General features: G+C 50.6%; 93 protein-coding genes, 2 tRNA genes and 2 pseudogenes (2 of these 97 only partly in view). 37 read left to right on the plus strand and 60 right to left on the minus strand.

Annotated elements, in window-relative coordinates; translation table 11 throughout:
* The 7 genes from hisG to K3T83_RS08485 all read right to left on the minus strand — a co-directional run.
* Nucleotides 1-786, minus strand: the 5' portion of a protein-coding gene (gene hisG, locus K3T83_RS08455) for an ATP phosphoribosyltransferase (RefSeq protein ID WP_220202532.1). 117 nt of this gene lie to the left of the window's left edge; the window shows 786 of its 903 coding nt (coding positions 1-786); its start codon is at nt 784-786; its stop codon lies off the left edge, out of view.
* A 429-nt stretch (nt 787-1,215) separates the two neighbouring features.
* Complete coding sequence (locus tag K3T83_RS08460) at nt 1,216-1,689, minus strand: GatB/YqeY domain-containing protein (protein WP_220202533.1); 474 nt, start codon at nt 1,687-1,689, stop codon at nt 1,216-1,218.
* A 151-nt stretch (nt 1,690-1,840) separates the two neighbouring features.
* Complete coding sequence (locus tag K3T83_RS08465; protein WP_236064853.1) at nt 1,841-3,613, minus strand: S53 family peptidase; 1,773 nt, start codon at nt 3,611-3,613, stop codon at nt 1,841-1,843.
* A gap of 545 nt (nt 3,614-4,158) precedes the next feature.
* A complete protein-coding gene (locus tag K3T83_RS08470) occupies nt 4,159-4,446 on the minus strand; it encodes a hypothetical protein (protein ID WP_220202534.1) in 288 nt (95 codons plus the stop codon).
* A 25-nt stretch (nt 4,447-4,471) separates the two neighbouring features.
* Entirely contained in the window at nt 4,472-6,175 is a 1,704-nt protein-coding gene (locus tag K3T83_RS08475) for a sodium:solute symporter family protein (RefSeq protein WP_220202535.1), read from the minus strand.
* A complete protein-coding gene (locus K3T83_RS08480; protein WP_220202536.1) occupies nt 6,136-6,672 on the minus strand; it encodes a sodium:solute symporter family transporter in 537 nt (178 codons plus the stop codon). Before K3T83_RS08480 ends, K3T83_RS08475 begins: the two co-directional genes overlap by 40 nt.
* A gap of 303 nt (nt 6,673-6,975) precedes the next feature.
* The gene (locus K3T83_RS08485) at nt 6,976-8,358 is read right to left on the minus strand and encodes a sugar porter family MFS transporter (protein ID WP_220202537.1); all 1,383 of its coding nucleotides are present in this window, start codon (nt 8,356-8,358) and stop codon (nt 6,976-6,978) included.
* Nucleotides 8,359-8,528: 170 nt separating this feature from the next.
* On the opposite strand from K3T83_RS08485, the gene K3T83_RS08490 reads away from it, so the two are divergent.
* The 11 genes from K3T83_RS08490 to K3T83_RS08540 all read left to right on the plus strand — a co-directional run bounded on the left by K3T83_RS08490 (nt 8,529) and on the right by K3T83_RS08540 (nt 19,717).
* Nucleotides 8,529-9,083, plus strand: coding sequence for a GNAT family N-acetyltransferase (locus tag K3T83_RS08490; protein ID WP_220202538.1), 555 nt, complete (start codon nt 8,529-8,531; stop codon nt 9,081-9,083).
* 180 nt (nt 9,084-9,263) lie between these two features.
* Nucleotides 9,264-9,731 carry an NUDIX domain-containing protein gene (locus K3T83_RS08495; protein WP_220202539.1) on the plus strand — a complete coding sequence of 156 codons (468 nt, stop codon included), beginning with the start codon at nt 9,264-9,266 and terminating at the stop codon, nt 9,729-9,731.
* Between the two features lie 137 nt (nt 9,732-9,868).
* Nucleotides 9,869-11,446, plus strand: coding sequence for an L-glutamate gamma-semialdehyde dehydrogenase (gene pruA / locus K3T83_RS08500; protein WP_220202540.1), 1,578 nt, complete (start codon nt 9,869-9,871; stop codon nt 11,444-11,446).
* A 171-nt stretch (nt 11,447-11,617) separates the two neighbouring features.
* Nucleotides 11,618-12,547, plus strand: coding sequence for an MBL fold metallo-hydrolase (locus K3T83_RS08505; RefSeq protein ID WP_236065107.1), 930 nt, complete (start codon nt 11,618-11,620; stop codon nt 12,545-12,547).
* Between the two features lie 257 nt (nt 12,548-12,804).
* Nucleotides 12,805-14,112, plus strand: a complete 1,308-nt coding sequence (locus tag K3T83_RS08510; protein WP_220202542.1) for an extracellular solute-binding protein — start codon at nt 12,805-12,807, stop codon at nt 14,110-14,112.
* A gap of 93 nt (nt 14,113-14,205) precedes the next feature.
* On the plus strand, nt 14,206-15,147 hold the full coding sequence (locus tag K3T83_RS08515; protein WP_220202543.1) for a carbohydrate ABC transporter permease: 942 nt from the start codon (nt 14,206-14,208) through the stop codon (nt 15,145-15,147).
* A 1-nt stretch (nt 15,148) separates the two neighbouring features.
* Complete coding sequence (locus K3T83_RS08520) at nt 15,149-16,015, plus strand: carbohydrate ABC transporter permease (protein ID WP_220202544.1); 867 nt, start codon at nt 15,149-15,151, stop codon at nt 16,013-16,015.
* 3 nt (nt 16,016-16,018) lie between these two features.
* Entirely contained in the window at nt 16,019-17,251 is a 1,233-nt protein-coding gene (locus K3T83_RS08525) for an anhydro-N-acetylmuramic acid kinase (protein WP_220202545.1), read from the plus strand.
* A gap of 38 nt (nt 17,252-17,289) precedes the next feature.
* On the plus strand, nt 17,290-18,228 hold the full coding sequence (murQ, locus tag K3T83_RS08530) for an N-acetylmuramic acid 6-phosphate etherase (RefSeq protein WP_220202546.1): 939 nt from the start codon (nt 17,290-17,292) through the stop codon (nt 18,226-18,228).
* 14 nt (nt 18,229-18,242) lie between these two features.
* A complete protein-coding gene (locus tag K3T83_RS08535) occupies nt 18,243-19,208 on the plus strand; it encodes a GNAT family N-acetyltransferase (protein WP_220202547.1) in 966 nt (321 codons plus the stop codon).
* Nucleotides 19,209-19,438: 230 nt separating this feature from the next.
* Nucleotides 19,439-19,717, plus strand: a complete 279-nt coding sequence (locus tag K3T83_RS08540) for a hypothetical protein (protein WP_220202548.1) — start codon at nt 19,439-19,441, stop codon at nt 19,715-19,717.
* A 69-nt stretch (nt 19,718-19,786) separates the two neighbouring features.
* Here the strand turns inward: K3T83_RS08540 and K3T83_RS08545 are convergent, their stop codons facing one another.
* From K3T83_RS08545 to K3T83_RS08585, 9 genes are all read right to left on the minus strand, one after another.
* On the minus strand, nt 19,787-20,614 hold the full coding sequence (locus K3T83_RS08545) for a DUF4388 domain-containing protein (RefSeq protein WP_220202549.1): 828 nt from the start codon (nt 20,612-20,614) through the stop codon (nt 19,787-19,789).
* Between the two features lie 186 nt (nt 20,615-20,800).
* Entirely contained in the window at nt 20,801-21,601 is an 801-nt protein-coding gene (locus tag K3T83_RS08550) for a hypothetical protein (RefSeq protein ID WP_220202550.1), read from the minus strand.
* Nucleotides 21,602-21,743: 142 nt separating this feature from the next.
* Nucleotides 21,744-22,352: an acyltransferase gene (locus K3T83_RS57165; protein ID WP_220202551.1), complete on the minus strand. Its 609-nt coding sequence runs from the start codon at nt 22,350-22,352 to the stop codon at nt 21,744-21,746.
* A gap of 26 nt (nt 22,353-22,378) precedes the next feature.
* Entirely contained in the window at nt 22,379-23,443 is a 1,065-nt protein-coding gene (locus K3T83_RS08560) for a polysaccharide deacetylase family protein (protein ID WP_220202552.1), read from the minus strand.
* A gap of 23 nt (nt 23,444-23,466) precedes the next feature.
* A complete protein-coding gene (locus K3T83_RS08565; RefSeq protein ID WP_220202553.1) occupies nt 23,467-24,744 on the minus strand; it encodes a carboxylate--amine ligase in 1,278 nt (425 codons plus the stop codon).
* The gene (locus tag K3T83_RS08570) at nt 24,741-25,760 is read right to left on the minus strand and encodes a polysaccharide deacetylase family protein (protein ID WP_220202554.1); all 1,020 of its coding nucleotides are present in this window, start codon (nt 25,758-25,760) and stop codon (nt 24,741-24,743) included. Before K3T83_RS08570 ends, K3T83_RS08565 begins: the two co-directional genes overlap by 4 nt.
* Before the next feature lie 18 nt (nt 25,761-25,778).
* Nucleotides 25,779-26,996, minus strand: a complete 1,218-nt coding sequence (locus K3T83_RS08575; protein WP_220202555.1) for an NAD(P)-binding domain-containing protein — start codon at nt 26,994-26,996, stop codon at nt 25,779-25,781.
* Nucleotides 26,989-28,269: a carboxylate--amine ligase gene (locus K3T83_RS08580; protein WP_220202556.1), complete on the minus strand. Its 1,281-nt coding sequence runs from the start codon at nt 28,267-28,269 to the stop codon at nt 26,989-26,991. The genes K3T83_RS08575 and K3T83_RS08580 overlap by 8 nt, the downstream gene beginning before the upstream one ends.
* 30 nt (nt 28,270-28,299) lie before the next feature.
* A complete protein-coding gene (locus K3T83_RS08585) occupies nt 28,300-29,337 on the minus strand; it encodes a polysaccharide deacetylase family protein (protein ID WP_220202557.1) in 1,038 nt (345 codons plus the stop codon).
* A gap of 471 nt (nt 29,338-29,808) precedes the next feature.
* Here K3T83_RS08585 and K3T83_RS08590 point away from each other — a divergent pair, with 471 nt between their 5' ends.
* From K3T83_RS08590 to K3T83_RS08635, 10 genes are read left to right on the plus strand one after another with little or no spacing between them, the layout of a single operon-like run.
* Nucleotides 29,809-31,263 (plus strand): tyrosine-protein kinase domain-containing protein, encoded by a 1,455-nt coding sequence (locus K3T83_RS08590; RefSeq protein WP_220202558.1) that lies wholly within the window; start codon nt 29,809-29,811, stop codon nt 31,261-31,263.
* A gap of 40 nt (nt 31,264-31,303) precedes the next feature.
* A complete protein-coding gene (locus K3T83_RS08595) occupies nt 31,304-32,608 on the plus strand; it encodes a nucleotide sugar dehydrogenase (RefSeq protein WP_220202559.1) in 1,305 nt (434 codons plus the stop codon).
* A 20-nt stretch (nt 32,609-32,628) separates the two neighbouring features.
* Nucleotides 32,629-35,520, plus strand: coding sequence for a murein biosynthesis integral membrane protein MurJ (gene murJ / locus K3T83_RS08600; RefSeq protein ID WP_220202560.1), 2,892 nt, complete (start codon nt 32,629-32,631; stop codon nt 35,518-35,520).
* A 13-nt stretch (nt 35,521-35,533) separates the two neighbouring features.
* Nucleotides 35,534-36,874, plus strand: a complete 1,341-nt coding sequence (locus tag K3T83_RS08605) for a glycosyltransferase family 4 protein (RefSeq protein ID WP_220202561.1) — start codon at nt 35,534-35,536, stop codon at nt 36,872-36,874.
* 5 nt (nt 36,875-36,879) lie between these two features.
* A complete protein-coding gene (locus tag K3T83_RS08610) occupies nt 36,880-38,223 on the plus strand; it encodes a glycosyltransferase family 4 protein (protein WP_220202562.1) in 1,344 nt (447 codons plus the stop codon).
* Nucleotides 38,224-38,234: 11 nt separating this feature from the next.
* The gene (gene asnB, locus K3T83_RS08615; protein ID WP_220202563.1) at nt 38,235-40,142 is read left to right on the plus strand and encodes an asparagine synthase (glutamine-hydrolyzing); all 1,908 of its coding nucleotides are present in this window, start codon (nt 38,235-38,237) and stop codon (nt 40,140-40,142) included.
* A gap of 9 nt (nt 40,143-40,151) precedes the next feature.
* Nucleotides 40,152-42,101: an asparagine synthase (glutamine-hydrolyzing) gene (asnB, locus tag K3T83_RS08620; protein ID WP_220202564.1), complete on the plus strand. Its 1,950-nt coding sequence runs from the start codon at nt 40,152-40,154 to the stop codon at nt 42,099-42,101.
* 13 nt (nt 42,102-42,114) lie between these two features.
* On the plus strand, nt 42,115-43,188 hold the full coding sequence (locus K3T83_RS08625) for a glycosyltransferase family 4 protein (RefSeq protein ID WP_220202565.1): 1,074 nt from the start codon (nt 42,115-42,117) through the stop codon (nt 43,186-43,188).
* Nucleotides 43,188-44,444, plus strand: a complete 1,257-nt coding sequence (locus K3T83_RS08630) for a glycosyltransferase family 4 protein (protein ID WP_220202566.1) — start codon at nt 43,188-43,190, stop codon at nt 44,442-44,444. Before K3T83_RS08625 ends, K3T83_RS08630 begins: the two co-directional genes overlap by 1 nt.
* Nucleotides 44,445-44,492: 48 nt before the next feature.
* Nucleotides 44,493-45,449 (plus strand): SDR family oxidoreductase, encoded by a 957-nt coding sequence (locus tag K3T83_RS08635; protein ID WP_220202567.1) that lies wholly within the window; start codon nt 44,493-44,495, stop codon nt 45,447-45,449.
* An 84-nt stretch (nt 45,450-45,533) separates the two neighbouring features.
* Here K3T83_RS08635 and K3T83_RS08640 read toward each other — a convergent pair whose 3' ends face one another.
* Together K3T83_RS08640 and K3T83_RS08645 are read right to left on the minus strand one after the other, a co-directional pair.
* Nucleotides 45,534-46,544 (minus strand): Gfo/Idh/MocA family protein, encoded by a 1,011-nt coding sequence (locus tag K3T83_RS08640; protein WP_220202568.1) that lies wholly within the window; start codon nt 46,542-46,544, stop codon nt 45,534-45,536.
* 59 nt (nt 46,545-46,603) lie between these two features.
* Nucleotides 46,604-47,731: a DegT/DnrJ/EryC1/StrS family aminotransferase gene (locus K3T83_RS08645; RefSeq protein ID WP_220202569.1), complete on the minus strand. Its 1,128-nt coding sequence runs from the start codon at nt 47,729-47,731 to the stop codon at nt 46,604-46,606.
* A gap of 360 nt (nt 47,732-48,091) precedes the next feature.
* On the opposite strand from K3T83_RS08645, the gene K3T83_RS08650 reads away from it, so the two are divergent.
* A complete protein-coding gene (locus K3T83_RS08650; RefSeq protein WP_220202570.1) occupies nt 48,092-48,766 on the plus strand; it encodes a sugar transferase in 675 nt (224 codons plus the stop codon).
* Nucleotides 48,767-48,839: 73 nt separating this feature from the next.
* Here the strand turns inward: K3T83_RS08650 and K3T83_RS08655 are convergent, their stop codons facing one another.
* From K3T83_RS08655 to K3T83_RS08710, 12 genes are all read right to left on the minus strand, one after another.
* Complete coding sequence (locus K3T83_RS08655; protein ID WP_220202571.1) at nt 48,840-49,751, minus strand: LLM class F420-dependent oxidoreductase; 912 nt, start codon at nt 49,749-49,751, stop codon at nt 48,840-48,842.
* A 108-nt stretch (nt 49,752-49,859) separates the two neighbouring features.
* Nucleotides 49,860-50,240: a GspE/PulE/PilB domain-containing protein gene (locus K3T83_RS08660; protein ID WP_220202572.1), complete on the minus strand. Its 381-nt coding sequence runs from the start codon at nt 50,238-50,240 to the stop codon at nt 49,860-49,862.
* 201 nt (nt 50,241-50,441) lie between these two features.
* Nucleotides 50,442-51,179: a response regulator transcription factor gene (locus K3T83_RS08665; RefSeq protein ID WP_220202573.1), complete on the minus strand. Its 738-nt coding sequence runs from the start codon at nt 51,177-51,179 to the stop codon at nt 50,442-50,444.
* Between the two features lie 933 nt (nt 51,180-52,112).
* Complete coding sequence (locus K3T83_RS08670) at nt 52,113-52,562, minus strand: divergent PAP2 family protein (RefSeq protein WP_220202574.1); 450 nt, start codon at nt 52,560-52,562, stop codon at nt 52,113-52,115.
* Nucleotides 52,563-52,586: 24 nt separating this feature from the next.
* Nucleotides 52,587-52,808 (minus strand): exodeoxyribonuclease VII small subunit, encoded by a 222-nt coding sequence (xseB, locus tag K3T83_RS08675; RefSeq protein WP_220202575.1) that lies wholly within the window; start codon nt 52,806-52,808, stop codon nt 52,587-52,589.
* Nucleotides 52,809-52,822: 14 nt separating this feature from the next.
* Nucleotides 52,823-54,070 (minus strand): exodeoxyribonuclease VII large subunit, encoded by a 1,248-nt coding sequence (xseA, locus tag K3T83_RS08680; protein ID WP_220202576.1) that lies wholly within the window; start codon nt 54,068-54,070, stop codon nt 52,823-52,825.
* Between the two features lie 5 nt (nt 54,071-54,075).
* On the minus strand, nt 54,076-54,582 hold the full coding sequence (locus K3T83_RS08685; protein ID WP_220202577.1) for an acetyl-CoA carboxylase biotin carboxyl carrier protein: 507 nt from the start codon (nt 54,580-54,582) through the stop codon (nt 54,076-54,078).
* Between the two features lie 69 nt (nt 54,583-54,651).
* Nucleotides 54,652-55,209: an elongation factor P gene (gene efp / locus K3T83_RS08690; RefSeq protein WP_220202578.1), complete on the minus strand. Its 558-nt coding sequence runs from the start codon at nt 55,207-55,209 to the stop codon at nt 54,652-54,654.
* Nucleotides 55,210-55,221: 12 nt separating this feature from the next.
* Entirely contained in the window at nt 55,222-56,325 is a 1,104-nt protein-coding gene (locus K3T83_RS08695) for an aminopeptidase P family protein (RefSeq protein ID WP_220202579.1), read from the minus strand.
* A 29-nt stretch (nt 56,326-56,354) separates the two neighbouring features.
* Nucleotides 56,355-56,810 (minus strand): type II 3-dehydroquinate dehydratase, encoded by a 456-nt coding sequence (gene aroQ, locus K3T83_RS08700; RefSeq protein ID WP_220202580.1) that lies wholly within the window; start codon nt 56,808-56,810, stop codon nt 56,355-56,357.
* A 3-nt stretch (nt 56,811-56,813) separates the two neighbouring features.
* Entirely contained in the window at nt 56,814-57,947 is a 1,134-nt protein-coding gene (gene aroB / locus K3T83_RS08705) for a 3-dehydroquinate synthase (RefSeq protein ID WP_220202581.1), read from the minus strand.
* Between the two features lie 112 nt (nt 57,948-58,059).
* Nucleotides 58,060-60,114, minus strand: coding sequence for a CHAP domain-containing protein (locus K3T83_RS08710; RefSeq protein ID WP_220202582.1), 2,055 nt, complete (start codon nt 60,112-60,114; stop codon nt 58,060-58,062).
* 379 nt (nt 60,115-60,493) lie between these two features.
* Between K3T83_RS08710 and K3T83_RS08715 the strand changes: the two genes are divergently transcribed.
* Nucleotides 60,494-60,567 (plus strand) — tRNA-Val (locus K3T83_RS08715).
* 282 nt (nt 60,568-60,849) lie between these two features.
* On the plus strand, nt 60,850-62,016 hold the full coding sequence (locus tag K3T83_RS08720) for a toll/interleukin-1 receptor domain-containing protein (RefSeq protein WP_220202583.1): 1,167 nt from the start codon (nt 60,850-60,852) through the stop codon (nt 62,014-62,016).
* Nucleotides 62,017-62,157: 141 nt separating this feature from the next.
* On the opposite strand, the gene K3T83_RS08725 is transcribed toward K3T83_RS08720, so the two are convergent.
* Nucleotides 62,158-63,534 carry a S53 family peptidase gene (locus K3T83_RS08725; RefSeq protein ID WP_220202584.1) on the minus strand — a complete coding sequence of 459 codons (1,377 nt, stop codon included), beginning with the start codon at nt 63,532-63,534 and terminating at the stop codon, nt 62,158-62,160.
* A gap of 394 nt (nt 63,535-63,928) precedes the next feature.
* On the opposite strand from K3T83_RS08725, the pseudogene K3T83_RS57170 reads away from it, so the two are divergent.
* A pseudogene (locus K3T83_RS57170) lies at nt 63,929-64,114 on the plus strand (bifunctional 4-hydroxy-2-oxoglutarate aldolase/2-dehydro-3-deoxy-phosphogluconate aldolase); the annotation flags it as partial.
* Nucleotides 64,115-64,229: 115 nt separating this feature from the next.
* Here K3T83_RS57170 and K3T83_RS08735 read toward each other — a convergent pair.
* A complete protein-coding gene (locus tag K3T83_RS08735) occupies nt 64,230-65,207 on the minus strand; it encodes an aldo/keto reductase (RefSeq protein WP_220202585.1) in 978 nt (325 codons plus the stop codon).
* Nucleotides 65,208-65,241: 34 nt separating this feature from the next.
* Entirely contained in the window at nt 65,242-65,388 is a 147-nt protein-coding gene (locus tag K3T83_RS08740; protein WP_220202586.1) for a hypothetical protein, read from the minus strand.
* A gap of 386 nt (nt 65,389-65,774) precedes the next feature.
* Here K3T83_RS08740 and K3T83_RS08745 point away from each other — a divergent pair, with 386 nt between their 5' ends.
* On the plus strand, nt 65,775-66,149 hold the full coding sequence (locus K3T83_RS08745; protein ID WP_220202587.1) for a response regulator: 375 nt from the start codon (nt 65,775-65,777) through the stop codon (nt 66,147-66,149).
* A 114-nt stretch (nt 66,150-66,263) separates the two neighbouring features.
* On the opposite strand, the gene ispG is transcribed toward K3T83_RS08745, so the two are convergent.
* From ispG to rpsB, 9 genes are all read right to left on the minus strand, one after another.
* Complete coding sequence (gene ispG / locus K3T83_RS08750) at nt 66,264-67,502, minus strand: flavodoxin-dependent (E)-4-hydroxy-3-methylbut-2-enyl-diphosphate synthase (RefSeq protein ID WP_220202588.1); 1,239 nt, start codon at nt 67,500-67,502, stop codon at nt 66,264-66,266.
* Between the two features lie 19 nt (nt 67,503-67,521).
* Nucleotides 67,522-68,736, minus strand: coding sequence for a M50 family metallopeptidase (locus tag K3T83_RS08755; protein ID WP_220202589.1), 1,215 nt, complete (start codon nt 68,734-68,736; stop codon nt 67,522-67,524).
* A gap of 89 nt (nt 68,737-68,825) precedes the next feature.
* Nucleotides 68,826-70,001 (minus strand): 1-deoxy-D-xylulose-5-phosphate reductoisomerase, encoded by a 1,176-nt coding sequence (locus tag K3T83_RS08760; RefSeq protein WP_220202590.1) that lies wholly within the window; start codon nt 69,999-70,001, stop codon nt 68,826-68,828.
* A 234-nt stretch (nt 70,002-70,235) separates the two neighbouring features.
* A complete protein-coding gene (locus K3T83_RS08765; protein WP_220202591.1) occupies nt 70,236-71,156 on the minus strand; it encodes a phosphatidate cytidylyltransferase in 921 nt (306 codons plus the stop codon).
* A 91-nt stretch (nt 71,157-71,247) separates the two neighbouring features.
* Nucleotides 71,248-72,048, minus strand: coding sequence for a polyprenyl diphosphate synthase (uppS, locus tag K3T83_RS08770; protein ID WP_220202592.1), 801 nt, complete (start codon nt 72,046-72,048; stop codon nt 71,248-71,250).
* A gap of 421 nt (nt 72,049-72,469) precedes the next feature.
* Complete coding sequence (frr, locus tag K3T83_RS08775; protein WP_220202593.1) at nt 72,470-73,027, minus strand: ribosome recycling factor; 558 nt, start codon at nt 73,025-73,027, stop codon at nt 72,470-72,472.
* Between the two features lie 121 nt (nt 73,028-73,148).
* Nucleotides 73,149-73,883 (minus strand): UMP kinase, encoded by a 735-nt coding sequence (pyrH, locus tag K3T83_RS08780; protein ID WP_220202594.1) that lies wholly within the window; start codon nt 73,881-73,883, stop codon nt 73,149-73,151.
* Nucleotides 73,884-73,898: 15 nt separating this feature from the next.
* The gene (tsf, locus tag K3T83_RS08785; RefSeq protein WP_220202595.1) at nt 73,899-74,495 is read right to left on the minus strand and encodes a hypothetical protein; all 597 of its coding nucleotides are present in this window, start codon (nt 74,493-74,495) and stop codon (nt 73,899-73,901) included.
* 241 nt (nt 74,496-74,736) lie between these two features.
* On the minus strand, nt 74,737-75,579 hold the full coding sequence (rpsB, locus tag K3T83_RS08790; RefSeq protein ID WP_220208194.1) for a 30S ribosomal protein S2: 843 nt from the start codon (nt 75,577-75,579) through the stop codon (nt 74,737-74,739).
* 664 nt (nt 75,580-76,243) lie between these two features.
* Between rpsB and K3T83_RS08795 the strand changes: the two genes are divergently transcribed.
* Both K3T83_RS08795 and K3T83_RS08800 read left to right on the plus strand, forming a co-directional pair.
* Nucleotides 76,244-77,116 (plus strand): response regulator, encoded by an 873-nt coding sequence (locus K3T83_RS08795; RefSeq protein WP_220202596.1) that lies wholly within the window; start codon nt 76,244-76,246, stop codon nt 77,114-77,116.
* Between the two features lie 61 nt (nt 77,117-77,177).
* Nucleotides 77,178-77,903 carry a Crp/Fnr family transcriptional regulator gene (locus K3T83_RS08800; protein WP_220202597.1) on the plus strand — a complete coding sequence of 242 codons (726 nt, stop codon included), beginning with the start codon at nt 77,178-77,180 and terminating at the stop codon, nt 77,901-77,903.
* Here K3T83_RS08800 and K3T83_RS08805 read toward each other — a convergent pair.
* Together K3T83_RS08805 and dxs are read right to left on the minus strand one after the other, a co-directional pair.
* Nucleotides 77,863-78,147 carry a hypothetical protein gene (locus K3T83_RS08805; protein ID WP_220202598.1) on the minus strand — a complete coding sequence of 95 codons (285 nt, stop codon included), beginning with the start codon at nt 78,145-78,147 and terminating at the stop codon, nt 77,863-77,865. The two genes, K3T83_RS08800 and K3T83_RS08805, sit on opposite strands and share 41 nt — an antisense overlap.
* 142 nt (nt 78,148-78,289) lie before the next feature.
* Nucleotides 78,290-80,225, minus strand: a pseudogene (dxs, locus tag K3T83_RS57860) (1-deoxy-D-xylulose-5-phosphate synthase).
* A gap of 542 nt (nt 80,226-80,767) precedes the next feature.
* Between dxs and K3T83_RS08815 the strand changes: the two are divergent.
* Nucleotides 80,768-81,310, plus strand: a complete 543-nt coding sequence (locus tag K3T83_RS08815; protein ID WP_220202599.1) for a hypothetical protein — start codon at nt 80,768-80,770, stop codon at nt 81,308-81,310.
* An 88-nt stretch (nt 81,311-81,398) separates the two neighbouring features.
* Here the strand turns inward: K3T83_RS08815 and K3T83_RS08820 are convergent, their stop codons facing one another.
* Nucleotides 81,399-82,688 carry a Glu/Leu/Phe/Val family dehydrogenase gene (locus K3T83_RS08820; protein ID WP_220202600.1) on the minus strand — a complete coding sequence of 430 codons (1,290 nt, stop codon included), beginning with the start codon at nt 82,686-82,688 and terminating at the stop codon, nt 81,399-81,401.
* A gap of 239 nt (nt 82,689-82,927) precedes the next feature.
* Complete coding sequence (gene gatB / locus K3T83_RS08825) at nt 82,928-84,415, minus strand: Asp-tRNA(Asn)/Glu-tRNA(Gln) amidotransferase subunit GatB (protein WP_220202601.1); 1,488 nt, start codon at nt 84,413-84,415, stop codon at nt 82,928-82,930.
* An 821-nt stretch (nt 84,416-85,236) separates the two neighbouring features.
* Here gatB and K3T83_RS08830 point away from each other — a divergent pair.
* Nucleotides 85,237-85,821 carry a GTP-binding protein gene (locus K3T83_RS08830; protein ID WP_220202602.1) on the plus strand — a complete coding sequence of 195 codons (585 nt, stop codon included), beginning with the start codon at nt 85,237-85,239 and terminating at the stop codon, nt 85,819-85,821.
* Nucleotides 85,822-86,238: 417 nt separating this feature from the next.
* Complete coding sequence (locus tag K3T83_RS08835; RefSeq protein WP_220202603.1) at nt 86,239-86,934, plus strand: LuxR C-terminal-related transcriptional regulator; 696 nt, start codon at nt 86,239-86,241, stop codon at nt 86,932-86,934.
* Between the two features lie 103 nt (nt 86,935-87,037).
* On the opposite strand, the gene K3T83_RS08840 is transcribed toward K3T83_RS08835, so the two are convergent.
* Nucleotides 87,038-87,565, minus strand: a complete 528-nt coding sequence (locus tag K3T83_RS08840) for a hypothetical protein (RefSeq protein WP_220202604.1) — start codon at nt 87,563-87,565, stop codon at nt 87,038-87,040.
* 299 nt (nt 87,566-87,864) lie between these two features.
* On the opposite strand from K3T83_RS08840, the gene glgP reads away from it, so the two are divergent.
* Nucleotides 87,865-90,420, plus strand: a complete 2,556-nt coding sequence (gene glgP, locus K3T83_RS08845; protein ID WP_220202605.1) for an alpha-glucan family phosphorylase — start codon at nt 87,865-87,867, stop codon at nt 90,418-90,420.
* Between the two features lie 81 nt (nt 90,421-90,501).
* On the opposite strand, the gene K3T83_RS08850 is transcribed toward glgP, so the two are convergent.
* The 3 genes from K3T83_RS08850 to K3T83_RS08860 all read right to left on the minus strand — a co-directional run bounded on the left by K3T83_RS08850 (nt 90,502) and on the right by K3T83_RS08860 (nt 92,639).
* Nucleotides 90,502-91,080 (minus strand): GtrA family protein, encoded by a 579-nt coding sequence (locus tag K3T83_RS08850; RefSeq protein ID WP_220202606.1) that lies wholly within the window; start codon nt 91,078-91,080, stop codon nt 90,502-90,504.
* 184 nt (nt 91,081-91,264) lie between these two features.
* Nucleotides 91,265-92,056, minus strand: coding sequence for a helix-turn-helix domain-containing protein (locus tag K3T83_RS08855; RefSeq protein ID WP_220202607.1), 792 nt, complete (start codon nt 92,054-92,056; stop codon nt 91,265-91,267).
* 127 nt (nt 92,057-92,183) lie between these two features.
* Nucleotides 92,184-92,639: a VOC family protein gene (locus K3T83_RS08860; RefSeq protein ID WP_220202608.1), complete on the minus strand. Its 456-nt coding sequence runs from the start codon at nt 92,637-92,639 to the stop codon at nt 92,184-92,186.
* A gap of 285 nt (nt 92,640-92,924) precedes the next feature.
* Here K3T83_RS08860 and K3T83_RS08865 point away from each other — a divergent pair, with 285 nt between their 5' ends.
* The 4 genes from K3T83_RS08865 (at nt 92,925) to K3T83_RS08880 (ending at nt 97,946) form a co-directional block, all read left to right on the plus strand.
* Entirely contained in the window at nt 92,925-94,049 is a 1,125-nt protein-coding gene (locus K3T83_RS08865) for an aminotransferase-like domain-containing protein (protein WP_220202609.1), read from the plus strand.
* Between the two features lie 132 nt (nt 94,050-94,181).
* Nucleotides 94,182-94,727 (plus strand): RNA polymerase sigma factor, encoded by a 546-nt coding sequence (locus tag K3T83_RS08870; RefSeq protein WP_236064857.1) that lies wholly within the window; start codon nt 94,182-94,184, stop codon nt 94,725-94,727.
* On the plus strand, nt 94,724-96,376 hold the full coding sequence (locus tag K3T83_RS08875; RefSeq protein ID WP_220202610.1) for an outer membrane protein assembly factor BamB family protein: 1,653 nt from the start codon (nt 94,724-94,726) through the stop codon (nt 96,374-96,376). The genes K3T83_RS08870 and K3T83_RS08875 overlap by 4 nt, the downstream gene beginning before the upstream one ends.
* A gap of 499 nt (nt 96,377-96,875) precedes the next feature.
* Complete coding sequence (locus tag K3T83_RS08880) at nt 96,876-97,946, plus strand: phosphotransferase family protein (protein WP_220202611.1); 1,071 nt, start codon at nt 96,876-96,878, stop codon at nt 97,944-97,946.
* Between the two features lie 58 nt (nt 97,947-98,004).
* Here K3T83_RS08880 and K3T83_RS08885 read toward each other — a convergent pair whose 3' ends face one another.
* The 6 genes from K3T83_RS08885 to K3T83_RS08910 all read right to left on the minus strand — a co-directional run bounded on the left by K3T83_RS08885 (nt 98,005) and on the right by K3T83_RS08910 (nt 112,128).
* Nucleotides 98,005-98,772, minus strand: coding sequence for an MBL fold metallo-hydrolase (locus K3T83_RS08885; RefSeq protein WP_220202612.1), 768 nt, complete (start codon nt 98,770-98,772; stop codon nt 98,005-98,007).
* Between the two features lie 109 nt (nt 98,773-98,881).
* Entirely contained in the window at nt 98,882-101,314 is a 2,433-nt protein-coding gene (locus K3T83_RS08890; protein ID WP_220202613.1) for a flippase activity-associated protein Agl23, read from the minus strand.
* Nucleotides 101,315-101,367: 53 nt separating this feature from the next.
* On the minus strand, nt 101,368-103,770 hold the full coding sequence (locus K3T83_RS08895; RefSeq protein WP_220202614.1) for a DUF2298 domain-containing protein: 2,403 nt from the start codon (nt 103,768-103,770) through the stop codon (nt 101,368-101,370).
* A gap of 226 nt (nt 103,771-103,996) precedes the next feature.
* Complete coding sequence (locus tag K3T83_RS08900; RefSeq protein WP_220202615.1) at nt 103,997-108,304, minus strand: DUF2298 domain-containing protein; 4,308 nt, start codon at nt 108,302-108,304, stop codon at nt 103,997-103,999.
* 205 nt (nt 108,305-108,509) lie between these two features.
* On the minus strand, nt 108,510-109,493 hold the full coding sequence (locus K3T83_RS08905; RefSeq protein ID WP_220202616.1) for a helix-turn-helix domain-containing protein: 984 nt from the start codon (nt 109,491-109,493) through the stop codon (nt 108,510-108,512).
* A gap of 145 nt (nt 109,494-109,638) precedes the next feature.
* Nucleotides 109,639-112,128: an ATP-dependent Clp protease ATP-binding subunit gene (locus K3T83_RS08910; RefSeq protein WP_220202617.1), complete on the minus strand. Its 2,490-nt coding sequence runs from the start codon at nt 112,126-112,128 to the stop codon at nt 109,639-109,641.
* 231 nt (nt 112,129-112,359) lie between these two features.
* Between K3T83_RS08910 and K3T83_RS08915 the strand changes: the two genes are divergently transcribed.
* Nucleotides 112,360-113,073 (plus strand): Type 1 glutamine amidotransferase-like domain-containing protein, encoded by a 714-nt coding sequence (locus tag K3T83_RS08915; protein ID WP_220202618.1) that lies wholly within the window; start codon nt 112,360-112,362, stop codon nt 113,071-113,073.
* Nucleotides 113,074-113,106: 33 nt separating this feature from the next.
* On the opposite strand, the gene K3T83_RS08920 is transcribed toward K3T83_RS08915, so the two are convergent.
* The 4 genes from K3T83_RS08920 to aspS form a co-directional block, all read right to left on the minus strand.
* A complete protein-coding gene (locus tag K3T83_RS08920) occupies nt 113,107-113,454 on the minus strand; it encodes a response regulator (RefSeq protein ID WP_220202619.1) in 348 nt (115 codons plus the stop codon).
* 291 nt (nt 113,455-113,745) lie between these two features.
* Nucleotides 113,746-113,818 (minus strand) — tRNA-Arg (locus tag K3T83_RS08925).
* 232 nt (nt 113,819-114,050) lie between these two features.
* On the minus strand, nt 114,051-114,479 hold the full coding sequence (locus K3T83_RS08930; RefSeq protein WP_220202620.1) for an ArsR/SmtB family transcription factor: 429 nt from the start codon (nt 114,477-114,479) through the stop codon (nt 114,051-114,053).
* A 294-nt stretch (nt 114,480-114,773) separates the two neighbouring features.
* Nucleotides 114,774-115,343: the final stretch of an aspartate--tRNA ligase gene (gene aspS / locus K3T83_RS08935; protein WP_308441667.1), read on the minus strand. It continues 1,227 nt past the right edge of the window; 570 of the gene's 1,797 nt are visible here — the last part of the coding sequence; its start codon lies beyond the right edge, outside the window; its stop codon occupies nt 114,774-114,776.

Raw genomic sequence — 115,343 nt, forward strand, 5'->3', positions numbered from 1 at the left:
ATCAGGATCAGCTGTGGGCAGAACGGTTGGCGAATGCATACCAGCAGCAAGCTCGACGATTGAGGGTAACGCTTCTCGTGGCGCATTCATCATAATATATTTATAAGAGCGGGCGTTAATCACACCATTCAAGCGCATAAGCAGCCGGTTCAGAATTATAGATTTTATCGATTTTTGCTCATCTTTGAACGTTGTCGGATTGGCAATCAGGGCCGCCTGCGATTGGAGAACCGACTCTAAAGGCACCAGATCGTTGAGCTTGAGGCTGCTGCCGCTACTCACCAGATCAACAATCGCGGTAGAGACGCCAAGCGTGGGGGCCAGTTCGACGCTGCCACTGATCGTCGTGATATCCACATTGATGCCGCGCTCCTGGAAAAATTGGCGCGTGGTCACGGGATACGAGGTGGCAATTTTACAGCCTGCCAGTTGCTCAACAGCCTGAATGTGGCTCTCGCGCGGCACCGCTACCATCAGCGTACAATGCCCATAATTGAGCGGCAACAATTCTTCAACGGGCCGCTCGGCCTCCCGCACGAGATTCTGTCCCACAATACCCAGATCAGCGACACCATCGGCCACATACTCTGGAATGTCGTCATCCCTCACATAGAGAATAGCGAGGGGAAAATTGCGGCACACGCTAAATAAGCGCTGTTTGGCAGACTCAAACTGAAGTCCGGCAGTGCGGAGAAGCTGAAGAGTCGCCTCCGTCAAACGTCCATCCTTCTGAATGGCCAGTTTGATTTGCTCGCCATCAAGTTGCAATACATTTACAGGTGTCATTCAACATCACTCCCTTTTTTATAGACACAAAAAAACCTCCGCTCCTCGCATCGAGGAACGAAGGTGATCATTTCTTCGCGGTCCCATCCTCATTCCTGCTTATAACAAGCAGGCACTCAATCCGACACCCTCTGCACCTGGCGGTCAAAAGGGGATCGGCTGTTCCAACTGACGGGGGAACAGAACCGTCGTGCTTGTGCAAAATGCTTTCTCACACGCAGCTTTCACGGTGTGTTTGGCTGGCAGTCAATAACCGGCTTACACCTCGCCCGGCTCTCTGGATACTAACACATCCTGCCTACTCTTCCGTGATACGAACGCTTTTTGTTTGTCTATTCTTTTTGTTTACATTATAAGAGACGAGAGAAAATGCTGTCAAGGCATTCAACCAGATAGAGAAGGGTGAGAAGAATGATGATACGCAACGCCCTACTGGATCATCTCTCTCACAATACGCTGAACACGAGCGCCATCTGCACGCCCTTTGGTCTCTTTCGCCGCCTGCGGCATCACTTTGCGAAACTCTTTCCCGTTTTGCTCGATTAAGCGCGCAACGACAGCGCGTATCTCCTCGTCGCTGATCTGAGAGGATTGCAGGTAGCTCTGAAGAATGTCCAGTTCGCGCTGCTCTTTTTCGGCGAGATCGTTTCTGCCCCCCTGCTTATATAAAGGAATGGCCTGGTTGCGCTTTTTAGCTTCCTGTTCCAGCACACGCACCGTATCAGGCTCGGTCAACGGCTGACCATATTCCGGGTGCTTGCGATCAGTACGAGCGACCTCCAGATTGTGAATCGCGCCCAAGGCCATGCGCAGCGTGTCAAGGCGAACCTGATCGCGGGCTTTCTGCGCCTCTATAATATCCTTGCGCAATTGCTGCTCTAAAGGGAAATCCTGACGTGCCATAAGCTCCAAACTCCTCAATTGATGAATAATACCCAGCGTTCAGTATACTACGATGGGCAAGAAAAATCACCAGCGATACAAGCACAAATGCTGGATGAGTATCATCCCATCCAGCATTTGTGCTATAAGAGCGGAACCCTCAAAAGAGTTCTTATTTGCGCCCCTGAGTGTCTTTCCCTGAGCTTGCTATCAGATCGCGAGCAATATTCCAGGCATCGGGCGTTCCCATACCTGTAGCGAGATCATAGCCCGTTGTCGCCTCGTAATACAGGTTTTTGCCGGTGGTCACATCATGATATGGTGTATAGGTTTGTGTTGTATTATACAGATGATATAAAGCGGCATTGGCACTTCCCAGTGTCGGTCTATGGGCATTGGTCAGATACTGATTCATCAGAGCGGCAAGCGCTACCCATAAAGGCGTCGCAGCACTGGTGCCCCCAACCGTTACCCAGCCACTATCGGGGCAGCCCGCAGCCGCAACGGAACAGTAAACCGAATAGCCTGTTACAGGATCAGCATTGGCAGAGACATCTGGCACCATGCGATGAGCGTTGTTCAGGCCAGGACCGCTCTGGTAGGCAGGACGCGCAAAATAGCCGCTTACGCCACCACCACTACCGGCCCCCTGCTGACTCCGCTGAGTGCAGAATGCACACGACCAAGCCGTTTCGCTGAGGTAGTTGCCATCGTTGCCAATTTGAAGGGTTGTACCGCCGACTGCAACCACATTGGGATCATCGGCGGGAGAATCGACGGCAAGGGCCGGAGTACCACAATCATAAGCGCCTGAATCGCCCGAAGCAGCGAAGAAAGCCTGCCCCTGCGCCACGCCCTGCTTAAAAATGTTGTTCAGCGTTTGCAGCTCAGCATTTCCAATAGAGGCTTCGCACAATCCCCAACTGATGCTGACCAGCTTCGCACTATTATCGTTCACAATCTGATTGTATATATCATTTACATCGCTTATACGGTTCATGCCGATATACACTTTTTGTTGCGCGCCTGGCGCAATAGCTGCTATCTGCTCCATGTCCAATTCTACTTCAGCAGCAGAGGAACCGGGCGTATTCGTTGCCGCGCCAACCAGCACATCAGAATATTTAGGCGAGCCAAGGTGGTAATAATTGAAATATGTCTGAATGTCAGCAGGATTGTATCCATCCAGCTCAAAAAGCGCGATAGTCTGACCCGAACCGTTAACGCCAGAAGTTAGCAGTGGCTTGACATTATAAGCAGCGTGCATTGCATCGGGGGTGTACCCGCCTCCCGGCCCATGATACGGGTCTGCCTGTTTTTCTTTTTTCACAGCTAGCTTACCCAATCGGTGATAATGTGTGACGTTATCCAGACCAGAGATATTGAGAATCATGCCTGAGAGGGTCGCAGGAACCGATGGTGTTGTCGCTGGCGCGTAGACGGTCTGACCAGCAACAACATAGTCTGCCAGCGTCGTATTGAAAGCGTGCTCAACACTACTAATCGAGCCGGAGGCACGAATAAGCAATTTATTGGGTGAAACAGAACGCACATGGATATTCTGACTCCGCAAATAGGCGGCTACAACATCCACCATCGCCTGATCAGGAGCAAAGAGAGCAGTAAACTCCGATGGCGTAATATAGCGATGATAGAGCGACGAACGAGGATTATTTTGCGCGGCAATCAACGCATCTAATTCAGTGGGGTGACGCAATTTGAGCGCAATAGAAAGGTCAAGCTGCATATTCTGTTGCACCGCATGTGGTGTAGCATGCAACGGTATGCTATGTTTGAGCGCAGGAATCAGCAAGCCTGGTATGAGATAGCGAGACCCGGGTGTACCGGAGGCTTGCGCAGCAAGGCTGGGAGAAGCGCTACTGGCAACGAACACGGCCATAACCACAACAGCGACAATAAGTGTAGAGACCGACCTGGTTATCACAAGACGAGGTTCTTTCCGACAATCCATCCTTATCACCATTTCCTCTAGACAGCAATAGTCACGTCAGGCGCAAAAAGGCACCAGAACCCTTCACACCTGAAACTTTTTGGTTGCCCATGCAATGCAGGACAATATTTCTTTGCGGAGCAATTTATCAGCTTTACCGAACCATCAAACCATATATATTACAGTATACATATCACACTTTATATACCGATATATATAAATACATGTTTTTTTGAATCGAGAGAAGGTACAAAGCAGAGCAAGAGATAGGAGAAAAAACAGAGATGGTGCAATGCTCAATCAGGGAGAACATTGCACCATAGCGAACGGGATCGCCATATTGTAGGTCGGGCGTTCCTCAACGGGGGCTATCTCCACCTGGTTCTACCAGAGGCACCCCATGCGCTGCGTTGAGATTAGCGGCCACTCGCAGGTAAGCGGATTCCACTGGCGGTAGGGCCCAGCATAAGAGGCTGGCATCACCCACGATGCTCTCCCTCAAGTGCATTCGTGTCCTTGCCCGACCCGGTTTCAGCAGTCTATTGTGTGTTGGGTTCGACATCGTGTGCCGGTGGTACAGGGGGCCGCATCGGATTTAGTCGCCACCACAGCAGGAACAGTAGGCCGATAATCAGCATGCCGATCCCCATCCACAGGTTGATGTTGATACCAGATGCCTTCTGTATCTCTGCTGCACTGGCAAAGATCCCGGCAATAATCAGCACTACCCCGTAGAAAGTGAACAGGCCGCCAATCAGCACCCGCAGGTCGAACAACTTGGCCGCCGCTGACTGCGGCGTACTCGGCTGGGCCGTTTGCTGGCTCATAGTGTACTCCTTTCGTATGCGGTGGCTAAAGGAAGATCAGAGAGAGCAGGAGCGTAATGCCGAGCGCTCCCCACCCAAGCAGAGATGGCGACTCCCACCACGGCAGTTTGGGTGCCTTCGATGGGTCAGGTGCGTTGGGGTCCGGGACACCCCAGACCAGACCAGCTAGCTCAGACAGCGGCTTTGGCTTACCCAGGAAGGTTACAATTACGGTAACCACCAGATCGGCCACGAAAGCGGCGATGGCCCCGTAGAAGTTCTGCATCTGGGCGTTGATGGTGGCGTGCGCAAGATCGATGTGGCCGCCGGGATAGAAGTACGGCAGGTTGAACGCTACGTAGTGGAAGACTCCTGCGGCAATTGTACCCGCAGCCAGCCCGAAGATGCCCGCCATCGGCGAGACCCGCTTCCAGAACATTGCAAGGATGAACGTCGCAAACAGCGGGGCGTTGAAGAACGAGAACAACAACTGGATATAGTTCATAATGTTGCTGTAGCCCGCCGCAATGAAGGCGGTCAGGATTCCGACCAGCACCCCGGCGATGGTCACTATCTGGCCGACCCGTAGATAGTAGAGGTCGGAGCGCCCACGGCGGATGTAGGCCTGCCAGATGTCATAGGTGAATACAGTGTTGAATGCGGAGACGTTGGCCGCCATTCCAGCCATGAAAGCAGCTATCAGGCCGGCCATCGCCACGCCGAGTACTCCGTTGGGCAGGAACTGGTTCATCAGTAGCGGGATCGCGTCATTGTAGGGCAGACCCTCGGTGCCGCCCAGATTCGGCACCACGACCAGGGCGATCAGGCCGGGGATGATAGTCAGGAAGGGAATGAAAATCTTGGGGTAGGCACCAATGAGCGGGGTGCGCCGTCCGGCAGAGAGATCCTTTGCTGAGAGGGCACGCTGTACCTCGGCAAAGTTAGTCGTCCAGTAGCCAAACGAGAGCACGAAGCCAAGCCCAAAGACGATGCCGATCCAATCGCCCAGCGGGTTAGACCAGGGGATACCGGTACCCTTCCACGAGTGAAAGGCGTTCTGGCCCAGGGGCGTGTGGAGTACTGCGGCCTGTAAGCCTGCCCAGCCGCCAACGTGCGCCAGTCCGATGATCACAATAGGAATTAGCCCGGCCAGAATCACGAAGAACTGTAGAACCTCGTTGTAGATCGCGCCGGAGAGACCGCCGAGCGTGATGTAGGCCAGCACAAAACCGGCTGCGACGATGATGGAAACCCACAACGGCCAGCCTAGCAACGCCTCCAGGATAATCGCCAGGGCATAGAGGTTGACCCCAGCAATGAGTACAGTGGAGACGGCGAAGGTGAGCGCATTGAAGAGGTGGGTCGACGCATTGAAACGACGGCGCAGATACTCGGGTACGCTACGTACCCGAGAGCCGTAGTAGAAGGGCATCATCACCAGACCAAGGAAAACCATAGCTGGAACGGCACCGATCCAGTAGAAGTGGACGGTAGACCAGCCGTACTGGGCACCGTTGGCAGCCATGCCGAGGATCTCAATGGCACCGAGGTTGGCGGAGATGAAGGCGAGTCCGGTGATCCAGGCGGGTAAGGAGCGTCCGGCCAGCAGAAAGTCCTCACTGGTGGCGATGGCACGCCGGGCGAGGATACCGATGGCAATAACCAGGGCGAAGTAGACGATCAGGATTGCGAAGTCCAGGACATTGAGGTTCAACCGCAATGGGTTGGCTGCAAGCACTGCCAGAAGCATAACCTACTCCTCTCACTAATGGGCGACAGTTGGTGTACTCCGAAGGCTTGTCCAGGCATCGTGATTAAAACGGTGAGAACGCCAAAAGAGATGGCATTAAAGCTGCGTGTCGCCTCGTTATAGCGTAGTTTCAGGAAGCCGGGGCCGGAGTGCGTCTTACTGCCATAGTAGAACGGCATCATGAAGATAGCCACGAAAATCATAACTGGGATCGCACCAATCCAGCAGAAATGGGCCTGTAAGATACCATATTGAGCGGCATTGGCTCCAATTCTCAGAATTTCAAGTACCCCAAGATTGGCACCGACAAAGGCTAATCCAGTCACCCAACCTGAAAGTGAACGTCCCAAAAGAAAAAAATCTTCAGAGGAGCGCATACTGGTTCTTAGCGCAAAGCCAATCCCTAGCGTCACGGCAAAATAGATCGCAATAAAGAGGTAATCTACCCAGCCAACGTTAGCGGTTACAGGCGCTTGCATCGACGCAAGGGCAAACATAGTGATTCTCCTTAGAGGAAACCACTTTAGAGCTTTAGACATTATAGATGCTCAAACGCACAAAAAGAGACCCATCTCTACTGCCCCGAATCGAGATCTCTAGCCGGCTTAGGCGATCTGCTTAGGGGGAAGTTCTCCTATACATCGATCTTCCTCTAAGGACACGTTTAGCGATCAACGATGGTTTCATCTTGTCTGGCAGGCAATGGGCGATACTTTGCTCCGCGTTTGATCCAACGTTTTGCAATGGATTATTCCAGAAAAAAGGGAGAAACATCTCTGTTCCTCCCGCCAAGTAGCAGATCACGCCATTTTCTGTTTTTTATTCCAATACTGTTCAATCTGCTCCAGTGTTCTACCATTAGTCTCAGGAACGAACTTCCAGCAGAAGACAAGAGCCAGCAACCCCATAAACGCATAGAGACCAAAGGTAAACGATGAACCGAGCAGATGAATCAGCGAAAGAAAGGTCAGGCTCACCAGGAAGTTCGCCACCCAGTTGGAGAAGGAGCAGATGCTCGATCCAGCTGCACGCAAACGCGTGGGAAAGATTTCGGCGCTCATAAGCCAGAAGATCGGCCCCATACTAATAGCGAAGGCGAAGATGTAAACCATGAGCGTTATCAAGGTCAGCGTACTGGTCTGGTTTGAGCCGCTAGCAAAGACGATGCCGAGCGCCACCAGCGCCACGATTATGATACCTGTACCAGTGAGCAACAGCGTACGGCGGCCAAGCTTATCGAGCAGAAATGTCGCCACCACCGTTGAAAACACGTTCACGACGCCAACAACGCTGGTTGCCAGGATAGCATTATTGGCGCTGGCAAATCCGGCCTTTTGGAAAATGATCGGCGCATAATAGATGACGGTGTTGATGCCAACCAGTTGTTGAAAGATAGCCAGACCCACGCCGACCATCAAAGCGGTACGCAAGCCGGGCTGGAAAAGCTCGCGCATGCCTCCTCTCCTCTGCTCAAGCAAAAGCGAACTGCGAATATCGATAAGCTCATTCTCAGGATCTAAGCCCTTCATCTGCTCAAGCACCCGTTTCGCATCATTCCAGCGTCCTTTGCTCGCCAACCAGCGCGGAGTCTCAGGACTCGCCAGCATGCCCAGAAACAAAATGACACCGGGAATTGCTGCTGTTGCGAACATGGGAGGCCATCCCATTCCAGCATGAGCAAAGGCCAGATCAACCCAATAGGAGATCGCAATACCAACAGTAATCGCAAGCTGATTGAACGTGACCAGCGTTCCTCGCAGATGCGGAGGAGACATCTCCGAAATGTAGACGGGCACAACGCTAGCAGCGGCCCCAATTCCCACGCCAACCAGAATGCGACAAGCAGTAAAGAACAGCAGATTGGGAGCAACTGCTGTCAATATCGCGCCAATGGTGAAAATGACAGCCAGGAGGAGCAACGTGATTTTGCGGCCGAGTGCATCATTGACGCGACCTGCACCGAGCGCCCCGACGATAGCACCAGCCAGTACAACACTGACAGCAATCTCCTGCGTCGTATCGTTGAGCGCAAAACTCCCCTTGAGGAAGAGCAGCGCCCCAGATATCACCCCGGTATCATAGCCAAAGAGCAGTCCTCCAATTGCCGCCACAACCGCCACAAAGTAGACCGACATCTGGCGAGGCCGCACCACAGTTGTTGATCGTAGTTCTTTACTCGACATAATCGTACCTCCATTGGTAGATGCAAGTTTCGCGATCTTACATCTCCAATCGTCACAAAACCAGGAGGCCAATAGGATCGAGTATGAGGTATGATATAGCTGAGAATAAACACGAATATCATCCATAACTTGTTTATTACTCATTGAGAAGCATTTAAGGAGCAAGAGACATGAATATATTTCTTGACAGCGATAACATTTATCTACGAACACTAGAACGCGACGATTTGGATCTGTTCTGGCAATGGTTCGCGGATAGAGAAATCACAAGATATTCAATGGGTATGTTGATTTTTCCCTTTTCTAAAGCCGAAACTCAGGAATGGCTTGAACGAACGCTTCACGATAAACAGGTATTGTCGCTAGGTATCGTGGAAAAAACCAGTGACCAGCTTCTCGGCTATGCAGGCGTCACATCGATCAGCAATATCAATCGTTCTGGCGAATATTATATCTTTATCGGCAACAAAGGCAGTTGGGGCAAAGGATATGGGACAGAGGTAACAAGATTGATAGTTAATTACGGCTTTCGGAGCCTGAATCTCCATAGAATTATGCTCACTGTGTTTGCCGGCAATAGCGCTGCGATCAGGGTATATACAAAAGCGGGCTTCACAGAAGAGGGCGTTATGCGGCAGGCAAACTATCGAGAGGGAAGGTATCACGACGTTATTGTGATGTCGATCCTGCGGCCAGAGTGGGAACAAATGCAGGAAATAGTATGAGTTATACTCCCTGATATTTGGATGAATTAATATACTAAGTAATAGATGGGTGTTCCATCTAGTGTGCTTCTTAACAACAACAACCACAAGTACTACCTCCTGATGGAACACTTTTTCCCTTTCCCATCTGAACCCATGCGAATTGATTATAGATTGAATACTAAAAATGGAGCTATAAATATGGCAAAGATTCTCTATGGACAACGAATAGCGAAACGGGGGAAACTATCAATTGGCTGCTCTGCTATCATCTTCGACGACACACGACAGAAAATCTTGCTGACACGCAGGAGCGATAACGGACGCTGGTGCCTCCCTGGTGGACACATGGAAGCGGGAGAGAGCGCTGCCGAGGCATGTATACGCGAGGTCGAGGAAGAAACTGGCTTGCAAGTACGGATACGTCGGCTACTTGGCGTCTATTCCAGCCCGCATATGCTCCTCACCTATGCAGACGGCAATCAGTATCAGATAGTCGCCCTCAGCTTTGAAGCTGACATAGAGGATGGCACCCTGACACTGAGCGATGAAACAACAGATGTAGGATATTTTACTCCAGCTGAGATTGAAGAAATGGACGTGATGGAGCATCATCGCCAACGCATTGCTGATGCGCTATCGGGACAAAACGAGCCAATTGTATCATAGTGCAAGCTGCGATTACCCTCTATAAAAATGATACAATGAGGGCAGCATCAAGGAAAGAGCGCTGTCTTTGCCAGATGACAGCCTCTTGACTACACAACGACGTGTTTCTTCTCGTTCTTCATAAGGAGTATATCCTGATGACAACCATTTCTACCACCATTGCGGCACGAGCACAACAGCCGTTTACCAACGAACCGTTGACCGATTTCAGCAAAGAAGAACATAAACATGCGCAAATAGACGCCCTCGCGCAAGTGAAAAGCGAACTTGGGCAGACCTACCCCTTAATTATCGGCGGCAAGAAAATTACTAGCGCCGAGACGTTCGCCTCAGTAAACCCATCTCAACCAGATCAGGTGATCGGCTATTTTGCCAAAGCCACAACCGAACAGGTAGACGAGGCTATCAAGGCTGCAACGGAGGCGTTCGATAGTTGGAAGCGTGTACCGGCACAAGAGCGTGCGGCCTATCTTTTCGCCGCCGCCGACAGATTGCGCTGGTTTCGCTTTCAAATGAATGCCTGGATGATCTACGAAGTCGGGAAAAGCTGGGTGGAGGCCGATGCAGATACGGCTGAGGCTATCGACTTTCTGGAGTTCTATGCCCGTGAAACGCTCCGACTGGCCGAAGAGCAACCCATTACGCGTATCGAGGGAGAGAAAAATAAACTCGTCTATATTCCTCTAGGAGTAGGGGCAGTCATTCCGCCCTGGAACTTCCCTTGCGCCATTATGATCGGCATGACCAGCGCCTCCTTCGCCGCTGGTAATACTGTCATCCTCAAGCCTGCCAGCACAGCTCCGGCCATCGCCTATCAGTTCATCCGTATTCTGGAAGATATCGGGCTGCCAGCAGGCGTGGTGAACTTCCTGACTGGCTCCGGCTCCGTTATTGGAGACGCGCTGGTGGACCATCCTCAACTCCGCTTCATCGCCTTCACGGGTTCACGCGAGGTAGGTTTGCGCATCTATGAACGGGCCTCCAAACACCAGAAAGGGCAACGCTGGTTGAAGCGCTCGATTCTGGAGATGGGAGGCAAGGATGCGGTCGTGGTGGATGAAACGGCCGATCTGGATGCTGCTGCTAATGGCATTGTCTCTTCTGCGTTCGGTTTCCAGGGGCAGAAGTGTTCCGCAGGGTCGCGTGCCATCGTCGTTGAGCAGGTCTACGGTCAGGTGTTACAGAAGGTCATCGAGCAGACAAAACACCTGACAATGGGGGATGTGACGCAGCCCTCCACATATATGGGACCGGTAGTGGATGAGAACGCCATGAAGAAGATCCTTGATTACATCGAGGTTGGCAAGGGTGAGGGACGCCTGGTAGCTGGTGGCGGACATCAAGGGCCGGGCTACTTCATCGAACCAACCGTCTTTGCCGACGTTGATCCCCAGGCCCGAATTGCCCAGGAAGAAATCTTTGGACCTGTGCTGGCCTTCATTAAAGCCAGGGACTTCGACGACGCACTTCATATCGCCAACGATACCGAATACGGGCTGACCGGTGCCCTCTATTCGCAAGACCCGGAGCGCATCAAACGTGCGGAAGAAGAGTATCACGTGGGCAACCTGTACTTTAATCGTAAATGCACAGGAGCGCTGGTCGGTGTTCATCCCTTTGGCGGCTTCAATATGTCTGGAACCGACTCGAAGGCCGGAGGCCGAGACTACCTCCTGCTGTTCACGCAAGCAAAGGCCATCGCTGAGAAAAAATAATGCCGTGTAAGCAATAAGCTTTACCCACGAGAGCAGTACCTCATGCCAGAAACATGAGATACTGCTCGTTTGTTTTTCAAAAGATAGCCAGCACCCTCTCCGCTATAGTAGAATGGAAGAACATTATTGTTATCACGTCAACACGTAAGCAAAGGAGTAGTTTCCTTGACTGTGATTACACAACTTCGCCCTGGCACCTGGCAAATCTCGTTGCCATTCCAGGGCGAGTATGATATCGTCGGCTCCTACCTGCTGGTGGGAGAAAACGAGATTGCCATTATTGATCCCGGCCCAGGTAGCACAGCTGAAGCTTTATTGAGCGGCCTGCGTGAGGCGGGATACAATCCGCAAGATGTCACCCATCTGATCGCCACACATATCCATCTGGATCATGCAGGAGCAATGGGTTCATTGATACAACAGATGCCTCGCGCCAAAGTGCTTGTCCATAGCAACGGAGCGCCACATCTCATTGATCCCTCGAAAGTCGTTGCCAGCGCAACAAGAATCTATGGAGAGCGCATGCAAACGTTGTGGGGAGCGATAGAGCCGGTGCCACAGGAGCGCGTGCATGTCATAGAAGATGAAGACGTACTGCGGGTTGCCGGGCGCCGTCTGGAGGTCCATTATACTCCCGGCCATGCCATCCATCACGTGATTTTCTTCGACGTGCATTCGGGCGAATTATTCGCTGGCGATGTGGCGGGAGTGCGCTTGCAGGGGATTGATTATGTCCGTCCACCGACACCACCACCGGATCTCGATCTGGAAGCCTGGTCTAATAGCATCGATACCTTGAAACGTTTGCGGCCCGATGTCCTCTACCTGAGTCATTTTGGCCCGACCAGTAATCCAGCCATCCATCTGAGCCGCCTGCGAGAGCAGCTCTCCGCATGGGGGGATTTTGTGCTGGGAGCGATGCGTCAAGAGAAAAGCGAGTCGGAAATTATCGATTTGTTGGTCGCTCAGATGGACCCCCAATTGCAGCGAATAACAGCCGATCCTCGTTCGCTCCACCGCTACGAAATCGCCACAAACTACGCAATGACCGTTCAAGGTTACATGCGCTACTGGAAAAAGAAACATCCTGAGCGGCTGTAATTACTATTGCTTATATATTTCTCCTATAGTATACTTCTCTGTGTTGCTATCGATATTCTATCAGTTTCAGTAGCAACGCAGAGATAGTGCATTTTCTCCCCTCACTTCACAGTACCTCACGCGTTTTCGCTTCTTCACTTCTGACGGCTCCACTGCAAAGAAACGCCGTTTGCTTGACATATAAAGCAGGCATATGCCATAATTGGATCACTCATATTGGTCTATACAACATATCAACCATAGGAGTTATAGGAATCATGGATACCTCGATTACACGTCGCGTGCTTCTCCTTAATGGATGTAAAACCATAGCAGGCGCAAGTTTGCTCAGTAGCGTACTTGCGGCTTGTGGAGGCAGTTCGTCAGGAGAAGGATCTACAACACAGAAGTTGCAGTATTGGGCATTAAACTATCAGCCAAAGGGGGCGAACCAGACCGGGAAATTGACCGATGGAGCCGTCACTGCCTATCAGAAAGCGCATGCAGGCACGACCGTTGAGATTACCGGCTATACGGGTGACAGCGCAGGTTTTACAAAGGTGACACAGGCTGTGCGAGGAGGTAATTCAGTCGATCTCTTCCGTATTCCCTCCGATACGCTCCCTCTCCTCGTGAAGCAAGGGCTGGTCACACCTATCGATAGCTACCTCACAGCTGATGATAAGGCAGACATTTACCCCAATCTGCTAGAAGCGGTCACGTTTAACGGCAAAATGTACGCCTGGCCGCTCTGGGTGCCGCCCGTTGGCATGTATCTCAATCTGGATATTTTCAAAGAGCGAGGGGTTGAAGTTCCTAAAGATGACTGGACGTATGATCAGTTTGTCGAGATAGCAAAAAAACTGACCTTCACACGTTCAAACGGCACAAAAGTCTACGGCTACACAGGTGCGGTAGACCCGGACATCGTAAACACCTGGCCGTTCATCATGGGCGATGGTGGCGTGCCTTTGAGCACCGACCACAAGAAATACACCTTCAATTCTCCAGAGAGCATTAGTGGCCTGCAAAAGCTGGTCGATCTGGCATTGAAGTATAAAGTGACGCCGCCCGATTTTGGCACTCAGTCGCCGACCGACATCATGACAGGCTTTGGCGGGAAGAAAAACTACGCAATGTACAGCGAGCCAAGCGGTTCCTCTAGCAGTTACAAACAGATGGGTATGAACTTCACGGTCAAAGCGATGCCTATTGGGGGGCTTGGTAAGCCACTAACAACTGGTGGTATTGGCTTGATCGCGGTTGCCAAGCTTGACGATGAGGGGAAAGTGAAGGCTGCAATGGATCTGGCCCGCTATCTTACTGGCACACAGGTCGGGACTGATGTTCCGGGCTACTATCTGGCTCCAGGCGCGCGTAAATCCGTCAAGGTTGACGACCCAATCAGCCTATTTTCGCCTTTCGTCAGCTATACGCAACTGATGCCGATCATCCCTGAGTGGGAACAGATTCGCAAACTGCTCCATACACAGATACAAAATGCCATCTTTGGCAAGGCTTCGCCATCTCAGGCGCTCAACGCTCCCGCAAAGGAAATTGATTCGATTCTGGCAGGCGCAGACTGATTGCCGTAACCTTTATACTGAAGCAGGACAGGTAATGCTGCCGTCCTGCTTTGCTCTGATGAAAAAGATCTCATCATAGACAGGAGAACCGTTATGGCAGACATTCCATTATCGAGATCGGCGCAACATGCTGCCAGCGGCCCATTTGCGTCTGTCAAACGCTTCCTCAAAAATCATGGATGGAGCTATACCTTCATTCTTCCAGGCATGATTACATTTACCATCTTTATCCTTATCCCAGTCCTCTGGGCTCTGGTAATCTCCTTTCAGAACGACGACGTGACTTCGCCCCTGTTATGGGTGGGCTTTAGAAACTACGTCCTGGCCTTTACCACCGAAAACGGCGTCTTCTTGCGAGCCATCGGCAACACCCTCTACTATACGGTGCTGACGGTCACGGCCAACATCTTTATCGCGCTGATCCTGGCTGCCTTAATTCAGGGGCGCAACAAATACGCGAAAACCTTCTTTCTTGCAGCATTCTACCTACCTGCTGTCACCAGCGCCGTGATTATCGCTATGACCTGGAGATGGATCTATAATTCTGAATATGGCTTTCTCAATTACCTGCTCAGTGTTGTCCATATTGCCCCTGTGCGCTGGCTCTCTGATCCCAATCTGGTCTTCAACAGCATCACCCTGTCCACTATACTCACCGTTCCGGCAACTGGCGTGGTTCTCTTCAACGCGGCGATGGGCAGCATTCCACCGGAGTACTACGAAGCGGCCCGCATCGATGGAGCGAACGCTATTCACCGCTGGTGGCACATCACGCTCCCTCTCATCAAATCTACCACGCTCTATCTTGTGGTGCTCTATACTATTGCCAGCTTTGAAGTCTTTGAAAAGTTCTTCGTGATGGTGCCAAGCGGTGTGGGCGATAACACAGCCGTTATTGTCACGCAAATCTTTCAAAATGGCTTTCAACAGTTTCGCTATGGAGTCGCTTCAGCACAAGCGTTCGTCCTATTCCTGATGATTGCATCAGTATCCATCGTCCAGTTTCGATTTTTGAGAAGCGATGTGGAGTATTAATATGGCAATAAAAGTTGCAGCACAAAACATAGGTGTAAGGCAGGGGAGCATCAAGTGGAAAAGGCTGATTCCCTGGGCAGTTCTGGTGATTGCGGCTGTGATCTCGCTCTGGCCGATGTACTGGTTGTTTGTTACTTCGGTGACACCAACAACGTTTACGCTCAAAACGCCACCAGATCTCATTCCTTTCCACGCCAGCCTCTCAAACTTTCAGCGGCTCTTGACCCAGGCCAGCGACTACTGGAACTGGGCAACAAATAGCCTGACCGTTGCCATCGCCATCACCCTTTTCCACATCTTCTTTGATACGCTGGCTGGCTATGCGTTCGCCAAAAAGAAATTTCCTGGACGCGAAATCTTCTTCTGGATCATTATCAGCACCATGATGATCCCGGCCTACGTCACACTCATTCCAACCTACATCGTGACGCAAAAGTTGCATCTCCTTAATACTCTCTGGGCCGTTATTCTGCCAGGTTTCGCCAGCGTCTTCGGCATTTTTCTGATGCGCCAGTACATTCAAACGCTGCCATCAGAGCTTATGGAAGCGGCACGTATCGATGGCTGCGGCGAGTTGCGCGTCTTCTGGCACGTCATTCTCCCGCTCTCTAAGCCCGCGATTGGCGCTCTGGCAATCTTTACCTTTGTGCGCCATTGGAACGATTTTTTCTGGCCGTTGATTGCCTTACAATCCAGCAGTCAATATACGCTGCCGGTGGGGGTCGCCGGTTTACAGGGAGAGTTCACGACCGATTATGGCATTATCTTCGCCGGAGCCGCTCTCGCAGCGCTACCGATGATTCTCTTCTTCCTCTTTTTCCAGCGCTACTTCCTCAGCGGAGTGCGCATGGGTGCAATCAAGGGATAATATATGCGCATCATTGGAATGAACTCAGGCACGTCTGTCGATGGGATCGATATTACGCTATGCGAATTCACACCCGCAGATGAAGGAACACTGACGATGCGTTTGCTGGCCTATCAAGAACTGCCATACGATGAAGCTCTCCGCAAGCGTATCCTTGCCATCTGTCAGGAACAGGTATGCCACCTCGCAGAGCTAACGGAGATCAACTTCGCCATTGGTGCAGCCTTTGGCAAGGCGGCAACATCCTTTCTTGAGGCAGAGCACATCGATCCAACCAGCATCGATCTGATCGCCTCGCATGGCCAGACACTCTATCACCTTGTCGAACCAGGTCGTACACTCTCTACGCTGCAACTCGGTGAGCCGGCAGTGATTGCCAACCGAACTGGGATTACCGTTGCAGCCGATTTTCGTGTGGCTGACATGGCGGCGGGTGGTCAGGGAGCGCCTCTTGCCTCGTTTTTAGATGCATTGATGTTTAAAGATGCAGCAAAAACACGAGCACTTCAGAACATCGGGGGAATCGGCAACGTCACGTTCTTATCTGTCGGAGATGATCCGAAGAGCGCTTACGCCTTTGATACAGGGCCAGGCAACGTTTTGATCGACTATGCAGCCCGCCACTTTTCGCAGGGTGCAGCACGTTTCGATCGCGACGGCGCAATGGCCCGCAAAGGGCATATAGATACGGCATTGCTGGTCGAGGCGCTCTCTCACCCCTATTTTATGCGCCATCCTCCAAAAACGACCGGTCGCGAACTATTCGGGGATGCCTTTGCAAACATGCTCATTGTTGAAGGCACGAAGCGGGGATTGACGCCAGAAGACATCATAGCAACACTGACTGCTATCACGGTTGAAAGCATTGCCTCCGCCTATCGAGCCTTCGGGCCTGCCAGGGTCGACGAAGTACTCGTCAGCGGAGGTGGAAGCCATAATAGCTTTTTGATGGAGAGCTTACAAGCGGCCCTACCCGAAACGAACGTGATGCCAGTGGACATCTCAGGCTTGCCTTCTGAAGCCAAAGAAGCAGTAACGTTCGCCCTGCTAGGGCACGAAACGCTTCACGGTAGACCCGCTAATCTGCCCCGCTGTACAGGTGCAGTTCAAGCGGTCGTGTTAGGGAAAATCATTCCAGGTGCCAATTACCGACAGCTCTTTCAGCATCTATGTAACACTTTTTCAGGAGAGACGCGCAAAATTCAGAAACTCAAGTTTCTTCGTCAATCTGGATAATTCATCACGTTATGTAAATAGAAGGATAGAATGACAGAATGACAGATAAAGAGGCAACTCACGAATCGTCACTAAATACACTAACAACTGAGCAGGGGAACCCGGCCAGTGCAGAAATAGATCAGATGAGTCCATTAGAGATAGTGCGCCTCATGAACGAGGAGGATGCGAAGGTAGCTCGGGCCATCGAACTTGCGCTGCCCGATATTGCCAGCGCGATTGAACAGATCACAGAACGTATGCGCCAGGGTGGACGGCTTATCTATATTGGCGCTGGTACGTCTGGTCGGCTAGGTGTCCTCGACGCCTCAGAGTGTCCGCCCACGTTTGGAGTATCGCAAGATCTGGTCGTTGGCAGAATCGCAGGAGGTCTCTCAGCACTCACAACAGCCATTGAGGGCGCTGAAGACAGTCTGGAGGCGGGACAAAACGATATTATGGCTCTCGACGTTACGGCAAAAGATACAGTCGTCGGGATAGCTGCCAGCGGGCGCACACCATATGTGCTTGGTGCCATCGCATATGCAAAAAGTCAGCATATCCTCGCCATAGGCATTGCCTGCAACCCCGATACACCCCTTGAGCATGAGGTCGATATTATGATTGCGCCTGTTGTCGGACCTGAAATAATTTCAGGCTCCACGCGCCTCAAAGCAGGAACGGCCCAGAAAATGGTCCTGAACATGCTCAGTACTGGGGTGATGATCGGGTTGGGAAAAACGTATGGAAATTTGATGGTTGATGTGCAGGCAACAAACAACAAATTGCGTCAACGAGCGACAAAGATAGTGCAACAGCTGGCCGGGGTCCAGAAAGAGCAGGCCGTAGCGTTATTACAGCAGACAGGAGGAGAGACGAAAACCGCAATCATCATCGCTCAAACTCGGGTTACGCCAGAAGAGGCCCGCAGGCAACTGGCAAAACATAGAAATAGTTTGCGTGCCACATTAGCAGCGCTGAAACAGCAGAATTCATAGAAGAAGGGCATCCGATGTCAGAAAGAGCAATACTCGTTCAATCATATGACGAAAGCAGGGACATTACAGCAGCCTACGGCCTGTGGCAAACGACGCTGGCAGAAACGTGGCCGCTTGAATTCACACGTTTTCAGCAAGTGCTGAACGGCCCGGAGGCACAACATTTTATAGTGAGAGAGGAAAATCGGCTGATTGGTTTTGCGGCCACGCAAATGAGCTGGCGGGGAGCGAGCCGCGTCGGTCATCTGCTCGCGCTACTGGTTGCTCCCGATAAACAAAGGCAGGGCATAGGCTCCGCACTGCATGAAGCGGCTCTACACCACCTGCGCGGTTTGCAGGTGAGTTCTCTTCAGCTGGGCGGTATCATTCCTCGCTTCTGGTGTGGCCTACCTACCAATCTTTCAGCTGCCAGACCATTTTTTATGCAACGTGGCTGGGAATTTTCCAACAACGTCTTCGATCTGGTGCAAGATCTTAGCAACTACGAAACACCGCTCTACTTGCATGCACGCATGGAAAAGGAACAGATTCGTTTTGAGACGGCAACCAGTCAAAGTATTGACGAATTGCTGGCCTTTGAGGAGCGAGAATTCACTAACTGGAAGGCTCACTACGAACTCTGCGCCAACCTGAACGACTATCAGGATCTCCTCATTGCTCGCGATACTTCACAGAATATCGTTGGGGCGCTTCTCATGTATACGCCGACCTCGAATCCAAGCCGAACGGACCTGATCTGGCAACGCCTATTAGGACACGACGCGGGAGCAATGGGATCAGTTGGTGTTGCGGCATCTGAGCGCGGACGAGGGATTGGTCTGGGAATGGTCGCACGAGCTTCAGAGCTGCTCAAAGAGCAAGGTGTGCGCAATTGCTACATCGACTGGGTTGAATTGACAGATTTCTATGGCAAGGTCGGCTATATAAAGTGGCGCGAATATTCGCTCAGTTGGCGAGCAGCGGAAAATGCACAAATATAGGCGACGAACAACATGTATTACCACAAAAATTGAATTTATCAATTAACAGCAAAAACATAGTGATGGGGAATAATCTTAGCATTGAGATAGCGGTTATAACAATAAGTAGGTGATGTTTTATCTCAATTACGCTTATAAAATTGCGCTATAGACCAATAGAGGATTGATGTTTGTTCACACTATTCGTTATAATAGGAAATATGCCCAAACTATCATGAAGGATAAGAGATATGCATGATGTAACTATCGGGCCTTTCGCCATTACATTTACTCCTGACGGCGTAGAATTCAACACAGCACATCAGGATACCGCCACAAAGCTCTCCTATACCGAATGCTATGAATTGTTTCGAGCTTTATATATGCGCCGCGATACGATCTACAAATACACACACCGAGAGAACCTGACAGAACCACAGAAAGCTGACGGCCAAGCAACGTATACAGAAAATCAAGGATCATTTGCAGTCGCTTCCTGGGAAACAGAAACTGAACCCAATAAGGGGTAAGATGCATAACTGATTTACAACAGGCTATAAAGTGAGTCCCCGACTCTCCCTATAGTCCATTTACCTGTACTATTCTGACTCCTCGCCGCTTTCAGGCAACGACGAAAGTGATGTGGTCGGTAATGGTAGGGCTGTCATGTTTTGCGTTGTCTGCTCCACAATGGTTTCCGTTGATTGTTCTGGGAACACACATGGTGGTAGAGATTGTGGAGGTTGCTCTTTTGTGGGCGTCTCAGCACTGTTCCCTTCCGTACGCACAGCCGCATATCTGGCGGTATCATGCATAAACTCAACAGCCTGACGTGCCCTTTGATGCGTCACCTTCGCAGCCCGCCTTGTCAACTCTTGCGTCAAACGACTCACATAGAGGATCGCTTCGCCAACCTGCTGTATGGGAGAGGCGTGTTCCTCTGACCCCTGCGCCTCCTCACCCGACACTGATAGCTTTTCATGCGGCTCAACAGCTGGAGGTAAGGCAATCGGTTTTTGAGGAAGATACATCGCCAGATGTTGTGTCAGAATACACAGTTGGTTACGAGAGATACCATAAGCAAGACTGTGCATCTCCAGTAAAGTGACCCAACGCGTGAAAATCTCCGCCTGTTGCCAGGAAACATCCTCATAATCTACCGTTACCGCAGGATCAAAGCGCACTCTCCCTTTCGTCCACGTAAGCAGATCGTGAAGAACAGCCTCGGCATCACGCTTATAGCCAGCAACATGTACAAGACGCCTCTCTTTGAAATAAAGATGAACCAGGCCCACTCGTTCATTATTGCGAATAGAGAGGCGACCAGTATAGACACGCTCATGGATCTCTAGAAGAGCAAGAGTCACTGTAGAGAAATAATTCAGACGAGCAACACGTGGGAGAGACTTAGAAGAACCTAATTTCAATTTTCCACCCCTACCAACTACTACCAGCACCTATACCATCAAAGATTGTTTCGCTCACAACGACCTTATAATCATATACTCTATTTATGACATGAAGTCAATATATAATTTTCATATGTTACGATATTACGCCATATTTGAGAAGAAAGAGCCAACTGAAATGGTACTTCATATTATTAGATAGTACTATAGGTTGCCGCTGGAGAGAAGATAATTATTTACTTGAAACACACCGAGGTTAATCAACGCCGGGCCAACATCCCGTAGTGTGCGCATGATCAGCCGATGGGCCTCCCTCTCGCCAATAATGGGAGAACAGAAGTATTGACAGATAGTAATTAAAGCTGCGAAACCTTCCAGCAAATTTTCGCGCGAGAGACGATCAAGATGGGAGCGATCAACGACCTGAAGATAGCCAGCGGGATCAATTTTCAAGCTAGCAAAAGCAGGGAAAGCATCAGCACAATCATCGAGGATATCTTGCAACACATGCACAGCTTCTTCAGATCCAACGAGATGCGCAACAGCGAACGAGACGCGGCGCGTTGCCTCCACAAGAATCTGCCACTCCCAGGGAGTAATCAATTGTTGAGCGTCGCGTGCCTCCACCAGTTTACTATCGACCACGCGGGGTAGCTGCGGCACGGCAACCACCCCGCTCTGGCACATCTTCATCAGCGTCTCATCGAGGAGCTGCTCATGTTCATCATTTAGCGTCACATCATTGGTTGTGGCACCTCGTTCAAAGCGCAGCAACGCCCGCCTCCATCCTTCCAACTCCGCCAGAAATGTACGAATATCGCCCCGATTCACCACCATATGTACTAACTTGCCGGCGCGAAAGTACAAATGGGCAACACTACGCCGTTCCGTATTGCGCAAGGAAAGGCGACCAAACGCTCGCATGCGCTTGACCTGATAGACCATATTCGCCAGATCACGCAGCGATCCCTGCCAGGTAACGCCGCCCAGACTCGTCTCAGACACAACCCATTACCGCCTTTGAAGAAGAATGCTACAGCTATTCACTCAATCGCTTGCATTGACAAATGATACAGAGAAGCACAAGCATATGTCAAGCGATTGATACTTTATTCTATAGGAATTTCTCTTATGTAAATAGAGGTGCTTATGGCTTCACAGCAGGAGGAATATGACAAACCTGCTGGCAGAACTCACACCAGCCCTCCAATGCTCCCCCCTGGACCTCATGCACATTAGATAAACGGCGAGCGCAACGACAGACATAACCATGCGGATGCGCTGGATTGCCAAAAACAAGCGCATGAGGTGGCACATCACGCGTAACGACCGAACCGGCACCAATAAGGGCAAACTCGCCAACCGTCACCCCACAGACGATCACGGTATTTGCCCCAATAGACGCACCATAGCGAATATATGTTGGAGTGACGACCCAATCGTCGGCGCTCTTCAACTTCCCATCAGGCGTGATGGCGCGCGGAAATAGATCGTTGGTAAAGCAGACATGAGGACCAACGAAGACACCATCCTCGATTGTTACCCCCTCAAAAACGGAAACGTGATTCTGAATTTTGACGCGTGATCCAATTTGCACATGCGCATCAATATATACACCTTTGCCAATATTACACGACTCACCAACTGAAGCGTGCGCCCTCACCTGGGCCTGACGCCAGATACGCGTACCAGCGCCGATCTGCGCACCATCCTCTACCTCGGCTGTTGGATGAACATAAAACGAACGATCAAGCATATATATTCTCTTTCCCTGTCTATTTTTTATCGCACAGTGGAAGCTTGCTTCTTCCCTGCATTTGTCAGATATCGACGTACCGGAGGCAACCAGCGCACACGAGCGAACAAGCCCCACAGACCCGCCGCCTCCGCCGCTACAACCAGCCAGTGCTGACTCACATCAACCTCTATACGATGTAACAGGTGAGGGTGGCTACGGGGCGTATTGAAGCCATATCTGGTGGTTACAGCCCAACAATAACCCGTCCGTTTCACCGCTTCCATGGCCCCTTCTCCAATATGCTGCATCTGGCCTACAGGATAGGCAAAAGAGCGTACTGGATGCCCAAGATGACGTTCTACTACGCCCCGGCATGCCTCAACTTCCTGTTGCACTTCCTGCTCATCGGTGAGGTATGCCAGGATCGGATGATGCATCGTATGCGCTCCAAAGGAGACCCAGCCACTTTGCTCCATCTCCACGACCTGCTCCCAGGAGAGAGGGAGCGCCGCCTCCTCTTCCAGGCTCAAACCATCTGAAGAGACCGCCAGTTCCGTATAGATGGATGCGAGAAAGCGCTCTCGTTCCGCCACCGAACTGGCATAACGGACACGTGTATCGATGAAATCAGCCAGCGCAGCTCTCTCCCGCGCAACCGTAAGCTGATACGTGCGCCCCTCGATAACGGCGACCGGCACTCGCGCATGTTGCACCAGATGCTTGCCCTCCAACCACCAGAAATGCGCGCCGCTCTCTATATAGCCTGGCACCAGATAAACCACAATGGGTATCTGCCATTGACGCGCGAGAGCAAAGGCATGGGTATAATTGTCGCGATACCCGTCGTCAAAGGTCAACACCAGCGGCGTGCGCCGATCATGGCTGTATATCTCTGGTGCATACAATTCTTCGAGGGCTGCCTCTATATGCATTATACGATAATGTTGCCGCAGATAGAGCAAATGGCGACACAAATCCCCCCCTGTCGCCTGATGATAATTTAAAATCACCAGACGCCGCTCTCCCAAACGAGCCAGACAGCGGGCCACAGCAACAGCTCCACTATAATACAGGCAACCCGCAATAAAGATCAACAGGCGCTTACGCATAGACATATCCTTCTCATATGCGGCTATTGCTCATGAGAACGAAACGTACGATGATAATAGTCCAGAGCAGCCGTCCACAGAGGTTGCGGATCTTTCCAATCCACATAGTCATAACTGGCAGGAACACAAAAAGCGGCGGCAAATTCAGCAATGGCTTGTAACGGTGAGATTATACCTGGTCTGCCACGCTGTTTGATAGATTGTATCGTTGCCCTGAGATCGCCTTCCAGAAAGCGCATCCAGCGACCAGTACGATATCCCTCAACAGGCTGCAAACGCTCTCCACAAGCCCATTGATATAGGAGACAGGGGAAATCAACGCCAGCGCGAATAGCAATCTCAATTGAGGCAGAGAGGCGGGGGTTAATCTCCATGAGATACGGTTTGCCGTGAGCATCGCGCCGAAACTCCACCTCCGAATAGCCCTCCAACTCTATCTCGCGCACAAGACGCTCTGCCTGCTCCCCAATATCCTGAGGTAGCGCAATACTTTGTCGATATACCGACGTACCCCCTAGCGGCGGCTGGGTACGCTTCGCCCACTGAGCAAAACGCGCATACATCTCACCGTTAGCATAGAGGAAATTGACGGCTTCTCGTCTGCCAGACAAAAACTGTTGGAACAGCACCGAACCACTACAACGTGTCAATTCCTCCACCACCCGACGAGCCTCCTCTTGATTTGTCACCAGGTGGCAGATCAACCGCACGCCCTGTCCCAATTGCCACGATTCAACAGGCTTCACCACCGCTGGCAAGCCGATATCGCGAATGGCCTCGCCAACCTCATCTGCCGTAGAGAGCGTGACCCCGCGCGGCACCGCGATCCCCAAACGTTCCGCTATTGCCAGTGTTTGTTCTTTATCAACGGCAACGGCCAGAGCTTCCTCTTTCGCCAGAGCCACACGTGTACAGCGCTCAAGCTCTTCTCGATGCTGACGTAAAACTGCCAGCGTCCCGTCTGATGCTATCATAAGGACGCGGATATCTGTGGACAGAAGGAAGCGCTTGAGATGAGTAGAAAATTGGTCGGCATCCTGTTTGAACGCTGGCATGATATGAGCATGGTGACACCAGCGCGAAGAGAATGCAGGCACATAGGGACTCTCATCAAGCACGTTTGCGACCTCAGCGACCGCCACGCGCAATCCCTGACGCCCCAGTGAGCGCACCGTTGCTAGCGATTGACGCAGCGCTGCATCAAGCACCAGTGCATCATAAGTCTCAGTTTCACGAGCTGATTGTCTGACATCCAGGCGCGAAGATGCAATGCTATCTTTATTTATGGAATCAATGTTCATCGTTTCTTCCTGAGTCTAGAGACGACCCCTAGCAAACCAACAAGCTCCGAGGCCATGATTAACCAGTGCTGCTCGATATCGCCGGGCAGACGATTGAGCAGATAGGGATTGGTACGTGCAGTGTTGACATCTTCACAGGTTGTGACCGCCCAATCATAGCCAGCAGATTGCACGAGGCGCAGGCCTGCCTTCCCGATATGCTCGCTCTTACCAATTGGATATGCAAACAGGCGAACAGAGTGCCCTAACTGCTCTTCCAGCACGTGGCGTGATACCTCAATCTCACGCCGGATCTCTTCCGTGTCGGTCAGATAACCCAGCACAGGGTGATGCATGGTATGCGCGCCAAACGAGACCCAACCGCTCTCCTCCATCTTGCGGATTTCCGACCAGGTTAAGGGCAAAGCAGTATCCCTATCTCCATGAGTCGCACGACAGGGCAACGAGACCTCAAGCGCGCACTGCATATCCCCAAGAAAAGCTTCTCGCTCAGCCACCGATGGAGCATAACGCAGATGTATATCTATTGTTTTCACCAGATCATGCCGTTGCGTCGGATCAGCCAACTGATAAGTGTGGCCCCCAACTGTTACCTTGTCTACAGTGGTATGTTCCACCAGATAGGTTCCGGCCAGCCACCAGAAACAATTCCCACTTTCACTATATCCAGGGATGAGAAAAACAGTGAAAGGAATCTGCAACATTTGTGCCAGCCGCCACCCATAGGTATAATTGTCCAGGTAGCCATCATCAAACGTCAGCACCAGCGGGATACGGCGGTCAGGGATCGACGAAGATGTATAGAACTCTCTCAGCGCATCCTCCAGGTGCATCACGCGATAATGGCGACGCAGATAGAGCAGTTGAGGGAGCAGGTTCATACCGATAGCGCGATGATAGTTCAAAATGATTAGGCATCGACCGAAGCGCTGCTGCCACCAGAGAACCAGGTGTACCAGTCCGCAATAATAAAAACAAGCGGCTAGAAAGAGACGTATACGCTCACGCATCATCATGCCCCCTTGTGCCTGCGATTATTTACCGGCTCCCGTCTGACGCATAATGGCTCTGGTGACTCTCGGAGCTGCCGCCTTGCAGCCGACAACAAAACGATACAAAGGACCAAAGGCACGAAGCGCTGTAAAGCCCACAAAGTACAATCCTGGCACGCTGCTCTCAAACCAGGGACTCAATAGAGGACTTCCTTGATTGGTCTGAATTTGCCTTAGTAAAGATGGATGCAGCATAGGCAAGCGGCTGATATCGGCATGATACCCAGTCGCCAGCATGACATGATCGGCTGTTATCTTCGATCCATCAGAAAGCACAACCTGCGCCCTGCCACCAGCTTCATCCACCTTGCTAATAAGATGACTCTCATACAAATTGACTCTGCCAATAATACGTTCGCGTAACCAATCAGAAGCGGCAGGAACATAATGATTACGAATAAATTTATTTTTTGTATGTTGAGGGAAACGATAGAACAGGTAGGGCAGATATTCGAGCGCCCAGTTTTTCCAGCCTGGAGCGATACCGGCGTTAGGTGCTAGTATCTGCTCAAACAGGCTCCGTTCGCTACTACGATCAGGTGCCAGCCAGAAGATCGGATGACGCGCCACCACATGCACACTTGCTCCGGCCTCATGCAATAAGGCGGCATACTCAATAGCTCCCTGTCCTCCACCAACGACCACAACATGTTTCCCCTGAAAACGATGTAGATCGCCGTGATCGACCGAGTGTGAAAGCAGTTCTGGCGGGAGATGAGCATACTCAGCGGGGCGATGTGCATAATAAGAAAGGCCCGGGGCCATCACTATAGCTGAACTATACACGTGCCGCCCATCAACTAGCCTCACAACAAAGCGCTCGTCATGACGTTCAACTGTAGAGACGTAGGTTTCGTCCACATTGCTCACTGCCTGTTGTTGAAACCAGAGAGCATAATCTATGAACGTGTTTATTGGCACGGGATAACATGCCTGATGAGATGCTTCCTGGAAGAAACGCTCAAAGCTCCAGAGATTGTGAGGATCAGAAAGATGCGAGGCCCACCAGTGGGAGCGCAAAAACATGCCATCGGGCATATGATTTCGCCACAGTTCTAGCGTCTTGCCAAAAACCGCAATGTTCAAACCATATGCGAGCAAATGAGCTGCCACTGAGAGACCATACGGTCCTGCTCCCACGACAACCACATCATATTGTGCATCAATACTGTTCCGTTGGACGATTTTTTCCTTAGCCATTAAACTCATATTTCCTCCTGATACGCACAAATCTTTTTTGAATAGCCCCTCCAACCCAACGAGCAGTAAAGTCAGTAGTAGCGTGGAGAGCTGGCAGTGGATCATGCCAATCGACGTAATCGTAATCCATTGGCCGCATAAACGAAAGACAAAAATCCATTGCTGCGCGACCAGGGGATGAAACGCCGGGCCGACCGCGCTGCTGAAACGTTTCAAGAGTCGTCATCAGATCCCCCTTTAAGTAGCGCATCCAGTTGCCCACACGATAGCGCCTTATCTTCTGAATCGGTCCGCCGCCTGCCCATTGATAGAGCAATAAAGGAAAGTCCACGCCTGAACGAACAGCAATCTCGACGGAAGCAGAGAGCCGGGGATTAATCTCCATCAGGAAGGGCTGACCGGAGGAGTCGCGGCGAAACTCCACTTCAGAGTACCCATCCAATCCGATTGCACGAATCAAGCGCTCGGCCTGCTCGCCACTATCTGATGGGACAGCGATACTCTGGCGCAAGACCGACTGACCGCCCAGCGGAGGTTCAGTGCGCTTCGCCCATTGCGCAAAACGAGCATAGATTTCACCATCGGCACAGAGAAAGCTGATCGCCTCACGCCTGCCAGTGAGAAATTGTTGAAAAAGCACAGCACTGCCCGAACATGTCAATGCTTCTACGACGCGCTGCGCCTCGTCAAGCGAAACGACCAGTTGAGAAGCAACACGCTGCTGCTCACAACTCACCCACGACTCCACCGGCTTAACTACTGCTGGGAGACCAATCTCATGTACAGCCGAGTACACATCGCTCACTGACGAAACCGTCACTCCACGCGGGACATGCAACCCCAATTCTTGCGCCATTGCCAGCGTTCGCTCTTTATTCACCGCAATCGCGAGCGCACTATCTGTCGCCAGAGCAATGCGCGTGTGATGCTCAAGGGCAGCTCGATGTTGCTGCAACAAAGCAATGGTACCGTCAGAAGTCGGGATCAAAACGTGTGCCCCAATCTGTTGCAGCCAGTCCTTCAGGTAGGCCAGATACCCTGCCGTGCCTTCTCCTGCCGAACAAACATATCCCTGGCGACACCAGCGCGAAAAGAACGCTGGCACCCCGTCGCAGGTTTCCAGAGCCGCCACCGTCAGCCCTCGCTGACCAAGCGAGCGCAACGATACCAACGCCTGTCGCAACCGGGCATCAAGTATCAGGGCATCATAGACACCAGCATGTTGTTGCGAGTCGCGACTATTCGTCGCTTTGACTTTCGATGCACTACTCATTTCATACATGTCTTTCTCAAATCGGAACAACTATGCACTTTCTCCAACGCCAATTATGGCTTTCCAGATCGGGGCGAAAACGTGCCAGATGCCGGAGGTCTCGGCCGCCATTACCAGCCAGTGGCGGCTGACATCTCCCAGCACACGCCCAAGCTTGAGGGGATCAGATCCAGGAGTATTTACTCCGTGTTCAGTCGTAACCGCCCAGGTATAACCCGCCTCCTTCACCGCTTTGACTGCCTCAGCACCAATATGTTTCTGCCGCCCAACAGGATATGCGAACGTGTGCACCGAGTGCTTGAGATGAGCCTCCAACATGGAACGGCACTCCGACACTTCGTATTGCAGTTCAGCACGATTGAAAAGATAGGCTAAAATAGGATGATGAAGCGTATGCGCCCCAAATGAGACCCAGTTGCTTGCTTGCATTTCCCGCACTTCGTCCCAGGTTAATGGTCTCCGACATTGCTCTTCCGGCGTTACAGTCTCAGGAACAGCAAGCAGATTGCGAAACAGGGCAAGGCTTGCATCTCGCTCTGAAACTGAGGAGGCATAGCGCAGATAGAGATCAATAACCTGTGAAAGCTGAGCACGCTCCTCTGGCTCCTGTAAACGGTACTGGATGTCTCCGATCGTCACCGTACTTACCCCGGCACGACTCACCAGACGTTTTCCCTCTCCCCACCAGAAATAATCTCTACTCTCAATATAGCCAGGGATCAAAAAGATGGTGATAGGGATCTGGAGCTTACGCGCCAGCGCAAAAGCGTGAGTATAGTTATCGTGATAGCCATCATCGAAGGTCAATACCAGAGGAGTACGACGATCGGCGGAAGTTTTTTGTTCATCGGGCGGTGCATAGAGTTCATTTAGTGCATCCTCCAAATGAAGGAGGCGATAATGTCGCTTCAAATAGAGCATATGGCGTAATAAATCGCCACCGCTCGCCTGATGATAGTTCAGAATGATCAAGTGCCTTCCCGAAGATCGCATACACCAGCGCGCAAATTTTACCAGACCGGAATAATAGAGCAGTGCAGCAATGAGAACGCCCATCTGTTTACGCATCGGACACCTCCTCTCTCCTCACATGAAGCAGCTACAGTACATTGCACTTCTCAAAAGTGAATATCACCAACCCATCAGGATCACATATCATCAGAGAACATAGCATATATAGAGTGATCAAGTGATGCCCATACAGGTGTAAAATCAGTAGAACTCCTCTTATCCATGTAGAGATTTTCATTGCCAATCCACAAAATATTGATATAACACAATCTATTTCTTAAATAGAACAGCCTTATATCTGATAACTACAAGGTCATATATGTACACCATATCGAAGCCTTATTCACAACATCTCAACATATGTTAGCACCATATGCTTATGGTGAGGGTGTATACTTAGAAAGTATTATGCGATATTGACTCGATCATCATAGCAATTATTGCCACTTATAGAAGAGTTGACAGTAGCGTTTATTGTCAGCTTCCTCAAAGGCTTGAAACGATTGTATCTGATAAGGATGGGAATACATGCAAAATTCGCTCAGTCGTTATCTGCTTATTGGGAAACGTTGGTTATGGTTGCTCGTGCTTGGCATAGTGGTGTGTGGCAGCAGCACATATGTTGCGACCAAACTTATGCGCCCTACCTACCAGGCCGCAACCTACCTGATACTCACAGTTGGCACCTCGCAATCGGCCTACGACAATGCGACCGCCGCACTGGAACTGCAATCAACATACAGCCAGCTCATCACCAAACCAGAGGTGTTGGAGCCGGTTGCCAGCAAATATCACTTCACGCTTGAACAATTGACAGCAATGGTTGCGGTAAAACCGCAATCCAATTCGCAAATCATCGAAGTTAATGTGACCCATAGTGATCCACAACTGGCAATGCAGATTGCTAATGATATTGCGCAGAGCCTCACTCAATTCTCTATTACACGACTCAACGGCATTGTGCAGATCAACATCTTGCCAGCAATAGTACCAACCATCCCGATTCGACCAAAGCCGCTCATCGATTCTTTGCTTGGCGCACTGGTTGGTCTTGGCCTGACGCTGGCTCTCATTATTGTCTTTGAATGGCTAGATGATCGCATCAATACCCCGGAAGATGTGCAACGCTTGTTGGGAGTAGAGACGTTGGCGATTATTCCAGCGCTCTCGTCAGATCAGCAGACAAAAGACGTTGAAGAGACACCAGCTTTAGCAGAAGGATGTCGCATTCTCAGTGCAACAGTCAGCGCACAACACAGACAGCATCCTTGCAAACTGATTATGGTGACGAGCGCATTAGCAAAAGAGGGCAAAAGCACGATGGCCGCTAATCTGGCATCTTTCCTGGCACAATCCGGCAAACGTGTCTTATTGGTGGACGCAGATCTACGCCATCCAGCCCTGGATCGCCATTTTCAAGTAGATAATCGCAAGGGGTTTGCAAACATCTTTTTTGAAACATGGACGCAGGTCGAACTGGATGGTCAAGCAACCGAGATCGCTTCTTTGCGCGTCCTGCCAGCCGGTATGCTGCCAGCAAATCCAGCTGAATTATTGCAATCGCCGTTAGCTCAGAGACTTTTGCAACACTTCCGCGACATATCAGACTTCGACCATATCATTTTCGACACACCGCCTATTTTGCCAGTAGCTGACGCGCAAATTCTCGCTTCGTACATTGATGCCACCATACTCGTTGGCGATATCTCAAAAACGCCTCGCAAGCTGTTTGCACAGGCAATCCACATCTTGCGTAAGAGAGGCACCAACGTTGTGGGCATGGTCCTCAACAAAAGCCAGTGGTCGAACTATGGCGATATTCGTGACTACCTGAACAATCTCCAACAAGAACGTCCAAAGGCGCATCTTCCCATATTACCTGCCAATGAAGTCATCAGACCAGCCACAAACGGCAATGACAAGTCTCTCGACGTGAACACGCTTATTATGCCCATACCTCATCAACCACACGACGACAACTGAGGCGGCGAGAGCATCTTTTGTTTAGTGAGAGGACCATGCTATGACGAGGCAAATATTACAAGAAAAAATTTCCTCACGAACGTTACGAGCAGGTGTCATCGGGCTTGGCTATGTGGGGCTACCATTAGCAACTACCCTGGCTACCGCTGGCTTTCATGTCTCTGGCATCGATGTTGATGCCAGAAAAATTGATATGATCAAACGTGGGAAAAGCTATATTTCTGATATTTCCGACATTTTGCTCCAGGAACTGCAAGAAGATGGGCGGTTGCATGTTACCACTGATTGGGCAGAGTTGGCACAATGCGATGTCGTCAGCATTTGTGTGCCAACGCCTCTGCGCAAGACACGCGATCCCGACATCTCTTATATCATCTCAGCTACACAGCATATCTGTGAGTACCTACACATCGGACAGCTCATCATTTTAGAAAGCACGACTTATCCCGGCACAACTGATGAAGTGCTATTGCCAGAACTCGTGGCTACCGGCTTAGCAGTTGGAGAAGACTTTTTCCTGGCCTTTTCGCCCGAACGCATCAATCCGGGCGACCCGGACTACGACACACGCAATACGCCCAAAGTGGTTGGCGGCGTTACACCTGCCTGTACAGAACTGGCCCTGGCATTTTATGGAGCGGCCATACAGGATGTGCATGCAGTATCTTCAGCACGGGCGGCTGAAATGACGAAGTTATTAGAGAATACGTTCCGGGCCGTCAATATCGGGCTGGTGAACGAGATCGCTATTATGTGTGAAAAACTCAACATCAACGTGTGGGAGGTGATCGAGGCTGCTGCGACAAAACCCTTTGGCTTTATGCGTTTCATGCCCGGCCCCGGCCTGGGAGGACACTGCATCCCGGTCGACCCTCACTACCTCTCATGGAAGCTCAAGACGCTATCATATACCGCGCGCTTTATCGAGCTGGCGGCAGAGGTAAACAGCAGCATGCCGCGTTATGTGGTGGACAAAATCAGTGCCGCACTCAACGAACAACGGCGCTGCTTCCACCATGCAACGATCCTGGTGCTTGGCGTAGCTTACAAAGCAAACGTCGGCGATGTACGCGAGTCGCCAGCTCTGGATATCATGCAAGCGCTTTTAGAGCGCAAGGCGGTAGTTCTCTACAACGATGAATATGTGCCCACATTGACTTTACACAACCATACGTTGCATTCACAAACACTTAGCAGCGGCCTCCTGCAAGCAGCTGATTGCGTCGTCATTGTTACCGATCATCAATATTACGACATAGCCTGGATAATACACGAGGCTCGCTGCATTGTTGACACTCGCAATATGACACGAGGCTTCGACGATGAAAAGATATTCCGGCTCTGAGCGCTCATAGGATGGTGCATATGTCTCAACCAATAGACACCTGTAGCACACAGAGAACAACCAGCGCCGCGCTGATGGCGGTACGCGTCAAATCGGCCAACAAACACATCTTTCGCGCCCTGCTCAGTCTGGCATCGGCCACGCTACTCATTCGCGTTATCGGACTGGTACAACAGATCATCATCACGCGCCAGTTCGGGCAAACGGCAGATATGGACGCGTATTATGTCGCGGCCTCCATCCCTGTTTTGCTGGCACCAATGCTTTCAGGGGCCATCGAATCGGCTGTTATACCTGTCTATATGAAGATCAGAACGCAAGGAAGCGGTGAAGAGGTCTCACGGCTCTTTAGCACTCTCTTCAATATCCTGTTGCTGGGCATCACAGTTTTTACGCTCTTTATGCTGCTCTTACGACAGGAAATGATCGGCTGGCTGGCACCAGGCATCACGGATCTGACCACCCGCCATCTGACCCTTGATCTCACACCTTTCATCTTTCCAGTATTGCTCTTCATGGTCATAAACAGCTTTCTGGAATGCCTGTTGAATAGCGAGGGTCAGTTCGGCTGGCCTGCGTATGCTGGAATGATGGTGCCGCTGACTATAGCAGGGCTTGTACTGGTGGGCGGCAATTCATATGGAGTGCTGATGCTCTGTATCGGTTCGCTTGTCGGACAAATCATCCAGCTTGCCATTATCGTAGTACGCGCTCGTCGCGCTCACCTGACCTATCTCCTTGTGTTGGATCTTCATACTGAAGAGATGGCAGAGTTCTGGCGCTTGCTCTGGCCAGGCATCCTGGGGGCTCTGGTCAGCCAGGCATCGCCGCTCATCGATCAGATCTTCGCCTCCTACCTTTCCCCTGGCAGTATCGCTGTCATCAATAACGCCAACAAACTGCTGATGGTCCCGGTAGGAGTGATCTTCACCTCGCTTGGTCGAGCGGCGCTGCCCTATCTGTCCGCTCAAGCATTTGCAAACGATATGTCGGCTTTCAAAAGTACCTATCGCCTGTATCTGTGGATCATCAGCATCGGAACGCTGCTACTCATGGCTGCGATGATCCTGCTGGCTTATCCGGCCATTCGCCTGCTTTTCCAGCACGGCAAATTTACAGCGATAGACACACAACGTACTGCAACGACGCTGGTTGGTTTTTGCATCGGCCTGTTACCAATGGCACTGGGCTTCTTCACCTCCCGCGCCTTTACTGCCTTGAAAAAAGCTCGCACGCTGATGGGAATCAGCACATTCGCCGTTGTTGCCAATGCAATTTTTGACGCCATCTTTGGTCGCCTCTGGCAAAGCTTTGGCATTGCCCTGGCGACATCTGCGGTGTATCTCTGTAACCTGATCATTCTCTTCGTTCTCCTGCATCGCGAACTCGGTCCGTTACATTTGCTCACTCCGCCACCTGAACTGCTTGAGCTTTGTAAACAGGTGCAGCAGCACCCTGGCTATAGTAAACTGGCTGCCTGGAAGGAACGCTCTATGCATAGTTGGAAGATTTCCCACAAGATGATTCGCCATATCATACGTATAGCGATCATTGCAGGTACGTTCGGGGCTGGAATCGCTGGCACGCTCTACAACTCGCTACATGCCCTCCGCATCGCTATCGGCGCTATTCCTCTCCTGCTCCTTCTGCGCTATCGTTATGCGCTGTTGCTCGTCTGGATCGCGCTTGACGCCTTGATTGGAGGCAGCATCTCATTTTTCAATGGCAACAACTTCCTATCAGGTTTAACCATACCGACGCTTTTATTGCTGCTGGTTGTTCCTATCAAATCGGCCTTTCAGCGTATGCCAGTGCTCCCATTTCTGTTTGCCTATCTCTTATGGATCTTCCTGAGCATAAGTTTTTCCGCTATCGGTGTCGGCCAATTCCTGATCTACTGGACTGGCTATATCACCTGTATTGCTATTGCCGTGCTTATGATTCATCTGCTCACCACGCGCAAATTATTGATGGGAGTTATTGATGCTCTGCTGGCGCAAGGGTTGTTTCTAGCATTTTATGGAATTTATGGATATTTCACGCATCAAAACGGCTTTTACGACACCAATATTACTGGACTCTATAGAATTGGTTCGGTCTTTGCCGCACCACCCACACTGGCCTTTCTGCTCTCGTTGCTGATCCCGCTTGCACTGTATCGCACTTTGACGCTTAACGGTTGGCGTGTGTGCATTGGCCTGCTCTGCATGCTCATTCTACTGACCGCAATGGCGTTGACCTTTACGCGCGCTGCCGATTTGAGCGTCCCACTCAGCCTGATCGTGATGATCTGCTTTATCCCTTCGCGCAAGCTCAAAAGCTGGTTACTGGCTAGCACCGTAACATTGGGCAGTCTCAGTTTACTGCTCGCCAACTTGATCGATATCCCACTCCTCAGCCGCTTTTTGAACCCGGATGTCGAGACGCTCAACGGCCGTACCTTTCTCTGGGGCGCATTACTTGCTCATTTCGATCCCGCACATCTGGCAGGCTACGGTCTGAACGCCTCGGATATTCTACTGGAACAGCTCCAGGTCGGGAACGGACAGGGAGTCATCGGCACTGCGCCGCACAATATCTTGCTGCAAGCGCTCTACGATCATGGCATCATCGGTTTGTGCCTGCTGCTACTGCTCCTCATCATCTTGCCCTGCAGCCTCATCACAAAGATGCGCAAAACCACGCCGGAACATCGTATGATGCTGGGAATGGCTCTGGCAGTGTATATCAATGTCGTCGTACAATCGATGCTCGTCACAGTTCTCTGGAGCCAGGAAGCCAGCGTGTACGTCTGGATGATCCTCACGCTCCCATTTGTCCTATACTGGAAGCAACATGAGGAGAGTGCCACCAGCGCGCTGCACAACACAACACTTACTGTCGATCTAGAAGAGAGGCCATCTAACAGATAGGAGCAACTCAGCCATGTCTAAACCAGACAGACAACATCTACGCATCTGCGTCCTTGCTTTTATGTTCGCACCATTTGTAGGAGGTGCCGAGATTCAAGCGGAGAAGCACGCCCGGCAAATGCTGGCACTTGGACACGATGTAGTGCTCGTTACGCTGCGCCATTATCGGCACTGGAAGCACCTGGAGATGCATAATGGACTACCAGTAGTCAGAGTTGGTGGACTGTATCGCCGGAACGGGCGTCTCAACATTGGTCGATCAGGACGTTTGCTACTCGACCTGGCAGTGTTCTGGAAGCTCTGGCAGCTTCGGCAGCACTATGATGTCATCCATAGCATGCAATTATCCTCAATGGGTGCCATCGCAGCTCTCGTCGGCCAGATTACAGGAAAACCGGTCATCCTCAGCATCCAGAGCGCCGGCCCGGATCAACAGCAAGAGCATTTGCTGAATACAGAGGGAGCCATGCTGATGGCCGATACGCTGGTCGGTAGATTCGACGACCATTTTCTGAGGGTTGCAACCAGAGATTGGACGCCTGGTGATATAGAGCTGCTTGTGCAGAGCTTTCCCTTTATTGGCAAGTTGTGGTTGCAATTCTACAAGCAATCAAACGCTTTTTATCAAGTACTGAGCAATCGCTGTTATGGTTATCTCATTAATAATGGTTTCAAATCTGAGCAAATCGTGCGCATCCCCAATGGCGTAGACACAGAGCAGTTTCGACCAGCATCCAGGCTACTAGATCGGCCTGAACGCATCATTACCTGTGTCGCCCGTCTGGAATACCCGAAAGGCGTCGATGTGCTTCTTCATGCCTGGGGACGCATGATGCATGAGACACCAATCTGGCCTGAGCAGCTGCAACCGCGCTTGCGGATTGTGGGCGAGGGTATCTTCAGGCCGCATCTGGAGCGTATCATCGCGGAACTGCATATCCAGGAGAGCGTCGAGCTTCCAGGAAGGCGGCTCGATATCGTCGAGTTGCTACAACAATCGTGGGGCTTTGTGCTGCCGTCGCGCTGGGAAGGCATGCCCAATGCCCTGCTCGAAGCCATGGCCTGTGGCCTTCCCTGTGTCGCAACCCGCGTCAGTGGCAGCGAGGATATTATTCAGCACGAACTCAATGGTCTGCTGGTCGAACCCGAACAACCGGCAGAAATGGCTCACGCATTGCGTCGCATCCTCGAAGATCGTGCCCTTAGGCTCAGGTTGGGACAGGCAGCCAGACACACAATCGTCTCCGAATATCGCATCGAAGCGGTCGCAGAGCGCTGTCTACACCTGTATTATCACCTGCTTTCACAGCAGACACCTGTTGTACCATTGGCCTTACAAGAAACGAGGGAATAGAAAACATGCAACGTCGCCCACGTATCTACATCGTGATTGGCACCTTTCATCCATTGATCGGGGGTGCGGAATCGCAAGCGCATATCCAGGGCAAAAGCTTAAGAGAAAGGGGCTATGAGGCAACTATCGTCACGTTCCAACATCATAAGCGCTGGCCGAAGCGAGATCAGGTAGAAGGTGTACCGGTCGTACGTATTGCGGGTACGCTGCTCGATGGTCGCGACAGATACCCAAGAGTCATTCAACAAATCCTCTATCTCTTTGCTATGCTCGTTCTGATCTGGAGGCTCTGGTGCGACCGACACCGTTACGACATCCTCCACGTCTACCAGCTCAGTTCGCTTACGCTCCCCACAGCGCTGGCCTGCCGTCTCACAGGAAAACCAATGCTGGTCTCATTGCGCAGCACCGGCCTGGAAAAGCCGCGCTCTGGACGCAACGCCACTGCCTCTCTGCTCGCCGGGCCTCTAGACCCTGCAACGCCCTGGCTTCAGGTCAATGGCCTGACCTGGATAGATGGCGATATGGAAAGCCTTATCCGCCTGGGCAAACCTGCCGTATGGCTGACTCGTTCGCTGCTCAAAAATAGCAGCTCGCAGATCATTATTCTCAGTTCACGCATGAAACAGTACTTATCCAGTAAAAACTTTCTTTTCCCAAACATTCGTTTCATTCCAAATGGAGTGGATATGAAAATATATTATCCTCCCCAAGCTTATCAACCAGACAAGGCGCGTGAACACACTGTTATCTGCGTCTCACGCCTGCGCTATGAGAAGGGAATCGATGTACTGTTACAGGCATGGCGTCTGGTGCAGCAACAAGATCCTCTGGCTCGGCTGATTATCGTTGGCGGCGGACCGCTCGCGCAGCAGTTTCTCAGCATGACCGAGGCGCTGGATATCGGTGACAGCATTGAATTTGCCGGGGTACAGAACGATGTGGCGGGACAACTGCGGCGTGGCGGATTGGCCGTGCTGCCGTCACGTTGGGAGGGCATGCCCAATGCCCTGCTCGAAGCCATGGCCTGTGGCCTTCCCTGTGTCGCAACTCGCGTTAGTGGCAGCGAGGATATTATCGAACACGGCGTCAACGGCCTTCTGGTCGATGTTGAGGATTATCACGCACTGGCGGATGCGCTTCTCGCCCTACTCCATAATCCCGCATTAACCAGGCAGTATGGGCATGCCGCGCTCGCAACCATCGAGCAGCGCTATTCGCTCGATCATATTACCGATTTTTACCTCGACCTCTATCAGAGCATGGTCAAACAATGCCAACGACCTGAAAAGACACAGCTGGACTCTTCATTTTCTTCTCTCCATATGCTTGATACAAGCGAAAGCTGAAGGAATACATTATGTGTGGAATAGCTGGCTTTATCGATACAGAGTGTGCTTATGAGAACGCCGAAGAGCGTATACGTGTGATGTGCAATCTCATTCGCCATCGCGGTCCCGACGAGCAGGGAGTGTGGATAGGCAATGGAGTAGCGTTAGGCATGCGTCGCCTCTCTATTATTGATGTTGCAGGCGGTCATCAGCCCATTTTTAACGAAGATAAAAGCATTCTGGTGGTCTTCAATGGCGAAATTTATAATCATCAGAGCTTAAAGCAGACATTGCAGGAGCGCGGTCATTCCTTCCAGACGCAGAGCGATACAGAGGTCATCGTGCATGCCTACGAGGAATTTGGCGACGATTGCCCCAAACAGCTACGGGGCATGTTCGCCTTTGCGCTCTGGGATAAAAAGCGCCAGCGCCTGCTGATAGCGCGAGACCGCTTTGGTAAAAAGCCGCTCAATTACTATTGGGATGGTCAACGCCTGATCTTCGGCTCAGAGATCAAATCGCTGCTTGCCGCAGGTATACCACGTGCCATCAACCCTATCGCCCTCGACGAGTACCTGGTGTATGCCTACGTTCCGACGCCACATACGCTGTTTCGAGATGTGCAGAAGTTGCCGGCAGCTCATACTCTGATCTATGAGCATGGACAGATCAAACTGCAACGCTACTGGGATGTTTCCTTCGCCCCAACATGCACCGACGACGAGGCGACGGCTATCGAGCGCACTCGTAATCTTCTAGAAGATGCCGTCAGAGTACGTTTGATGAGCGAAGTGCCACTGGGGGCCTTCTTGAGCGGCGGCCTGGATTCGAGTGTAGTGGTTGGCTTGATGAGTCAGATGATGGAGCAGCCCGTAAAAACATTCTCCATTGGCTTTGATGAGGATGACTTTAGCGAACTGTCCTACGCGCGCAAAGTGGCACAACACTTTGGCACTGATCATCACGAGTTTTGTGTTCGCTCTGACCTTGTCTCAGTGTTGCCGCAACTTGTCTGGGCCTATGACGAACCCTTTGGCGACTCCTCCATGCTCCCGACCTATTACGTCTCGAAACTGGCCCGCGAACACGTCACGGTCGTTCTGACCGGTGATGGCGGGGACGAGATATTCGGCGGCTACGATCATTACGAACGCGAATATATCACTAGTCGCATTCCCCCTTCACTCCGCTCTCTGCTGGCCTACGCAAGCCTACTCATTCCCGATGGCATGCGCGGCAAAAAACGCTTGGGCACAATGCATCAAGATCTCGCGACTCGCTGCATCGAGATTCTGGCCCGTTTTCCACGTGGAACACGCCCTGCACTGTACACCCGGGACCACTTCGCCACAGTCCAGCAACACGATCCCTTTGAAGGCCAGAAGCGCCTCTATCGTCAGGTTTCCGATCTGGATATTCTGACCCGGATGCAATATGTGGATACTCACGCGTACCTTCCCGACGATATCCTGGTCAAAGTTGATAAGGCAACCATGCTCAATTCATTGGAGGCGCGCGCTCCACTGCTGGATCATCATCTGGTGGAATACATCGCTTCCCTGCAACCAGGATTGCGCATTCGCGACGGCAAATTGAAGTATCTCTTGAAGCAGGTGGCAAAAGACTTCCTGCCGCCGGAGATCCTCGCACGCCCCAAGCAGGGCTTTGCCGTCCCGATCAAGCACTGGTTCCGAGGAGATTTGACGGCCTATGCTCGTGAAATCCTGCGCTCGCCAACTGCCCGGCAGCGCGGTATCTTCAATCCGAAGTTTATCGATACGCTCCTCTCCACGCACGCTCAGACAACGCTGGTCAATCATAGCAGCGCAATCTGGACACTGCTCTGTTTGGAGCTATGGTTTCAGACCTATATTGATCAGCCCGTACAAAAGCGTAATCAAGGCTATCGTGAGGTACAACGTACCAGCCAGCAATAGGGGGAAACTATGTGCGGAATTTGTGGCATCTACAACGCCAGCAGCAAAGAGACAGCATCACGTGCCATCATTGAACGGATGACGCGACTGATGACACATCGCGGACCGGACGATAACGGCCTCCATTTGGATGGTCCGCTTGGTCTTGGCTTTGCCCGCCTGAGCATCATTGATCTGGATGGCAGCCATCAGCCAATGTGCAATGAAACTGGCGAGATCTGGTTAGTGTTCAATGGCGAGATCTGGAATTATCAAGCGCTGCGGCGGGAGCTAGAAAAAAAGGGGCATCGCTTCCGCACAAAAGGGGACAGTGAAACGATCCTCCATGCCTATGAAGAATATGGCACAGATTGTGTCGCGCATTTACATGGTATGTTCGGCTTTGCCATCTGGGACAGCTGCCGTCAGCGCCTCTTCCTGGCTCGTGATCGTGCCGGAAAGAAGCCACTATACTATACCTGTGTTGATGGAAATTTCATCTTTGCCTCTGAGATTAAAGCCTTACTGGGCCATCCCCACGTGCGACGCGAACCAGACGTACAGGCGTTGGCGGACTTTCTCAGCATCCGTTATGTTCCCGCTCCTGCCACGCTCTTTGCCAACATCTACAAGATTCGTCCCGGCCACTGGCTGCTCTATGAGCATGGAACAATACGCGAAACCTGTTATTGGGATTATACTTTTAGCCGAACAGAACAGCGCTCTATAGAGGAATACATCCAAAACATCAAACAGCATATCTATCGTGCCGTCGAAGAACGTATGATCGCCGATGTGCCTGTTGGAGCATTGCTGAGTGGCGGGGTCGATTCGAGTATTATCTCAGGCGTTATGAGCCGCTTGAGCCGCCATAAAGTGGAAACCTTTGCCGTTGGCTTCGACCATCCCGACTACAGTGAGCTTCCCTATGCTCGACTGGTCGCTGATCACTTCGGCACCAATCATCACGAACTGCTCGTGCAATCCTCCGACCTCACCCGGTACTGGCCGCAACTAACGTGGCACCGTGACGAGCCGGTGAGCGAGCCATCGGATCTGGGGATCTATCTCGTCTCTAAGCTGGCCCGGCAATATGTCAAGGTTGTGCTTTCGGGAGAGGGCGGCGATGAGCTATTCGCTGGCTACCCCAAATACATCGTTGATTGGATGGCCCGATACTATCAACTGCTTCCTATGACTATACGCAACTCTATGATTATGCCCTTGCTGGAACACCTCCCCTATAGTATGCGCAAGCTCAAACAGGCGGCACGTAACCTCTCTGAACCAGCTCCCGAACGCTGGATGAGCTGGTTCGGCATCTTTAACGGCCACTTTAAAGAGAGCTTGCTCGCCAACGAGGTGAAACAATGTATTGATCTTGATGCCAGCCGCCAATTTAAAAGCTGGCTGGCAGCCAATCCACAGTGCGACGACCTCTCAGCGATGCTCTATCTGGATACAAAAATCTGGCTCCCTGACAACCTGTTGATGAAAGGGGACAAAATGACGATGGCGGCATCATTGGAACTCCGTGTACCCTTGCTCGACCATCAGTTGATTGAATACGCGGCTACCATCCCTTCTCAGAGCAAGATTCGACCATTCCAGGCCAAATATCTGCTCAAACAGACCTTTGCCGACTTTCTGCCAGCGCCGATTCTGACGCGCAAAAAGATGGGCTTCAACGTCCCGACAGGCATCTGGTTTCGCGAAGGGCAGCGCGGAATCATCACACGCCTCCTGTTGTCGGAGCGATTACGTCAGCGCGGCTATTTCAATAACCGCTTCATTGCCAGTATGGTACGAGACCATCTAGAAGGGAGAACCAACTATCAAGCGCAACTCTTTACCCTTGCCAGCCTGGAACTCTGGTTCCGCGTATTCATCGATAGTCCTGATCTCACAATACCGAACGGATCTGTAGAAGACCTGCTCAACGAAGAGAAATCATTAGAAGCTCGTATCTCTCAATTATAAAGGATATATCAATATGAACAGTGATAAACTAGATACAGGCAATAAAAGATATCGTGTCTTAATGGTGACAGGCATTTATCCGACACAGGCATCGCCCCATAAAGGCACATTCGTCAAAACGCTGGTCGATTCGTTAGTGGCGCGGGGACATGAGGTAGAGGTGATCCATCCGAAACAGGGACCAGTGATTGATCGTTATCTGTCTACCGCCTGGCAAGTTTTCTGGAAGACGCTCACTGGTCGCTTCGATATTGTACATGGGCATTATGGCCTCTGGTGCCTCCTGGCACGCTTACAATGGACCACACCGGTTGTCGCAGCCTATCTGGGCGACGATCTGCTGGGAACCGTGACGTTTGATGGAGAACACACACGCAAAAGCCTCCTCGTCGCCCGTATCAGCCGCTGGCTCTGTCGCCATGTCGAAGCTGTCACCGTCAAATCTGAGCAAATGAAAAAGATGTCCTTATGGGAAAATGCGGTTGTGATCCCGGATGGCATCGACTTTACTCGCTTCCACCCAATCCCACGCGAAGAGGCGCGAACCATGTTGGGCTGGGACCAGAAACGCAACTATGTCGTCTTTGCCAACAATCCGGCAATCCCTGTTAAAAACTTTGCGCTGGCCCAGGCCGCGATAGCACGGCTACAAGAGCGAGGAATCGCCGCAGAACTGGTTGTTGCAAGCGGGCTGGCCCAGGAACAAGTTGTGCAATACATCAATGCCAGTAACGCTCTGATCCTGCCTTCCGTTGCCGAGGGATCGCCGAATGTGGTGAAGGAAGCGATGGCGTGCAATATACCGGTCGTGGCAACAGATGTAGGAGATGTGGCTGAGTTATTAGCTCACACCGCCGGTTGCAGCGTATGCCCTCATGATGCCGATGCTCTAGCAACGGGGCTAGAAAAAGCGCTGGCCTTTCAAGGGCGGACTACAGGACGAGAAGACATACGCCACCTTGACATGATGCATATCGTAGAGCAGGTCGTGGCGCTCTATGAACAGGCAATCCAGAGAAAGGCCGATAACTGTGCAACCCGCTTCTTGCAGGCCAGACAATCGCCAACTATAGTGGAGGGACGCTAATGACACAGGCAAAAAAAGTGTTAATGCTGGTGGAAAATCTCTCGGTGCCAGGCGACCCGCGCGTCTGGCACGAGGCATGTACATTACGCGAAAATGGCTTCCAGGTGAGCATCATCAGTCCGATGGGAACGACAAAAGATCGTGAAGCCTACACCTGTCTCAATGGTATCCACATCTACCGCTATTCGTTGCCAACAAGAACAGCCAGCCCGTTGAATTACCTTACAGAATTCAGCACGGCGATGCTCAAAACCTTCTGGTTGAGCTTGAAAATCTGGCGACTGCACGATTTCGACATCATTCATGCCGCCAATCCACCGGACATCTTCTTTGCGCTGGGACTGTTCTACCGACTTTTTGGAAAAATCTACGTCTTCGATCAGCATGATCTGGCCCCAGAGCTTTTTCAGGTGAAATTTCGCCGACGAATGAAACCGCTACACACCCTACTGTTGTGGTTGGAACGCTGTTCTTATCATACAGCACAGGTTGTGATTACAACAAACGAATCCCAGCGGCGCTGTGCTCTCCAACGAGGAAGCTGTCAGCGGCACAAAGTCGTTGTTGTGCGCAATGGACCGGACCTCAATCGCTTCACCTCCACCCGCCCCGACATATCGTTGAAACGCGGCAAGTCCCACTTACTAGTCTATGTGGGGGTTATAGGAGCACAGGACGGCGTTGAATACCTCTTATATGCAATCAACGATCTTGTCCGTCATCATGGTCGCCACGACCTTATGCTGGCAATCATCGGCGATGGAGACCGCTTGCCATTGCTCAAAACGCTCGTTCGTTGTCTGGGCATTGATGAGTATGTGTACTTTACTGGCTGGATCGCGCAGGCAGATATGCTACGGTATCTGGCAACGGCAGATATCGGTCTCTCGCCTGATCCGAGCAATGAACTCAACAATCACAGCACGATGATCAAAACGATGGAGTATATGGCGATGGGGAAGCCGGTGGTCGCCTTTGATTTGCCAGAGACGCGCTATTCAGCGCAAGAGAGCGCTCTCTACGCCACGCCAAATAACGTCGCCGAATTCGCGTCGCATATCGCTGTCCTACTAGATAGACCAGAGTTGCGCTATAGGCTGGGAGCACAAGGGAGAAAGCGCGTGGAAGAGGTGCTGTGCTGGGAACGGCAACAAAAAAAGCTCTTGCGAGCGTACAAGCAACTCTCCTCCGATAGCTCACCGGTTCTAGATATCACGAAAGATCTCCCATCCCTTCCTACATCCATCTATAAGTAGCGATCACGAAAGGAGACGCAGACTTCACCGTCTGCATACATATATATAATGACTACGACAACCTACCTTGTGACAGGGGGTGCTGGCTTTATTGGTTCACATATCGCTGAAGCTCTACTCAAACAGGGCCATACTGTACGCATTTTTGATAACCTGGCAACAGGGCGTAAAAGTAATCTTGAGCCATTAATGGAATGCCCATCTGGCAAATTGGAGCTGCTCTATGGCGATTTGCGAGACAAAGGGGCGGTGAGAGCGGCAATGGATGACATTGAGGTTGTGTTTCACCAGGGCGCGCTGGCATCAGTGCCCCGCTCTATCGCCGATCCGGTGGCCTCATTAGAAACCAACATCAATGGAACCCACCACGTCTTGCTCGCGGCTCGCGATGCCGGCGTGCGCCGCGTCGTTTATGCCAGCTCGTCCTCCGTCTATGGTAACACGCCAACACTGCCAAAACATGAAGATATGCCTCCTGCTCCGATGTCACCATACGCAGCCCACAAGCTCTCCGGCGAGTTGCTCTGCCAGGTGTTTACGCAGGTCTACGGCCTGGAAACCGTTGCATTGCGTTACTTCAATGTCTTTGGCCCACGCCAAGATCCGTATTCCGCCTACGCTGCCGTGATACCGATCTTTTTACAAGCATTAATAGAAGGGCGGCGGCCAATCATTTTCGGAGACGGAGAACAGACGCGCGATTTCACCTATATTGACAACGTCGTGCAAGCCAACCTTCAAGCCGCTGTTGCTCCGGCGGCGGTCGGCATGGCAATCAATATCGGTTGCACACAAAGCGTTTCGCTGAACACGATCTTACACCAGATGGAACAGTTGCTTGGCACTCATACCGAGGCAGAATACCAGGAACCGCGCCCGGGAGATGTCCATGATAGTCTGGCCGATATTCAACGAGCACGGAGCCTGTTAGGATACGAGCCTGCAATCAGCTTTCAGGAAGGGCTTACACGCACAGTGGCCGCGCTCCACGTCAGCGTTGCCTGATAGCATCAAGACTAAGAAAATCCCTGAGTGATGTTGCATCATTCAGGGATTTTCTTAGCTCTCCGTTGAATTATTTTACCATCACTACAGAGCAACAGTTGCCATCTCTGTCTCCGAACGTTGTTGCTCTTCCAGAGCTTTCTGAGCCGCGGCCAGCACTTTGACAACAGCCAACCCCACTCCTGCATGAGCGCGCGGCTGCCGTTCATTGAGAATGGAGCTAACGAAATCTTCACATTCCAGGCGCAACGGCTCGATCCAGTCGATATGAGGAATGGTAATTGCTCCAAAACGATAAGAGACCACCGGATCAGCATGTACATCGGCCCCTTTATTGTAAACCTTGACCATCTCGGCCGGATTCGTGTCATCATAGACCACCATACGAGCATCACCAATCACGGTCACGCGCCGAATTTTACAGGGGTGCAACCAGCTTACATGAACATGGGCGGTCATCCCATCGGCAAATTCGAGATCGAGATGAGCGATATCGTGAATACTCGCCTGGAGATGAGCATGAGCCTGCACTTTGACCTGCTCAGGCATTTTGCCAAACAAGTATAGCAGGATCGAGACATCGTGCGGGGCAAGATCCCATATCACGTTGATATCGCGACGGAATAGCCCCAGGTTGACGCGCTCAGCCTCCACACAGTAAATCTTCCCCAGATCGCCGCTCTGCACCAGTTTGCGCAGTTCATTCACAGCCGGGCTATACTCAAACGTATGGCCGACCATCAACACGCGCCGCATCTCTTTTGCCAGAGCTACCAGTTCTTCAGCTTCCTCAACGCTGGCAGTAAGAGGTTTCTCCACCAGCACATGCTTCCCAGCCAGGAGAGCAGCTTTGGCCAGGCGATAATGGGTTTGCACAGGGGTCGCAATCACAATACCATCCAGATCAGAATTGAGAAGATCTTCCACCTGAGTAGTCGTCTGTATCCAGGGTTGATTCACTACTATCGAGGCCAGACGATGCGTATCTAGATCAGCAACCATCCCCACCGAGGCATGAGATAGACTGTCTAAATTGCGAGCAATCTTTGGTCCCCAATAGCCCCAACCAACAATGCCAAAACGTAGATCAGCCATACAGTGTCAGTTCCTTTACTCTATAACTAATGCTATAGCACTACCTTTTCAAGATGATCTTACACAGCGGAGACATTACCCACTATATGCTTCTTCACAGCCGCAACCACCAACTCTAGCTGCTCAGGAGTCAATTCAGGATACATCGGTAGCGAAACAATGCGCTCGGCTACCGCCTCTGTCACAGGAAGCATACCGCGTGTATATCCATACGCAGCACAGGCAGGTTGAAGATGAATAGGAGTAGGATAGTGAATGTTCGTTCCAATACCCTCCTTCTCCAATGCCAGACGAAATTGATCTCGCTCTGGAACCTGCACCACATAGTAACAATAGACATGGCTGGCCCAGGAGCGAACAATAGGCACCGCCTCAACAACATCGAGGAGATGCTCGCTGTAAAACGCGGCGTGCGACTGGCGAGCAGCATTCCAGCTTTCAAGATGAGGCAATTTCACCTGCAATAGTGCTGCCTGGATCTCGTCAAGGCGGGCATTCACCCCCATCAATTCATGGCAGTAGCGAACTCGCGACCCATGATCGCGAATCATACACATCTTCTCCCTGAGGACTGGATCGCTGGTTGTACAGACGCCAGCTTCTCCGAATGCACCGAGATTTTTACTATAATAGAGGCTAAAGCAGGCAATATCGCCGAAGCTCCCAACACGCCTCCCCTGATAGGTTCCGCCATGCGCCTGAGAAGCATCTTCAATCACATAAAGGTTGTGCGAGCGCGCGAAATCGAGGATCGGCTCCATCTCTGCGGGATGGCCGTAGAGATGCACGGGAAGAAGAGCTTTTGTGCGAGAAGTATAAACCTGATCCAATTGTTGCCATTGCATCAAATAGGTATCGGGATCAATATCAACGAAAACCGGCGTGGCACCAACCAGCGCTATTGCCTCAACGGTGGCAATAAAGGTATTGGACACGGTAATCACTTCATCGCCAGGGCCAATATTACAAGCACGCAGCGCCAGGGCCAGCGCATCCGTGCCAGAAGAGGTGCCAACTCCATAGAGGCATTCACAATAGGCAGCAAATGAACGCTCAAACTTCTGTAGCTCAGGTCCAAGAAAGAGGTGCATTTCATCAAGCACACCCTCAATCGCGCTCATAATCTCCGGTTTGAGAGCAAGATACTGTGTACGCAGGTCAACAAGAGGTACCTTTAAAGCATGCACAACGTTCTACTCCTTTGTACTGCTGATCGATACTCAAGCAGAATGACACATATTAGATTTATCACAATCGTATCATACAAAGGTGCCAGTCAGATGGCTAGCAAAGTGAAAGATAGGTTGAACTCTACTCTCTCAGTTGAGAAGACACAACCGGGAATACCTCATTTGGCTTAGAGCAGAAAAGAGTGAGAGAAAAGACCCGACCATCGGCCTCCAGAAATACTCCATAACCGTATCTCCATCTGATCACTCACCAGTTATACACCGGGATCGAATAAGATTCTAAAGAGAACTTCGCTCTACGAAGTGAGTTGCTGTGTTAGATATACTCTATACATTGAGAAATTAGGGAAGGGAACCATGCTTGTTCAATCAACATCAATCGAGAGTATTCCGATCAACACGAACTACTCAAAAGCTAAACGCATTCTTGATGTCACTTTTACCATTCTCATCGCTCCATTCGTGCTTTTTGTAGGGGGTATTGTCGCCATCTGCATCAAGCTTAACTCCCCCGGCCCTATTTTCTATCGTCAAAAGCGCATAGGGCAAGATGGAATTGAGTTTGAAATGCTGAAATTCCGCTCGATGTACATCAACAACGACAGTAACGTACATCGCGAGAAAATCATCAAATACATGAATGGGGAGAAGCTCAACGAGGATGGCAACGATGCTATGGCCTACAAGCATCTGCATGATCCGCGTATTACAAGCGTAGGACGATTCATCCGGAAGACCAGCATTGATGAGCTGCCCCAGTTCTGGAATGTACTGTGTGGACAGATGAGCCTGGTTGGGCCGCGCCCCCCTCTCCCCTATGAGGTTGAATGCTATAGCCCACATGATTGCTTGCGTCTCACCGGCAAACCCGGTCTCACCGGTCCCTGGCAGGTCTATGGGCGTTCTCGTGTCACTTTTCACAATATGGTGAATATGGACATCACCTATTTGAAAGAGCAATCGCTCTGGTATGATCTAAAGCTTGTTATGCTGACGATACCAGTCATGATTTTTGGACGTGGAGGAGCATAATTCTCCGGGTAGACAAATGTAAACAAAAGTCTTCATACTGATGTGGTATGAAGACTTTTGTTTGGGACAGTTCTTAGCGGCCAGCAACCTCAATCTGTTCGACGGCAGGAATGATCTCAGTCGCCAGGAGATCGAACGGCTCCGGGTCCGTCACATCTGGCATATTGATAATAGCCTGATCAATTCCCATTGCCGCCAATTCGCGGAAGGATGCAATGGCGGCGTCTGGCGTGAGACTGTTCTCTCGACCATCTCTGGTGAGGCGGATCGTACCGAGCGTGGTTTTCTCAATATCTGCATAAGGACGGCCTACGGTCTGGCAGTGTTCGCGCAACACCTCCAGTTTGTGCTTCATTTCGTCCTTGCTCACACGCAACAAAGAGAAATTGCAGGCATCGCCATACTGTGCGACCAAACGGAGTGTCTTGCGTTCTCCCTGTCCACCAATCAAGATCGGCGGGTGCGGCTTCTGAATCGATGATGGCACATTCAACGGGCGTCCCAGTTGGTAGTGCTTGCCCTGATAGGGCTTCTCGTCCCCTGCCCACATCTGGTGCGCAATCTGCAAGGTCTCCTCCAGGCGTTCAAACCGTTCGGCGGTGGGAGGAAACGGCACACCCAGACCGCTATGCTCCTCTTCATTCCAGGCAGCACCGATGCCGAAATAGGCACGGCCATGAGAGAGGACATCCAGTGTCGTCACGGTCTTGACCAACAGACCTGGATACCGATAGGTGACACCTGTAACCATCGTCCCCAGCTTGATCCGGTTGGTCCGCGCTGCTGCAAAGGCCAACGCACTGTAGCCTTCCAGCATCTCATGCTCAGTCGGTCCCATCACAGCAATCTGGAAGAAATGGTCCATCACCCACAAACTGAAAAAGCCTGCTCGCTCCGCTCTCTGGGCAATCACCCCAAAGGTTTCACCAAGGGCTTCCTGACCACCAGGCCATGTAAAACGGGGGATTTGCAATCCAACGCGCATAGTATATATTCTCCTCTTATCATTCAAACATGTATATGCTATTCCTGACAGAAGCTTACATCTTAGAGCGCGCTCGAAGTCAAGAGAGGAGATTGAATAGCTCTCCTATTAAGAATCAGAATAGGCATGAAAAAACGCGACCATCGCATGTAACGCCAGAGGGCGATAGAGGGCGGACTGCCTTAGCAGCCTGTAACGGGCCGGGCGAATACGTTCTACACGCTTAATAAGTAAGCGGATACGAATGGGATCAACCTGAACAGGAAAAATAGCGCATCCAGTTAACAAACGGAGATAAGCAACAACATGGGAACGGCGACAATCAGCAATCGCAACGGTCAAGCAGCCTGCTTCTCCACCAATAACAATACATTGATGGCGCCTCATCACCTGCAACGGCAAATAGTGCCAGTATTGTCTCGGCACGCGTCTCAATATCTGTAATCTTGGAACCACGTTTAGTACATCATGCACCATTACTTGTCTCATTTCCATTCGTTTCTCTAGAAGGTTTGCTTAATATATATTTCATAGGATAGAGTAGTTATGTGCAGATGCGATAGCTATACGTGCGAAAATGAGGTGTTCAAACACACATACATGTTGAGACTTAAACACTCCTCAATAAAAAAAAGGTACAGTAGGTTACTGCACCTCTCTATTATGTGAAAGCGTCAAAACAGCATATTTTTACACGGAAATAGCGCGCAATGGGCGTGGATGCTCCTTCGTTTCCTGATCTTCGTTCCGTCGAATCATCGTATATCCCACGCCGGGAACGGTCAGGATATAATACGGATTACTCGGATCTGGCTCGATTTTTTGACGTAAATGACGAATATGAGCTTTGATTAAACCAGCATCTCCCTCGCCATCGTAACCCCAGACATGCGTCACAATCTGGTTCGCGGTACACACATCGTTGGCACTAATAGCCAACAGATGCAGCAGTTTGCTTTCCGTTGGTGTCAATCTAGCAGTTTTCCCATGTATAGTTACTTCATTATGCAGAGAATCAACATGAATCGGGCCAACCGTAACAATTGATGATGGACGCCGCTCCAGACTGGAGCGCGCACGACGGCTGACCGCGCGTATACGTGCAAGTAATTGAGAAGGGAAAAATGGTTTGCGCAAGTAATCATCGGCACCAGATTCCAGGCAACGCACCTCATCCTGAACGTCTTTGCCGTCCGTGACCACCAGCACCAGGGCATCATGCTTGGTCCGTAGCTCACGACATAATCCAAGCATGTCCACATCTTTGAGAGCTGTATCTAAAATGACGAGATCAGGTTGTTGCTCCAACCATTCCGTCCTGGCTCGCTCGGCATTATACGCCCGGTACACCTCATATCCAAGCGTCTTGAGCCAACTGGTAAGCATTTCGACCAGATCCCGATCGCTATCAATGACCAGTAACTTCATCGCATCTCCTCTCTACATTGATGCATTACAGCATGCTTCATTACAAGCCTGGCAAGTGCCAGCAGTACAAATTGACAGCACAGCAACATTTTATGAGCAGGCTTTCTATTGCGTCACCACAAAGAGAGGTTTTGAACGCTTACAAACTGTTTCCATATCCCATAAAGGATAACAGTAGAACAACTGGAAATATTCATATCGACCATTTTCTATAACACGCTCTTCCCAGCTTCTTTCTCGACAGATGACCATGAAAAAAACTAGAGAGCCTTACACCCTGTACTGAAAACAGTACACCTCATACAGAATGATAGCAACAATACTTCCAGATAGCGTCAAGCGTTATGACATCTGTATAGACCGTATCATAAGCGATAGCATGCCCTGGTAGCCCCTGGTCACACTTATATACAACGTCCAACCAGCATTAATCGTTGCAATCCTTTACTTTCCCCTTATTATACGGCAAACAATCGCAGAGGTTGTAGATACCATTACTAATGTTTAACAAGAAACTGGTTACTTATCCTTAACGATAAAAATTACACCTTAACAATAGTAATAGAGAAAATTTATACTACGACCTTCTCTTTGTGTATAGAAAACATTACATTATTATTGATACAGCAATGCTTTCTCTTCCTAAGAAGTAATATATCTTAGGGATAGGTGAATTGCAAATTATTGCAATTCATGACACAGCTTGCATCCTGGCGCAATAGACATTCCTCTTTCCTCAGCACAGGCAGATTGCACAGATAAAAAGAGCCGAATACAGCTACGCCCTTATACATAACTATATTCGGCCAAACAACGCATTCTATTTACCTGTCGCATAGAACCAGAAAAATATCCTGAGCAAAAGAGAGGGAATTTCTTTTTATAGAAGAATGACATTTCCAGCCATATCAATAAAAAGGCGGGTATGGAATATCAGGATACAGCAGTAATAAGAAAGCCGACACACACGCCAAGTACGCCCCCAACAAACACTTGAATAGGTGTATGCCCTATCAGCTCACGCAACCGTTTCTCAGCAATGGGATGTCCCTGGAAGGCCTCATCAATCATCTGATTGAGGATGCGCGCTTGAATACTGACGGCACGACGAACGCCAGCGGCATCATACATCACAATACTGGCCAGCACTACCGAGATAGCGAATTCTGTCGAACCGACACCCAGCGTGCGTCCAGTAGCAGTGGCGAGACCTGTAACGAGTGCAGAATGGGAGCTGGGCATCCCACCAGAAGAGACAAGACGGCTCAAAACTAGCCTGCGCTCACGAAAGATCTCGTAGACCGTTTTACTCACCTGAGCAATAGCCCAGGCGAGGAACGCGGCAATTAAAGCGCGATTATCGAGAAGTGAGTTTTGCATCATAGCATTGTAAAAACCTTTCCCCTGTTAAAGATCAAGGGGCTGAATCGATAGCGTACCATCGCTATTGGCTGTAAGTTGCTGCACCGACAACTCTGCCTGCTGCAATAACTCATTACAGCGCTGAGCTAATTGCACACCCTCCTGATAGTGCTGTAGCGCACGTTCAAGCGGCATATGCCCATCTTGCAATGCCGCGACAGCAGCTTCAAGCTGAGCAAAAGCTTCCTCAAAAGACAGGGACTCCATACCAACACATCCTTTTATTGTTGTGAAGAACGAACCCGAACAGGAATATGACCATCCTGAACCTGAATGGTGAGAGTGTCCTCTGGTTGCACCTGCTGGATACTGGTCACAACCTCCTGAGTTTCATCACGCCGTACGATAGCGTACCCACGCGCAATCGTCAAGAGAGGGCTAAGTGAGTGCAGTTGCAAACTCACGCCACGCAAACGTTCCTGCTTGAGAGAAATCAGATGCTCCATCTGCGTTTGCAGGCGTTCCATCGTATCATCGAGTTGCTGCCTGCGCTGATCCACCAGTTTCAGAGGACTCACACGTTGCAGATCACGCTGAGCATGCTCCAGCTGCGTTCGCAAATCCTCGATCCGATCCTGCATTAAGAGCGTCAAATCGTGAGCCTTATCCTGCACCTCAACCCGCCAATCATCGATATTAGGAACGGCGGCGGTCGCGGCAGCAGTGGGCGTTGAGGCACGATAGTCAGCCACAAAATCGGCAATAGTAAAATCAGTTTCGTGCCCAACGGCGCTAATCACAGGGATACGCGAGCGCGCAATGGCACGAGCCACCACCTCTTCATTAAAGGCCCATAGCTCCTCTATTGAGCCGCCACCGCGCCCAACGATAATGACATCCGCCTCTCCATGTTCGTTCAGCAGATCGAGGGCGGTCGCGATAGAGGCTGGGGCTTCGGTCCCCTGCACAAGCGAGGGAGCAATAAGCACCTGTGCCAGCGGATAGCGAGTTCGCAGTACGCGCAACATATCGCGCAAGGCTGCTGCTTGTAAAGAGGTAACGATCCCAATAATGGCGGGTTGTGGTGGAAGAGGTCGTTTGCGTTCGGCATCAAAAAGTCCCTCGGCTGCCAGACGTGCCTTGAGCTGCTCGAAGCGCTGAAAAAGCACACCTTCACCCAGAGGTTTGACAGCATCAACATAGAACTGCAATTTGCCGTCCCGTTCGTAAAATGCAACACGACCATTGACAGCCAGCGCCATACCATTACGCAACTCAGGCGCATCTGAACGCAAACGTGAGTATTTGAAAAAGACACAGGGCAACTGCGCCTCGCCCTCTTTGAGAGTGAAATAACAATGCCCGGACGCATAGATTTTGCAATTAGAAACCTCACCATGCACCCAGATATTTTGCAGGATATCGTTGGCCTCCATTAGCTCTTTCAGATAGAGAGCCAGCTCAGAGACGCTCACAACTGAGGACGTCTCCAGGTAGCCAGGCAGATATGTTGGATGCATGTCGTCCATGCCCCCTACGCCTCCTCTGCACTATCAATGGTCATGAGCGGCTGCCCATATTCTACAGGTTGTCCGTCCCGCACAAAGATTTCAACGATACGTCCGGCAACCTGCGTCTCTACTTCATTCAGCACATTCAACGACTGAATCGTTCCCACACGCTGACCAACTTTGACCACATCTCCCGCTGCAACTAGCGGAGAGCCTTTCGGCTTGGCCCAGACATGAAAAATCCCAACAAGCGGTGCGACAACAGTATGTTTCGTGTCCACGGGTGGCGCTGCTTCTTCCACAACTGGCATATGAGATACAGCCGCTGCCACGTTACTACCATCGGAGACCGTTGCTTTGCGTAACATCAGACGCGTCCCCAAAGAGACACGCTTCACCTCTATCTCTGAAACATCGCTTTCGTCCAGCAAATGTACGAGTCGCTCTAACTGCTCAACGCTGATTTCATCGGAAGATGGCTGTTCTTCCACTGAGAGCGACTCTTTATAAGAATGCCTGTTGCCGTCCATATAGATTTGACCCCATAATATTTAAAATAAAGAGGCAGCAGCACATAGCTCTGCCTATGCCTGCTCCATTTATGCACGCTCCACATACGCGCCAGTAGAGGTATTGACGCGAATGAGATCGTCGGTCGCAATAAAGAGTGGAACCTGCACGACCAGCCCGGTTTCGGTTGTTGCAGGCTTGTTTCCTCCCGTAGCGGTATCACCTTTAAAGCCTGGCTCGGTGTAGGTTACACGTAACACCAGCTTCTCCGGCAGCTCTACGGAGATAGGCTCGTCATTATAACGAACAATGCCCAGCTCCAGGTTATCGATCAGGTAATTTTTGGCATCACCCAGTTGCGCCTCAGTCAGAATGATATCATCATAGGTGTTCATATCCATAAAATGATAATGATCACCGTCCTGATACTGATAGGTGACGTTTGAATGATCCAGATACAGGCGCTTAAATTTATCGCCTGCGTCACAGGTGCGCTCAAAAATTGCTCCGCTCCGCAGATTGCGCAATTTCATACGCACAATCGCACCGCCGCGTCCAATTTTGACGTGTTGCCATTCTATAATATTGCAGGGCTGCCCCTCAAATTCAATAGCCAGACCCTTTTTCAGGTCGCCAGTAGAAATCATGTAAAGGCTCCTTTAGCGTGGAATCACCAGTTCTGTTGGTGATTGCGTTAATACTTCAACACCATTCTCATGTACCACCACACAATCTTCAACGCGTACACCGCTCCAACCAGGAATATAGACGCCCGGTTCCACAGTGACGACGCTGCCAGCAGGTAAGGGTACATCCTCTGGTGCGCGTTGGGAAAGATTCGGACCTTCGTGAATCTGCAAACCAACGCCATGCCCCGTGCTATGCACATAATATTGTGCCAGACCAGCCTGCTCCAATGCCTGACGCGCCAGAGCATCGCCTGCAACGCCCGATAGCCCTGCATGCAAACCAGCTTCACACGTTTTCATCGCATGCAGCGCAGCATTATAAATTTCGCGCATTCGCTCCTCAGCAGGCTCACCCAGGCAGATCGTGCGTGTCATATCGGCACAATACCCGTGATAGCGAGCGCCCATATCAATCGTAATCAACTCGCCCAATTGAACACGGCGCTCGCTTGCATGAGCGTGAGGCATAGAGGCGTGGGGGCCAGAGGCCACGATCGTTTCAAAGGCCAGACCATCAGCACCCAGCTCGACCATCTTACGCAAAATCTCCCACTGGATCTCTTTCTCGGTCATGCCAGGCTGTATCCACTGACAAATATGCGCAAACGTCTCATCGGTAATAGCGATTGCTTTTTTCAGCAAGTCAAGCTCATAAGATTGCTTGATCTGACGCATCTCTTCTATGCAACTGCGCTCAAACGGCTGAAGTGTATAGACGCCATCGCCAGCTGCACGAATCTTTTCGTACTCGCTGAAACTGATGTCCTGCGCTTCAAAGCCAATTTTACTCCAGCCATATTTCTTCGCCTGCTCAGCAATCTCGGGGGCGTACTGGCGCGACTCCGGGACGATGACTTCCCAACCAACGGCTTCGCGTCCTGCAACCTCTGCATAGAGAGGATTGGTCAAGAGCAACTGCTGCTGTTGTCCCACCAGCAAAAGGCCGGAACCTTCTGTATCCTCATTGAACCATCCACTGAGATACGAGCGGTTCTGGGGCTGCGCGACAAGGAATGCATCAAGCCCCTGTTCACCAATCCAGACCCTAAGTTTATTGATACTCTCCTGAACCATATGCTTTTCTCTCCCGTCTGCTATATCTCTTAACGAGCTTGCGAAACTTGCTCCTGCACCAGATCCACCAGGGCGCGTAAAGCAAGCAGGTAGCCGTGCCAGCCCAGGCCAGCAATCTGTCCCCGACTGATAGGAGCAATTACCGAATGATGTCTGAACGACTCACGAGCATAAATATTGCTCAAGTGAACCTCAATGGTGGGGATTTTGACCGAGGCCAGGGCATCGCGCAACGCAATCGAGTAATGCGTCAACGCGCCTGGATTAATGATGATTCCCGACGCGCTTTCCGAGTGCTGCTGGATATAATCTATCAGCGCCCCTTCGTGGTTGGACTGAAAACACTGTACCGTCGCCCCCAATTCAGCGGCCTGCTGACGCAGCTTTTCATAAATCTGCTCGAGTGTGATATTGCCGTAAATCGAGGGTTCACGGGTTCCAAGCGTGTTGAGATTTGGCCCATTCAGTACCAGAAACGTGTGCATACCTTATGGCCTCTTTTCCGCAAAAAATCCAGTGACAACCAGCGAGACGAGTTCATCGGTCATAGGAGTCACAACGACCTCACCGATCCGTTTCGGCATCACCCAGCGCACGCGTTTACCAACCACTTTCTTATCCAACTGTATCTTTGCGAGAATATCCTGTGCACGAACAGCGCCCTGATACACCACCGGCAGACCAAATGCCTTGAGCAAGCGATTCTGCCTCAGCACTTCATCGGCAGAAAACATGCCTGCGGCCTGAGCCAGCGCCGCCGCCGCAACCATACCGAGCGAGACCGCTTCACCGTGCAGCCATTCACCATAGCCAGAGACGTTCTCAAGCGCATGACCAATCGTATGACCATAGTTAAGAATAGCACGGCGTCCCTGTTCGCGCTCATCCTCTTCTATCACTCGGACCTTTAACTCAATACAGCGGGCAACAATCTGTGAAAGCAGCGCCACAGGAGGGTGAGTGAAAGTAGACAGGACATTGACATGTTCCTCTAGCAATGCGAACAATTCAGCGTCCAATATAATACCATACTTTACAACTTCTGCCCATCCCTCGGTACGTTCGCGTGGAGGAAGCGTCAGCAACGTTGCAGGATCGGCAAGCACAAGGCGTGGATGATAAAAGGCACCGATCAAGTTCTTGCCCTGTGGATGATTAATACCCGTTTTACCACCAATCGCCGCATCGACCTGGGCCAGCAGAGAGGTTGGCACCTGAATCAGCGGCACTCCGCGCAAATAGGTGGCGGCGGCATAGCCAACCATGTCACCAACAACGCCACCGCCAAAAGCAATAATAGCCTCGCGCCGCTCTGCCTTTTGCTCAAGCAGCCAGTCATAGATAGCGCTCAATTGCTGCTGCGATTTGCTTGCCTCGCCTGCCGGAACCACATAGAGCTGCGGCTCGAAACCGGCCTGCGTGAGCTTCGCTATAATCGTTGAGGCATACAACTTCTGGAGATTGCTGTCGGTGAAGAGGAAAACACGCGGCGGTAGCCCCAGTTGTGTCAGATATTGAGGCAAGTGCCCAAGCCCCCCCCAATCAACCACAGCATCATAGCCTTCGCCTGCATGAACGTGTCGAACAATCGGAGCTACTTGCTCACCAGAACCAGTCAACATTGCAATACTCTCCTGAACCACCTGTTCGGCGCTCTTCCGTCCTTTTCCGCGACCGGAAGGCCCGATCAAAAATACATGCTACACAGCGCTTATTGTACCATGCACAGGCCAGTTAGTAGAGTTCCTCGTTGCGTATACTGGTGTTCAAGATATCGATCAGGCTAAAGGTTGTAGTATCAACGGCGGCGAGATGTTGCTGCGCGGCCACGCCCTGGCGTACAAACGATTGCATGCGATTATCATACACTTTGAATGTCCGGCCAAAGGAGAAAATATATTGTTCCAGCTGCCCTGTTTGACGATTGAGCAACAGAATATCATCGCCTGTTGCGCAATTTCCGCTCTTCACACAGCGCGACCGATCAAGGAACGCGCCAACCAGAATTTGCCAGTGCTGATCCCACGTCTGCGCGGCATACTGATGGGCCACCTGTAAAGAGCCATCAAAGGCCAGAAAGGTGCTGCGTGCCATCTGTGCATCGTAGAGCATAACACTGAGAGAAGGGAGGCCAAAATGACCAACATAAAGCACTTTCTTCGCTCCCCAATCGGTGTAGCTCTTCTGGCTGGCTACCGTGAGATCGCTGGCAAGTTTGAATAGTTGAGCATGTCCATTGCCCGGATCATAGAGCAACAACTGCGCTCGCCCGCTCGCAGCAAAGTCGCCACTATAGACCTGCCAACCGCCGTTCAAGTGATGCATCTGTTGATAATGCATCATATTCAGAGCGGCATCAAAATCTAGCAAACGTCCTTCGCCCCTGGTGCGGTCGTAGAGAAAAACGCTGTCCTGATGAGGGCTGGCAAACGCCCCAATATAGATTTCCCAGCTAGCAGGCCAGAGCGTATAGTGTTGCTGTGTGTGAACGCTCAAATCGCGATTGAAGTTGAGCAGCACAATATTTTGCAGACGACCTTGCTTCTCCCATTCAGGCACCGTGATTGGACTGGTAGCGGTGGTTCTGGCCGAAGGATTGTACATAAAGAGGCTGGAACGTTGCCCATCAAATCGTCCAGCATAAACCTCCCAACCTGTACCAGGCCCATTAAAGACAGTATGCCGCTGAATAGTAAGTTGGGGAGTGAGACTGATCAGGTGGATCTGCCCTTTTGCGCGATCATAGAGCAGGATCTCAGACTTGCCGGAGCCGGAGAAATCGCCAATATGAACCTCTAGAGATGATCCCCAATGACCGGCGGCTATTAAAGAATCACCTAAATTGACCAGCACCGGGCCACTTGACGCTCGCTGCAATTGTAGTACTTTGAGGCTCCCCTGTTGCCGGTTATAGAGCAAGAGATCGCTCAAGCCCTCGCCGCTGAAATCGGCATTAAACTCTTGCTCGGAAGATGTGTGGGCAATCTTGAGAGAAGCCCCCGTAGGCGTGGGAGTCATGGTAGCAACCGGACGAGCAGGGCTGCTCGTTGGAGTTCCTCCAGAAACGCGCCCTAACAATGTATTGGTCCAGGCAATAGCACCAGAATCGACCGTCTGAATACCAGGGAGACGAGCAAAGCGTTGAAGATCGAGCTGTTGTGGAAAATAAATGAAGCGTAACTGACCAGCCTGATATTGAAGCTGGTTAATCACGTTCACGTTATATCCCTTGCCAAAATAGATGGGAGTGGGATCACCATAATTTTGATAGGTGACATCAAAGCTCATGCCATTCGCGCTCACGGCAGTCACAAAGGCAACGTGACCGGGGAGACCAAAGGCCCAGACACCATCTGCGCGCGGAAAGACGGCAATAGCGCCAACGCGTGGAGTTGTTCCCACAGAAAGGCCAGATAACTGCGCATCAATAATCCAGTCAGCAGCATTGCCCCAATTGAGCGGCAAGTCATAGCCGAGAAGGTGCCACTGTTCCCACGTCCACCAGACGCAATTGCCACCAACAGGAAAAGGTCCGGGGCAAACAGGAAAGGGATTCCCATCGGACGAAAATCCGACGTGGAGACAGGTTTCATCAACTGATGGATTGGTATGATCTTTGGCACTGGCAGATGGAGATTGAAATGGTGCAATCTCCAAAAGCAAAATAGTCACTAACAGTAGCACACCAGCAATATGAAATATAGTACGACGTCGACGCCTACATACCGCAGTACAACGCTTATAGCGAGCCTTCCATCGTTGCGTAATCCTATGAGATGCAGGAAGCATAGCAACGGCACCTTCCCAACCTTTAGTTGAAACGCAAGAAAGCAAAGAAACAAATATGGCACGAATAGCGAAATATGGCCGAGATTGTATGAACGAATTCTAGTATATCATTGTATATATTTCTATACAAGAAGCCATTACCAGCTTCTCACAGGATTTTGTCGCCTCGTTCTGATTTTCCTGAATTTTTTTATCTAACTGACGTACAGGTGTTTCAGATATCTTCTCTGCCACCACCATAGAACGCGAGTCAACTTCATCGCGACCTATGCTGACCTGTAAATGCGCAGGGCCGTAAGGAAAGCCGAGGAACTAAAAAATTTCCTCTAGAAACCTATTGACAACGAGAGTGAGCAATGTTATTATTATGCACGTCCCAGGGCGATTAGCTCAGTTGGTTAGAGCGCCACGTTGACATCGTGGAGGTCACAGATTCGAGTTCTGTATCGCCCATTACACAAAAACGCGACTTCAAATGGAGTTGCGTTTTTTCTATTTTAACGATTATTTACCCTCCTCCGCTTTACGCCTTACCATCGCCTACCAACTTCTACAGCAATTTAAACATCATCTTCTATTAGTTTTTACCACCATGATAACTACTTATCTCCAATATATGATTGCAATAAACTTTTCGATCCATTAAGATATAAAACTGCAATCTGCATTATATCTTCCCCAAAGGTTAATGGTGGAGAACAGCCAGTACATAATAAATTTTTTGAGGTGATACTTATGAATTCAGCAACAAAACCCTGGCAAGAAGCTCTGCACATCTGGTTGCGACAGCATCCAAAAACTGCAACGAGCCATCAACAAAAGTTGCGAGAAGATTTCGTTCGGCACTTCCCAATTGAAAGCCTGTCAACAATGACACTAGATCAATATGCAATTGGAAAACCAGATAGTTTCTGTTATTGGCTGGAGTTTAAGACAAACGAGTTAGGAGGAATTCGAGGGGGAAACGCTGCCAAGTTTGGGGTCTGGTGGAGCAAAAGCGAGGATCGCTGGCGCTGGAATAGCAGCTATCAAAATGCGGAAAATGCTCTAGCATCCATGAAACGGGGACTACTGGAACTCATAGCCGCAACTAGAAACTTACAGTTTGATAAGCTTGACAAAATTGGCGCAGATTTACTCGGTTATAATCGCTACTCTTTACGTGGCAAACCACTCTACCTCTACTTCCCAGAATACTTTTTACCCATATCAAATCCAGAACACCTGAGATATTTTTTAGGTCTGTTTGGAGAAAAACCGAAAGGTGATCTTCTGGAACTGAATCGCCAATTATTGGCTCACTTACAGTCGCTTCCTCAGTTCGATGGTTTCGACACCTTACAAATGATGATATTTCTTTATGAATGTATGCCACCGAAGAAAGGAAGCGCACCACCCAAATCAATACATCAGCAAAAGCAAATTGATCCAGTTGATTCTTCCAATAATAATCGTACGACCGTTTTCATTAGCTACAGCCATGAGAACCAGGAAGAGCTGAATCGCTTACTTCTACATTTAAGAGCCACTAAACTGAATAATAACACAGTAAAGTGGTGGGATGATACACAAATAAAACCCGGTGCACTGTGGGACGAAGAAATCAAAAAAGCGATGGCTTCAGCTTACGTAGCAATATTACTTGTTAGTATAGATTACCTTGCCTCAGAGTTTATATTAAAACACGAGCTACCTTCCTTATTAACCGCAGCAGAAGATGATGGAGTCATTATCCTACCGGTCATACTTGGACCTTGCAACTTTAAGTACACAGAACTTGCTCGCTTTCAGGCAGTGAACAATCCCTCTATACCTTTAAGTAAAATGAACAAGCATGAGGCAGATGAAGTGTGGAACAAAGTTGTGGAGATTCTCCATGAAATGAAACCAAAAGATTTCTAGACGAATGGTGAAAAATAAAATACTTGTTTGTGTATCTGTTAGATACGAGACGCTCTTTACTCTTGAAAAAGAGCGTCTCGTATCTAACAGATACACAAACAAGCGAGAGGGGAACTGCAATTCACCCAGACTTGCTATTACTTAATACGAGTAATACCTGATTGCCTTAAAAAGAGGTTGTCCAATTGGTGAACCCCAACCAGTAGTTGCATCCCAGCCGGTAGTTGCCGAATAACCAGAAATGCTTCCCTGAGCGTTATTACCCACTGTGATATCATGGAACACCTCAGAGGCTGCTTTCTTATTGAGGCCCAGCAGATAGAGTTCGGGGTTTAAGAAACCCAGCGAGTGACCCGCATACTGATTGGCATCAGCAGTCAGGCCCGCCCATAGTGGAGCGCTCTCGCTTGTGCCGCCAAAGAGATAGTAGTCAGACTCTGACCCTAAGAAGCCCAGATAAACGGGAATGGGCGTCTCTGGGTCTGCATTCATAGCAATATCAGGCAAGCCACGATGCCCCTTCAACAGCTTTTGCGTCTGCGCTGGCAGGAGCTTTTGATAGACAGGCTCAGCAAAGTGCTGGCTCACACCGCCACCGGTTGCGCTCCCAACACCATCGTTCCAGACCGTCTCCTTCTGATAGTTCCCGCTGGTATCAGCATAGAGGCTGGTTCCACCAACCGCCGTCACCCAGGGAGACGAGGAAGGATACCCGACAGTAGGAAATGGATAGATATTGCCATTTACATCGGGATTTGCCGATCCAGCATCGCCAGTGGAAGCGAAAATAGAAATGTGGTTAAGAGCCGCCAGTTGATAGAAGCGCTCAAAGTTGTTGAAAACGGTCTGCCCTTCAGGAGTAAAGAGCGTATTCTCGGTCGTCCCCCAGCTTTGTGAGATAATCTGGCCGAGGTGATGCGAGAGGGCATATTGCTCCAACTGAAGAAACTCTGGCATCCCTTGAACACCCTGCGTCTCAGAGACTGGGCTGGTTAAAACGACAATGTTAGCTGCTGGAGCCATAGCATGCGCCCATTGAATATCCAGCGAGGTCTCTTCTGCCCAGCCAATATGATCGTCATTGTTTGGATCGAATGGAACCGATCCAATCGGGGCAAGTTGCTGGAACGAAGGGGGATCGGGCAGGCCATAATCCGCGTCAAACTTTTTGAGATCGGCTTCGGCTGTCGGGCTACCAAAGGAATCGATGATCACAATAGTCTGCCCTTTTCCATCATATCCCTGATTCACAAGCGAGGCCAGATCATAGGCCTGGCGCATCTCCTGCGGACTATAGCATGGCACCTGGATAGCCGAGCGACAGGCCGTATCACTGGGAGCTTGCCCATTGTTCCAGTGCTTCCAGTGTCCAGTTACCGCCAGCGCACCTATACCCTTTGGGGTGCTGGGAGCAATGTTTGCAGCGCCTAACAAGAGAGACGCAATACAAAGTAGAGCAATAAAGAGCCAGAACAGAATAGACTTCCGAGAAAGAGGAGGAGCTGCTGTCACAGGCATAGGACATCCCTTTCCTTCAAACAAAGTAAAGAATAACGTGGCACTTTTGAGCAAAACATGAGTTTATGATGAAATGTCAAAGCATCGTACATTGACGATCTCATCATGAAAGTAGAGAAATTTCTGCTCGACACAGAATTATGCAGTTAAGTTTACCATAAAGATAAATAGAAATACAAGATTTAATCACTCGACTGCTTGGAGCATTTTCATCATTTTGTGAAGAGGATGAAGTGTGATCCCTCACGTAGCGAGCAACCTTATAGGTTTGTAAGCCTCCTGAAATAGGAAAGATGGCTAGTAGTAGATGGGGAGCGGTCCCGCTTGACTTCCATTTTCATAGAGTGCCTTCCTGGACGACCGACAGGCATTAAGAGTGTAATTTCTTCCTACAGGTGGCATCACGCCGCACAATCTCGCTCAGTATCTCACCCAGCCAAACGTCGTCGCGTGCGGCGGGAGTTGGATGGCAACGGAGCGCATGATCTCCGAGCACAAATTTGATGACATCGCGCGCCTGGCCGCTGAAGCACGAGCGATTGTTCGCCAAGTGCGCGGAGAAGGAGAGGAACAGCGATGACGAGAGTTGTGACCCTGGGCAAAATCCTGCTGCGCCTGAAATCGCCACAGTTCGAGCGCCTCTTTGATATCAATGGGCGCGTGCACCGCTAGGGGGAAAGAGCAAGCTGATCCTCCTATTCAGGCGCAGAACTTCCGATGGGAACGGCACCGCGCATGATACTCTCGATCTCCTGCAGGGTTTCCGGCGTGAGATGTCCCTCGCTCGCCGCAGCAGTTTGGGCGAGTTGTTCGGGCATGCGCGCGCCGACAATAGCCACATCAACAGCAGGCTGGGCCAGTACCCAGGCCACGGCAAGTTGCGCGATGGTCATTCCCTGCTCTTGTGCCACGCGCTTCAAGCGCTCGACTACTGCGACATTCCGTCTAAACCCCTCACCGCTGAAGGACTCGTGCTGGCTCCGCCAGTCATCCGGCGGGAAGGTTGTCTTTAGCGAAAACGATCCACCAAGCAACCCATGAGCCAGTGCACCATACACAAGCACTCCAATGTCAGCGGCCTCGCAATAGGGCAGAATCTCTTCCTCGATCTCGCGTCGGAAGAGGTTATAGGGAGGCTGCAGAGTGTCTATCTTCCTCGTCCGCTCAAACGCTTGCATCTGTTCAACGTTGAAGTTCGAGACGCCCACATAGCGAATTTTCCCTTCCCGCACCAGTTCGTCGAGAGCGCTGGCTGTCTCTTCCATGGGGGTATTGGGATCAGGCCAATGAACCTGGTACAGATCGATAGAGCTGACTCCAAGAGCGCGGAGACTCTCCTCGACTCCCTGGCGCAACCACCCGACACTGGAATCGCGCACGATCCGGTCTCCTTCCATACGTAGTCCGCCTTTGGTAGCCAGCACAATCTTATCGCGCTGGCTCTTCAGTTCAGGCTGGAGTGCTTCACCAAGCAGGCGCTCGGCCAGACCAAAACCATACGCCTGGGCGGTGTCGAACAGGTTAATCCCCAGTTCGAGCGCCTGGCGTATGGTTGCTTTTCCTGCGTTCCACTGCTCCTGCTTGATCTGCCCCCATTCACCACTGAACTGCCAGGTACCGTAGCTGATTTTGGAAACGTGGAGGGCTGTTCGCCCCAACGATGTGTATTCCATCCTCCATCCTTTTTCTATAGCTTGCGGGTGATCATTATTCTGCCCGTGCAGAAGTCGCTGACCCAAGCATCTCATGCAATTTTCCCTTGTTCTCCTGAAGATGAAGCTGCCCTCCTAACGGCTTCCGCAATTGCTCCCACTGGAGCGCTGGATGACCAATAGCAACATGAGCATAGCGCATAGTTTTTTCCTCATCTGTCTATATTCCTGATGAGCCTGGCTCCTGATCATCCGAGCACTTTTACCAATATCCTAACGCAGAGAAGCAAGTCAACAATTTGCTATGCTACGATAATCCCTGACTATCACATCCGGGCGGCGTGTCCACCCCATCAGAATCTCACTCTTTTTACCTGTTTTACCGCTCGGCCATCCAAATGTTGCCCACGGATAATAGGAGAGATTACCTACCTACAGATCCTTTTGCTCACCAGATATGATACGACCTCGTAGAAGTTGTAGAGAAGAACGATGTGTCACTCTTCAAGTGACGATAACGGATCGGACAAGGTTGTATGCCAGGCTTGTCTTGTGTACCGTTGTTCAAGAGAAGAGGAAAGGAAGAGTATGGCGAAAAAGATTGTCATTATGGATGATGAGCCAACGATAGCTGATTTGTATACTGAGGCACTAGCAGAGGAAGGCTATGAGACATTCAGGGTAACTCAGAGCCTGCGCTTTTTTGATGCTCTCAAAGAGCATCAACCAAACTTAGTACTGCTGGACCTGATGATGCCCTTCTTGGATGGGCGTGATGAATTGAAACTGATGGAACTGGCGGGACGTGAGGGCCAGATACCAGTGATCGTGGTCACGGCCTACCCCAACGTAGCCAGGGAAGAACAGGATTTGCGGTCTGCTGGTGTGGTCCAGATCGTCCAGAAACCAGCAGACCTGGATAAACTGATAGAGTTGGTCGAGCAAACAATTGGTAGTCCATAGGGAAACCAGCCTGATTTTAGAAAAACAGACAGTAGAAGTTGCTAATATTCCAAAGATACAACTTCTACTGTCTGTTTTTTTACAGCATCAACTGATGCAGAGTATTTATTTCAGTTAAGCGCGAGGGAGAATGGGCAAATTCATGCCTTCGTCGCGCGTGCGGTGCGTACCGGCGACATCTTTAATGCCGCCTTCTGGGTAAACCACGCGGGCCTCATGCGGCGGGAGCAAACTTGCCACCTCTTTCAAGACGGCATCCAGGAATTGATCTTCGGGCACGGTCTTGATGACTTCGCCTTTGCGGAAGATCACACCTTTCCCTTTGCCACCGGCCAGACCAACATCAGCATCACGCGATTCGCCTGGACCATTGACCACGCAGCCCATCACAGCAACGTGCAGGGGGGTCTGCACCTTCGCCAGACGCTTCTCCACCTCGTTGGCAACGCTGATCACATCGATCTCTACACGTCCGCAGGAGGGGCAGGAAACAAACGTCACGCCGCGATTGCGCAGTTCCAGTGAGCGGAGAATCTCGAAGGCGACGGGTACTTCCTCCTCTGGCTCAGCGCTCAGGCTCACACGAATGGTATCGCCGATGCCATCAGCCAGCAACAGCCCCAGGCCAACCGACGATTTCACGGCCCCGGTCACAAGCGTACCAGCCTCCGTAATGCCGAGATGGAGAGGATAATCGGAGCGCTGGGCAAAGCGACGATACGCCTCTACAGCCGTCAGCACGGCGGAAGATTTGAGAGAGACGGCAATCTCATGATAATCCAGCTCTTCACACCAGCTGATATATTCCAACGCCTTCGTGACCATGCGCTCGGCCAGATGCTCACGCTCTTTCCGCCGCGCCTCAGCAGGATCGGTACGCTCCAACACGCCATCGTCGCGCAAACGTACCTGAATGCGCTGCATCTGAGCGCGTTTATCGAGGGCATCGATCGAGCCAGAATTCACACCAATGCGCATGGCGACGCCACGCTCTTTGGCGGCAACAACAATTTGCTCCAACGACTTGCGACCATTGAGCAAATTGCCAGGATTGATGCGCACCTTATCAATGCCCTGACGAATAGCTTCGAGAGCAAGTTCGGGATTATAATGAACGTCGGCAACCAGCGGAATATGAATGCGCTTCTTGATCTCGCCAAGTACCAGCGCATCCTCCATCTCAGGAACAGCAACACGAATGATCTCGCAGCCTACCTCTTCCAGACGATAAATCTGGGCCACAGTACTTTCCACATCACGCGTGTAGGTTGTTGTCATAGATTGCACTGCAATCGGTGCATCGCCGCCAATTGCCACATTACCGACATGAATCTGTCGCGTTTTCCTTCGCATAATGTCTACTACTCTCCGATTAACTACCCCAACCAGCCACATCACTGATCGTAATAATGACCATCAGGGCAAGTAAAATTGCCATGCCAACTAAATTGATAATGCCCTCACGCTCCGGCTTCAGACGTTTGCCGCCTCGAATAAGTTCAAGCAGCACAAGCACGATACGCCCCCCATCCAGAGCAGGGAACGGTAATATATTCACAATTGCCAGATTCAAGCTCAATATCGAGGTTAAGCTAAGAATCGGCCACCAGCCAAGATCAGGCACGGTCTGAGCAACCTGACCGGTAATCTTCACGATACCGACTGGCCCGGCCAGTTCGGGCTTCACTGCCCCTCTAATCATCAGAGCAATCTGTCCAAGAAAATCACGGGTCACTTCAAATGTATGTTGAATGCCCTTGAAAGGTGCCAGCCATAGAGGAGTGCTGACAAAAGTAATCTTCTGCTCAACGCCCAGATGTCCCTGTCCGGCGGGAGGATTCACCAGAGCATTCACAGTGATAGCGATGGGCGCTGCGGCTCCTGTACGTTTCACTTGCAAATGCACAGGAACAGTGTTCAGACCTTGCTTCTTTGCAGCATCTGTAATCTTTGTCACAGCAGCCGCCATATCGCTAAATTGTGGGGTGGACTGACCATCAACGCTGATAATGATATCGTCAGGGCGCAAGCCAGCGGCAGCTGCCGGAGAATTGGCAACCACAGTGCCAAGCGTCGCGGTATTTGTGTAGGTAGGCTCTCCCAATCCGTAAGCAACGGTAAAAAGCACCATAGCCAGCAGCAGATTCATTACGACACCCGCGCACAGGACAATAATGCGCTTCCCGGCAGGCTTGGCGGCAAAGCTTTGAGGATCGTAGTTTCCATCGTCATCCAGCACGTCGCCATTTTCACCAGGCATACGTACAAAACCGCCGATAGGAAGAAGATTGAGGGAGTAGAGGGTATGATTGGATACAGCCGCATCGGGATTGCTCGCGCCACCACTGGTCCCGCTAAAAGGATTCTGTTTGCCGCTGATTTCCGGGTCACGATGCTGCCCGAACCAGATGACCTCCCAACCACCAGAATCGCGCTTGCGAAACCCGACAATATTAGGAGGGAAGCCGAGGCCAAATTCCTCAACACGAATGCCTGCCCACTTCGCAGTGATGAAGTGGCCAAACTCATGTACAAGTACGAGCAGCCCGAAGACCGGAATAGCCGCCAGTAAGTACCAGTTATTCATCCCATCATCCTTTATCTATCAATATATAAGATGCCTGCCTACAAAGTCGGGACACGGGCTGCGACCTGATCGAGAGCCTACTGATACTACTACATAAGCTTCTCGCTCAGTTCTCTTGCCGTTCTCCGCGCCCAGGCACACGCCTCCAGAGTTGTCGCCACATCAGGCTGCTCAACGGACTGATGACGCTCCAGCACAGCCTCTATCAGACGAGCAATATCGAGAAATCCAATTTTCCCGGCCAGGAAAAGTGCCACCGCCTCCTCATCGGCTCCCAGCAGAGCACAGGGGTAGGTGCCACCACGTTTTCCAGCCTCAATAGCCAGACGGAAGCAAGGGAAGCGCGCTATGTCCAGCGCCTCAAAGTGCAAACTGGCCACATCAGCCCAACGCAACTCGCGAATGAAGCCGGTATCAGCAATATCAAGCCGATCAGGATAAGCCAGAGCATTCATGATCGGTATATGCATACTGGGCAAGCTGGCCTGCATCTTAATTGAGCCATCAATAAATTCCACCATTGAGTGGATAATACTCTCAGGATGCACCACGACCTCAATCTGGTCATATGGTACGCCAAAGAGCCAGTATGATTCGAGGACTTCAAGCCCCTTGTTCATCAGCGTTGCAGAGTCGATCGTGATCTTCTCTCCCATACGCCAGGTAGGATGTGCCAGGGCTTGCTCCACCGAAACGTTCTCTAGCTGCTCAAGGGTGGCATGACGAAATGGTCCCCCCGAAGCAGTAAGCAAAAGACGGTGAATATCGCTATTTTTTTCGCCACGCAAACATTGCCAGATAGCGCTATGTTCACTATCGATTGGCAGGACCGGCACATTGGCACGGTGAGCCGCCTGCATCACCATATGGCCCGCCATCACCAGAGTCTCTTTATTGGCTAACGCAATTGTCTTGCCAGCGCCAATCGCCGCCAATGTGGGTCTTAGCCCCATCAAACCGGAGGTTGCCGCCACCAACACATCGACATCAGCATGGGTCGAGACGGCCAATAATCCCTGTTCGCCGAGCATAGCGCCGGGCAAAATCTCGCGCACCCGCTGCTGCAATTCTGGCGTATCAGCGAAACAGGCAACAACTGAGGGATTGAACTCGCGCACCTGTTCGGCCAGGAGTGAAATATTACTACGTGCAGCCAGGGCAACAACCTGAAAGTGATCAGGAAAGCGGCGTACTACGTCAAGCGTTTGCCGCCCAATCGATCCGGTACTCCCCAGCAAAGCAATACGTTTAGGCTTTGTCATCATGCATAACTCAAAGCACGGTACACTATCTGTACCAGCATCTCTCTTCCAACAATTCAGACAATCTTCGACGTACATTCCGTATACTGACTGGCTACTCTATGCCGATCAGCAGAGTCTAAACTCATTCACATAGATTATATAGCAGAGATGCACCCCTGACAGATCCCCAACGAAAGAGTTGTCAAGGTCATCTTTATTGTACTCTACGAAAAAGCTGCTAGCATGTTGCTCTCCCTATATACCTATAAAAAGAGCAAAGAGATACACCACCACAACCGCGAAAAGCAGGCTGTCTATGCGATCAAGCAGTCCACCATGACCGGGCATAAACTGACCACTATCTTTAAAGTGGGTCTGCCGCTTGATTAAGGATTCGGCCAGATCGCCAAAAACAGCTGCAATCCCGATCAACACCCCCAATACCACAGCGAGATACCAGGGAACCCCAAGCGGAATGGCGGCAAACAGGAGAGCAGCAAGTATCGACACAATCAGGCCACCAGCAACTCCCTCCCATGTCTTCCCAGGACTAATATGAGGCGCGAGCTTATGGCGTCCCAGATAGCGACCGGTAAAGAACGCCGCGCTATCAAAGCCCCAGACGCCAAGAAAAGTGACGAGGAGCCACCAGCAACCGCGCGGCAAAGTCAGCCAGACAGGGCCAGAAAAATGGATCACCGTCGGCTCATATCCACGCAACAGGAGGAAAAAGCTCATGGACCAGGCCAGATAAAGTGGGATGGTCAACGTCAACGCCCAGTCAGCGACCACGCCATCAAGATTTTTGCGCATGAAAAAACTGGGCAGAGAAATAAGCAGCGCACAACTCCAACCGACTTCGAGGATAATGAGGCGCTGCTGAGGAAACATAGCTGCCACCAGGAAGAGGAAGCCGAGGGCAAAGCTCATCCACACAAGGGGACGATAACCGGCGTGGGACAACATCCTGAGCAGTTCAAGCATTGTCATCGTTACTACAAAGCCCACGGCAATAAAAGCGGCCCAACCACCGATCCCGGCAAAAATGAGTACAATAGGAATAGCTATCAGCGCGGTGAGCCAGCGCTGACCAACAGAAGGCTGTTTTTTATCGGTCTCCCTGGAAGTTGCATCGGGTAGGCCTGAATCTTTATTTTGTTCACTGGCTCCTTGCAAGCAATTCACTTCCTCTATAGAGCGACAAAGATAGGGAGAAACCACCCGGAACATGTCCTAAGCAGGACGGCCTTTTGCCGCCCTGTTATTATCACGCTTGATTCCCGGTTGAAGAAACATCCAGGCGTCCAAAACGACGGTGACGCTGCTGGTAACTTTCTAACGCCTCAAGCAAATCTTCGCGCCCAAAATCAGGCCAGAGAGTGGGCGTAGCATAATACTCGCTATAGGCACTTTGCCAGAGCAAGAAATTGCTGACACGCATCTCTCCAGCGGTACGAATCACCATATCTGGATCTGGGAGGTCGCGGGTATATAGATAGGAACTGATTAACTCTTCAGTAATCGTGTCGGGCTGGCGACCATCCGCAATGATCTGGCGAATAGCATCAACAAGTTCGGCCCGACCACCATAATTAAAGCACACATTGAGGCCGATACGGGTATTATTACGGGTCAATTCCACAGAATCGCGAACAGCTTTTTGAAGATCGGGCGAGAGATCGTACAAGCGGCCAAGATGACGTAAACGCACACCATCGCGGTGCAATTTCTCTAGATCCGAACGGATCGTCTCCCAGAAGAGGCGCATCAAGCCTTCAACCTCGGCACGCGGGCGTCCCCAATTTTCGGTTGAAAAAGCATAGACACTGAGCATCTCAATATGTTCATCGGCAGCACACTCGACCAGGCGGCGCAGTGCATTAACTCCCGCTTTGTGGCCAGCCAGGCGGGGTAAATGCCGTTGTGTGGCCCAACGACCATTCCCATCCATAATAATCGCTAGATGGCGGACTGGAGACTCGGACTGCTCAGATATAGCGGGTTGCGACTGTGTAGCAACGCCCTCTTTCCTTTTAACTGAGGAAAGGAGATTTTGCAATTTTGCCAACGTTCGACCTCTCTCTTCTGTTATAGACATCCTTTATCCAACAACAACATCTGTCAGGCCACTCTACACAGAATTGGCAACGCCGGGCTGACAATCCGATAGATCTCTTCGTAGGGTAGTATATAATCTGCGTCAACATATCGGAAAGCAATAAATACGCAGTAGATTTACCTGACATGTACTCCAATGAAAGTGTAGCAAAGCCAGGCGGATATTACGATGCCCCAGGGACTTGACAAGTTGAACGAATCACGCTATGGGAAAAGAGCTTGATAGAAAATGACAGGAAGAGGATATATGCTTGAGTAGGGCCCCAATTCGATGAGAAATACCCGATGTCAAGGGACAAAGGAGAGATGGACGCGAAGAGAACGAATGCCCCTGTGTGCATCTCTCCCTGATCTAATAGCTACAGCCAGAATCAGACTTCCAGGATCTCCTGCTCTTTGGCTTTCCCAACCTTTTCCATCTCATCGATATAACGATCCGTCAGTTTCTGTAGCCTATCAGTACTACGCTTTAGCTCGTCTTCAGAAACCTCTTTTTTCTTTTCGCGATCCCGCAATTTATCCTGCACATCACGACGAACATTGCGAACAGCGACCTTATGTTCGTCGAGTTTCTTGTGGAGGGTTTTGACAAGATCACGTCGCCGCTCTTCATTCATAGGAGGAATAGCCAGGCGGATCACCTGCCCATCATTATTGGGGTTAATCCCCAGATCAGACTTTTGAATCGCCTTCTCAATATCGGTCAGCATTTTTTTCTCCCAGGGCTGAATGACGAGAAGACGAGCCTCCGGGACAGTCACAGTTGCAACCTGATTAATGGGCATTGGTGTGCCGTAGTAATCGACTTGAATGCGTTCAAGCAGGGAAGAGCTAGCACGTCCCGTACGAATACTCCCCAGATCATGCTTTAAAGCTTCGACCGCTTTTTGCATGCGTCTTTCTGCATCACCAAATAAGTCTGTAGTCATAAAAACCTCCTTTGTGGCGACCCATATGCCTTCACATATATCTTCATCTTAGAAGTTCATCCCACCTACATCATCAACCCATCTCCTTGAATGAAGGGGATAGGGTTCCTTCCTGGCAACATTAGACAGGCTCTTTGATGTTACTACTGACGAGTGTACCACACTTTTCGCCACGAATGATGGCCTCTAAAGCGCCGGGCTGATGAAGGTCGAAGACAATAATGGGCATATGATTATCTTTACAGAGAGAAAGCGCAGTACTGTCCATCACCTTTAAACCCATATTCAGCGCTCGCATATAGCTGAGTTCGTCAAACTTACGAGCATTGCTGTTCCGCATTGGGTCATCATCGTAAATACCATCTACTTTTGTTGCTTTCAACAAGATCTGCGCATTCAGTTCGACCGCACGTAGAGCGGCGGCAGTATCAGTGGTAAAAAAGGGATTACCACTGCCTGCTGCAAGAATGACCACACGGCCAAGCTCCAGATGCCGCACCGCTCGACGACGAATAAAAGGCTCAGCAACAGGAGGCATTTCGATGGCAGTCTGTACTCGCGTGACCATGCCCTGTTTTTCCATCGCATCTTGCATAACCAGCGAGTTCATTACTGTCGCCAGCATACCCACGTAGTCAGCAGTGGCACGATCAATGCCTGTAGCGGCGGCATCAGCACCCCGCCACATGTTTCCGCCACCAATGACCATCGCAATCTCCACACCCAGGCTGTGAACGCGCTTGATCTCCCCAGCAATGCTCCTGACGGTTTCAGCATCAATACCAAAGCCTTGAGGACCGAGAGCTTCGCCGCTGAGCTTCAAAAGGATACGCTGATACTTCAGATCGGCTACCATACGAGAATTCCTGCCTTATTCACCCAACTTGAAGCGACTGAAGCGTCGAACGATAATATTTTCTCCGGTATCGGCAATCACCTTACGCACCATCTCACCAACTGTGACGGCATCATCTTTCACCCAGGACTGCATCATCAACACCTGCTCGGAGAAAGCTTTTTTGAGCTTACCAGCAATCACCTCTTCGCGCTTGGCTTCTGGCACGCGAGCCATTGAAGGATCTTCTAGAACTTCTTTGCGCTTCGCATCGACGATCTCGGCAGGTACATCTTCATAGTTGACATACGTGGGTGCGACACCGGCGATTTGCAGCGTCAATTCATTCGCCAGTTGGCGGAAGCTCTCGCTACGAGCAACAAAGTCTGTGCTACAATTGAGTTCGAGCAACACACCTACGCTGTTATTATGGTGGACATAAGCAAAAACGCCGCCCTCTCTGGTCTCACGGCCAGCGCCAATAGCTTTTTCTGCTCGGCGGCTGCTTCTCGCTTCGATAATCTTGACCGCGTCATCCCAGTCCTTCGCCTCATTGAGGGCATTTCTACAATCATTAAACGTCGCGCCCGTCTCTTCACGCAACTTCTTTACGTCTACGGCTGCGTAGTCCATCGTTTTGTCTCTGCCTTCCTTAAATGTATTGAAAACATCACAGTTATTAGAAAAGTGTCTCCCAAATAGGGCACACCGCAGTTCGGCCACGCTGTAGCGTGGAGATATTCCCTGCTCGCAAATAACTGGATGTATTTCTTCTCTTCAGATGTGAGGTATACAACCAATTACACAGGAAAAAGCGGGAGGCAGGAGGCGATCAGCCCCTTACTCCCCGCTTGTCACAATTTGTCTGTCGGTATTACTCTTTTGCTACAAGCTCTGGCTCAGCAGGAGCAGGGGTGGCCTCGCTCACAGGTTCAGCAGCAGGAGTTTCCTGGGCGGGAGCAGCCTCCGTTGATTCCGTTGTGGCGGGAATCTCAACAGGAGCGGCCTCTTCGCCTTCCACTGCCTCAGTATCTTTCTGTAAAGCTTCCAGCTGGCGGCGACCTTCGACAGCCGCATCAGCGATCTTGGCGCAGAGGAGACGAACTGCGCGAATGGCATCATCGTTGGCAGGAATGGGGTAATCCATCTCGTCGGGATCGCAGTTCGTATCGGCCAGGGCGATAATAGGAATCTCCAGGCGACGCGCCTCCAGAACAGCTGTGCGCTCTTTACGGGTATCGATAATAAAGATAGCGCTGGGGAGACGTTTCATATCCTTGATGCCGCCGAGGATGCGCTCCAAACGAACCATGTCATCCTGCAAGCGCTGCACTTCTTTTTTCGGCAAGCGCTCGAAATCTCCCCGATCGCGGCGCGCCTCTAGATCACGCAGATAGCGAATACGGGACTGCATTGTCTGGAAGTTGGTGAGCATACCACCGAGCCAGCGCTGATTGACATAGAACATGCCACAACGCCGGGCCTCCTCAGCAACGGCTTCCTGAGCCTGTTTTTTGGTGCCGACAAAGAGCAGCGTGCCGCCGTCAGCAACCAGTTGCTCGACAAACTTATATGCCTCGTTGAGGCGGGTGACAGTCTGTTGCAGATCAATGATATGAATGCCGTTGCGATCCATAAAAATGAACTGCTGCATTTTGGGGTTCCAGCGCCGGGTCTGGTGTCCAAAGTGAACACCGGCCTCCAGGAGCTGTTTCATAGAAATGATATTAGCCAAAAACAGATCCTCCCTTAGATCCTCCGCATCCGATCATACAAAAGCAGCAGGGCCGGCCCCAGGTTATGAACAAATTGAGGCTTTCGCTCAGCCATATGGACCCCAGGGTGTGCCTGATCGGAATGCGTGTGAACTTGAGTGACACATTGATCACATACTTTGATAGCGAGAGCAACCTCTCACTGCCAGAGAAGTATAGCACAGAGTGAGAGGAGACGCAAGAAAATTAGCACCACCACGACGAGAGAAAATACCTGGATCGCCTGACAAAAAAGGGTGTATACAGTATACTGATTGAATACAAGATGACACGTAGTGGAGTGGAGGAAGAACATGCGCGGCAGAACGCGTTTCTATCGCATACATCTCATTGCCTATGATGTGGTTGCAAATTGCTACTGGTGCTTTCCACCTGGAATTCCCATTCTCAGCCCTATTCCTATTACCCCTATCCCTTATCAGCAAAAAAGGCTACCACGTAAGATCCATCTGATACACATCCCATAAATAGTAAGCACGAAATACAGAAAAACGCCGCCTGTTTCTTGAATACAATCGTATAGTATAGAGTGTAAGCCTACCTATTTATAACCAATCAGCGTTCACTGTTCTCAGGGGTAGAAGAAGTAGAAAGGGATACATACACATGGTAACAATACTTATTGTTGACGATCATTTACTCATGCGGCGCGTAATCAAGCAAGTGCTGGAACAAGAATCTACCTTCACCGTCATAGGAGAAGCGTGTAATGGTTTTGAAGCAGTGGAGCAGGCTGCCAAAACGCTACCAGATGTTGTGCTGATGGACCTGGACATGCCTGGTTGCAATGGATTTGAGGCCACAGAGCAGGTATTGCTCTGCTCGCCACGCTCTCGTGTCGTGATCTTCACAGCCTCACACGAGGAACGACATATTTTTCAAGCTATCCATCGGGGAGCTATTGGTTATCTGACAAAAGATACAGACGCGGAAACCCTCCTGCATGCCATTCATTGTGCGGCTCGCAATGATCTTTGTATACCAGGAACGCTTGCTGGTCCAATCATCGCCCAGATACAGGCCATCTGGCGCACGCAAAGCTACCCCTCCACTCGCTATGGGCCAGCCGCCTATGCCTATAGAACTTCGCGGCGTACCCGGACACGCCCAACCAGGGCGCTTCCAGCCCCCATTGAAGTTGTTGTTGAGTCAGCCGACGAGAAAACAATCACCGAGCAGCCTGCGGAAATCAGCATTCCAGAACCAAGGGAAAGAGAGCCAGCCAGCGAAACGACGATAGAGCAACCACCCGCGCTAGTCACACGCCCTCTTACGGAGAGAGAACTAGAAATTCTGCATTTGATGCGTCAGGGGCTTAAAAATCGTGAAATAGCGCTAGAATTGGAGATTGCAGAGTCCACTGTCCACAAACATGTACAAAACATCTTTGAGAAGGTGCGGGCGCGTAATCGCGCAGAAGCTATTTATCTGACCAATACAGAAGAGTTCTATGGCCTCTATCCAGATTATTCGTTCTAGGTAATGGTACAATAACTCTTGTTATCAAGCCAGCAGACTAGCAGAAAAGCAAAGTGGATACGTGCGCGCAAAACGATCTCGCAATCAACAAACATCGTCCTCCTCCGAAAAGGCTGACGAAACAATTTCGTTTCTAACGCAAAGTGACATCTTCCGACATCTCGATGTAGATGCACTAGTGGAGTTGGAACGCACTATCACCGTCATTACCTGCCCACCTGGACGTATCATTTACCGTCCAGGTGAGAGAGGAAATGCTCTTTTCATCCTGCAATCGGGCAGTGTCCAACTGTACCATCTCTCAACGGATGGCAGAAAGCTGATTATCGCAACATTAGCAGCCGGAGATTGCTTTGGTGAGACGCTTTTGCTGGGACAAAATACGCACAACGACTTTGCAGAAGCTACTGTCGCCTCTTCAATTTGTGCCATCAATAAACAGGATATCGAACCTCTACTGCTACAACAATCGGGGATAACGCTCGCACTGCTCAAAAAAATGAGCCAGCGTCTTGCTCTACTAGAAGCTCAGCTCATCAATACAACGTTCAAAAGTATGCCAGCACGTTTAGCGGCGCTGTTGCTGCAACTGGCACAGCACAAAGAGCAAGAGATCCTGGTTGTTGAGGGACTGAGCCATGAAGAGCTGGCTGAGCGGCTGGGCGTCTATCGTGAAACCGTCAGTATGGCGCTCCGTGATCTGCGCGAAGCAGGAGCCATCGAATTAGGGCGCAAACACATTACGATCAATAAGCCCCTGCTTTTGCGCGATGTTGCCGAATCCTGACAATCAAGGGCGATAGACCAGTATCTGCTCCATCGCCTCCAAAATACGAGGCAATATCTTTAGGAAGCACCAGAGCAGCTTCATCTCCTGCCAGGTATGCATCGATGTCTTTGTGCATTTGTGGCTTTTTGATATCAAGAAACATGGTAATACCGTTCAAAACCAGTATTTCCCCTGTGATCTTCTGTTTCTGCAAACGCCACCCAAGTTTCTGTAAATATCTGCTTGCCTCTTCTTGCTTCACTATCCTCCTCCAAGCGGAATTCAGACAATCTTCAATGAAACTAAATCACTATTCCTTTCTTATTCTACTCCATCCACTTCAAAAAGGCGCGATACCAGAAGATCCTGGTATCGCGCCTGCTCGTTTGCTTCAATTGACCATATCAGGCCAGGGTACGTTGCTGAGAGCCAAGCATATCGCGAATAACTTCTTTGAGGTGGGCAGAAGAAATGCCGTACAGTTCCTTGAGGATCGTGGGAGCGCCATGCTCGACAAAAGTATCAGGCAAACCGATGCGCCTGACATCAATATCTCTCATCCCTTCGCGCTCCAACAGTTCCAGCACAGCGCTGCCAAAGCCACCCATCAGCGCATGGTCCTCAATTGTGACAATGTGACGCGTCCCCTGTGCCAGACTCATGATCATCTCTTCATCTAAAGGTTTGGCCCAACGCGCGTTGACTACGGCGACCCGCAGGCCTTCCTCCGCCAGTTCCGCAGCCGCCTGCGTTGCCTGAGCAACAGTTGACCCGTAAGCGAGAATAGCGCAATCCATGCGCTCTGCCTCCTCAAGCGTTGAAGGACTCAACAGTTCTGCCTTCCCCACCTCCAGCGCATGAAGTTCCTGACCCAAGTGCACACCCAGCGCCTTCCCACGTGGATAGCGCAGGGCTACTGGCCCATCCATATAGATGGCTGTATAGAGCATGTGACGCAGTTCTTCTTCATCTTTGGGAGCCATGACCTTCATATTTGGCAACATACGCATAAAGGCGATATCGAACACGCCATGCTGCGTCTGCCCATCTTCACCAACGATACCAGCCCGGTCCATAGCAAAGACGACATGCAGATTTTGCACACAGATATCATGAACAACCTGATCAAAAGCGCGCTGCATAAAGGTCGAGTAGATAGCAACCACCGGACAGAGGCCGCTCACAGCCATTCCACCTGCAAACGTTACAGCATGCTGTTCGGCGATACCAACGTCAAAGTAGCGCTCGGGGAAACGCTGGTGCAGTTTCTTGAGGCCAGTTCCCTCCTCCATCGCGGCGGTAATCCCAACAACTGAAGGATCCTTCTCGGCGATATCAACCAGAGTGTTGGCAAAAACCTCTGTGTAGGTTGGAGGATCCTCAGGGTTTTTCTTAATCGTCCCGGTTGTATAATCGTAAGCGCCTGGACCATGCCATTTGGTGGAATCGCCTTCTGCCACATGCCACCCTTTCCCTTTTTTCGTCACCACCTGCACTATGACTGGCCCTTCAATCTTTTTCACATTCTCGAAAACATCAAGCATCAGAGGAATATCATGTCCATCAAAAGGACCAAAAAAACTTGATGCCCAGCTCTTCAAAAATGACACCGCTTTTGCTGTGCAACACAAACTGCTTCAGACTCGTTTCGGCACGGCCAGCAGCCGTGCGCGCTCTATCGCCAACAACCGGAAGGCGCTCAATAGACCCCTTTGCCATCTCACGCAAGCGCTGATAGCTGGGGGTTGTTTGCACCTTGCGCACCTGGCTCAAATGATGAGAGAGCGCACCAACGTTATCAGAGATGGATTTTTCATTATCATTCAAGACAATAATGAGGTTCTTTTTTAAACTACCCGCGTTGTTCAAAGCCTCCAGCGCCATACCACCAGTTAACGCACCATCCCCGATGACTGCGATAACTTTGTGCTCTTTGCCCTGCAAGTCGCGAGCAGCTGCGAGGCCGAGAGCTGCCGAAATAGAGGTGCTGGCATGACTGGCACCAAAGACATCATAGGAACTCTCCTCACGACGGAGATACCCTGAAAGTCCGCCAAACTGACGAATTGTATGGAAACGCTCCCGTCGTCCTGTCAGAAGTTTATGCACATATGCCTGGTGCCCAATATCCCAAACCAGCAAATCATCAGGAGTATTGAAGATATAATGGAGGGCCATCGTTAATTCCACCACACCGAGATTAGGAGCCAGATGACCGCCCCTCACCGAAACTTTCTCAATAATCTCATTCCGAATCTCGCCTGCTAGCTCCTCCATTTGCGGAATCGAGAGAGTACGTAACTGTTCAGGACCATCAATGCTATCAAGAATCCTTGCCAAAGGTTTCCTCCATATTTATCTATTGGCACTAGCTGCCTCCCACACCAGAGCGAGAAACAAGCAGTGGACACCTCGAACGATGTCTGACACGGCATATCAAATACAATATATCAATCAAGAGAACGTAGCATCATTTCCCCAGACAGAACCTTTTAGTATTATAGAGATATTACCAGGGGCAAGCAAACCCTCGGTTCAGAAATTCATGCACATAGGGTCTTGACAAGCATTCATTCCGCTCCAGAAGCGGCTTGATGCTATAAAAATAGTCCCTTGACAGTATTTGACATTCTTTTTATTATGACACAGGCGGGGCCATTGTTACATTAATTGGTACCTGCGCTTGTACCAAACAATACTTCCGATAAGATCTGAAATCCAGACATCTTACATCACAGCAATCGGAATAGACAGACGTAGATGAGCGGGTGCTGTAACAGGCTCCGCACAAGAAAGGAAGGAGGAGCGGCCTCTGCCCGATAAAGGGCTGAGAATGGCAAGAAGAAAGAGTAAACTTATTCCTGCCATATGCTGCATATCTTATGACAAGGAAAGACAGCGAAAAAGAAGCAGAGCGACCACATTATTACTCCCAGTTCTGGCTCGACGTTGCTGCCGGCCGCCGGATAATCGGCGCTCCCAAGCCAAACGAAGAAAATGAGCTGGTTGAAAACGAGCCTGTAGAGGCAGCCCCGGCACGCAAAGCAGGGCGTGCATCCGAAGAACAGGAACGAGCGGCCTCTGATGGACGAACAGAAAACATTGCTCATCCTGTTGCAGAACCCGTTGCGGCCCCTGAAGAATATATCGAACCTGAAGAAGAAGAGGAGCCATTTAACGGCGACTTAGAGGCTTCGGAGATGCAAAACGTCGATGACAGTGACATACCCGATATGGATCTGGGATCTGACGAAGAAGAGGAGGAGGAAGAGGAAGAAGACTTCTTCGACGAAGAAGAAGAAGAGGAGGAGGAGGAAGAGGAGGAAGATTGGGGCGGTCGTGGCAGTCGCAAAAAAGCGAAACCCACCCGACCTACTCGTCCACAAAAGAAACCAACCAGACGCGATACACGACGCGGATACTAATCTTCCGTATCACATACCATTCATCGCAGTGCTTCCTGAAGTTATACGATTTCAGGAAGCACTGCTATTAGTAGACTCGCCATAGCACTCAAGGATAAATGCCGCGTATCTGGGTAGCCTCAGCAACACGAGAAATCGCAAGCATATTGGCTGCCAGGCGCATATCACAATGAAACTGATCTGCCTTTTCAGCAACGGCCGCAAACGAGCGATTCATAATCATTTCGAGCCGCTGCGTAATCTCTTCGACACCCCAGAAGAAGCTCTGTAAGTCCTGCACCCACTCAAAGTAGCTGACCGTGACCCCTCCGGCATTCGCTAGGATATCGGGAATGATCATCACACCTCGTTTGTAGAGGATGCGATCTGCCTCGGGAGTTGTTGGACCATTGGCAGCTTCAGCAATAATACGAGCCTGAATACGCTCCGCACTGGCAGCAGTAATGATGCCCTCCAGAGCTGCGGGGATCAGGATATCACAAGGAACCTCAACCACATCCTGTACGCGTATTGCCTGAGCATGGATAAAGCCAACAACCGAACCGGTCTCCTGCTTGTGACGCGACACTTCCGCCAGATCAAGGCCATTCTCATTATAAATAGCCCCTCGCGAATCACTGACGGCGACGATCTTACAACCCTCATTATGGAAGAGACGAGCGGCAATGCTCCCGGCATTTCCATAGCCCTGGATGCTCACCCTGGCACCACGCAAGGGCATACCGATACGCTTTGCGGCCTGCCTGGTCACAAATAATACTCCAGTCGCTGTCGCCTCATTACGTCCCTCACTGCCGCCAATGGAGAGCGGCTTCCCGGTCACAACAGCCGGAATAGAGAAGCCCTCGTGCATAGAATAGGTATCCATAATCCAGGCCATCACCTGGGGATTGGTATTTACATCTGGCGCAGGAATATCGCTATGCGGACCGATGATAATCGCTATTTCGGTGGCATAACGGCGGGTCAGGCGCTCCAGTTCGGCCGGGGTCATATCTTTGGGATCACAAATCACGCCACCTTTAGCCCCACCAAAGGGGATGCCAACCACCGCACATTTCCACGCCATCCACATTGCCAGCGCTTTGACCTCGTCCAACGTCACATCCGGGCCATAACGGATGCCTCCTTTGGCAGGACCACGATTAACGTTATGTTGCACACGATAGCCTGTAAATGTTCTGATACGTCCATTATCAAGGCGCACCGGGAAATGAACCGTTAGCTCACGCTTGGGCCTGCGTAAGATTTCGCGCATATCTTCGGAGAGGCCAAGCTTCTCGGCGGCAATATCAAACTGTTGCACCGCCATCTTATAAGGATTAAATGGAGACGCGCTGCCATCGCTGGCGGATGTAGACTTCACTTCGTTGTGCATAGTCAACGTGCTACCTTTCATATAAAGTAGAGCATACACATTCTTGCTATATTCTCATCGTCAATCATATATCGTTTTTGCAATTACTGCAAACACCTGCATACCAGCAAACTCAGGAATACCTTGCAAATTTTTTCAATACAGTAGCCTCGCCACATCAATTGATGGCCATAGTTCCATGCCACGAAAAAACGAGCCATCTTATAAAAGATGACTCGCTTTGCTGTCAAAAGATGGTACTATGCTTGCGGTTCTCCCAGCTTTTCACGCAACAGCTCTTGCACGATATCTGCTCTGGCCTGTCCGCGCGTTTGTTTCATCACCTGACCAACCAGAGATTGCAAGACACTGGTCTTACCGTTGAGGTACACGCTCACAACTTTGGGGTTGTTGGCAATGACCTCGTCGATGATGCCTCCAAGCACGGCCCGATCGGTAATCGGCGGCTTAATGCCCTTCTTCTTGACGATCTCTTCGGGCAGTTCACCGGAGGCAAAGGCGTCATCCAGCACCTCCTTCGCTTGCTTGCCGGTGATACGCTCGCTATCCAGTAGATCAAGCAAGTTTACCAGAGCCGCAGGCGAAAGCGGGCTATTTTCAATCGCAATAGAGTTGGCTTTAAGCAGGCGCACCACCTCGCTCAGCAGCCAGTTGCTGGCAGCTTTGGCCCGAGCATTGCGATCCTTGGCTTGCGAGGCTACCATCACGCGCTCAAAGTAATCTCCCAACGCCTTGTCTTCGGTCATCACATTCGCATCCTGGACAGAGAGACCATACTCGCTCTGATAGCGGGCACGGCGCGCATCGGGCAACTCTGGCAGGCTGGCACGTATCTCCTCTACCTGCTCCCGGCTAATCAACAGTGGTGGTAAATCTGGCTCCGGGAAGTAGCGGTAGTCATCGGCGTACTCCTTCACACGCTGTAATACCGTGATCCCTTTATTCTCGATCCAGCCACGCGTCTCTTGACGAATCTTGCCACCATCGCGGATGACAGCTATCTGACGCCGTGCTTCGTATTCCAGTGCGCGCTCGACCGCACGGAAACTGTTCATATTTTTGATTTCCGTTTTCACGCCCAGTTGTTGTTCTCCACGAGGGCGTACAGACACATTCGCGTCGCAGCGCAGGCTCCCCTCTTCCATCTTGCCAGAGGCCACTCCCAGATAGATCAGGATCTCACGCAGCTTTTGCATATAGAGACGAGCTTCTTCCGGGCTACGCATATCAGGCTCGCTCACAATCTCCATCAACGGCGTACCAGCGCGGTTCACATCAATTAGACTATACCCATCATGATGCAACAGACGGGCGGTATCTTCTTCGAGATGGACGCGGGTAATCCCGATCTGTTTCTCGCGACCATGCAAATCAATCATCAGATATCCGTTACGGCTGAGAGGAATATCGTACTGTGAAATTTGATAGCCTTTCATCAGATCGGGATAGGGATAGCTCTTGCGGTCAAATTTAGAATATGCGGGGATCGAGCAATTCAGCGCAAGAGCTGTCATAATCGTATAGATCACAGCACTCTGATTAATTACTGGCAATACGCCGGGCATACCCATGCAGACAGGACAGACATGAGTGTTGGGAGCGGCATTGGCATAGCCAGTACTACAGGAACAGAACATCTTACTCCTGGTAAGGAGTTGCGAGTGGACTTCAAGGCCGATTACCACCTCGAAATCGGTATCAATAGGCGAATATGTCGTTGTTGTCATGCTCACTCACAGTCTTATTTTATCTAACCCACACGCGATCTTATTGCGCGATTGTCACCGTGTTTTGCTGTAAGTCTAGTCCTTTCCGCGTGTTTCGTCAATGGGAACAGGCCACAAAAATTTGTCATAGTAGAAGATGCATGCGGCATTTCAATGATAGGGATAGCATTCGTGCAAAAAGGACAACGCCTCACAGGGCAAGATATCCCAAATTGCCAGGGCAGTCAGTTTTATTTAGCAGATAGGTAATAAGTATCAGGGATGTTGCCGAAACCAGAAACGATGGTAATCTAAGGATAAGAGAAACGTAGTGCATTTACAGTGTTTTCTTGTTTATATAGAGCTTGCCAATGCTCATCTGTTGTGGTAGACTGCATATACAGGCCATAATATAACCTGTAACGGGTAGTCATAGTCTATCCTGTGTGGCGATCTTCCACACAAACCAGAACATCGTGGTATCCAGGTATGCCACAGAGTATGGAACTATGTTTCCCATTGCCTCCAAACATGAGCATGCCATCTTTTACCTGTGCCATAATATGGTTTGATGGAACAACACGAGCAGTAGAGCGCAGATAGAAGATGAGCAGGATAACACGATCACCATTTTAAGATAGGGATACCGGGAAGCTAGCAAAAAACCTCCCATGTGGCTAACGACCGATAGGGTTCTCTTATCTCAAGAAGGTATCGTGTTTTGTGTGTGTGTGAAGTGTTACAAAATAAGGTATACTATCCCCGGCGGTAGTCAGTGACTACTAGAAATTTCGGAGCGTGCAGGTAGTGGCGCGTACGAGCGGGCAGGAGAGCTAGTAGATATGTCCCTAATCAACATGGCAAAACGAGAGATCAATTGTAAAATTGTCTATTACGGTATTGGCCTCTGTGGAAAGACAACTAACCTCCACTATATCCATCAGGCGGTCAACCCACAAGATGTAGGCGATATGGTCTCTATCGATACGGAAACTGAACGTACGTTGTACTTTGACTTGCTCCCCCTGGAATTGGGGAAAGTGCATGGCTTTCATATTCGCTTCCAACTCTACACCGTCCCCGGCCAGATCCTCTATCAGCAGACTCGTATCTCGGTCCTCAAAGGTGCAGATTGCGTCGTCTTTGTGGCAGATTCACAGGCAAGCAAGTTACAAGAGAATATCGAGTGTTGGAACGAATTGCAGGAACAACTTCGCAGAATGAACAAGGATGTGGCAGATTTTCCGCTGGTCATGCAATGGAATAAGCGCGATTTGCAAGATGTCCTGCCCGTCTCCGTGTTAGAAAAATACCTCAACCCATACCGTGTTCCCAGTTACGAAGCCATTGCTGTCACCGGACAAGGAGTGATCGACTCTTTGCGCGTGGGCGTCAACAGCACGCTGCGCCGGTTAAATCGCATCTAATATCACCAAATTCTGGTGCAGGTCAGAAGCCATCGTCACTACCTCCACAATCACCGTCGCTTCTGGCCTGCTTAACCATCACCTTATCTACATCACACCCTCTCTCACCACCATCAGAGATCCTATTTTCAATGCTGATTGCTCGCTACCTGTTTTATGTGTATAATAATGCGCAATAGTTGTGTACCCACTCAGAAAGAAAAGAACTTATTACATACAACATATTTTCTACCTGACCACGATTGGTCGCCCTCCCGATGCATAGCATGCTCTTTAAACAAAGAAATGTTGCACGTTTCATCGACTAAAAAGCATCTACGTATTGGGGTTTCTGCGTTGCCATTGAGAAGTAATTACAGACCAAGAGCCTGGACATGTAGCAATTCATAGTACCAGCTCTTCTACAAAGGTTTTTTTATGGAAACGATACGCGTCATCATTATTGATGATCAGCCTCTTTACCGTGAGGGTATTCGTACTGCCCTCGAACACAGGGAGGATTGTGTGATTGTGGGCGAAGCAACTGATGCAAGAAGAGCCTCTGAGCTGCTACACACAAGTCATCCCGACGTTGCTCTGATCAATGCAGGTCTGGACTCGTCAGATCCCTTAGAGATAGCTCAGCAGGCACGCCAGATATCTCCTCAGACGGCAATCATTCTGCTGGCTCCATCGGAAGACGAAGAACGCCTATTTCAATCAATCAAAGTAGGAGTGGCTGCCTATTACACGCGCCATATTACTCCTGACCAGTTGGTGGAGGCGATCCAAAAAGTGAGCCAGGGCCAGTATCTCATTAATAATGACGTTTTCATTAAGCCCCAGAGCATCACCCGGGATCTCAAGCCATTCAAAGAGCTGGCAACAGAAGAGCTAGAGGTAGAAGAGACAAAAGAACAATTTTCACCTCTGTCCAGCCGCGAGATAGAAATTCTAGATTACATCGCACGTGGTAATAGCAACAAAGAAATTGCCAAATCGCTCAAAATCAGCGATCAGACGGTGAAAAATCATATCACATCCATTCTCAAAAAGCTCTCCGTTAATGATCGTACCGCTGCAGTCGTCTATGCGCTCCGTCATAGCTGGATCAAAATGCATCAGGAGCAGTAGCGCGAGCAAAACATCACAATCCGAGAGACGGCACTCTCTATCTATACAGATGTCGTCTCTTTTTGCATGCATAAACATATCAAGGAAAACACATTAAGCAATATCATGCCCAGAGCGAGAATAGTTCTTGTCCGCTGTTTGCATCTAAAAAGACATAGAGGTCGTGATAAGATTGAGAAGGAGATTTTGGATCAAAAGAGGTATCTCCCGATTCCTGGGGTATTTGTTGATATAGCACCATCCAAACGGCAACGTTATTCCAATCAGGATGTATCACTGGAGTCTTTGTCATGGGATAGCTCAACAAAGCGTAACGTGTATCGGTTCCCTTCGCCCGACTAGCAGCATCTGGTTCGAGCCGATTGGCAATTTCCACCGCCTGCTGCCGACTGAGCGCAGGCTTTTGATCCGTCGCGCGTAGCGTAATGCCTTGAGCGAGCAGCGGCGCGAATTGCAGACTTGGGGTAGGAGTAGCAATCAAGCCAGGGAGGAGCTGAGTAGGAGAGAGAGAAGCAGGACTACGATGTGAGAGAAAAATCCAACTCAACCATAAAAAACCGATCAATAGGAGCAAGCCACCAACAACAGCCGTACCGGAACGAAAATGGGAAGATTGTCGCTTTTTTGCCATACACAGTTCGCCTTCCTGAAATAATCGCGCCGAGCACTCCGGTATTGCGTCGGTAAAATCAGTATAGAATAATTGAGGGAGAAAGACAACGGTACATTGACCTGATTTTCGCAAAAAGGCTATACTGATAGTAAGGGTTCACGTTGCGCATCCACTGTACTCCGTTTGTACATACTCACTCATCGATAGAGCAGAACTCATTGCACAGGCTTTTATGCAAAGTGGGAACCACACAGACATGGATAACGATGGTCCATCGCTATCCAGACCTCGGAGGAGAAGAAAGGAAGTCAAACTCGGTGAAAGTTTATGGCCGTATAACGGTATTTCCTAACATGCCAGCCCGTATCAGTCGTCTCTATGAGCTGGCATATAATTTGTGGTGGAGTTGGCATCCAGAAGCTCGTGCGCTCTATAGTACCCTCGACGCTGAACTCTGGGAGCGGGTAGGCCATAATCCTGTCCGATTCCTCAGCGAAGTAGAGCCATACAAGCTGGAACAGGCCGCAGAACAGGCAGAATACTTACAAGCGTATGACAGTGTCATTAAAGATTTTGACCACTACATGCATCCACGCCCGGACGAGACCTGGTTCTCAAGCAGCTACCCGGAGCTGGTCAATACGACTATTGCCTACTTTTCTGCCGAATTTGGCCTGCACGAATCCGTTCCCATCTACTCGGGAGGTCTGGGCATTCTCTCTGGTGACCACTGCAAAGAGGCCAGCGATCTGGGTCTGCCGTTTGTTGGAGTCGGTTTCCTCTATCCGCAGGGCTATTTTCACCAGCGTATTACCCGCGATGGAGTCCAGGAAGCGATTTACGATAAGTTGCACTTCTCAGAGACACCAGCTATACCAGCAGTCGGACCAGATGGCAACGAAGTAGTGATTAGCGTTGACCTGCCGGGTCGCCGCATCTATGCGAAGGTCTGGAAACTGATGATCGGGCGCGTGCCTCTGTATCTGATGGATACTGATGTGGCTCCTAACGCACCAGCTGATCGCGAACTGTCGGCCCGTCTCTATGGCGGAGATCGAGAAATGCGCATCTCCCAGGAGATTGTGCTTGGCATCGGCGGAGTACGAGCGCTCAGAGCGCTTGGCATCAGCCCTAGCGCCTGGCATCTCAACGAAGGGCACGCCGCCTTTCTCAACCTGGAGCGCTGCCGCGAACTGGTTGCTACCGGACTCAATTTCAACGAAGCGCGTGAAGTGGTCGCCGCCAATTCGCTCTTCACCACCCATACCCCTGTCCCGGCTGGAAACGATGCCTTTAGCTTCGATCTGATCGACAAGTACTTCAGTAGCTACTGGGGACAGCTTGGCCTCAACCGCGACCAATTTATAGATGTTGCACGTGAGGATCAGGGCTGGGGTGCCACCTACAGCATGACGGTGCTCGCGCTCAAGCTCTCGGACCATCATAACGGCGTGAGCAAACTACACGGAGAAGTCTCGCGCAAGATGTGGCAATTCCTGTGGCCCGGCATTGATGTTGACGAGGTGCCTATCGACTATATCACTAACGGCGTCCACACCTTCTCCTGGATCGCACAGGAGATCAATGTCCTATTTGGTCGCTACCTGGACAGCGATTGGGGTCGCCACGTCGATGAGCAAGCGTTCTGGGATCAACACATCGACGCACTTCCTGATAAAGAGCTATGGCGTGTGCATGTGCAACAGAAAGAGAAACTGATCGAGTATTCCCGCAAGCGTCTGATCCAGCAGCATCTCCGCCTGGGAGAAGGTTCAACACAAATAGCCGAGTTTGGGCAGATACTCAATCCCGAGGCATTGACCATCGGCTTTGCACGCCGTTTTGCAACATATAAGCGAGCCGCCCTGATCTTCCGCGATCTGAACCGCCTGCACAAGCTTCTCAATAATCCCCAGCGACCGATGCAGATCATCTTCGCTGGCAAAGCACACCCCGCCGACGAACCCGGTAAGGCGCTGATCGAGCAGATTTATCGCGCCTCGCGTAGCGAGGAGTTCAAAGGGAAAGTCATCCTGCTGGAAAATTATGACATCGATATGGCCCGCTATCTCGTTGCTGGCACCGATGTCTGGCTCAACAATCCTATCCGCCCCTATGAAGCCAGCGGAACCAGTGGACAGAAAGCAGCGCTCAACGGCCAGCCGAACTGTAGCATCCTCGATGGCTGGTGGGCCGAAGGCTATAACGGCAAGAACGGGTGGGCCATCGGCGAGGAGCGAGAATATCACAATCAGGAAGCGCAGGCCGAAGCCGATAGCCTCTCGCTCTACCGCGTGCTTGAAGAGGAAATTATCCCTGCATTCTTCGAGAGGGGATCAGATGACGTTCCGCATCGCTGGGTTGGCTTTATGAAAGAGGCCATTCGGACCTGCACGCCACAATTCAGCATGCGCCGTATGGTGAAAGAGTATACAACTCGCTATTATGTCCCCGAAGTTCAGCAAAGCAAGGGGATGGCAGAGAATAATTACGAACGCGCACGTATTCTTGCCCATTGGAAAGAACACATTCGAGAAAACTGGAACAAGCTGGAACTTTACGTTGATGGCCGCCGCGATGGGCAACTCAGCCTCGGCGAGGGCATCGACGTACACGCCTGGGTGCGTATAGATGGGTTGAGTCCCGATGACATCTGCATCGAACTTGTCTATGGAGAGATCAAGAACGAAATTGCACAGCCGCAGTTTGCACGTCCTATGAGTTTTACCAAGCGAGAACTCGATGGCTCTTACAGATATGACATCCATCTGCAACCAGAAGAGAGCGGTAGCATTGCGTATAACATTCGTGTGGTGCCATCTCATCCATTGTTAACCGAAAAGTACGAACTGGGCCTGATTCGCTGGGCATAGGCAAGATAAAGAGCAAGTGAGCTATGCTGGTTTTCTGCTGGCATAGCTCACTTGCTCTTTGTTAGTAATAATAGGGCACATCTACGAATTAGCGGGTTTGAGTCCGACATGCCTGTAAGTGAATATATGATGGAAAGAGAAATTATAGAGCAGGACGAGGATCAAAGCGGCAGCTTCAGCGACGATAGCAGGAACGTGGCCAAGATGGGTCAGGCCAAACTGGATCAGAAACGTGAGAACGCTGCCACCAATTGAAGTGATGTGAAAGCGGAGGCAGCGTGCTTTCCAGGAGCGCGCGCGTCCGGGCAGGTGCCTGAAGGTAACAAAGTCATTGGGGATAAAGTTTGCCATGATTGAGATTTCAGCAGCTAAAACAGAGGCAATGACATTGTGTACAACATCACTAATGGGCAATTTGATATAGTAGAATACCAGGTAAAAAACAGCCAGGTTCACCAACGCCGCGAAGCCGCCAATGATGACATAGGTAACGAAACGTTGACATACTCCCGCACGTCCACCAGTAATAGTATCCACGACATCTAATACTTGATTTGCAAAAGCCCAGCGATAGGGGCGGTAACTTGGCAAGCGAGAAGGCACCTGTTCCCCCTGCATGGCCGACGCTACAGAGACTTCCTCCAGGTTACACTCTGACATAGACTTCTCCAACTGTTTTCCATTTCTGTGTTGTTACAAACGTGTTCTATTCCTGAGTACAAAACGGACTATTCGCAAACAAAGTAACGAACGGCCTGTGAGAGTACCGTTGGGCTAGGCATAGTGGAACAAAAAAACCAGATCCCTCATCATAAGGATCTGGCAAACAAGAAAACACCGCAAATCATAGAAACGGGAGAGCGCAAAGAATAGGCGGATCAGTTAAACGAGGGGCGCGCAAGACAACGTCGATCGGTCCGTTCGCCTTTCCCTGTTGCATGTGCAACGGCCCCTGTACTCCCACCAGCACATCATGAGCCAACAGGTAGGTGTGTGGATCTTCTGATGGCGGAAAAGCGGCCACCATCAGATAGTATGTGCCATCGGGAACAGGAGCGAGATGATAGGGACCAGGAGCATGGATGCGCGTGCAGGAAACGGGGCGAGCCTGGGGAATAGGCTTGGGAAACAAACCGATGAAGATAGTGCCTTTGAACGGACGAAAGATATGGATATGACCGGAGAGGCCACGTAGCGTGAGAGGCGATGGAGCAGTATTCCGTACCTTTGCCAAAGACAGAGGCTCCTGACGAACCAATTGACGCAACTGACGCGGTGGCACACCTACCAACTGTGTAAAACGTGTTGTAAACGAGCCAAGCCCTGTATAGCCCACTTCAAAGCAGATATCAGTCACGCTTAAAGACGTTGTAAGAAGCAAATGTCTGGCAGCATCGAGGCGCAGTGTGGCCAGAAACTCACCCGGGGGAATGCCTATCACTTGATGAAATACGCGGTTGAAATAGTAGGGACTGAGACAGGCGATCTCCGCCATCTCTTCCAATGAGAGAGGCTCGTGCAGTTGTGTGCGCATAATCCGAATCACATGCTCAATTGTCTCCTGATGATAGAAACGAGCGTCATTGTGTATCTCATCAATAGCTGTCCGGGTGTCCTCTGCCTGTACCATCAACATATGAACTCTCCCTTCCCCATACGAGTCTGCTCGCTTCCCATGACGGCGCAATGCACCCACAGAACGGCAGCGATCATACCATTCTATTGCACTTATGCTGAAAAGCAACAACGCCGGGTCAGCTTCTCTATGCAGCCGTTCCGATACAGCGATTCTCGAACAATGATCGAGCTTCTGGCGTTGCTTCTAGCAGGGCAAATGCATTGCCATACGGGTCTTCAAACAGCGCCTCAATTCCATACAACTGTTTGTCAGGAGTACGTAGGAAGTGGACGCCACGAGCGAGCAAGCTCTCGTATGTTTTACGACAATTATCTGTGTAAAATATCCAGGGGATACCCTGACCAACGCGCGCCATCAACTCTTGCACGCGCTCTTCACTATGCAATGAAAGATCAGGTTTTGCTAAAGCAATCTCTGGTTTCTCCTGTCCCCTGGGGGCGACGGTCACGAAGCGCAGGCCTGGACCAAAGGTGGTATCGCTGCGTTTCTCAAGTCCTAACTTCTCGGTGTAAAAGGCGAGTGCCTCATCCTGATCTTTTACCAGGATCGAAACAACAGTTAAAGGTGTTATCAGTTTCATGGCTCCCAACAATCCAGTCTGATTTGTTTGAACTACAACGACCGTCTATAGGGTTATTCTTTTTGGCACATGCACATTATATTAAACATTTGTTCTAATTTCAAGAGGTAATAATGCCATTTGACTTTCGGAATTAGATCACATTGGCTCTCAACGCACGAGATTGTATGATGTACAATAAATGAGAGCGAAAGAATTATTCAGAGCCACAGAGATCCCCTCCTCGTATGATGATGGGATCGTTCAAGCGACAAACATATCTACTAAGAGGAGTGACAAAATAGCATGCCGACAAGTCAAGTTAGTAGTGAGCAAATTCTTTTTACGCGAGGCGTCCCGGCAATGGAGGCATTGCCCAACACGCTGCTCAGTGAGTGTGTACAGGCTGTGTTAGCGGGGCCAGATGGCAAAACTGTTCTTCAGTATGGCCATAATGGAGGCTATTTACCATTGCGCCGTATGCTCGCCGAACAGTATGACGTGCCCCCAGATCAGGTATTAGTCGGCAATGGCTCTTTGCACTTGCAAGATCTGTTTTCAGCGCTGACCATTCAGCCCGGAGATGTCGTCCTGACCGAGCAGCCCAGCTACGACCGTGCCATCAAAACGTTCCGGCGACGCGGGGCCAGGGTGATCGGTATTCCTCTGGAACACGATGGCATCAATATTGCGGAATTGGAAAAAGCGCTGGCCAAGCAAACCCCGTCCTTTTTGTATGTTATCCCAGACTTCCAGAATCCCGGCGGCGTCACCATGTCTGGGGCAAAGCGGCAGGCGCTGGCAGATCTGGCAGACCGCTACGGCTTCTGGCTGGTGGAAGATGTACCCTATCGCACGCTGCGCTATAGTGGCGAATCGCTGCCTCTGCTGCGCGACTTGAATCCGGCTCGCACGATTACCGTGAGTTCGTACAGCAAATTGATCAGTCCAGGGCTGCGCGTCGGTTATCTGATTGGTCCCCTCGATCTGGTGAAACGGCTCACAAGCCTGGCCGAGGATACGATTCTGGCTCCGGTGTTGCTGGTGCAAGCAGCAGTCCTTGAATTCCACAAAAAAGGGTACTTCACCAGCAATCTTGAGAGCCTGAAGCAACTCTATGCTCCACGTTTGCAAGCAACGATCAGCGCTCTCAAGACGCACATGTCGGATATCTCCTTCGCCGAGCCAGAGGGCGGCTTCTTTGTCAGTGTGACCCTCCCAGAACAGTCGAACTACCACAACCTGCTCTCTCGCGCAAAAGACGCAGGGTTGGTGCTTACCGATGGCACGGCCTTCTTTGCCGATCCACTGAACGAGAACGAAGATGTCAAGAGCCTGGGTGAGCGCTTTGTGCGCCTTCCCTTCTGTGCCCTCACACCAGAACAGATCGAAGAAGGTGTGAAGCGCCTGGCCCAGTTGGTCGAGCGCTAATCAATACAGCCAATCTCTCTATCGCGGCCGGTGATATCACCGGCCGCTTTTTTCATTGTTTAGGCCTTGTGTTATGTTTGTGTTCTTCTTGCGAATATATAGACAAGATTTCAAACAGCATGAGGATAAAACATGCCACAACCATATATGGTGTATATGCAAGCATCGGATGCCGAGTTTTATCAACGATATGCACCTGCTATTTTTGCTTATTTGCTGCGCAATGTCGGCTCGCGGGAAGATGCCGAAGACTTGCTGCTCGATGTATTCCTGGCCGTTCTGGAAAAAAGGCAGTCCGCCGATGTAGATGAGCAACGATTGGCTACCTGGATCTGGGTCGTTGCCCGCAACAAAGTTGTGGACCATCATCGACGGAGCAAACATCGTACTCATAGAGATTTGCAAACAGTAAGAGAGACCCTCTATGAAAATGATGAGCAGGCACCCGAACAAATGGCCCTCAAAAATGAAGCATATCAAAGGTTACACACAACCTTACGAGAACTGCCAGCGTTTCAGCGCGATATCATTCTACTGCGCTTTGGACATGGCCTCTCATGTGGCGAGATAGCTACAGTGTTCAAGAAGAGCGAAGGAGCTGTACGCATGGCACTCCACCGCACACTCAAGTTGCTGCGCACACTCTACACCAAAAACGACGAAGGAGGTTCACTGTGAAAAGAGACGATACAAGCTTTATCCCTGAAAGATTAGATGAGCAGATTGAACATCCTGCCGAGTGGCTCGCAACCAGCGATCAACAACTGGTAGAAGATTTGCGCAACGCTCACCAAGCATACGAGCGTGCGAATACTCAATCATTACGCCATGTTTGGGACCGTCTAGAACAAGCAAAACAACAGCCACGCATGTACGCAGTCAAAACAGCTTCCAACGTTTCATTGCGAAGGAAACAGGCAATGCAGCAGGAATTACCCTCAAGCGCTTCTTCTCAAGAAGGCTTCAAGCGAACGTTAAGCCTGATTGCAGCGGTTATCGTAGTTACGCTCCTGGCAGGTAGTGCGCTCCTCCTTTTCAGTACAGTGAGCAGGAACCGTACTGCTCACAACAATACGGTAACTGGCGAGCCACAGGCAACAGGTACACCAGTTGTTAATTCGTCCGGCATCTATATCACTTATCCAACTGATTGGTCTCATATTGTGTTAAGCAAGCTAGATACTCAAACTCATAAGCCGTTGTGGGTCTATAAGGACGGCCCATCGGAGATAGGAACACCGATTATCTATGGGGATGTGATCTATCTCGACGCGATGGATGAGCAGACCAATCAGGCCCACTTGATTGCACTAAACGCCCAGACAGGCAAAGAGATCTGGAATATTGTTCTCAAGCCAGTTTCCGCAGAAGGTGATAATGGGAGCAGTCCCTCTAACATGGGTGTCCTTACCGCGCCAGTTGTTTCCGATGGACAGGTGTATGTGATGAATCGTGCTGGCACGGTATTCTCATTCGAGGCAACAACTGGCAAAGCGAACTGGACATATGAGACCGGCGCATCAGCTCTGGTGAAGCAATATTATACAGATACCAGTGGGAAGAAACAGCTTGCCGGATCAACGATTTACGATGGCAGCACACCTGTTGTGACTAACGGAATTCTCTATGGTGCGCTCCACAACACATACTTTGCTATCAACGCAAAGGCAGGAAAGCCGATCTGGTCCCTCAATCTAGCAGAGCAAGATCAAATATTCAACGGCGTGCAAGTCATTGATGGCACCATCTATACAGCATCCTATATAGCCAGCGGACATAATACAAGTATGTCACTGCAAAGCCATGTTTACGCATTCAGGGCCAAAGATGGCAGCCAGATCTGGAAATATTCCACGCAGAAATGGGTGACAGATGCGCCATCTATCAGCGATGGGCATGTCTACTTTATCGAGCGCATCCCCGACATGACAGATACTAGCAATGGGCAATCAACACTGCACGCTCTCAACCTTCAGGGCCATGAAAACTGGCACAAAGACTATAATGTTGATATCGCAGGTTCACCGACCGTTGGCGATGGGTATGTCAGTGTGAACATGAACACCTACGATCGCACAAACGGTCACATTCTCACTCACACGCTGTACGTTTACGATGCGACAGGCAACAAAGCATGGGAGAAAAATGTGGACGCCAGCCCGATCACCGTACTGGATGGAATACTCTATACTCAGGTGGGTCGCCAGATCATCGCTTTTGATATCAAAAGCCAGAAAGTACAGTGGTCTGGTCAATATGGGGTAGATCTCGTTGATAAAATGGGCAACCATAGTGGCAGAGTCTATCTGGTAATCGTCGTGCCTTAGCCATTAACATATAGCTACCAAACCACATAACAGTAACGTACACCTCCAGGCTATTCTGAAAAGCACGTTACTGTTATGGAGGTAACTATCATTGAAAGATTGCAAAGCAAGATTTGATGAGTATCTGAATAGCAGGATAAGGCTTGACAATATTTTGCTCATGCAGTACGATTGGCAACAGAGAAAACGGCATTCTATCAGGCCGAAGGGGAGAAGCTTTGCAGAAACAATATAGTAGCACTGAACAGATACATACTCAAGAAAGCTTACAAGCACTCTATCTCTACATACCTGCTTGCCAATGCTATCCTCTCCTGTTTAAAACCAAAACATCCTCCCCTCCACCTCTCTCAACCAGTGCGATTGCGCCTATCGCGATTCGCTAACCTCTAGCATAGCCAACAATAACACATCTCTACGTTGACTCGTGTGTTTCCCAGGCTATATGAACGCTTTTCAATCCACACTTCTCATCCATCAATACAAGGAGTATTGCTTTATGACTATACGAATGTATGGCAAACGACTTGGGCAAATTTCAGACGAGCAATTACAGATGGCTCTTACTCGCTTCAACCTCGGCACGTTGCTCCATGCGGAGCCTGTTCCCTTTGGTCTTTTCGGACAGAACATCTTCCTCACCAGCACGCAAGGCGCATATGTTTTACGTGGCTCTCCACACTACCACTGGCAGTTTCCTACAGAGCAGTTTTTTGCCCGCCTGTTGCATGAACGCACTCAGGTTCCGGTTCCCTGGCCGTATCAGATTGATGATGCCGAAGATATCTTTGGGTGGTGCTACGTATTGATGCCACGTATGCAAGGCTTGCAATTGGAAAGCCCGGAGATAGAGAACCAGTTGAGCATGGAAGATAAGCGTGCTATTGCTCATGTATTGGGAGAAAATCTGGTCCAGATGCAAGAGCTGAAATGGTCCTTTGCAGGCGAATACCATGCAGAGACAAATACTGTGCAACCATTCGAGTGTACTAGCGCATTGATCTCACCGTCTCAAATAGAAGCCATGCACATACAACCGGGGCCGCTCACCCATAGAGAATACGCTTTAGCTTTGATACGAAGCTTCCTGGAAAGGTCACGCACACATAACCAGCGTACAACTGACACCGATTGCGTATGGGTGGAAATGTTGATCGCTCAGGCGGAGGATGCCCTCAACGATGATTTTCAGCCATGTTTTGTCATGCAAGACTACAAACTAGGCAATCTGGTGGTGATGCAAACAGAGGGCAGGTGGCACGTCAGCGGCCTTTTTGACCTCATGACAGGCTCCTTCGGTGATGGAGAGACAGACCTCTCACGTGCTACAGCTATATATATAGAAAAAGACGCATCATTATCCCTGGCACGAGAGTTTATCCAGGCGTATATTCGTCAGAGACCACCGCGCCCCGGTTTCGCTGAGCGTTTTGCGGTCTACATGCTCTTAGATCGCCTGATTATCTGGGAGTTTGCTCAGAGGAATAACACGGACTGGTGGGACCAGCGATTGTCATTGCAGGAGTGGGCTGGTCGCTATACCTCTCTTCAGGCCATTTTGAAGGAATAGGCTCAAAGGTGCCTCAGTTGCCTTCTATCAGGTTTGTGAGAAGGCAACTGAGACTCGCCTAGAAGGTTAGTATCTCTCCATCATCGGGGATAAGCACCTGCTTTGTCAGTCCCTCTACTGCTATTCTTTCACGCAATGCCGCCCGCGTCAGGCGGCAATGATTGACTGTTTCCAGGTGAACCGCAATGATCTGCGCTGATGGAAGTGCGCGACACACCCGGCAGACATCATCATCGTTCATCGTAATAGGGCCGCCGCCAGTTGCATAGGTGGCGGCTCCCGTGTATAGAACAACTACGTCGGGCGAGAATCGGGCAAGTGCCTGCTCAACCTCCTGGCACCAGATCGTATCGCCTGCAATATAGAGCGATGGGGCATGCTCTCCTCTGAGAACAAAGCCAGAGACCGGTCCCATCTTTTTCCCCAATTCACCGCTGCCATGATGCCCTCCCGTGCGATAAATGTCTAACCCACGCCATTCTATCTTTTGCTGGACTGGCAACACAGATGAAAAACCTTCCTGCCCTATAATCGCCTGATCTTCAGGCTGGCACACAACAGGCAGATGTTTTGGCAAAAGGGCCTGGGCTGCAGCATCCCAATGGTCACGATGAGTATGCGTGACTAGAACGGCATCGATCCCTTGCAGTGTTGCATTCAATTCTGTTTCGGTCAGCGGCAGTTCCACAAGGGGGATACGCAACTGATTCCCGGCATTGGCAATCGGCTCCATTGCTTGCGCGGGACTCAACATAGGGTCAACGAGCAAATGGAGATCGTCTATAGTGACGATGAATGTAGCGTGTCGTAGAAAATGTATGTTCATACCAACCTCTGATTGAGCAAGAATTAATACCTATATTGTATCAATTTTGCAAGAAAAAGAGGGAATAGTTGGTAACGTTCGACCAACCATTCCCTCTTTATTCACCCGCTCAGGGTGTAACGCCAAGATCCTTGCGAATAAACAACCCCATATCATACGATCCCTGAGTACTGCCAATCGCTTTACGATACCACCACCATTGCCAGACATTGCTGACTGCTTTCCCCAGGTCAAAGCTAGCCCCTTGCGGCGGAGTATCGCCATAGCTCAACCAGATCCAGGGGCCGACGCCACCCCAGTTGGGCGGGACTGGAGGCGGCTTGTAGCCCTCATCCCACCAGGTACGCATATGATATTGATGGAACGCATAGCCAGCCGAATATTGCGATTGGAACGAGGCCAGCGTATCGCCTCCGGTAATAATGATGGGAATGCTCTTGGCCGTATCAGCACAACCGTTCGGGAACTGGAAACAAACGTGCGTGTAGTCACGCAGATACCAGGCATAGGGCCAGGTCGCGTCGTCGGTTAAGCCGATAGGAAGCTCATGTCTGCCACCATACAGTTTCTGATCTAGTTCATCCACCTTTGCCATGACCGCATTGACATCGGTTGTTGTCTGCACATAGATCATCATCTCGTGCGGCGCATCAGCATAGTGAACATACGTGACCTGATACATATTTTGCAGCGTCGGAATCAGCAGGAGAACCGCCAGCACACCGCTCACAATTGCCGTCACCCCGGCAGCGCTCTTCACATGAGGAGGCACTGGATACGCTGCTGTCTGAAGCGCTATATCTGTCACAGGAGCACGCTTCAACCAACCTTTTGACCACTGCAAGAGGGGCACAACAACTGGCTCCAGACCGATGGCGGCAAGCACCATCATGGGCATAGTCAGATGGATCATCAACCAGGGCATCTTTTCCGCCGCCCACGAATAGATGAACACATTGCCAACGAACCAGTAGACCAGGAAGAGACGGAAACGTGTGGGTCGCAGTAGACAACGCACAACGCCCACCAGTCCAAAGACCAACCCGATCTGCTCATAGAGCGGGATCAACAGCAGATAATAGTACCAGGGTTGCCCACCGCGTGCCACCTGCTGCTGTTGGAGCCAGTAATACAATCCCTGCCAGATGCCATCGCCGATGCCGCCACGAATATTGGTAAACAGGACAGTAAAGAGCACCAGGAAGACGGCCCAGCCACACAGCAGCGCGAAAAACCAGTGCGTCCACTGCATCGTCACCACCGCATCGAGCAACGGTTGACGCTCTGGATCAACCCGGAGTGACAGGCCATGCCGCCCGGGAGGAGGAAGTTTCCCCATCATCTCGCGTACCAGCACGAACAGGACGAACGCCCCCAGCAAGATCCCAATCCAGGGTACAATCGCTACCGTTACGCTTTTGAGATTGGCAACATAGGCATCGGCCTGAGCAGTATTGGCCGCGTCTTTCGTAATGTAGATGGATGTATCATGCAACCAGGCAAAAAACACTTTGGCACACAGACCGCCAACGATAAGGAGTCCCAATAACGCGACCGGCGCAAACGTGCGTGGGAGATACTGCACGAAAGCAGCATCCGATGTCACTTTTTCACGCAGCGGCCATCTCAAGCCCAGTTCCCAAACTGCGACCGCCGCAAAGAAACTGCCGAACACAGCCACTGTCAAAAAGGTCGCCTCTTTCGTCGCATACGAGAGCGCAAAGGCAACAGCGGCCATAATCAGCCACTTCATCTGTCGGTCTCGAATGTAGCGAGCAACAGAGACGACCAGCCAGAGGGTAAAGAAGGCCATGTAGATATCTTCACGCGCAAACCGTGAGAAATAGACCATGCTGGGAGAGATGGCAAGTAAGAAACAGGCCAGCCACGCCCCGATCCTGCCCAGATAATCGCGCAGGAAGTACGGTAATCCCACCAGAAGCGATCCCAGCGTTGCCGCTGCAATACGTACGGTGGTTGTATTCACACCATGATCAGGTGCCCCCAGGATCTGGCTGATCTTATACACAAACGCAATTGCATGAAACTGGAAAGGGCCATGCAACAAGGGATCATAGTGATAACAGGAGGCACCAGGAGCAAAGCAACCGATCCAGTTCTCCATGTTATGCATCAGTTGCAAAGAAAAGTAGGCGTGCAAGCTCTCGTCATGATGTAAAGGCTTATCTCCCAGCCCCCAGAAGCGCAGGATCGCCCCAAACAGGACTACAGCCAGGAACGGCAGCCAGCCTATCCACTGCTCACGTGTTGGCCATGTCAACCGGCGTGGCTGATCGAGCGGCTCCTCCTGATATTCAGCTTCCTCTGAAGGGACAATCTCTTCAGACACAGCATGCTTTTCTGAACTGACCTCTTTATCAACCACCTCTGAGACATCATTCTCTGCGGGTTCTTCTTCTGCCTGTTGCAACGCTTCAAGCTGCTCTTCTTCTGCCTGTTGCAACTCCTCAACCTGTTCTTGTCCTTGCTCAGGTGTTACCTGAGTAACTTCTTCACCCGTTTCATTCTTGTAACGCTTCAAAGAATCTCCTCCTTACCTGGACCATGTTCTGCCGTTAGCATCCCCATTCCTCTCTATTTTTTCACCTGATATATCGTTACGCCCTCGGCATTATAGACCACTCGCATAAAAGTACTAAAGCGATGTAAATCCACTTTTGGATATCGAGCATATTCTAGAGGCCCAACATAAATGTATTGGGCATTATAGTGAGCCATGACAGATAGCACCGCATTGGAATCAGTGGAAGTGTAAATCGTATCGACATCCCCTATACGACGTTGAAATTCAGCATTATTCGCCTCGTTATCGAGCCAGCGAACGCGCCATTGGTATTCATGCCCGACCCAACCCATCAAGGTTGGCAAACCAGTAAACGCGGAAATGCGACCATAGTTGCTATAGTCACCACCAACAGTGTTGTTGCTGTCCACACCAATAGGCTCAACAATCACGGGATCGCCCTGGACATTGGCATTGAGCCAGCGAATAGCATCATAATCGCCAGGATTCGCTGGATCGGTCTTCAAATAGGTCAACCCGTCCAGACTATTCGTGCGTACAAGATAACTGCGCTGCGTGAGCGGATCAACATGAGCATATCTGGCGTAAGGAGCTGCAACAGGATAAGCACACGCTGCTATTATGAAGGCCACCAGCACAACGCCCCATCCGATACCTGAAAGGCGTTGCCATATGCGCACATTTGCAGATATGGACGCCATAGGGCGCAGGCTCTCTAGAATAAAGAACGTTCCCACCCCTGATGCAATAGCCAGAAGCGCCCAGGCCTGAAAGTAAAACTTAAAGACGGTATTCATGCGAGGATAATTGCCCGCAAACACATCACGCAAGAAAAATACCTCGCATCCGGCGATCAGAGCAAAAGCCAACGCCCCTAACAATAGCGTAAAGGCGTGCGCACGATCACCGATATTGTAAATCAGCAACACAACTCCGGCCAGCGCAATCGTTGTCGCCAGCAGGAACGTGATGCTATTGGGCATAACAAACAGCAGCACCAGACAGAGCAGCACAAAACAGCCTATGGCTATCAAGCCCATGCGCGACCAGCGAGCAAAGGCGGCCTCATCTTCGGCCAAACCGACGAGATGGAAGAAAGAAAACAGCGGATGTTTCAACACGCTAGCAAGCAGCAGCGAGAGAAAGACAAACGCGAACAGGCCGTAAATTAACAGCACGTTCGCCAATGGTGAGCGCTCCGACGCAGCCACAATTCCGATACCCTGTGAGGGCGAAATGAAATGGAGATAGAACGGCACATAGAGCAAAAAAGAGAGCGCCACCAGAGATATACAGGGCATCAAGACATCGAGCAGCAGGTGCGGGTGAAAACGCGCACCATATGCCAGCCATTGTTGCAGGCCGATGCAGACCAGGGCGAGGCCCATATACGTTGGATAATCCCACCCATTCATCACAAAAAGGCCGCCAATCACCAGCGCAGTTACAACCAGCGTACAACCTAGCCGCAAACCCTGTCCGAAGACAAATAGCCCTTTTCCGTCGAACTCTAGCAGCAGATTGAAGGCAAGGCCAATCGCCAGGATCGTAAAGGCCAGGGCCAGCACATGCGCATGGAAACAGGAAAGCAAAAAGCTAAAGGCCGGGAACTCGTTGATGGTCTTATCGATCACACGTGATGGTGCAAACCAGTCATAGGCCGCCACATTGCCGTGATTCTGCCACCACTGCTGCGTTGCAGCAAGGTTCCCCAGCACCAATCCCATAACCATCGACAAAAAGCCAAAGGGAATGCTACGTAGTAACGATGGGTGAACCTTGTCTGGCCTCTCAATGGCCGCCCCCTGCCGCACAGAGATGCGGAGATACCTGGCCCAGGAGACAATATTACATGTCACGCCAAACAGATTTGCAGCCGTCAAGCCGAAAAAGATACAGATTCCCGTATTGAACGCAATAGAGGGGCTTTGCCCAAGCAGTTTGGCCGCCGTCGCAATCGTATAGTGAGCATAGTAATAATAGTTGATAGAATAGCCCGCAAACCACATATCATTAGGGGGGAAATGAGGACTGCGCATAATGGCTGCGATAAAACCCTCATCCATAAACATCTCATAGGAACGAATTTCAGGGCCATAAGACCGTAGCCAGCCGAGTACTAATACCATACCTAAAAAGACTAACTCGCTGGCAAGAATATACGTTACATTCAGCCGTATGAACTTGAACAGTTCCAGGCGCAAACGCCAGAACCCAACCAGACCCAGCACGGCAAGCACTACAGCAATAACCAGAATAAATGGCTGGCTATAAGGCAGGGTCGGTACATACATCAGGGGCAGCCAGACGACAAAAGAGAAGATGGCCAGGCCCAACGTTTTGCTGAAAGCCCAACCTCTATCCGGGAGGTTATGGCAAACCGTTACTGTGAGTGGCAGTAACAGCAGACCCAACACCTCAATCAGTGCCCACATCTCAAACAGTTCAATCATAGCAACTCGCAGGTCAAACAGATATTACAAAACGGTCAGCGCTCTGTCACGACACATAATATGCTCGCAAGAAAGGACCGTATATGATACAGGACAATATATCAAGTACGTTATATACTGACGTGTTCCGAGCGTTAATAGTTCCAACTGCTCTCTTTTTGGGTAGACCACATGAAAATATCTACAGCCTCCCAGTGTTTCCCCTTTACATATCGTATCGAGCCTGCTACACAACTTCATAGATGGTCACATCGCCTGACTGATACACCACGCGTAAGCCTGCCATATGATTAAATTTATCCAGGTTCGGCGGCAACTGCGAGGATGACCACTGCTGCGGAGTATAGGTCTGCCTTTCCAGAGCACCAACATAGATATAGCGCACATGATAATGATGAAGCAGATCCAGCGCTTGCGTCGTATCCAGGGTCGTATAAATCGTTGCAACATCAGCCAGACGACTTGCCACCGGATCGATATAACGCTGCTCTTCCTCGTGATCCCACCATCCCGTAACATCTGGCAGTCCCGTATACACCGAGACGCGATTGCCCCAGCCATATGAATCGTGCAAGATCGCCTCCAGTATCACTGGCGAACCGGAAACATGCTTATTCAACCATTCGATCGCGGCGGCATCCGAGGGATACCAGGATCGCACAAAAGCAAAGCCATCAAGCGTTGGTACATAGTTCGCGCTCACTGCCGGCGGCTGTCCCTGTATCCAGAGCTGGTGATCTGCAATGCGCGCCTCTGTGCCAAAGGGCAGGAAAAGAGAACAGCCAAATAGCAGCATGGCCAGCATCGCCATCCATACGCTCCGTGCCAAACCGCTGAGAACTTGCCAGAAACGATGCACAACCAGCGCACCACCAATAGCCATACACAGCCAAACCTGCATAGAGAACTTAAAGACGGTGTTCATACGTGCGTAATCGCCGCCATCCAGGAAATCTCGCACATAGACCAGTTCCATCCCCAGAACAATACCCACGCCCATAATCAACAGGAGATAGGTATACAACTGAGTATAACGATGAATCTGCAAAGTTGGTGCAGAGAAAGAGGGAACATTTTGCTCTCCCTCCGATTCGGCAACCAACTGGTCGATAGGAGCCATTATCCTGGTTTTTATGGTGGAAATCAAGAGAAAAAGACCGACAAATAGCAGGGATGCAAGCAAGCCCTTTAAGCCGAATCCCACCAGCAGAGCAAGAAAGATCGCGCAACACAAAATCAGCGCGTAGGCGAGCCAGCGTCTCCTCTCCACGTTCGCAGCCTCTTCCCAGAGCTGCATACCGCGATGATACAGACCGCGCGAGAAAAAGCTCAGCGCCAGAAAGATCCAGAATCCAAAGACGACCACGAAATCGCTGAGCGAGGTTCCCTGTTTCACCAGCCCTATACCATTCACATACAACTGCTGATAAGAAGCGTAGAAGGGCAGATAGAGACCGTACCCGACTGCAACAATAGCGATCAGCACACCAGCACATGGGACCAGCACTGAGCCTAGAGCACCGAGCGTTACTGGCTTCTTTTCCAGTAAACAGCGTATCAGCAATGTAGCGCCCAACAGGAGCAGATAAGCAGGCACATCCCAGGGGTTGATACAGGCAATGGTGCCAAAAATAATAGCCGCTATCAGGTACAACGCCCCACGCTCTCTGAGCCGCATATGCGCTTCATCAACGCGTCCAGGCTCCTTGATGGAGAGAAACAGGGCGGCAAGAATTCCCAACATACACATCGCAAGTGGCATCGCGATCACATGTGGATGCAAATCGGCAAAGAGGAAGCTCCAGAAGGGAAACTCGTTGATCGTAAAGGGGATAATACGGCTACTTTGCCAGTAATCGAAGGAATGGAAGGGACTATGCGTCAACAGATCTGCGACCTGTTGACACAGTTGCCCCAAACCATTTAAATTACCGATCATGGCTGCGAAATAGCCTCCCAATAGAGCAAAGGGAATGCTACGTATAAAGCTGTAGACGATTACAACCGCTCCGGTAAACGTCAGAGCGAACAGGGTGGGAATAGCCAGATTGAACGCGGTGGTCGGCACAATACCGGTCAACTTGATGAGCGCGGCAAAGATCACGTAGCCATAGTAATAATAGTTGATGTAGCCACCCGAAAACCAGGGGTCGAGAGGAGGCATATAAGGGCTACGCAGCACGGCGTTGAGAAACGCCAGTTCCATCGGCTTCTCTCCACCACGATAGGGACTCCATAGATCAGGATTGAGAGCGCGTATCCCGACAAATAAGAGAAAGGCCAGGGTAAACAGTATTTCCGCTCGTAGCAGGACGGGCCAGCGTTGACGCAACCACTCCAGCAGGGTTGAGCGTTGACGGACAAAAGCGATCACGCTGGCACCAACCAGTACAATCAGTACCAGCAACACCGAAAGACGACTGAAAGCCAGGATATGCAGGGCGGCAAGCAGCCATGAAAGATAGGCCAGCACCAATAATCCCAACAATTTGCCGAAGATATAACCGCGATCTGCCAGCACGCGAAATGCCGGAAAGATCAGAGGGAACAACAATAGCCCGGAGAGCATCAGCACTAGCCACCAGATCAGCAAGGGAAACTGATTGACAAAGCTATCAGCAGGAAATTGCACACTAAACGCGGGAGACTGCTGATACTCCTGAATTTGTTGAGGAGTGAGCAGCAGAGAGCGCTGGCTGCCTGGTTGGTTTGCTGCTGGAGCCGGAAGCTCGATTCCCTGAGTGAGCTTTTGATACAACTGATCGGGCGTATAGGGATAAGGGGTATCGCGTACAAAAATCTTGGTCGTGGGATGATCAAACACCGAATAGCTCTCATCGGCGTTGCTATCGTCGAGCGTGACACCAAGTAAATGAGGATGATTTTCAAATTGTGCCACCAGATGGAAGCCAAGCTGTCCACTAAAGAGCAATTGATAATAACGGATCGTCAGCGGATAGCGAGAGGGCAGGCGAGGAATAGACTTATCCAATCGATCCGTCGCCATTGTCAGCGCGTTGACCGTTGGCAGGAGATTTGCCAGTTGGTGAGCTTTCGCATCGGTATCATCATCATATAAAGCAAGCCCGGTAGCGGCATTGCCGCTCGCATCAGTATACGTTGCCTGACGATAGATACCAGGATCACGCCCATCTACCGCAACCGGCAAAGGATCATCCCATTGCTCATATGTCAGCGTGCTTCCTGGTTGTACGTGATCGAAGATCCAGCGCGACGCCTGAATGCGTGTGTTCGGCTCGCTATAAACGTTTAATAGCGCCAGGCCTTGAAAGATTGTACCTATCAGCAGCAGCGCGGTGATAGTGTACCGGGTGATATTGACAACCTTTGGGGTCAGAACATGAGCAAACCTGCTCTCCTGCCACTCAACTTGCGCAAAGGCGAAAGGTAGAGCTGCGGCCATCAGCGTGATGGCGGGATACACAGGCAACATATAGCGCATAAATTTTACGTAGAAGCTACAGTTAACTGCGCCGTACACAATCACCCAGGACAACAAGACAAGCCAGCCGTCCATCTTTCGCTGCACAAGGAAGCGCCAGAGAACGCGGCATAGCCCAATCAGAGCAGCCAACCCCAGCGTAAGACCCAACCCCCACAGCACGATATTTTGCACCTGATACACCAGCGGGATCGTCCCGGCAAATTGTCGTACGTAAGGGAGGTCTAAAGAGCCTCGTGCCAGATTTCCCTGTTCCGAGACCTGAGCGACGAAGTTTTGCCAGTCAAGCAGCACGTATGGTTGGGCCACAATCGCGACAAAAAGCGTCATCATAGCCGTCAGGAGCAAGATATTGAGCACTAACCAGATGTCACGCCGTTGCAGCCAGCGTATCAGCAGAGCCACAACAATAGAAACCGCCAGTGGTGCCGCGCTAAACTTGGTTGCCATCGCCAACCCATACGAGAGGCCCGCCATCAGTGCCCAGAAGACGGTTTTCTCGGTCTGAATCAACTTCACACTGGCAACCAGCGTACACATCACAAAGAACAACAACATCGTATCGACGGCATAGAAGTGTGCAAGCTGCAACTGAAATGGCGTAAAGGCCACCAGAGCTGCCGTCAGGAGAGCGCCATTCCATGCATAACGGCGGCCCGGGGAGGTATCCGGCAACAACAGCAAAGCGAGCCAGGCAGTCAGTACAATAGTCCCGCTATCAAGAATTGCAGAGGCCACACGCCCAAGCAGCGTTAAAGCGGGCAACGCAGACATCTCAGAGGCATGTAGAAATATGTGCCCAAGCAGAGCAAGTGCATAAATGGGGAAAGAGCCATACGCGAAGAAATGAGGATTCAGAGGCGAGTTGACAGGATCAAGAAACTGAGCAAAGCTGGTAGGCCAGCCTACAGAAACGACATGAAAAAGAATTTGTCGCTCATCAGGATGAAAACTATTTCCCTGATCCCAATTGACGTTATAGAGACGCAAGGCCAGGCCAAGCACACATAATCCCAAGAGAACCAGAGGACGCCAACGAGCTTTATAAACATAAACAAGCTTCATAAACATGGTTGATATGATCCTTGCTGAAAGAAAATGGAATACATGCGTCCTGAAAGAAAATAGGCTTAGATAGCCTGAGTCTAGTATAGAGATTGCGCGGTGACAGGTCAAGGGGACAGCCCGACAGAACAGGACCATTTACTTCCTGCTGTCGGCTGTGAATAGAAAGTGAACACATGGAAGAAGAATACAAACTCAGGATAAGAATACGCTATTTCGTATCCTGTAGCATTTGAAGCTGAAGTAGCTCATCTTCTAGCTGCTGCCATATCATGCGTTCCGCCTGTACAACATCCACACGATGACGGATCATCGTATCAGCGACACGCTGACGGAAACTTCCCAGATGGGAGCGTTGTTTTTCGTAGGGTGGCATACGGCCCAGATCAATGCTGCGTAGATCATAGAAATTGTCAGGCTCAAAGGCAACTAACAGCAACTCGGCGTACTGTTGGACAAGCTTCTGGCGTGCCAGTGAAAGAAAGTAGCCAGGCTGTGTGCTTGACACAAGCAGGCAACCCGCAATCTGATCGGCCATCATGATTGGATAAGCCATCGCACTTTCTTCCCATTCCACCCACTGGACAGGGAACAGATTCAACCCTTCCATGCGGCTAGGAATCGCCAGAGGTCGGCCAGAAGAAACGACATAGCCAGAGAGCGATTCGGCACCGAGAAACAGCGTGCGTTGCTCCAACTCGCGATTCCAGGGAGGCGTTCCCCGGCCCAGGCTCTCGCGCAAGCTATGAATCTTCCCGTTAGGAGATGGATACATGCACTGAACGACGGTGATCTCCATGCCTTCGCGATTAGGATCAAGCTGCTTGAGCGCTTGCTGTAAGATCACGTCACAAATAGAACTGAAATGGAGGATGCGCGGTAAATTGCAATGAGCGTTCAAGACGCGTGCATAGAAAACTGAAGGGATTTCCTGGGCTGTATCCTCGTCCTCAATCTTTTCGTCCACAGCCTGCGATAGTTCGTCATGAGGCAATATATCCAGAAACGCCTTACGATGATCCGGCAATGCTTTTAAGAGCAGGCGCAAATTATGGGTACGCGGCGTTGACTCGCCACTTACCCAACGAGAAAGAGTGATAATACTTACCCCTAACGCATTAGCAATACGCTGCTTCTCATGTGGATCTTTGATAATTTTTCCTAATAGCTCTCGCCACTTTTGATTACCTTGCACTCCCATTACTCCAATAACCAATTAATATATCTACTTACATTCTAAGCATTATGGTAGCAGCTAAAAGTGAAAACGTCAACTGGCAAACAACTTCAGTACAGCAGCCCTGCACTTCTCCTACCATATCCAGCTCGCAACCCCCAACCTACGCGGCTTCCTGACCATTGTCCGTTTCCATCTCATCAGTATTAGCAGCAGCCTGGATGCTCAGTTGACCATTGAGGTAATCGACCGTTACCCAGCTCCCAGCGGTCAACGATCCCTGCAAAATAGCTTCCGCTAGCATATCTTCCAGCATACGCCGGACAACGCGCCGTAGATGTCGCGCTCCATACACCGGATTATAGCCAGATTTCACCAGAAACAGACGAGCAGCATCGGTCACATGCAAAGAAAGGTTCTGCTTTGCCAGAGATTGCTGAACACGTGCAACCATCAGTTCTAGAATAGCTTGAAGGTGTTCCTGCTGCAACGGATGAAACACCACAACCTCATCGATGCGATTGAGCAGTTCTGGTTTGAAAAGATGGCGCAATTCCTGCAAGGCATGCTCATGCAATCGTTGATATACCTCAGCATGATCTGCTTGCCCTTGAGATTGTGCTGGCATCAGCGTCATCACGCCACGAGTACAACATGGGGTGCCAGCATTCGAGGTGAGGATGATGCAGGTATTGCTGAAATCAACGGATTGCCCATGAGAATCAGTCAGGCGACCGTCTTCGAGGATTTGTAACAGCAGATCAAAGAGTTGAGGATGAGCCTTCTCAATTTCATCAAAAAGAACCACGCTATAGGGGCGACGACGAACAGCCTCGGTCAACTGTCCTCCCTGATCATAACCGACATAGCCAGGAGGGGAGCCGATCAAACGTGTGATGGTATGGCTTTCCATAAACTCAGACATATCAAAAGCGATGAGAGCATGCTCGTCTCCTAAGAGCAACTCTGCTAGCGCACGGGCCAGTTCGCTCTTCCCTGAACCTGTCGGACCAACAAAGACGAACGAGCCAATAGGGCGGTGCGTATCTCGCAGATTGGTGCGTGAGCGGCGAATCGCATTAGCAACCGAGCGGACAGCCTCATCCTGACCAATCACGCGCCGATGTAAATCCTGCTCCAATCGCAATAAACGCTGGCTTTCTTCTGCCGCGACCTGCATCGCTGGTATCCCTGTCCACATCGCCACCACCTCCGCAATCTCCGGTTTTCTCAATATGGGACGTTCATGCACACCTGCTTGCCAGGCCTGCTCTGCCTCCCACAAATCTCTCATTAGTTGACGCATGCGCCTGAAGCAATGTGCGGCCAGAGGAAAATTTCTGCGTGCAATCGCATGATCTTTCTCACGCTGCATATTCATCATTTCATCGCGCAATACCAGTACCTGAGCAGGTGCCACAGCGGAATAGACACGCATACGGGCCGCCGCCTCATCAATCAAATCCAGGGCTTTATCAGGCTGATAACGATCTGGCAAATAGCGGGAAGAGAGCTGAACAGCTGCCAGGAGCGCCTCATCGCTAATAGTGACGCTATGAAAATCTTCATAGTTGGTACGCACCCCCTCTAAAATGGAGAGCGTTTCCTGCGCGTTGGTCTCAGCCACGAGCACAGGCTGAAAACGACGTTCCAGAGCGGGATCAGACTCTATTGTTTTATGATACTCTTCCTGAGTTGTGGCCCCTATACACTGAAATTCGCCGCGAGCCAGCAAGGGCTTGAACAGATTTGAAGCATTGAGCGAGCCTTCAGCAACGCCTGAGCGGACAAGCAGATGCAGATCATCAATCACGGTGATAATGCCAGGAGTCACCACGATCTCCTGCATCACCTGTTTCAATCGTTCTTCAAAATCTCCACGAAACTTTGTTCCGACCATCAGCATGCCAATATCCAGTGTCACGACGCGGCAGAGTTGTAATTCATTCGGAACGCGCTTTTTGACGATACGTTGGGCCAGCCCTTCAGCAATAGCAGTTTTACCAACACCAGCACGACCAATCAAGACGGGATTATTCTTTGAGCGGCGCGAAAGGATCTGCATGACCCGCTCAAGTTCGTCATCACGCCCAATCACAGGATCACATTCGCCCATCAACGCTGCAATGGTCAGATCCCGGCTCACCTGGTTTAACGTGGGAGTTGTATCATAGAGAACCTGGTAGCGAATGGCAAGCTGCAAATCATCATATCCCTTCTTAAAGAGATCAGCCAGCTTGCGATGGGCCACTTCTGGAGAGACACCGAAGCTTTCCAATACGCCTACGGCAATGCCATCCTCTTCGGTCAAGATCCCCAGAAACAAATGCTCAATCCCAACCAGTTCTGCATGAGCCGCCTCCGCCTCTTCCTCCGCACGCAGCAGCGTTGTGCGGGCGCTGGCGCTCAACACAGGCTCACTGAGAATGGCTTTGTTGCCGCGCCCAACGACAAATTCCAGAGCTTGAGCCGCACGCGCCGAACTGGTATGCATCGAAACAAACAGACCATCGATAATAGGATCATTTACCTTGAGCAAACCTAACAAAAGATGCTCGGTGCCAACCAGACGATGCCGTAATCGTCTGGCTTCCTCCCGCGCATACGCCACAGCACGACGCGCTTCCCCAGTAAATTTACTGAGTCGATTCATTGCCTTGCTCTCCTTCACGAACTGAGTCGTTTCTCTCCGTACTGAGTCGTTATCGGGCAAGGCAAGAAAACTATAGAGAGGGAAGGGATAGGTAGAAAAAGAAATCTAGACAAAAGTCTCTCTACCCCTATCAGCGAAAACTGACAGTGACGCGAGATATCACTTGACAGCATGGCGGCTGTAGTGCATAGAATTGTACAGTACTTCGTGCAAGAGAAAAGGAAACGATTTATGACAACATCGGCTCGTGGAAAAATTGCCCTGGTGGGTGCAGGCGAATATTTGCCAATCATGGCAGTTGTGGATAAGGCACTACTGGCAGATTTAGAAGACACGCCCCAGGTTGTGGTGATACCAACCGCCGCAGTTCCCGATGGACCAGCAACGACAGAACGCTGGGCGAAGATGGGAGTTGACCATTTTTCACAACTCGGCGTCCACGTAGAACCGCTCATGTTAAGAACACGAGAAGATGCAAACTCCACACATATAGTCACAAAGCTGGCCGGTGCAAACTTCGTCTATTTCTCAGGCGGGAAACCCCACTATCTCCTGGAAACCTTAAAAGATACACTGGCCTGGGAAGCGATCAAAAACATTTTCGGCAGGGGTGGTGTCGTCGCTGGTTGTTCGGCAGGAGCAATGGTGATGGGAGGCGTGATTTTTCGCTTCCCCCAATTCTGGCAAACACAACCCGCTCTGGGGCTGGTTCCTGATATCGCCGTCATTCCTCATTTTAACGAGCTTCCAGCGACGCTCTCTCAGGCCATTGATCGTATTGATGTCAAAGAGACGGTTGTGGGAATCGATGCGGCAACGGCCCTGGTCTGGGGAAATAATGCATGGACGGTGCAGGGGCATGGCACCATAACCGTGTTTCAGGAGCCGAAAAAAGCACAGTACAACGCCGGTCAACACGTCGCCCTTGCCCCCTTGACCTCTTAAAACCTGTATCGGTATTTGCTCTCATACCATACCTTATGAAGAGGTGATCAGGTCTTGAATGGTAGATAAGAGTTCATCGACATCAAAGGGCTTTTCCAGGCTTGTGATGCCTCTTTGTTCAACTGCTTGAGATGGGAGCGCAGCACTGACCATCAGCACAGGCAAATCATGCAATTCTTTATCTGCGCGAATCCTATCGCACAGTTCTAGCCCATCCATACGTGGTAGACGATAATCCAGCAAAAGAAGATGAGGCTTAAAGTACTGAAGAAACTTCCACGCGGTTTGGCCATCAGCAGTATAATAAACGCGATACCTCTCTTCTTGTGCCAATACCTGATAGAGTACAGAGGCATGCTCCTCATCATCTTCTACCAACATAATCAGCTTTCTTTCACACACGTTCGTACAGCACCTTCTCTCCTCAACACAATAGAGCACCCGATTCATACAGACAAAACAGAAATAGACCTGCTCTACCAGACGATCTTGTTTTTGATTATAGAAAAGTTTTCAGAAGAGATCAAATCAACGTCCCATGCCCATGAGCATTTTCTTATTTGCGGATTGTCTGGTACAAATCGCGTTTGCTCTTAACACGATAGAGGCTATACAAGGGTTTCAGGAAGAGGGCAATAAAAAAGAGCCAACTCTGAGAGTTGGCTCCTGAGGCGTTGCCGAGAGGGGTCGAACCTCCGACCTTCTCCTCCGCAGGGAGACGCTCTATCCACTGAGCTACGGCAACGTGTCGTTTACATGCAGTATACTACCGCAACCTTTGAGATTTGTCAAGAGGGTAATCGAGCAGATTTCCGAATCCATCAAAAAACCTCTAGAGATTTGCCTGGAGCGATGTGTTTGTCTCATCACACCCACATGCCCCAGGCAATCCGCCAGGAGGCAGGTGACGAAAATATTACGGTTCGAGCATATGACGTAGAACAATACATCCTGCTGATCCCGCGCGTACCTGACTATCAGGCAAGATTTTCGATCACTTCCCTCGCCCGGCCTAGTGCTTCCCGACGAACATAGTAATAGGCCCACAAACCTTTCTTGCGGCAATCTACCAGCCCAGCATCACGTAAGATACGTAAGTGATGGGAGATAGTAGGCTGCTCTAACGTAAAGCTTTCCACGATCTCAAACACACATACTTCTCCTTCATGCCGACTGAGTAAACTTAAAATGCGCAGGCGTGTGGGATCTGCCAACGCTTTCAGCAAACGGGCCTGGACGACTGCATCGTCCTCGCTCAGTGTTGGTACAAATTTGGGAGAGATCCCAACGACCGTTGTACCGCCAACTGGTGCAGGACGATTACTTAGTGGACCGCTGATAGGGTTTGTCGAACTCGTTGTTGCCGAAACCGCAGGATTAGAATTTCCCTGATTCATTGTTGTCATAGTCTTCTCCTTCCATCCTCCCAACCGGATAGTATACCGATGATTGAGTCTGGGCATATAACCTAGATACCTATAATAATTATAGAACTCGATCCAAATTTGCCTCTCAAACGATGCTTTCATCTCTATCTCAGCATTTCCTTCATCCCAAAGACAACTAATGCCAGAGGAAAAACCAAGTACCTGTGCTTGTAATTATCCGCTATAAAAAGAACACTACCAGAACTGCTCTGATAGTGTTCTTGAACGTCGCGTATTAGTTTTTCGTGGATATTACCGACTTTGCGTACGCTATTATCCCTTTTTCGCTTCGGGGCGCACTTGCAGATGTAACTCCTGCAATTGCTTGTCGTCAACTGGAGAGGGAGCACCCAGCAACAGATCCATTGCACTTTGCGTTTTTGGAAACGCAATCACCTCACGAATACTGTCCTCATCGGCAAACAGCATCACCAGACGGTCCAGACCAAGCGCAATGCCACCGTGAGGCGGAGCACCATACTCAAATGCTTCCAGCATATGCCCAAATTGCTCTTTGATCTGCTCATCATTCATGCCCATCAAGGAAAAGACCTTGTGCTGAAGCGCGGCAATATTGATACGCACGCTCCCTCCGCCAATCTCGTATCCGTTGCAGATAATGTCGTACTGTTTGGCCCGTACTTTGAGCGGATCGGTATCGAGCAAGCGAATATCCTCCTCTTGCATGCCTGAGAAGGGGTTATGCTCGGCATCGTAGCGCTTCAGTTCTTCATCATAATGGAACAGCGGGAAATCTACCACCCAGCAGAGCGCCAGTTCATCGGGCGGGATCAGGCCAAGACGCTCGGCCAGCTTGACGCGCAAACGGAACAGCACATCATT

This window comes from Reticulibacter mediterranei (genome assembly GCF_016587455.1).

Coding starts and splice junctions, on each gene's coding strand:
- efp (WP_220202578.1), bottom strand. CDS start 55,209: ATGATTTCTACTGGCGACCTGAAAAAGGGTCTGGCTATTGAATTTGAG.
- asnB (WP_220202563.1), top strand. CDS start 38,235: ATGTGTGGAATAGCTGGCTTTATCGATACAGAGTGTGCTTATGAGAAC.
- K3T83_RS08865 (WP_220202609.1), top strand. CDS start 92,925: ATGCCGACAAGTCAAGTTAGTAGTGAGCAAATTCTTTTTACGCGAGGC.
- K3T83_RS08660 (WP_220202572.1), bottom strand. CDS start 50,240: ATGAGACAAGTAATGGTGCATGATGTACTAAACGTGGTTCCAAGATTA.
- K3T83_RS08490 (WP_220202538.1), top strand. CDS start 8,529: ATGAATATATTTCTTGACAGCGATAACATTTATCTACGAACACTAGAA.
- K3T83_RS08590 (WP_220202558.1), top strand. CDS start 29,809: ATGCAAAATTCGCTCAGTCGTTATCTGCTTATTGGGAAACGTTGGTTA.
- K3T83_RS08910 (WP_220202617.1), bottom strand. CDS start 112,128: ATGAATCGACTCAGTAAATTTACTGGGGAAGCGCGTCGTGCTGTGGCG.
- K3T83_RS08625 (WP_220202565.1), top strand. CDS start 42,115: ATGAACAGTGATAAACTAGATACAGGCAATAAAAGATATCGTGTCTTA.
- K3T83_RS08665 (WP_220202573.1), bottom strand. CDS start 51,179: ATGAAGTTACTGGTCATTGATAGCGATCGGGATCTGGTCGAAATGCTT.
- K3T83_RS08495 (WP_220202539.1), top strand. CDS start 9,264: ATGGCAAAGATTCTCTATGGACAACGAATAGCGAAACGGGGGAAACTA.
- pyrH (WP_220202594.1), bottom strand. CDS start 73,883: ATGGTAGCCGATCTGAAGTATCAGCGTATCCTTTTGAAGCTCAGCGGC.
- K3T83_RS08850 (WP_220202606.1), bottom strand. CDS start 91,080: ATGTCAGAGTGTAACCTGGAGGAAGTCTCTGTAGCGTCGGCCATGCAG.
- K3T83_RS08560 (WP_220202552.1), bottom strand. CDS start 23,443: ATGCGTAAGCGCCTGTTGATCTTTATTGCGGGTTGCCTGTATTATAGT.
- K3T83_RS08815 (WP_220202599.1), top strand. CDS start 80,768: ATGACAAGGAAAGACAGCGAAAAAGAAGCAGAGCGACCACATTATTAC.
- K3T83_RS08900 (WP_220202615.1), bottom strand. CDS start 108,304: ATGTTTATGAAGCTTGTTTATGTTTATAAAGCTCGTTGGCGTCCTCTG.
- K3T83_RS08920 (WP_220202619.1), bottom strand. CDS start 113,454: ATGTTGGTAGAAGATGATGAGGAGCATGCCTCTGTACTCTATCAGGTA.
- aroQ (WP_220202580.1), bottom strand. CDS start 56,810: ATGCACACGTTTCTGGTACTGAATGGGCCAAATCTCAACACGCTTGGA.
- K3T83_RS08635 (WP_220202567.1), top strand. CDS start 44,493: ATGACTACGACAACCTACCTTGTGACAGGGGGTGCTGGCTTTATTGGT.
- aroB (WP_220202581.1), bottom strand. CDS start 57,947: ATGTTGACTGGTTCTGGTGAGCAAGTAGCTCCGATTGTTCGACACGTT.
- K3T83_RS08510 (WP_220202542.1), top strand. CDS start 12,805: ATGGATACCTCGATTACACGTCGCGTGCTTCTCCTTAATGGATGTAAA.
- murQ (WP_220202546.1), top strand. CDS start 17,290: ATGACAGATAAAGAGGCAACTCACGAATCGTCACTAAATACACTAACA.
- K3T83_RS08480 (WP_220202536.1), bottom strand. CDS start 6,672: ATGTTTGCCCTTGCGTCGATGCAAGCGCCTGTAACCGCTAACGTTGGC.
- rpsB (WP_220208194.1), bottom strand. CDS start 75,579: ATGAAACAGCTCCTGGAGGCCGGTGTTCACTTTGGACACCAGACCCGG.
- xseA (WP_220202576.1), bottom strand. CDS start 54,070: ATGGACGACATGCATCCAACATATCTGCCTGGCTACCTGGAGACGTCC.
- K3T83_RS08745 (WP_220202587.1), top strand. CDS start 65,775: ATGGCGAAAAAGATTGTCATTATGGATGATGAGCCAACGATAGCTGAT.
- K3T83_RS08840 (WP_220202604.1), bottom strand. CDS start 87,565: ATGGCAAAAAAGCGACAATCTTCCCATTTTCGTTCCGGTACGGCTGTT.
- K3T83_RS08835 (WP_220202603.1), top strand. CDS start 86,239: ATGGAAACGATACGCGTCATCATTATTGATGATCAGCCTCTTTACCGT.
- pruA (WP_220202540.1), top strand. CDS start 9,869: ATGACAACCATTTCTACCACCATTGCGGCACGAGCACAACAGCCGTTT.
- K3T83_RS08830 (WP_220202602.1), top strand. CDS start 85,237: ATGTCCCTAATCAACATGGCAAAACGAGAGATCAATTGTAAAATTGTC.
- asnB (WP_220202564.1), top strand. CDS start 40,152: ATGTGCGGAATTTGTGGCATCTACAACGCCAGCAGCAAAGAGACAGCA.
- K3T83_RS08470 (WP_220202534.1), bottom strand. CDS start 4,446: ATGAGCCAGCAAACGGCCCAGCCGAGTACGCCGCAGTCAGCGGCGGCC.
- K3T83_RS08725 (WP_220202584.1), bottom strand. CDS start 63,534: ATGCCTGTGACAGCAGCTCCTCCTCTTTCTCGGAAGTCTATTCTGTTC.
- K3T83_RS08515 (WP_220202543.1), top strand. CDS start 14,206: ATGGCAGACATTCCATTATCGAGATCGGCGCAACATGCTGCCAGCGGC.
- K3T83_RS08915 (WP_220202618.1), top strand. CDS start 112,360: ATGACAACATCGGCTCGTGGAAAAATTGCCCTGGTGGGTGCAGGCGAA.
- K3T83_RS08930 (WP_220202620.1), bottom strand. CDS start 114,479: ATGACAACAATGAATCAGGGAAATTCTAATCCTGCGGTTTCGGCAACA.
- K3T83_RS08525 (WP_220202545.1), top strand. CDS start 16,019: ATGCGCATCATTGGAATGAACTCAGGCACGTCTGTCGATGGGATCGAT.
- K3T83_RS08475 (WP_220202535.1), bottom strand. CDS start 6,175: ATGCTTCTGGCAGTGCTTGCAGCCAACCCATTGCGGTTGAACCTCAAT.
- K3T83_RS08520 (WP_220202544.1), top strand. CDS start 15,149: ATGGCAATAAAAGTTGCAGCACAAAACATAGGTGTAAGGCAGGGGAGC.
- K3T83_RS08870 (WP_236064857.1), top strand. CDS start 94,182: ATGCCACAACCATATATGGTGTATATGCAAGCATCGGATGCCGAGTTT.
- K3T83_RS08580 (WP_220202556.1), bottom strand. CDS start 28,269: ATGAGTAGTGCATCGAAAGTCAAAGCGACGAATAGTCGCGACTCGCAA.
- K3T83_RS08695 (WP_220202579.1), bottom strand. CDS start 56,325: ATGGTTCAGGAGAGTATCAATAAACTTAGGGTCTGGATTGGTGAACAG.
- K3T83_RS08605 (WP_220202561.1), top strand. CDS start 35,534: ATGTCTAAACCAGACAGACAACATCTACGCATCTGCGTCCTTGCTTTT.
- K3T83_RS08710 (WP_220202582.1), bottom strand. CDS start 60,114: ATGCTTCCTGCATCTCATAGGATTACGCAACGATGGAAGGCTCGCTAT.
- K3T83_RS08630 (WP_220202566.1), top strand. CDS start 43,188: ATGACACAGGCAAAAAAAGTGTTAATGCTGGTGGAAAATCTCTCGGTG.
- K3T83_RS08880 (WP_220202611.1), top strand. CDS start 96,876: ATGACTATACGAATGTATGGCAAACGACTTGGGCAAATTTCAGACGAG.
- K3T83_RS08595 (WP_220202559.1), top strand. CDS start 31,304: ATGACGAGGCAAATATTACAAGAAAAAATTTCCTCACGAACGTTACGA.
- K3T83_RS08655 (WP_220202571.1), bottom strand. CDS start 49,751: ATGCGCGTTGGATTGCAAATCCCCCGTTTTACATGGCCTGGTGGTCAG.
- K3T83_RS08685 (WP_220202577.1), bottom strand. CDS start 54,582: ATGGACGGCAACAGGCATTCTTATAAAGAGTCGCTCTCAGTGGAAGAA.
- K3T83_RS08535 (WP_220202547.1), top strand. CDS start 18,243: ATGTCAGAAAGAGCAATACTCGTTCAATCATATGACGAAAGCAGGGAC.
- K3T83_RS08540 (WP_220202548.1), top strand. CDS start 19,439: ATGCATGATGTAACTATCGGGCCTTTCGCCATTACATTTACTCCTGAC.
- K3T83_RS08820 (WP_220202600.1), bottom strand. CDS start 82,688: ATGCACAACGAAGTGAAGTCTACATCCGCCAGCGATGGCAGCGCGTCT.
- ispG (WP_220202588.1), bottom strand. CDS start 67,502: ATGCGAAGGAAAACGCGACAGATTCATGTCGGTAATGTGGCAATTGGC.
- K3T83_RS08860 (WP_220202608.1), bottom strand. CDS start 92,639: ATGAAACTGATAACACCTTTAACTGTTGTTTCGATCCTGGTAAAAGAT.
- K3T83_RS08460 (WP_220202533.1), bottom strand. CDS start 1,689: ATGGCACGTCAGGATTTCCCTTTAGAGCAGCAATTGCGCAAGGATATT.
- K3T83_RS08740 (WP_220202586.1), bottom strand. CDS start 65,388: ATGCGCTATGCTCATGTTGCTATTGGTCATCCAGCGCTCCAGTGGGAG.
- K3T83_RS08735 (WP_220202585.1), bottom strand. CDS start 65,207: ATGGAATACACATCGTTGGGGCGAACAGCCCTCCACGTTTCCAAAATC.
- K3T83_RS08795 (WP_220202596.1), top strand. CDS start 76,244: ATGGTAACAATACTTATTGTTGACGATCATTTACTCATGCGGCGCGTA.
- xseB (WP_220202575.1), bottom strand. CDS start 52,808: ATGGAGTCCCTGTCTTTTGAGGAAGCTTTTGCTCAGCTTGAAGCTGCT.
- K3T83_RS08855 (WP_220202607.1), bottom strand. CDS start 92,056: ATGTTGATGGTACAGGCAGAGGACACCCGGACAGCTATTGATGAGATA.
- K3T83_RS08485 (WP_220202537.1), bottom strand. CDS start 8,358: ATGTCGAGTAAAGAACTACGATCAACAACTGTGGTGCGGCCTCGCCAG.
- K3T83_RS08585 (WP_220202557.1), bottom strand. CDS start 29,337: ATGCGTAAACAGATGGGCGTTCTCATTGCTGCACTGCTCTATTATTCC.
- frr (WP_220202593.1), bottom strand. CDS start 73,027: ATGACTACAGACTTATTTGGTGATGCAGAAAGACGCATGCAAAAAGCG.
- K3T83_RS08885 (WP_220202612.1), bottom strand. CDS start 98,772: ATGAACATACATTTTCTACGACACGCTACATTCATCGTCACTATAGAC.
- gatB (WP_220202601.1), bottom strand. CDS start 84,415: ATGACAACAACGACATATTCGCCTATTGATACCGATTTCGAGGTGGTA.
- K3T83_RS08570 (WP_220202554.1), bottom strand. CDS start 25,760: ATGATGATGCGTGAGCGTATACGTCTCTTTCTAGCCGCTTGTTTTTAT.
- tsf (WP_220202595.1), bottom strand. CDS start 74,495: ATGGACTACGCAGCCGTAGACGTAAAGAAGTTGCGTGAAGAGACGGGC.
- K3T83_RS57165 (WP_220202551.1), bottom strand. CDS start 22,352: ATGCTTGATCGTTCGTTTTATGTTCATCCAACAGCCGAGGTAGAGGAT.
- K3T83_RS08640 (WP_220202568.1), bottom strand. CDS start 46,544: ATGGCTGATCTACGTTTTGGCATTGTTGGTTGGGGCTATTGGGGACCA.
- K3T83_RS08670 (WP_220202574.1), bottom strand. CDS start 52,562: ATGATGCAAAACTCACTTCTCGATAATCGCGCTTTAATTGCCGCGTTC.
- K3T83_RS08755 (WP_220202589.1), bottom strand. CDS start 68,736: ATGAATAACTGGTACTTACTGGCGGCTATTCCGGTCTTCGGGCTGCTC.
- K3T83_RS08650 (WP_220202570.1), top strand. CDS start 48,092: ATGCTTGTTCAATCAACATCAATCGAGAGTATTCCGATCAACACGAAC.
- murJ (WP_220202560.1), top strand. CDS start 32,629: ATGTCTCAACCAATAGACACCTGTAGCACACAGAGAACAACCAGCGCC.
- K3T83_RS08760 (WP_220202590.1), bottom strand. CDS start 70,001: ATGATGACAAAGCCTAAACGTATTGCTTTGCTGGGGAGTACCGGATCG.
- K3T83_RS08565 (WP_220202553.1), bottom strand. CDS start 24,744: ATGAACATTGATTCCATAAATAAAGATAGCATTGCATCTTCGCGCCTG.
- K3T83_RS08575 (WP_220202555.1), bottom strand. CDS start 26,996: ATGGCTAAGGAAAAAATCGTCCAACGGAACAGTATTGATGCACAATAT.
- K3T83_RS08610 (WP_220202562.1), top strand. CDS start 36,880: ATGCAACGTCGCCCACGTATCTACATCGTGATTGGCACCTTTCATCCA.
- K3T83_RS08720 (WP_220202583.1), top strand. CDS start 60,850: ATGAATTCAGCAACAAAACCCTGGCAAGAAGCTCTGCACATCTGGTTG.
- K3T83_RS08895 (WP_220202614.1), bottom strand. CDS start 103,770: ATGATTGAACTGTTTGAGATGTGGGCACTGATTGAGGTGTTGGGTCTG.